The organism is Kitasatospora sp. NPDC008050 (genome assembly GCF_042957465.1).
Lineage (GTDB): Bacteria > Actinomycetota > Actinomycetes > Streptomycetales > Streptomycetaceae > Kitasatospora.
This window is the reverse complement of the sequence record NZ_JBIBIJ010000006.1, coordinates 226,815-339,503: the sequence shown is the minus strand read 5'-3', so window position 1 is coordinate 339,503 and position 112,689 is coordinate 226,815. Positions and strand designations below refer to the sequence as shown.

Below are 112,689 nucleotides of genomic sequence, written 5' to 3'. Positions count from 1 at the left end.
GGCGGCGGCCAGCGGCCACCAGTGCCGGGCCGCCATCCGGACCCGACCGCGCTTCGCCTGCTCGGCCATCCCTTGCTCGGTCATCTTCCAGACTCCCTCCCGGCCGGGACGGGCCGCTCGGCCTGCCCCAACCGTTCGTACAACTCGCCCAGTCGGGCCGCTGTGCGGACAATGTCGTAGTGCGCCACGGCCGGTGGCCGGGGCAGCGGGACGGCGAGCGGCGACGGACCGAGCGCCAGCAGCGCCTCCTGGTAGGCCGCCACCGTCGACGGCAGCTTGCGGGCGCCGGGCGCGTCCGCGGCGGGCAGTTCCTCCAGCGCCGGACAGCCGCTGTGCAGCACGGGCAGCCCGGCGGCCAGCCCTTCGAGCACCGCCAGGCCGAAGGTCTCCTCCACCGAGGGCGCGGCCAGCACGTCCATCGCGCTCAACAGGTCGGGGACGTCGGCGCGTTCACCGATCAGCAGGACCCGGGCACCGACCCCGAGCCCGCGGGCCAACTCGGTCAGCGCGGCCCGCTCGGGCCCCTCCCCCACCACCAGCAGCACCACCTCGGGCAGCACGGTGAGCGCCTGCACCAGCACGTCGAACCGCTTGCCCGGCACCAGCCGACCCACCGCGCCGACCACCAGCGCGTCGGCCGCGATGCCCAGCCTGCGCCGCACCCCGGTCCGCCGGTCCCACGGCACGGCGAAGCTCGCCGCCTCGATGCCGTTGGGCAGCACCGCCACCCGCTGCGCCGGCACGCCCCAGTCGGACAGCGTCCCCGCCACCCGCCCGGAGACCGCCACCGTGGTGAGGCCCAGCCGCTCGGCCGCCAGGTAGAGCGACTTGACCCCGGTACCGACCGGCCGGCCCTCGATCGTCCCGGCGTGCAGCGAGTGCTCGGTGGCCAGCACCGTGCGCACCCCGGCCAGCCGGGCCGCCAGCCGGCCGTACAGGCCGGCCCGGTACAGGTGGGTGTGCACCACGTCGTAGCGGCCCCGGCGGATCAGCCGGACCAGCCGCGGCAGCACCGCGAGGTCCCGGTTGCCGCGCATCGCCAGCTCGTGCACGGTGACGCCCTCGGCGCGCAGCGCCTGCGCCACGCTGCCGGGGTTGGTCAACGTGGCCACCTCGCACTCGACCGACGGCGGCAGATGCCGGACCGTCAGCAGCAGTTGCTGCTCGGCGCCGCCCGCCGCCAGACCGGTGATGACCTGCAGCACCCTCATCGCCGCTCCCCTCTGCGCCGCAGCTCGGTGACCACGTCCCGCAGGCCGCACCGGCCGCGTTTGGCCCGCAGCCGCCAGGCGCCGTCACGGTCGCCCACATAGCAGCGGGGCAGCGCGAAGCGGCCGGACAGCGTGCTGTGGTCGATCGCCACCGCGTAGTCGTAGCCGGCCTCCTCGACCGCGCGGGCGGCCGGCTCGTCCACCGCGCCGTACGGGTAGCAGAAGCCGCCCACCGGGCCGCCGAGCAGCTCGCTCAGCGCCTGCCGGCTGTCCCGCACCTCCGCGCGCAGCAGCCTGGCCGGCAGTGCGGGCAGCGCCAGGTGGCTCATCCCGTGCGAGCCGATCTCCCAGCCGCTGTCCGCCAGTTCGCGCACCTGATCGACGGTGAGCAGCGGCTTGCGCGGGCCCTTGACGTCCCAGAAGTTGTCGCCGCCGAGCCGGTCGGCCACCACGAAGACAGTGGCGGTGAATCCGTAGCCGCGCAGCACCGGGACCACGTGCCCGGCGAAGTCGGCGTAGCCGTCGTCGAAGGTCAGCCCGACCAGGCGCTCGCGGCGGCCCTCGGCGCGGGCGCGCAGCAGCTCGCGGATGCTGACGCCGCGCCAGCCGCGGGCGGCCAACCAGCGCAGCTGGGCGGCGAATCGGTCGGGGCTGACCGTGAGCAGGTACGGGTCCTCCTCCTCGTCGGCCACCGAGTGGTACATCAGGATCCACGGCGCCCTGGGCCAGCGGCCGTCGGCACCGCCCTGACGCGGCAACTGCGGCCGCCGGATGAGTTCAGCAACCATCGGACACCGTTCCTTCCTCCAGGAGCTCTTCTCCTGTCGAACGCCGTCCCCCCGGTCCTGCATGTGCCCGCCGACCACGCGTCAGGGCGATCCCCTTGGCGAGCGGCCCGGTGACCTCCTGGGCGCCGAGCAGCGCGCCGACCGCCAGGTAGACGGCGAGCACCACGGCGGCGCCGGCCGCGATCGACGGCGCCTCGGCGTGGACCAGGCGGGCGGTCAGGGTGCCGGCCACCGCCGCGCCGCCGGCCGCCGCGAGCAGCCGGGCCTGGCCGGCCAGCACCTTGGGCATCCGCAGTGCGATGCCACGCAGCGCGAGCCCGCGCAGCAGCAGCACGGCGGTGGTGGTGATACCGGCCGCGTTGCCCGCGGCCAGCCCGAGCGCGCCGAACCGGTGGGTGCTGAGCAGCCCGACCGAGGTGGTGACGATCAGGCCGATCGCCATCGCGGCCACCGGGTACCAGTCGAGCAGCCAGTGGCCCGCCTGGCCCGGGCGCGGGTCGTCCGCGCGCCGCACGGCCGGGCGCATCGAGAAGAACGGCCGGACCATCACGCCGATCAGCGCCTGGGCCAGCAGCCCGCAGCTGTAGACCTGGATCACCTCGGCGGTGGCGGCCGTGTCGGCGGGACCGAACGCGCCGCGCTGGAAGAGCAGGGCGACCACGGGGTGCGCGCAGGCGATCAGGAAGGCGGTGCCCGCCAGCACCACGGCCGCCGCCTGCCCGAGGTCCTTCTCCACCCGGTCCCGGGCCGCCGCCAGGTCGCCGGCGGCCAGCGCCCGGGCGACCAGCGGGAAGGTCACCGTGCAGATCAGCAGGGCGGTGGTCATCGCCAACTGGGAGACCTTGGCCGCGTAGTTGAGGTGCGAGATGGTGCCGACCGGCAGGTCGGAGCCGAGCGAGCGTTCGATGAAGACCTGCGACTGCCGGGTGATGGTGAAGGCCACCACCGGCAGCAACGCCAGCGGGCTGAGCAGCAGTCCGCGCCCGCCCCGGGCGCCGCGCCCGCGCGCGGGGCGGCCCGAGCGCAGCGCCCGCAGGAAGGGCGCGATCAGCAGCCCGGCCATCAGCAGGCTGCCGAAGGCCACGCCGAGCGCGGCCGCCCGCACCCCGAGCACCAGGTGGAACAGGGTCAGCACCCCGAGGATGCCCAGGTTGTACACCACGTAGATGGCGGCCGGCGCGGTGAACCGGTGGTGGGCGCGGAGCGCGGCGCCCAGGTAGCCGGCCAGGCCGAACGGCAGCACGGTGAGGGCGGTGATCCGGGTGCAGGTCACCGCGAGCGCGGGGTCGGCCAGGCCGGGGGCCAGCAGCCGCACCACCTCGGGCGCCCAGAAGATGGTGGCGCCGGACAGCGCGCACAGGCCCCCCAGCAGCCAGGGCAGCGTGTCGGCGGTCAGCTGGCGCACCGGGTCGGCGCCCTCGGGCCGCTCCTCGCGCAGCACCAGGGCCAGGCTGAAGGCCGGGACCATGAGGAACGTCATCGCGTCCTCGATCAGCAGCGGCGCGGCGGTCTCCGGCACGGTCCAGGAGACCAGGAAGGCGTCCGTCCCCTCGTCCGCGCCGAAGAACCGGGCCAGCAGCAGGTCGCGCAGCAGGCCCAGTGCGGAGCCGGCCGCACTGAGCACGGCGGTGATCCCGAAGGCCTTGGCGAGGAAGGACGAGCCGCGGTGGACCGGATCCGGCGCCACCGGCGCCGCGGTGGGCAGTTCCTGACTGAGCGTCATGCCGCGGGCTCCCGCTCGGCGGGCAGCGCCCAGCAGGCCGCCACCCCCAGGATCACCGAGGTCAGCACGGTGGTGGTGCCGCCGATGTCGGCATAGAGGAAGTCGACCAGCACCCAGCAGAGCAGCCCGAGTGCCGCCGGACCCGCCGGCCCGGGGCGACGCAGGCAGCCGAGCAGCAGCGCCAGGAAGAGGCCGCCGTACGCGACGATGCCGACCAGGCCCTGCTCGCAGAGCACCAGGAAGTACATGTTGTGCGGCGAGAGCAGCGGCTCGCGCTCGAAGCCGATCGTGGAGTCGGCCGCGTCGCTGCCCGAGGAGAGCCGCAACGGGGCGTGCGAGTCGCGCAGTTGGGGGAAGCTCTTGGGTCCGGCGCCGGTGGCCGGATGGTCGGCCCAGATCGCCCGGGCGGTGGCCCACAGGTCGTAGCGGTCGCTGACCGAGTGGTCCTCGTTGCCGCCGGAGACCGAACCGATGCTGCTCAGCCGCTCGGTCACGCCACCACCGCCCGCGCCGAGCCCGCCGACCAGCACGATCGCCGCCGCCAGCCCCAGGCCCGCCCAGCGCAGCGCGAGCCGGGCGTCCGCCTTGAGCAGCAGCACGGCGGCGGCCACCGCGGTGGCGATCCAGCTTCCCCGGCTGAAGGAGACCGCGAGCGGGAACACCAGGAAGGCCGCGGCGGCCAGCAACCCGCGCCGCCACCAGCTGCCTTGACGCTCCATCAGCCCGAGCGCCAGGGCCGCCAGCAGGCCGAAGCTGACCACCCCGGACATCGCCATGATGTCGAGCGCGCCGAAGGTGCCCACCGCCCGGATCGGCTCGCCGGTGTAGGAGGCGCCGGTGCCGGTGAGGTACTGCTCGGCGCCCAGGCCGCCCTCGATCAGCGCGGCCAGCACGAAGGCGCCGAGCACCAGCCGCAGGTCGGTGCGGTCGCGCAGCGCGGTCAGCACCGCGGCCGGGACCAGCACGAAGATCTGCACCAGGCGGATGAAGCCGGTCAGGCTGGCGGCGGGGTCGATCGAGGTGATCGTGGCGGCGGCGGCCGCCACGACCACGCCGCTGAGGAGCAGGCAGGCGGACCGGCTCAGGGCCGGCGGTCGCCCGCGCAGCAGGTCCACACCGAGCAGGCCGACCAGCGCGAGCGAGGCCAGGTCGGCCGGGGTGATGTGGACGGCGGCGGTGACGTTCTTCTCACCGGTGGGGACGCAGACGAGCAGGACGGTCAGCGCGACCAGCAGGCTCGGCCGCCGCAGCACGGCGGTGACCGCCGCGCGCGGCAGGGCGGTCGGCGGCAGGGCGGTCGGCGGCCGGCTGGTACCTAACGTGGGGCGCGGCGCAAGGGTCAGGGCCACGATGGTCAGCTCCCGTCCGGGCGGAGCATCAGCGCGGCGGTGCGCAGCAGGACCTTGACGTCCTGCCAGAGGCTCCAGCTCTCGATGTAGCGGTTGTCGAAGCGGGCCCGGTCCTCGATCGAGGTGTCCCCGCGCAGCCCGTTGACCTGGGCCAGGCCGGTCAGTCCGACCGGGACCCGGTGCCGGTCGGCGTACTCCGGGTAGGCCTGGCTGAACCGCATCACGAAGTACGGGCGCTCGGGGCGCGGGCCCACCAGGGTCATGTCCCCGCGCAGCACGTTCCACAGCTGCGGCAGTTCGTCCAGCGAACTGCGGCGCAGCAGCCGGCCGACCGCGCTCATCCGGTGGTCCTGGGAGATGTTCCAGTGGGTGGCCGACTCGTGCTCGTCGGCCGGGCGCAGGGTGCGGAACTTGAGCAGGGTGAAGACCCGGCCGTCCACGCCGGTGCGCTGCTGGCGGAAGAGCACGCCGGGGCCGGTGTCGAAGCGCACGGCCAGCGCGCAGGCGGCCAGCACCGGGGAGATGGCGATCAGCCCGAGGGCGGCGGCGGCGATGTCCACGGCCCGCTTGACCAGCCAGCCGGGCCGACGGCGCGGCGGGCGCGACAGCCGCAGGCAGGGGTAGCCCCACAGGTGGTCGGGCAGCGCCCGGGCACCGGCGCCCGGTGCGGCGTGCTCGCGCAGCGCCGGGACCAGCCAGACCTGGCAGCCGAGCCGGATCGCGTCGCGCATCGTGCCGGCCGTCTCCGCCTCGTCGGTGGCGCCGGCGGTGGCGATCAGCCGCACCACGCCGTTGCGGCGCACCTCGCGCTCCAGCGCCTCACGGCCGCCCAGCACCGGCACCGGGGAGTCGCCGGGCAGCAGCACCGGGTCCGGGTCCAGATAGCCGATCGGGCGCATCCCGTACTCCGGGCGCTCGCGCAGCGCCGCCGTCACCCGCTGGCCCAGCGCACCCGCGCCGAGCACCAGCACGGGCACCGGGCGGCGCCGGTGCAGGCGGCGCAGCAGGCCGTAGACCATCCCGCGGCCGAGCGCGGCCAGCGTGGCCAGCGCGGTGAGCAGGGCGAGCAGCCGGGCCCAGCCCAGCGGGCCGCAGGACGGCCAGGCGCCGGGCAGGCAGCCGGAGAGGGTGACGGCGAAGGCGAGCGCGACCGCCGCGCGGCCGATCAGCGCGGGCAGTTCGTCCAGGACGGAGGGGGTCATCCTGGTGCGGTAGAGGCCGCCGGCCAGGTTGAGCGGCAGCAGGACCGGCAGCAGGGCGGTGGCGGTGCTCATCGGGTAGCCGGATTCGGCGGTGCAACCGACCGCGCTCGCGCAGCAGGCCAGCACGTCGACCACGAACAGCGCGGCGGGCAGCGCCACCGCGGAGCGCAGGCCCCGGCGGTGGCGGCCCAGCTGGGTCGCCGCCCGGGACTGCGAGGGCCGGCTCGGCCGCTCCAGCAGCTCGGTCGCCAGCCGCCGGCTGTCGGCCGCGACTCGCCCAGGCCGCGGCACGCTCTCGTGGTCAATGGTCATCAGCGCACGAACTCCCCTGCTGTGTGCCCTTGGTGGCGGATCCCGGCACCGGGTGCCCGGCACCGCGGAGCCCGGTTCCGTGGGCGCGGTCCGGGTAGCACCTGCTGCCGCGTGAGCGGTGAAGGTTCTCGACCACCTGGGCGGTCAAGGTTCTCGCACAATTGGAACGGAGCAGGCAAAATCAGACATTACCGAATGTCTGCTACATTTCCGGAAGCTGACTTGCCATGTCATTCCACCCGCCCATTAATAGGAATTTCCGATTTGATCGCTGGGCGCGACCAGAAAGGGTGAGCGGCGAGGGCCACCCGGGGCAACGCGCACACCCGTACGGGCTGTTGGGCACGCCTGTCCGAAAAGGGCGAGAAGAGCCACCAAGCGGAAATAACGCGTCCGTACCCGATCGGAACGGCCTGCTTTTCACTGCCTGAGAAACGATCAGATCCGCGCGGGGACACGGGGAGTCGACTGGCCTCCGCTGATCGACTTCTGATAGAGATCCGACACGCGCGCGACCATCGTGCGCACGTCGTGCCGGGCCGCCACCCACTCCCGGGCGGCCGCCCCCCGGCGGGCGCACTCCAGCGGATCGGACAGCGCCTCGGCCAGCGCATTGGTCAGCGCCGCCGGGTCCTGCACCGGGATCAGCCCGGTCTCCCGCTGCTCCGGCGGCAGTTGCTCGCGCGCGCCGGGCACCTCCGCCACCAGCACCGGGCGGGCCATCGCCATCGCCTCCAGCGGCGCCAGCGCCATGCCCTCCCAGCGCGAGGGCAGCACCACCAGGTCGGCCGCCGCCAGCCAGGGCCGCGGGTCGAGCACCTCGCCCGCCAGCTGGACCCGGTAGGGCTCCGGCAGCGCCCGGGCCTGCGCGGCCAGCGCCTGCGCGTCCGGACCGCCGCCGACCAGTGCCAGCCGGGCGTTCGGCACCCGGCGCAGCACCGCGGGCCAGCAGGCGAGCAGCAGGTCCTGGCCCTTCTGCCGGCACAGCCGCCCCACGCAGACCGCCAGCGGATCGGACAGGTCCAAGCCCAACGAGAGCCGCGCGGCCCGGCGTTCGGCCGGTGTGTGGTGGCCGAGGTCCACCCCGTTGGGCACCACCGCGAACGGCGCGCTGATCCCGGCTGCCTCACCGTCCAGCCTCTCCTGCTCGCTGACGCAGAGCACGCTGGTGGCCCAGCGGGTCGCGTACCGCTCCCAGCGGGTACTGGCGGTGGCAAGCGCGCCGGTGGCGGCGGCGAAGGACCAGGCGTGCGGCTGGAACACGGTGGGCAGCCGGCCGCGCAGCGCCAGGCGCCCGGCCAGGCCCGCCTTGGCGCTGTGCAGGTGGACCAGGTCGGGCGCGGCCGTGCGGACCAGTCGGCGCAGCCTGGCGGTCTCGGCCGGCACGCTCGCACCCGGCGACCGGCGGGCCGGCCACTCCAGCGGCTCGGCGCCCGCCGCCGTGGCCCCGGCGGCCAGCCGGCCGCCGGGCGGGCAGGCCAGCAGCACCCGGTGGCCGGCCGCCCGCTGCCCGCGCACCAGGTCGGTGACCACCTGGGCCACGCCGCCGTCGACGGGCTGGGACACGTGAAGGATCGTCAGATGCACGGCCGCGAGCCTAGGGTGGCGCGGCGCGGCGGACCGCCTGCCGTCACTCCCCCGGGGGCGCGGTCCACTCGTACGGGCGGGCGGGTCGTACGGGTGTCCGCGTTGTTCGGATCTCCGGCCGCCGGTGGGCCGGTGGGCTGCTCACTTCGGGCGGGCAGGCCCTTACTTCAGGTGGTCGGCAAGCCGGCCGAGCACCTCGTCGTGGATCCGGTTCAGGCCCTTGGGCGCGAAGGTGCGCTCGAAGAAGCCGCCGATGCCGCCGGCGCCCTGCCAGGTGGTCTCGATCGCCACGGTGGTCTGCCCGGTGCCGGCGCCGGAGACGGTCCAGGTGATCACCATCGAGGAGTTGGCGTCCTTCTCCACCAGGGTGCCGGCCGCGGGGGCGCTGACGGTGAAGAGGCAGTCGCGGATCCGCTTCTCGGTGGCCTGCAGCTTCCAGTGCACCTGGGTGCCCGCGCCGATGCCGCCGGCCCGGACCTCGTACTCGCTGTACTGCGCGGGCAGCAGGGTCGGCCGGACGGTGGTGTAGTCGGCGATCGCCTCGTACACCTGCTCGGGGGTGGCGGAGTAGGTCCGCTCGGTGCGGGCGTGGACCTGGGCCATGGGTGGTGCTCCTTCGGTGGGCGTGGTGGTGCGCGTCGGGCCACAGCTTAGGCTGGCCGGGTGCCCTCACAGCTGACCCGGGTGACCGCCCTGCACTACCTCGCCCCGCTGCGCGCCGGCGGCTCGGTGCCAGGCATCGTCGAGACCGACGACCTGGGCACCTACGTGGTCAAGTTCACCGGCGCCGCACAGGGCCACAAGGCGCTGGTGGCCGAGGTGATCGTCGGCGAACTGGCCAGGCGGCTGGGCCTGCGGGTGCCGGAGCTGGCACTGGTCGACTTCGACCCGGCGGTCGCCGAACACGAGCCGGACACCGAGATCCAGGACCTGCTGCGCGCCTCCACCGGCCTCAACCTGGGCATGGACTACCTGCCCGGGGCCCGCGACTTCAAGGCCGCCGCGCCCGCGCTGCCCTCGGTGGATCCGCTGGAGGCCGGACGGGTGGTCTGGCTGGACGCGCTGACGGCCAACGTCGACCGCACCCGTGCCAACCCCAACCTCATGGTCTGGCACCAGCGGCTCTGGCTGATCGACAACGGCGCCGCGCTGGTCTTCCACCACCGCTGGTCCGCCGCCGACGCCGCGGTCGAGCGCGCCTACGACCTCAGCGGCCACGCGCTCGGCGGCTACTCCCCCGACCTGCCCGCCGCCGACGCCGAACTCGCGCCCCTGGTGACCGAGGAGCTGCTGCGCGAGGTCCTGGCGCTGGTGCCCGAGGAGTGGCTGACCCCCGAGGAGGACGGCTTCGCGGACGCGGCCGAGCTGCGCGAGGCGTACGTCCGGCACCTGGCGGCCCGGGCGGCGGCCTCCGCGCACTGGCTGCCGCGCGAATTCGCCACCGAGGAGCAGCTGCGCCACGCCGAGGCCGCCCGCGCCCGGCGCGCCCAGGCCGGGCGGCCCGCCTGGCTGCAGCAGGTGCCCGACCTGCACGGGGAGCGCTGAGCACCCCGCGCGGGGTACGTCAGGCAGCCGCGCGGTCGTAGGCGCGCAGGGTGAGCAGCGCCGCGAGGGTCACTCCCGGGCGGGCCTCCAGCTGCGTGGTGGCGGCCCACTGCGCCCAGGTGATCGGCCAGCCGCCGTCCTCCTGCTGGCTGTCGGCCAGCTGGCGCAGGCTGCGGTCGAACTCCTCGTCGCTGAACCAGGCGCGGGCCAGGCTGTCCGGCCGCGGCGCGTAATGGTGCGGCAGGTGGAACTCGCCCGGCGCGTAGCCGGGCGAGAGCACCGCCTGCTCGGGCCGGTCCGGGTCGAGCAGCACGATCCGCTGCTCGCGGACCAGGGCTCCCAGCCGCTCGGCCTGCTGCTCGGCCCAGGCCCGGTCCGGCGTCCCGTCCAGGAAGGCGAGGGCGGCCTCGGCCTCGTACGGGTGCGTCCGGTCCAGCCGTTCGACGGCGGCGCGGCAGAAGGCGGTGGCCGCCGTCAGCCAGGGGTGCTCGATCCCGGCGCGGAGCAGCGGGCCGGCGCTCAGGCCGGTGCCGAACAGGTCGCCGGGCGGGTTGTCGCCGACCGCCAGCCAGGGCGGGTGCGGGTAGGAGCGCAGGCTGGGCAGCACCGCCGGCACCCCGCCGTCCGGGCCGGCGCGCCGCGCCAGCCAGTCGCAGATCCGCCGTCCGCGCTCGCCGTCCAGCGCACCGGTCTCCGCGAGCACCCGCAGCGCGGCGGGCACGGTGATCGGCTGGGCGGCCGGGCCCCGGACGTCCGGGTCCAGCCCGAAGGCGTAGCCGCCGTCCGCGCTGCGGTAGGCATCCAGGGCGGCGACCACGCCGCCGGGGTCGGGAGCGGATGCGTCGCCGAACTCACCGAAGAGGAAGGCGAAGCGGCGCTGTTCGAGCACCCGCCCGGAGGTCCAGATGAAGCGCGCGGCGTTACCGATCACGGTGTCGTTGATCCAGGCCATGGCCCGACCGTAAGCCGCCGCCCGTCCCACGGCCGAGAGCGAAACGGCCTTCCGCCGGGGGAGCCGGGTTCTCCGGAGCCACCGGGCCCGGCGCCGGGCACCCGGCGCCGGGCGCGAGGCCGCAGGCGGGCGAGGACAGCGTGAGGACGGCGAGTCCGAGCACGTAGCCGCGCCGCCGGCCGTGGGTCTCGCCCAGCCGGGCGCCGGTGAGAGCTTCGAGGACGTCTTCGACGAATCCATCCCCGGAGCCATACATACCAGTAGGTACAGCTACTGCCCCAAGCGCACCGGCGGCGCCGGCCGATCATCCCGTAGGCTGCTGACCTGCTCCGAAGCCAGGTGACCATGGGGGATGTATGGCGAAGTTCCGGGCGACCGTCACGTTGCCGGCTGCCGCGCAGGACGATCCGCTGGCGGCGATCGCGGCCGCGATGCGTCCCTTCGACATGAACGTCGATCCGACCACCGATGGGGACGGGTTCAACCCCCAGGGCGAGTGGGACGGGTGGCAGATATCGAGCTACGACAACCTGGTGGTGCTCCCCGAGCACGACGGGGACCCGCGGCTGATCCACCAGGCCGTGCGGCCGAACGGCGAACCCCGGCCGCGTGGTTCGCTGCGGTGCGACGGCGGTCCGCGCGGGCTGCTGGACCTGGACGGCATGCGGGACATCAGCGCGGCGGACGCGGCGGCCACCTGGGCGGTGTGGGCCCGGTTCGCCGCCCGGCATCCACCGGCCGAGCCCCGTTCCGCGTTCCTCGCCCGCTACGGGGTGGACCCGGACGCCGCCTCCCCCGACCTGGAGCGGGCCAAGCGCGAGCACCTGGCCCAGCCCCTGGTGCAAGCGCTGGCCCAGTACGCGGTCACCGGCGGCGACGAGCACTACCCGAACAGCTTCGTAATGCACGACCCCGTCGCGCTCTTCTCCGGCAGCGAGCAGGAGTACGTCGAGCGGGCGGCGGCGGTCGCGGTGCCCACCGCCGCGCTGCTGACCCTCGACGGCCAGTGGGCCGACCAGTGGAACGCGCGTCCACTGGGCGAGGTTCGCCCGGGCGAGTCGGAGGGCGCCGCGTACTGGCGGCTTGCCGACGCCTACCTGCGCGGGCTGCCCGAGGACGCGCTGCTCGTGCAGCTCCTCTGCCACTGCTGAGCCCGCTGCCACTGCTGAGCTCTCTGACGCCGGAAGTCGAAGGCGGGACAGCGTAGTTCGAGCCGCGCGGTACCGTGGTGACATGACCCTGCACCATCCAGAGCGCGATCAGATCCGGATCGACAGCGTCCTGTCGGCCCTGGGCAGTCCCCTGCGACTCGCCGTGATCCGGTTGCTCGACGGCACCGGTGAGCACAACTGCAGCAGCGTGCTGCGCACCCTGAGCGTGCCGTCGAAGTCGACCATGACGCACCACTGGCGGGTGCTGCGCGAGAGCGGGGTCATCCGACAGCGGCCCGCCGGACGGGAGCACCTGCTCTCGCTGCGCCGCGAGGACCTCGACGCCCGCTACCCCGGGCTGCTCGACGCCGTGCTGAGCGCGATGGGCTCCGACGACGCGGTCTGCGCCTGACGTGGTCGACTTCCTCCTGCAGGACAAGGCGCCCACGTCGTCGAGTAGTTGAGGTCAGTAGCGCCAGCGGGTGGCTGCGGCCAACTCTTCCGGGCTGTGGTCGGCGAAGAGGTCGATCTCGCCCAGCCGCACCGCCAGCACCGCCTCGTAGAGCGGATCGCCCATGGCCTCGCGCAGCACGCCCGAGGTGCGGTATTCGGCCAGTGCGTCGGTCAGGGTGGCGGGCAGCCGCGGGACTTCGCCCTCCGGCAGCAGCGCCGGGTCGTCGGGGGTCTCGGTGGGCAGGGCCCGGCGGGCGTCCACTCCGGTGAGGCCGGCGGCGAGGACGGCGCCGAGCAGGAGATACGGGTTGGCGGCGGCGTCGAAGCACTTGAACTCGGCGTTGGCGCTGCCCGCGCCCTCGCCGGGCGGGCCGGGGATCAGGCGGAGTGCGGCCTCGCGGTTCTCCAGGCCCCAGCACTGGAAGGCGCCGGCCCAGCGCTGCGGGAGCAGCCGTAGGTAGCTGGCGGGGCTGGGCGCGCCGAGGGCGAGCAACGCGGGGAGCTCGGCCAGCACGCCGGCCAGGAAGGACTCGGCCTCGCCGGTGAGCCCGTAGGGCCCGGGGCCGCCCTGGGCGAGGTTGCGCCCCTCGCGCCAGAGCGAGAGGTGCAGGTGGCCGCCGTTGCCCACGCCGCCGGGCTCGACGGCAGGGGCGTAGGAGGTGCGCAGGCCGTGCCGCCGGCCCACCGCGCGGATGGTCTGGCGGGCGAGCACGGTGGTGTCGGCCGCGCCCAGCGGGCCCTGCGGGGCCAGTGAGAGCTCGAACTGGCCGGGGGCGTACTCGGGGTGGAGCTGCAGCACGGACAGGCCCTGCTCGTCGAAGGCGTGCAGCAGGTCGCGCAGGTAGTCGGAGAGGTCGACCAGACGGTGCAGGCCGTAGGCGGGGCCGTGGGTGGGGTAGACCGGCGGCTGCTCGGGGGCGGCGTCCAGCGCCGCCACCCACTCGATCTCGATCCCGGCGCACAGGTCGAGGCCGCGCAGGTGGGCCGAGCGGATCATCCGCTGGGCGAAGCGGCGCTGGCAGCCGGGGTGCACGCTGCCGTCCTGGGCGTACCGGTCGGCGGGGGCCCAGGCCCAGCCGGGCTGGGCGGCCAGCCGGGTCAGCCGGGCCAGGTCCGGGATCAGCCGCAGGTCGCCGACCGGGCCGCCGATGTGGCGGCTGGTGGTGATCGAGTCGTCCACCAGGAAGACGTCGAAGGAGGGAGCGGCGCCGACGCCCCAGGCGGCGGCCTGTTCGAGACGACGGACCGGGACGGTCTTCACCCGGGTCAGGCCGGCGTTGTCCACCCAGCTGAGGATCACGCCCTCGACCCCCTCGGCGGCGAGGCGGGCGGCCGCCACCCGCCCCTGGGCGGCCCGCTCGGCCCGCAGCTCGGCGGTGAGCGGTTCGTCGCCGCGCGGCGGGGCCTCGGTGAACGGGCCGGCCTGCTCGCCACCCCGGGCCGCCCCGCGACTGTGGGATTCGGCCCGGCGGGAATCGCCCTGGTGGGATTCGGCCTGCTCAGCCGTGGTGGTGCCCATACGACCCATGGTGTCGCGCGGTTCGGCGCCCGGCCATTACCCGCAGGAGTGGTTCTGCCTTCCGGAAGCTGACGGTCCGTCGGATGCGACGGTGATCACCCGCACCGGGCTCGGCGGACCCCTTCCGGCGTCCCGGCAACTTCGCTACAGTGACCGCACGCACCACCGCCGGGCTTCGGGAGCCGCACCGGCGGGCCACCGCGGGTCACGCCGGCGGCGGGTGCCACTTCTGCGTCATTCACCAGCCGAGCCGCCTGATCCCAGGGGCCGTGCTGGCCTGCGGAGATCTCGCGGTACGGCCGGAGCGGACCGGCCCGGCCCGGGAGCCGCACCTCACCCCCGTTGACGCCCAGGCGCGCCGAACCGCGCGCCACCCCTCGGTGCGCCGAACCGTGCGCCACCCACGCAGCCGTCGCGGCGGAAGCCGCCAGTGCGCCGTCCCCGCACGCCTGCGCCCGTTCAGCCAACGCCCCGGTGCGGCGCCCTGCGCCCACGGGCTGCCTCGCCCGTTCCCGGCCGCCGCCTCGGCAGTCCCGGTCGGGCCTCCCGAAAGGACCAGCAAACAATGCAGGCTCCCGACTCTGCCAGCAGCAGCACCACCGCGCAGCCCTTCCCCACCGTCGCGGTGGTGGGCCTGGGCACCATGGGCGCCGGGGTCGCCGTGGCGATCGCCCGCACCGGCCGCCAGGTGATCGGCATCGAGGCCGACGCCGCCGACGCCGCCCTGGCGCTGACCCGGATCGAGTCCGCCACCGCCCACGCCGTGGAGCGCGAACGGCTCACCGCCGAGGAGCGCACCGCGCTGCTCGCGCTGATCAGCGTCGGCGCGCGGCTGGACGCCGCCGCCGCGGCCGACCTGGTGATCGAGGAGATCCCCGAGCAACTGGAGCTCAAGCGCGACCTGTTCGCCGAGCTGGACCGGATCTGCCCGCCGCACACGGTGCTGGCCACCGGCACCACCTCGCTCTCGGTCACCCGGATCGCCGCCGCCACCGCCCGCCCGGACCGGGTGCTCGGGCTGCACTTCTTCAACCCGGTGCACGCGATGAAGCTGGTCGAGGTGGTCCGCACCGTGCTGACCTCCGGCCAGGTGGCCGAGGAGGCGGCCGGGTTCGCCCGCTCGCTGGGCAAGGAGCCGGTGGCCGCCGGCGACCGGGCCGGTTTCGTGGTGAACGGGCTGCTCTTCGCCTACCTCAACCAGGCGGCGGCGATGTACGAGTCCAGGTACGCCACCCGGGAGGACATCGACGCGGCGATGCGGCTCGGCTGCGGCCTGCCGATGGGCCCGCTCGCGCTGCTCGACCTGATCGGCGTGGACACCGCCCGCACCGTGCTGGAGGCGATGTACGAGCAGTCCAGGGACCGGCTGCACGCCCCGGCCCCGATCCTGGGGCAGCTGGTCGCGGCCGGTCTGCTCGGCCGCAAGACCGGTCGCGGCTTCTACACCTACGAGGCGCCCGGCTCCTCCAGGGTGGTGGCCGAGGCGGGTGCGGGCGCCGTCGCGAAGGTCGCCGGGCGCCCGGTCGAGCGGGTCGGCGTCTGCGGTTCCGGGACGATGGCCACCGGCATCGCCGAGGTCTTCGCCAAGGCCGGCTACCAGGTCACCCTGGTCGCCCGCAGCCAGGAGAAGGCGGACCGGGCCAAGTCCCAGCTGGCCCGCTCGCTGGCCCGCTCGGTGGAGAAGGGCCGGATCACCGAGGAGCAGCGCGAGGCGGCGCTCGCCCTGGTGACGCCGGTCGCGCAGCTGACCGGCCTGGCCGAGGCGGACCTGGTGCTGGAGGCGGTGGCCGAGGACCTGGCCGTCAAGCGCGAGCTGTTCGCCACCCTGGACAAGATCTGCCGGCCGGACGCCGTGCTGGCCACCACCACCTCCAGCCTGCCGGTGATCAGTTGCGCCACCGCCACCGAGCGGCCGCGCGACGTGGTCGGGATGCACTTCTTCAACCCGGCGCCCGCGATGAAGCTGGTCGAGGTGGTCTCCACGGTGCTGACCGCCCCCGAGGTCACCGCGACCGTGCTGGAGGTCTGCGCCAGGGTCCGCAAGCACCCGGTGGAGTGCGGCGACCGGGCGGGCTTCATCGTCAACGCGCTGCTCTTCCCCTACTTGAACGACGCGGTGCGGATGCTGGAGGAGCACTACGCGACGGTGGACGACATCGACACCGCGATGAAGCTGGGCTGCGGCTACCCGATGGGACCCTTCGAACTGCTCGACGTGGTGGGCCTGGACGTCTCGCTGACCATCGAGCGGGTGCTGCACCAGGAGTTCCGCGAGCCGGGGCTGGCCGCGGCGCCGCTGCTGGAGCACCTGGTGGCGGCCGGCTGCCTGGGCCGCAAGACGGGCCGTGGCTTCCGCGACCACGCGCGCCGATGACCGGCACCCAGGGCGGCGGCCAGGAGCCCACCCGCCCCGGCCCCCCGCGCTCGCTGCGCCCGGTCTGGGACGAGGCAGCCGTCGCGACCCGCTGGCCCCGTCCCGCGGTGACCCCGGCGGCCGCTCCGGTGCGGCGCCCGGTGCAGCCGACGGCGCCAGGAGCGCTCCCCCAGGCGTGTAGCGTTCCAGCCATGGATGCGGAACAGTCAGCCACCGAGCGGATCGGGCGCACCACCGCGGTCGCCGAACACGCCCCTGGCAACCGCCGGGCCGCCGCCCAGCGCCAGCAGATGCGCCAGGACCTGGCGGCGGCCGCGATGGAGCTGTTCGCCACCCAGGGGTACGAGGAGACCACGGTCGACCAGATCGCGGCCGCCGCGGGGGTGGCCCGGCGCACGTTCTTCCGCTACTTCCGCTCCAAGGAGGAGGCGATCTTCCCGGACCACGACGACACCCTGGTCCGGGTGGCCGACCTGCTGGCCAGCGCCGAGCCCGAGGAGCACCCGCTGGACGTGGTCTGCCGTGGCATCAAGGAGGTGCTGCACATGTACGCGGCCACCCCCGGTGTCTCGGTGGCGCGCTATCAGCTGATCCGCCAGGTGCCGGCGCTGCGCGAGCGGGAGATCGCGGTGGTGGCCCGCTACGAGCGGCTGTTCACGCGGTACCTGCTCGGGCGGTTCGACGCTGCGGTGGGGACGGGTGCGCAGGGCGCGGCGATCCCGCCGGGCTGGCAGCACGGCGGGGACGACGACTCGATGCTCGCCGAGGTCTCGGCGGCGGCCGTGGTCGCGGCCCACAACCACGTGCTGCGCCGCTGGCTGCGGGCCGGCGGCCACGGGGACGTGGAGGCGCAGCTGGACCACTCCTTCGAGGTGATCCGGGGGACCTTCTGGGCCACCGCGCCACGCGGGGTGCGCCGCCGCGGCACGGTTGTGGCACCCGGTGCCACCGGGGGTGCCGAGACCGTACGGGAACCGATGGCCGCGAGTGCCCTCAGTGCCACCCCGGGCGGTGAGGTGGTCATCACAGTGGCCAGGACAGACGCTCCGCTGGAGCAGGTACTGGACAGCATCAAGGCCGCGCTCAGCCGCTGAGCACTGGATAACCGCAGGTCATAAGGCCCATCCCGAGGCTCGGGGTGGGCCTTTCCGCTGCCTCGGAACAGACCGGAACACGGTCACGGCGGGCTCAAAAATCATGGCACCCAGTGTCTTTACGAGTGGCACAGGGTGCCAGTAGCTTGTTACTCACCAGTCGCGGCGCCGCGGCTCCCCACCTCGGCGCGCCGCCGTCCGGCGTCCCCACACCCCGGGGGCTAGCCCGTCCGTCCAAGACCCCCAGCGAAGCCGGTGTCCGCTCCCGGCTCCCCCAGACGCCCTGTGCGCCCTCACAGGTACGCCTTCGGAGGCAGCCATGAAGGAAATCCTCGACGCGATCCTCAGCGCCGACAGCGTGGCGGCGGACTTCGCCGCGCTGAAACTGCCCGAGTCCTACCGGGCGGTGACGCTCCACAAGGACGAGGAGCAGATGTTCGCCGGGCTGGAGAGCCGGGACAAGGACCCGCGCCGCTCGCTCCACCTCGAAGACGTCGCGGTGCCCGAACTGGGCCCGGGCGAGGCCCTGGTGGCCGTGATGGCCAGCGCCGTCAACTACAACACCGTCTGGTCCTCGATCTTCGAGCCGGTCTCCACCTTCGGCTTCCTGGAGCGCTACGGCCGCCTGTCCCCACTGACCAAGCGCCACGACCTGCCCCACCACGTGGTCGGCTCCGACCTGGCCGGCGTGGTCCTGCGCACCGGCGCCGGCGTCAACGCCTGGAAGCCGGGCGACGAGGTCGTCGCCCACTGCCTCTCCGTCGAGCTGGAGAGCCCCGACGGCCACGACGACACGATGATGGACCCCGAGCAGCGGATCTGGGGCTTCGAGACGAACTTCGGCGGCCTGGCCCACCTGGCCCTGGTCAAGACCAACCAGCTGATGCCCAAGCCCGCACACCTCACCTGGGAGGAGGCCGCCTCCCCCGGCCTGGTCAACTCCACCGCCTACCGCCAGCTGGTCAGCCGCAACGGCGCCGGCATGAAGCAGGGCGACAACGTGCTCATCTGGGGCGCCAGCGGCGGCCTCGGCTCCTACGCCACCCAGTACGCACTGGCCGGCGGCGCCACCCCGATCTGCGTGGTCTCCAGCCCGCAGAAGGCCGAGATCTGCCGCGCCATGGGCGCCGAGGCGATCATCGACCGCAGCGCCGAGGGCTACAAGTTCTGGAAGGACGAGAACACCCAGGACCCGCGCGAGTGGAAGCGCCTGGGCGGACGGATCCGCGAGCTGACCGGCGGCGAGGACGTCGACATCGTCTTCGAGCACCCGGGCCGCGAGACCTTCGGCGCCAGCGTCTACGTCACCCGCAAGGGCGGCACCATCGTCACCTGCGCCTCCACCTCCGGCTTCATGCACCAGTACGACAACCGCTACCTGTGGATGTCGCTCAAGAAGATCGTCGGCTCGCACTTCGCCAACTACCGCGAAGCCTGGGAGGCCAACCGCCTCATCGCCAAGGGCAAGATCCACCCCACCGTCTCCAAGGTCTACTCCCTGGAGGAGACCGGCCAGGCGGCCCTCGACGTCCACCACAACAAGCACCAGGGCAAGGTCGGCGTGCTCTGCCTGGCCCCCGAAGAGGGCCTGGGCGTCCGCGACCACGAGCTGCGCGCCAAGCACCTGCCGGCGATCAATCGGTTCAGGGACATCTGATGACGGACCGTCAGAACCGTGACCGGCCCTGGCTGATGCGCACCTACGCGGGCCACTCCACGGCCGCGGACTCCAACGCGCTCTACCGGCGCAACCTGGCCAAGGGCCAGACCGGCCTCTCGGTCGCCTTCGACCTGCCCACCCAGACCGGCTACGACTCGGACCACGTGCTGGCCCGCGGCGAGGTCGGCCGGGTCGGCGTCCCGGTGGGCCACATCGGCGACATGCGCGCGCTCTTCGACGGCATCCCGCTGGAGCGCACCAACACCTCGATGACCATCAACGCCACCGCGATGTGGCTGTTGGCGCTCTACCAGGTGGTCGCCGAGGAGCAGGGCGCGGACATCACCAAGCTCACCGGCACCACCCAGAACGACATCGTCAAGGAGTACCTGTCGCGCGGGACGCACGTCTTCCCGCCCGGGCCGTCCATCCGGCTGATCACCGACATGATCGCCTTCACGGTGGCCGGGATCCCCAAGTGGAACCCGATCAACATCTGCAGCTACCACCTGCAGGAGGCCGGGGCCACCCCGGTGCAGGAGATCGCCTTCGCGATGTGCACCGCGATCACCGTCCTGGACGCGGTGCGCGACAGCGGCCAGGTGCCCCAGGAGCGGATGGGCGAGGTGGTCGGCCGGATCTCCTTCTTCGTCAACGCGGGCGTGCGGTTCGTCGAGGAGATGTGCAAGCTGCGGGCCTTCGGCCGGCTCTGGGAGAAGGTCACCCTGGAGCGCTACGGCATCCAGGACCCCAAGCAGCGCCGGTTCCGCTACGGCGTGCAGGTCAACTCGCTCGGTCTGACCGAGGCGCAGCCGGAGAACAACGTCCAGCGGATCGTGCTGGAGATGCTGGGCGTCACGCTCTCCAAGGACGCGCGCGCCCGCGCCGTCCAGCTGCCCGCCTGGAACGAGGCGCTGGGCCTGCCCCGGCCCTGGGACCAGCAGTGGTCGCTGCGGATCCAGCAGGTGCTGGCCTACGAGTCGGACCTGCTGGAGTACGACGACCTGTTCGCCGGCTCGCACGTGGTCGAGGCGAAGACCGCCGAACTGCTGGCCGGTGCCGAGGCGGAGATCGCCAAGGTGCTGGCCATGGGCAGCAGTCAGGGGCGGGAGGGCATCATCCCGGCCGTCGAGTCCGGCTACCTGAAGTCCGCGCTGGTCGCCTCGCACGCCGAGCGCCGGGCCCGGATCGAGAGCGGCGAGGACAAGATCATCGGGGTGAACTGCTTCGACACCACCGAGGAGAACCCGCTCACCGCCGACCTGGACGCCGCGATCATGGTGGTCGACCCGGCCGCCGAACAGGGCGTGCTGGACAGCCTCGCGACCTGGAAGGCCAACCGCGACGACGCGGCGGTGCAGCGCGCGCTGGCCGAGCTCAAGGCGGTCGCCCGCACCGAGCGCAACCTGATGGCCGCCACCCTGGACTGCGTGCGGGCCGGGGTGACCACCGGCGAGTGGGCCTTCGCGCTGCGCGAGGTCTTCGGCGAGTACCGGGCCCCCACCGGGGTCGGCGGCGCGCCGGTCGCGGTGCCGGCCGAGCCCGGCGGCGAGCTGGCGGCGGTGCGCGCGGCGGTCGCCGCCACGGCGGCCGAGCTGGGCACCGCCAAGCTGCGCCTGCTGGTCGGCAAGCCCGGCCTGGACGGGCACTCCAACGGCGCCGAGCAGATCGCGGTGCGCGCCCGGGACGCCGGCTTCGAGGTGGTCTACCAGGGCATCCGGCTGACCCCCGAGCAGATCGTGGCGGCCGCGGTGGCCGAGGACGTGCACTGCGTGGGCCTGTCGATCCTCTCCGGCGCACACGCCGAGCTGGTCCCCGACGTGCTGCGGCGGTTGCGCCGGGCCGGGGTGGAGGATGTGCCGGTGATCGTGGGTGGCATCATCCCGGCAGCGGACGGTGAGGCCCTCAAGGCCGCCGGCGTCGCCGCCGTGTTCACCCCGAAGGACTTCGGCATCACCACCATCATCGGCCGGATCGTCGACGAGATCCGCCTGGCCAACCACCTGGCCCCGACCAAGGAAGAGACCCTCGCCTCATGACCACTGCCCACCCGTCGCCCGCCGCCACCCTTCTTTCGAGCGGCTCCGCCGCCGCCCCCAACCGCCTGCGCCCGCGCCGCTCCTGCCTCGCCGTCCCCGGCAGCAACCCGCGTTTCCTGGAGAAGGCCCAGGGCCTGCCCGCCGACCAGGTCTTCCTCGACCTGGAGGACGCCTGCGCCCCGCTGGTCAAGGAGAGCGCCCGGCACAGCATCGTGGACGCGCTGAACAACGGTGACTGGGGCAAGAAGACCAAGGTCGTCCGGGTCAACGACTGGACCACGCACTGGACCTATCGCGACGTGATCACCGTGGTCGAGGGCGCGGGCCCGAACCTGGACTGCATCATGCTGCCCAAGGTGCAGGACGCCGAGCAGGTCAAGGCGCTGGACCTGCTGCTCACCCAGATCGAGAAGACGATGGGCTTCGAGGTCGGCAGGATCGGCATCGAGGCGCAGATCGAGAACGCCAAGGGCCTGATCAACGTCGACGCGATCGCCACCGCCTCGCCGCGCCTGGAGACCATCATCTTCGGCCCGGCCGACTTCATGGCCTCGATCAACATGAAGTCCCTGGTGGTCGGCGAGCAGCCGCCCGGCTACAACGCCGACGCCTACCACTACATCCTGATGCGCATCCTGATGGCCGCCCGCGCCAACGACCTACAGGCGATCGACGGCCCCTACCTCCAGATCCGCAACGGCGAGGGCTACCGCGAGGTGGCAGGGCGGTCCGCCGCGCTGGGCTTCGACGGCAAGTGGGTGCTGCACCCGGACCAGGTCGCCGCGGCGAACGAGATCTACTCGCCCTCCCAGGAGGACTACGACCACGCCGAGCTGATCCTGGACGCCTACGACTGGTGCACCTCGGAGGCCGGCGGCTTCAAGGGCTCGGCGATGCTCGGCGACGAGATGATCGACGAGGCCAGCCGCAAGATGGCGCTGGTGATCTCCGGCAAGGGCCGCGCGGCGGGCATGGAGCGCACCAGCAAGTTCGAGGCGCCCGTCTCGGCGCAGGCCTGAGGAAGGGGGATCCACGATGCAGTTCGGACGCACCTACGAGGAGTTCGAGGTCGGCGCGGTCTACAAGCACTGGCCCGGGAAGACCGTCACCGAGTACGACGATCACCTCTTCTGCCTGCTGACCATGAACCACCACCCCCTCCACATGGACACCAACTATGCGGAGAAGACGACGGACTTCGGTAAGAACGTCGTCGTCGGCAACTACATCTACTCGCTGCTGCTCGGCATGTCCGTCCCGGACGTCTCGGGCAAGGCGATCGCCAACCTGGAGATCGAGTCGCTGCGGCACATCGCGCCGACCTTCCACGGCGACACCCTGTACGGCGAGACCACGGTGCTGGACAAGTGGCCGTCCAAGTCCAAGGACGACCGCGGCATCGTCTACGTCGAGACCAAGGGCTACAAGCAGGACGGCACCGTCGTCTGCGTCTTCCGCCGCAAGGTGATGGTGCCGACCGCCACCTACACCGCGGCGCGCGGCGGCGAGCAGCCCGGCCGCCCGACCCCCTCGGCCTGACCCGCCGCACCACCATGCCCCCGGTCAGGGGCCGCCGTCATCGGTCCCTGGCCGGTCCAGGGGGCTCCGCGGACGTCACGCTTCGCGGAGCCCCCGACCCCTCCCCCCTGAGTCATCACCCCCAGAGCATTCGGAGCCGCACGATGGGACGCCTCGCACAGACCGACGGCCTCACCGAGATCCAGCGGGACATCCTCGCCACCGTGCGGGACTTTGTCGACAAGGAGATCATCCCGGTCGCCACCGAGCTGGAGCACAAGGACGAGTACCCCGCCGCGATCGTGGAGGGGATGAAGCAGCTGGGCCTGTTCGGCCTGACCATCCCCGAGGAGTTCGGCGGCCTCGGCGAGTCGCTGCTCACCTACGCCCTGGTGGTCGAGGAGATCGCCCGTGGCTGGATGTCGGTCTCCGGCATCGTCAACACCCACTTCATCGTGGCCCACATGATCAACGCCCACGGCACCCAGGAGCAGAAGGAGTACTTCCTGCCCAGGATGGCCGCCGGCGAGATCCGCGGCGCCTTCTCGATGTCCGAGCCGGGCCTGGGCTCGGACGTCTCGGCGATCAGCACCAAGGGCGTCAAGGACGGGGAGTTCTACGTCCTCAACGGCCAGAAGATGTGGCTGACCAACGGCGGCACCTCCACCCTGGTCGCGGTGCTCTGCAAGACGGACGAGGGCGCCGACACCCCCTACCGCAACATGACCACCTTCCTGATCGAGAAGACGCCCGGCTTCGGCCCGAACCCGACCGTCCCGGGTCTCACCGTGCCCGGCAAGATCGAGAAGATGGGCTACAAGGGCGTCGACACCACCGAGCTGGTGCTCCAGGACGTACGAATTCCGGCCAACCGGATCCTCGGCGGCGTCCCCGGCAAGGGCTTCTACCAGATGATGGACGGCGTCGAGGTCGGCCGGGTGAACGTGGCCGCGCGCGGCTGCGGCGTGGCCCGGCGCGCCTTCGAGCTCGGCATCTCCTACGCCCAGCAGCGCTCCACCTTCGGCAAGAAGATCTCCGAGCACCAGGCGATCCAGTTCAAGCTGGCCGAAATGGCCACCAAGGTCGAGGCCGCGCACCAGATGATGGTGATGGCCGCCCGCAAGAAGGACAGCGGCGAGCGCAACGACCTTGAGGCGGGCATGGCCAAGTACCTTGCGTCCGAGTACTGCAAGGAGGTCGTCGAGGACTCCTTCCGGATCCACGGCGGTTACGGCTTCTCCAAGGAGTACGAGATCGAGCGCCTGTACCGCGAGGCGCCGATGCTGCTGATCGGCGAGGGCACCGCGGAGATCCAGAAGATGATCGTCGGCCGCCGCCTGCTGGAGGAGTACAAGCTCGCCGAGTAGCGGCCACCCGCAGGGTGGGCCGCCGCTGTCCCGGGGCCCACCCGCAGGGCTGAGAGATGATTCACGGATCTTGACGGTCTCTTGGGAACCGACCACCGGGCCGCTACGGTCGTATACATAGCGCGTGTGCTCCGGCACGGTAGGAGACAGTTGAACGAGCAGGCGGGTTGCCCACCTACCACCTGCTCCCGATAGCATCCACCGGGACAGCAGCTGTCCCCTTATCACCCGATCCCCGCGGTTGGCCCCCGTGCAGGCCAAGATCCCCCGCGATAAAGGTCTTCGATGCCCATCAGCCCGTCCCCACGCTCCTCCGTCACGGAACGCGATGCCCTCGCTCCCGAGACGGCCGGCCGGCGACCCCGCGTCACCATCGCGCGCGGAGCCACCCCCTGGTTCGTCCCGACCCTGGCCACCGCGGCCCTGACCACCGCTCTCACCAAGCGGAACGGCAAGTGGGCCCTCGCGGCGGTACCGACCTGCGCGCTCAGCGCGGGCATGCTGTGGTTCTTCCGCGACCCCGAGCGCGAGATCGGCGCCGGCAGAGTGATCTCGCCGGCCGACGGCGTGGTGCAGAGCATCGACGCCTGGCCGGACGGCCGCACTCGCGTGGCGATCTTCATGAGCCCGCTCAACGTGCACGTCAACCGGGCGCCGCTGCCGGGCACCGTGACCTCCGTCGAGCACATCGCCGGCGGCTTCGTCCCCGCGTTCAACAAGGACAGCGACCGCAACGAGCGGGTCGTCTGGCACTTCGACACCGAACTCGGCGACATCGAGATGGTGCAGATCGCCGGCGCCGTGGCGCGTCGCATCGTGCCCTACGTGCCCGCCGGTACCAAGGTCGAGCAGGGCGAGCGGATCGGCCTGATCCGCTTCGGCTCCCGCGTCGACACCTACCTGCCGCCCGGCGTCGAGGTCGGCGTCGAGGTCGGCCAGAAGACGACCGCGGGGGTGACACGCCTTGACCGTGACTGATCCCGAGACCCTGGTGGGCATCGGCGACTCGGAGGAGACCGAGCTGCGCCGGCGCCGCTGGGCGCGCGACCGCGAACTACGCGCGCCGCGCTCACCGCAGACCCTGTCCACGGCGGACTTCCTGACCCTGGGCAACGCCGTCTGCGGCTTCCTGGCGATCTACTCGATCACCACCAACATGCTCATCCCGCACATCAGCGGCACCGGCGACGGCACCGGCGGGATGATCCGGCACGGCGCGGCCACCGCGGTGACGCTGCTGCTGCTCGGCTCGATGTGCGACCTCTTCGACGGCCTGGTGGCCCGCAAGCTGCGCTCCTCGGCGCTGGGCGCGGAGCTGGACAACCTGGCCGACCTGATCAGCTTCGGCATCGCGCCCGCCTACTTCGTCGCCGTCTGGGGCATCGTCGGTGGCTCGGGCGGGAACGGCCAGGGCCTGTCCGCCTTCATCGCGCTGACCGTGCTGCTCTCGGTGGTGCTGCGGCTGGCCCGGTTCTCCGCGGTGAAGATGCGCCCCGGCGTCTTCCAGGGCATGCCCTGCCCGATGGGCGCGATGACGGTGATCGCCATCGTGCTGCTCGACCCGCCGTTCCTGGCCGGCCTGCTGGCCATCTTCGGCGTGGCCTACCTGATGGTCAGCAAGGTCGAGTACCCCAAGCCGCAGGGCCTGCTGGCCACCGCCACGCTCGCCTGGATCGTGGTCTCGATCGGCTGCCTGGCCGCCTGGGCCGCCGGTCTGCCCGGTGGCGACGTGCTGATGCACATCGGCGCCGTCGCCCAGATCGCGCTGGCCGCCATGGCCCCGCTGCTGGTGATCCGCCGCAAGGTCGGCCAGAAGGTCGGCGACGTGCGGGCCCGCCGCGCGGAGTCCCGCGGCTGCTGATCCGCCACCCGCCAAAGACCGCGGCCCCCGATCCGGACGGATCGGGGGCCGCGGTCTTTGCGGTGCGCGTAGGTGTGCGCGTCGTTGGTGCGCGTCGTTGGTGCGCGTCGGTGCGGCCGACGGCCGCCGGGGTCAGGCGCCGCCGTGGTGCACGCTGAACGCCGAGCGCCGGGCGGCCCGGGCCACCGCGGCGTCGGGGTGCACGCTCGCCACCGCGGTGAGCACCGAGGCGGCGCGCGCGTGGCCGGACTGGCGGGCCCGGGCGAACAGCCGCACCGGGTCACCGGCGCTGGCCCCCTCCACGTGGCCGACCAGCAGCTCGACCTCACCGTGGTCCAGCACGGCGGCGGCGGTGTCCACCCAGAGCCAGGCGGCGTCCTCGGCGCTCAGCACGTCGGAGGGCACCACGCCGTCCTCGTCCAGCTGCTCGGCCAGCCAGAGCAGCGCGTACGGGCGCAGCACCGGCTCGTCGATCGCGGTCCGCACGGCCTGCTCGGCGGTGCCGCCGGCCACCCGCAGCGCCTCGAAGGCGAGCCCGCGCAGCAGCGCGTCCTCGCCGCGGGCGGCCTCCAGGAGTTCGTGGACGGCGCGGTCCACCGGGCGGGCGGCCACCCAGGCCCGGTACTCGGCGCGGGCCGGGCCCGGGGAGTAGTGGGCGCAGGCGTCCAGCAGTTCCAGCGCGCTCTGCTCGATGTGGCCGGCGGCGGTCTGGGCGACCGTGCAGATCTCCTCCAGCTTGGCGCGCACCGCCCAGTGGCCCAGCGAGGAGAGCTCGGCGGCGTCGGAGGCCCGCACCACGGCACCGACGGCGGTCAGACCGTCCAGCATCCAGTCCAGCACGGCCGCGATGTCGGAGGGCGCGGGCGGGGTGTCGATCTGCGGCTCGCGGCAGGTGCCGCGCACGGCCGAGACGGCCGAGGCCGCGTGCGGGACCGGCGACAGGCTGGCGAAGCCCGGTCCGGCGCCGTGGCGGCGCTCTGCCCCGGCCTGGTGGCCGGGAGGTGCCCCCAGGCCCCGCCGCAGCAGCTCCATCAGCTCGCTCTCGGCCACCGGACCGTCCACCAGGTGCAGGAAGGAGAGCAGCTGGGGGGCCTGGTCCACGGCCTGCCCGGCGAGCACCGCGAAGACGCCGCGCAGCGCGGCGGGCGGCACCGGGGCGAGCAGCGTCCAGGCGTCGAAGAGCGCGGACCAGCCGCGCAGCACGGCCTCGTCGTCGTGCTCCCAGGCGTGCAGCCGCCAGCCGGGGGCCGCGCCGCCGTCCCGCGGCTCGACCAGGCCCACCAGCAGGGCCTGGCCCCAGGCCTTGGCGGCGGCGCCGACCGTCATGGCCAGCGCGCGGCCGGCCGCCCGGGCGTCATCGGGGAGCAGTTCGCCGCGCTTGTCGACGGTCTCCAGCTCACCGGCCCAGCGCGCGATGCGCACCGCGTCGGTGAGCATCAGGCGGGCCAGCGGGGCGAGCTCGGCGGGGCCGGGGAAGCCCTCGGGCACCGGGAGCCGGCCGCGGCCGGGGGCCGGCTTGGGCGGGCGGCGGCGGGGGGCGGCGGGGCGGCCCGGCTGCGTGCCGTCGGCGCGGCGGGTCGTACCGGGTAGACGGGTCACCGTCGCGCCGGTACCCGTGGTCGGCGGGAGCGGGGCATCACGGTCGCGCGGATTCCGAGACGTCACGCCGTGCAGTCTTCCCCGTGTACGGGGCTTCTGTCACATCGAGTTCGGCGCGTCTTCGACGGACTGGGGTAGCCGGCCGGGCGGACTCGGGGCAAGAGTGGCCAAACCGGGCCCAGGGACGGCCGCGTGACTTGTGCACGACACTAGTGGGGGGCACGGACCGTGGTCAAGGGGTGACCCAGTGCGCGCACCCGGGCCCGGCGGCCGCGGGCGACCCGCGGCCCTGGCGGCCGGCTCAGAGCAGCGGCGTCAGGAAGCGCCGCAGCCGCTCCTCGTACCCGTGCGGGTCGGCGTTCCACAGCGCGGCGTGCCCGGCATCCGGCACCGGGTACAGGCTTACCAGGTCCGAGCGGCGGTCGGCCAGCCGCTGGGCGGCGGCGAACGGCGCCACGGCGTCCTGCGGGCTGTGCAGCAGCAGGGTGGGCGCGGCCAGCTCCGCGCCGTCGGCGATCCTGGCGAAGGCCTCCTGGTCCACCCCGGTGCGCGCCTCGGCCGACCAGGCCCCCAGCTTCCCGGCCAGCGCGCCCTGCACACCGGACCGGGCGGCCACCCCGCGCACCGAGGCCGACCAGTCGAGCACCGGCGAGTCCAGCACCAGGCCGGCCACCGACGCCCGGTACTCGGAGCGGGCGGCGGTCTGCAGCACCGTCGCCGCGCCCACCGACCAGCCGTAGAGCACGATCCGCCCGGCGCCCGCCTCCTTGGCGAACCGGACCGCCGCCTCCACGTCGTGCCACTCGGTCTCGCCGAAGTGCCCGATGCCGTCCGGCGAGGCCGGCGCGCCCTGGTCGCCGCGGTAGCTGACCACCAGCGCGGGCAGGTTGAGCCGCTTGAGCACCGGCAGCACGGGCAGCGCCTGACGGCGGTCGGCGAGCCGGCCGTGCACCGCGATCACCCAGGTGCCGCGGACCGCCGGCACGTACCAGGCGGGCAGCCCGCCGAGCTCGCCGTCGACGATCACGTCCATGTAGTCCAGGCCGCAGGCCGAACCCGGGTCACCGCGCAGCACCCGGGGGCTCAGCTCCACCTCGGTGCCCGCCGTCAGCGGGCCGCCGGCGGTCAGCTCCAGGCGGCGAGTGACGCTGCGCGGGCCGGTGCGCAGCACCTGGCCGACCACCGCGTGGCCGCCGGGCCAGTCCAGCGCGTAGCGGCCGCGGCGCAGCCCGGCCTGAGTGCGGGTCAGGCTCACCTCGTGGGCGCCGACCTCCAGCACCCGCAGCGCGGGCTCGCCCTTGAGAGCGCCGTCCTCGGCGAGCTCGGGGCGCAGGCTCAGATCGGCGACCCGGCGCCCGATCAGCAGGACGGCCGCACCCGCGGCGGCGGCGACGGCGGTGGCTGCGGCGACGGCGGTTCCCCAACGCATGGCTCTCCCGGACTTGGTGACGGCGGACTTGGTGACGGCGGCCTCGGTGACGGCGACCTCGGTGCGACGGCGTCCACGGTGACGGCGGCGTCCACGGTGACGGCGGACACGACCTTCCCAGTCCACCGCGCGCCCTACCGTCCGGCCACCGCAGCACCGCCGTCCGGGCACCTCGGGCACGCCCCGGACGCGGCGGCTCCGGTGTGAACAGGCTGTCGAGGCGTTCGGGAGACTCTGTTCCGATCCCATGGGTCGACCGGGGTGTCCGGGCAACCGTCAGGGTCGGCTGTTACGGTGCCCTCTGAGCTTTGACACACGCCACGGGGGCACGAGCATGTCGCAAGAGATCCAGGTCAGCACGGTTCGACGGCAGGACACGGTCCTGACCGGTCGACGATGAGCACCAAGCGGGCCAAGAAGCCCGCGTCCCGGCTCACGCTGGTCTTCCTCGGAGCGATGGCCGACGTCACCCTGCTGCCCTGTCCGCTGATCTGGCACGGCAAGGCCGGTGCTCCCGCCGCGTGGGCGACCGCCGTGGTGCTCGGCACCGCCGTGCTCGCGGCCGTGGCCGTGGTGGTCGGAGTGTGGCGGCCTTCGCTGTCCCGCGCGGCTCGGGTGACGGCGGGAAGCCTGCTCGCCTTCGGCGCCGTACTGACGGCCCTGATCGGCTTCGACCTTTTCACCGGCAACTCCGGAATCGCCACCGCGGGCCTGCTGCTGCTCGGCGACGCGGCCGTCCCGCTGGCCCTGCTCTGCGGCCAGCTCCTCGGCTCGCCCGACCAGCGCTCCTGACCCCTTCCAACCCGGCGTCCTGACAGACGGTCGGGTCAGCATGGAGATCATCTTTTCATGAGCGACATCCTGCGCGATCTTCAGCAGATGAACACCTTTCTGGGCGAGCTCACCGGTGCCCTCGCCCAGGCCCGGGACGTCCTCCCGTCGCGCTCCGAAGGCACCGACCGCAGCGGCACGGTGACCGTCGTGCTCGGGCCGGACGACCTCCCCCGCAGCATCGACGTGGCCTCGAACTGGCAGCAGCGGCTCTCCGCCGCCGAGCTCGGCGGTGCGGTGGTCGAGGCGGGCCAGGCGGCCTCCGTCGCGCGGCTCTCGGTCTGGCAGGAGCGCGAGGGGCAGGCGCTCTGGGACGCCGTCCCCGACCAGCTCCCCCACCCCGACGCACCGTCGCCCGCCGAGCCGGCCCCCGTGGACCTGACCCTGTTGCTGGGCGACCTGAGCCAGGTCGAGCCGCGCCCGCTGGACGTCCTGGTCGAGGACACGCTGACGGCCCTCGACCAGGCCGGCACGCCGGCCTCACCGGTCCAGGGTCGCGGCGCGGACCAGAACGGCCGCCTCACCCTCGTCCTCTCCCCGGCCGGGCTGGCCGCCTGTGACGCGGACGAGCGCTGGCTGGCTGCCCAGAGCTCGGGCGAACTCAACCGCGCGCTGGCGCAAGCGCTCTCGCACGCGCACAGCGACCTCGCCGCTGCCGTGCAGCGGTCCAAGGGCCAGGCCTCCGGTTCGGACGCGCTCCTGCGCGAGGCCCTCGCCCTGCTCATGGACCCGCGTCGGCTCGCAGACTCCTGACCCACCCCACGCACGGATACCGGAGGTACCGGCACGATGGCCGACGACGGCTTCAAGGTGACCACTGACACGCTCCGCAAGGAGGCCGGGATCTGGGACCAGCAGAGCGACCAGCTGGGGAAGATCAACGCCTCTGTCGGCTCGATGGCGACGGACCGCATCCAGGCGGGCGTCTTCCAGATCATGGTCAGCGCCTACATGGAGGTCGTGAACGCGGTCCAGGGGCGCACGCAGGAAGGGCAGACGAACCTCAAGGGCATCGCCAACGGGCTGCGCAAGGTCGCCGACTCCTACGACCACACCGAACAGCAGAACAAGGCCGCCGTCAGCGGCATCGGCACCAAGTGAAACGGGGCGAGTGACGTGGCGTTCGACGCGAATCAGTACCAGGGCACGGTCGACAAGCTCAACTCGGGCATCGGCGACCTGTCGGCCAAGCTCGACTCCGTGCCCGGCAAGGCCAACGACGCCGCCAACCAGTGGTGGGTGCCGGACTGGCTGGCCGACAAGGTGATCTGGTTCGGGCGCAAGCTCTGCGAGGTCGGCTCCTGGATCCTGAACAAGATCAAGGAGTGCCTGGAGGGCGTCGCCGCCCCGATCTACCTGGCGATCCACGGCTTCCAGTGGGAGAGCCTGCGCGGCCTGGCCAACGGGGTCACCGGTGAGCTCCAGCCCGCGATCCTCGGCACCACCGACGACTGGAAGGGCCCGGCTGCCGACGCGTACACGAAGGAGATACCGCGCCAGGCCGCCGCGGCGACCGCGCTCGGCGGCATCTGCGACAAGACCTCGACCTCGCTGGAGCTGTGCGCGGTGGCCGGTCTGACGTTCTACGTCGCGATCGGGCTGGTCCTGGTGAAGTTCATCTCCGCCACCATCGCGGCCATCGTCGCACTCGGTTCGGTGGTCTTCTCCTGGGCCGGTCTGGCGCTCATCCTGGAGGAGGCCGGGGTCAACACCGCGGTGATCGTCGGTGCCGTGGCCGCCCTGACCGCGCTGCTCGGTGCCCAGGCCAAGGAGATGGCCGCGCTGCACGGCAACGCCGTCGACACCAGCCAGTTCCCCGGCGGCCACTGGCCGGTCTCGGTGCAGCCCGGCGTGTGACCGCGCGAGGGACCGGCGGCAGTGCGCGCCGGCCCCTCGCGGCGGGTCAGACCGGGATCCCCCCGGTGTCCTGGCCGGCCAGCAGCGCCCAGAACCGTTCGAGCCGCGGCACCGCCGGCTCCCCCGTCACCGGGCCCGGCGCACCGGGCGCCGGGGCGCCCCAGGAGCCGGTGCCCCAGTGCGAGGCCACCTGGTACTCGCCCGGCAGCGCGGCCAGCACCGCGGCCAGGCTCGGCCGCGGCACCGGTACCAGCGCCGCCACCGCCGGCAGCTGGGCCTGCCAGCGCCCCTGGACGCACTGGTGCAGCCGCTGGTCGAGCTCCTCGCCCGCACCGCACACCCGCAGCACCAGGTCGCGCAGGGTCAGGCCGAGCGCCTCGGCCAGTGCGGCGCTCTGCTCCGGGCTCCCGGCCCAACGCCCGGTCAGCTCGGCGGTGGCGTAGCCGTCCGGGCCCATCCCGATCCGGGCGGCGGTCTGCTCCGCGGTCAGCTCCCTGGCCACCCGGAAGTCGCGCAGCGAGGCGGGCGGCCGGCCCATCAGTTCGGCCGCCGGGCACCACAGGGCCCGGGCCAGCGCGATGAACTCCCGCTCGCTGGGGCGCAGCTCGCCGCTCTCCCAGGCGGTCAGGTGGGTCGCCAGCAGACGCACGCCGTGGGCGGACATCGCGCCCACCACCTGTTCGGGCGTCAGGCCTAGGCTCTCCCGGTGGGCGCGGGCGGCCCGCGGGGAGAACGGGACCGGGGTGGGGGCCGGCGGCCGGCTTCTTCGCATGCGCCGACGCTAGGGTCAAGGCCGCGGCGCACCCAGCCGCTGAACGCACGAAGCCGCTCGGCGGCCCGCCGACCGCCGTTGGACGATCGGCCAGCGCTCCACCGGATCGGCCCGGCGCCCCCGTGGTGTGACCGACTCGGCCGGTGACCTGGTTGACTCCCGCTTCGCGCGCGTGATGGGATCCTTGGGCCAATCGGAGGCATGGAGAGGAAGCCGGTGCGAATCCGGCGCGGTCCCGCCACTGTCACCGGGGAGCACGCCCGACGAACGGTCACGGCGGCCCGCCACAGGGCCGTTGGAAGGCCCGGGCGTGCGTCACCACCCGGGAGCCAGGAGACTCTCACCTCCGCTTCGTCGATCCAGGGCGCGGACCCTGAGTGAGGACACGCAACAGATGGCGGGGGTCTCCCACCGCGCGCTGCCGTACGCCCTCGGCGCCCTGACCGGCTACGCCGCCGACGCCCGGTTCGGCGACCCGCGACGCGGCCACCCGGTGGCCGCCTTCGGCCGCGCGGCCACCCGACTGGAACGCGCGCTCTGGCGCGACCACCGCGGGGCGGGGGCGCTGCACACCGCGCTCTGCGTCACCGCGGTGGCGGCGGGCGCCGCGGGCGCACAGCGGCTGGCCACCCGGCGCCGGGCGGGCTCGTCCTGGACCGCCGCCGCGCTGACGGCCGCCGCCACCTGGACGGTGCTCGGCGGCAGTTCGCTCACCCGCGAGGCCCGCACCATCGGCGCCGCGCTGACCGCCGGTGATCTGGCGGCCGCCCGCCGGCGCCTGCCGCACCTGTGCGGGCGCGATCCGAGCGCGCTGGACGAGCGGCAGCTGGCCCGCGCCGTGGTCGAGTCGGTGGCCGAGAACACCGCCGACGCCGTGGTCAACGCCCTGGTCTGGGGCGCACTCGCGGGCACCCCCGGGCTGCTCGCCTTCCGTGCCGTCAACACGCTGGACGCGATGGTGGGTCACAAGTCCGCGCGCTACCGCCGGTTCGGCTGGGCCGCGGCCCGGCTGGACGACGTGGCCGGCTGGCCCGGCGCCCGGCTGACCGCGCTGCTCACGGTGGCCGCGGCCGAGCGCCGCGACACCGCCTGGCGCGTCTGGCGGCGCGACGGCGGCGCGCACCCGAGCCCGAACGCCGGGCAGGCCGAGTCGGCCTTCGCGGGCGCGCTGGGCGTACGCCTGGGCGGCACCCTGCACTACGGCGCCGAGGTGGAGCACCGCCCGGTGCTCGGCGCCGAACTGCGCCCGGTCGCGGTGGCGGACATCGAGCGGGCCTGCCGGCTCTCGCGCCGGGTCGGGCTGCTGGCACTGGGGACCACGGTGGCGCTGCGCCTGGCCGTGCTGACCCGTACACGTAAGGGGCGGATATGAGCAACGCACTGCTGGTGGCCGGCACCACCTCGGATGCCGGCAAGAGCGTGGTGACCGCCGGGATCTGCCGCTGGCTGGTGCGCCAGGGCGTCAAGGTGGCCCCGTTCAAGGCGCAGAACATGTCGCTCAACTCGATGGTCACCCTGGACGGCGCCGAGATCGGCCGGGCCCAGGTGATGCAGGCCCAGGCCGCGCGGGTCGAGCCGGAGGCGGCGATGAACCCCGTGCTGCTCAAGCCGGGCGCCGACGGGCGCAGCCAGGTGGTGCTGCTCGGCCGCCCGGTCGGCGAGGTCGGCGCGCTCGACTACCGGGACCGCAAGCCCTACCTGCTCCAGCGCTCGCTGGAGTGCCTGGCCGACCTGCGCCGCCGCTTCGACGTGGTGATCTGCGAGGGCGCGGGCTCGCCCGCCGAGATCAACCTGCGCGCCGGCGACATCGCCAACATGGGCCTGGCCAGGGCCGCCGGGCTGCCGGTGGTGGTGGTCGGGGACATCGACCGCGGCGGGGTCTTCGCCGCGATGTTCGGCACCCTGGCGCTGCTCTGTGCCGAGGACCAGCGGCTGGTGGCGGGCTGGCTGGTGAACAAGTTCCGTGGCGACGCCCGGCTGCTGAAACCCGGCCTGGACATGCTGCACGAGCTGACCGGCCGTCCGGTGCTCGGCACCCTGCCGATGCTGCCGGGCCTGTGGCTGGACGCCGAGGACTCGCTGGACCTGTCCACCGCGGTGGCGCACGCCGAGGCGGTGGGCCCGTACGGCGCGGACGTGCTGCGGGTGGCCGTGCCGCGCTTCCCCCGGCTGTCCAACTTCACCGACCTGGACGCGCTGGCCCAGGAGCCCGGGGTGCTGGTGCGGTGGGCCACCCGCCCCGAGGAGCTGGCCGACGCCGACCTCGTGGTGCTGCCCGGCACCCGGGCCACCGTCGCCGACCTCGCCTGGCTGCGCGAGCGCGGCCTGGAACGGCCGCTGCGCGAGCGGGCCGCCGCCGGGCGCCCGGTGCTCGGGATCTGCGGCGGCTACCAGATGCTCGGGCGGCGGATCACCGACCTCGTGGAGTCCGGCGCGGGGCAGGTGGACGGTCTCGGACTGCTGCCGACCGCGGTCGAGTTCGGGCCCGGGAAGGTGCTCGCCCGACCGGTCGGCGAGGCCTTCGGCGAGCGGGTCGAGGGCTACGAGATCCACCACGGGGTGGTCACCGTGGAGGGTGGTGCTCCGTTCATCTCCGATGGCCACGGGCAGAGCCTGGACGGCTGCCGCGAGGGCGCCGTCTGGGGCACCACCTGGCACGGGGTGCTGGAGAACGACGGCTTCCGCCGGGCGTTCCTGCGCGAGGTGGCCGCGCTCGCCGGGCGGGACTTCACGCCGGCTCCCGACACCGACTTCGCGGCCGCCCGCGAGGCCCGGCTGGACCGGCTGGGCGACCTGATCGAGGAGCATGCCGACACCGACGCGCTCTGGCGGCTGATCGAGAACGGCGTCGTCGGCGATGCGCCGTTCGTACCCCCGGGCGCGCCGGCCGCGCGCACTATGGAAGGTGACCGCCCGTGAGTGACGTCCGATACCCCTTCACCGCGATCGTCGGCATGGCGGACCTGCGGCTCGGCCTGCTGCTGAACGCCGTCGCGCCGGCCGTCGGCGGGGTGCTGGTGCGCGGCGAGAAGGGCACCGCGAAGTCGACCATGGTGCGCGCGCTGGCCGGGCTGCTGCCCTCCATCACGGTGGTCGACGGCTGCCGCTTCGCCTGCGACCCCACGGCGCCGGACCCGCAGTGCCCGGACGGGCCGCACCCCGGCGCTGCCGCCCTGGACCGGGCGGCCCGGCTGGTGGAGCTGCCGGTCGGCGTGACCGAGGACCGGATCGTCGGCTCGCTGGACCTGGAGCGGGCCCTCGCCCAGGGCGTGAAGGCCTACGAGCCCGGTCTGCTGGCCCAGGCGCACCGCGGCGTGCTCTACATCGACGAGGTCAACCTGCTCCAGGACCACGTGGTGGACCTGCTGCTGGACGCCGCGGCGATGGGGCGCTCGTACGTGGAGCGCGAGGGCGTCTCGGTGCGGCACGCGGCGCGGTTCCTGCTGGTGGGCACGATGAACCCGGAGGAGGGCGAGCTGCGTCCGCAGCTGCTCGACCGGTTCGGGCTGACCGTGGAGATCGCGGCCACCCGGGACCCGGTGGAGCGGGCCGAGGTGGTGCGGCGCAGGCTCGCCTACGACGCGGACCCGGCCGGTTTCGCGGCCCGCTACCAGGACGAGGAGCGGGCCCTGGCCGAGCGGATCACCACCGCGCGCGCCCTGCTGCCCTCGGTGGTGCTGGGCGACGCCGCACTGCGCCAGATCACGGCCGTCTGCGCGGCCTTCGAGGTGGACGGGCTGCGCGCGGACATCGTGATGGCCCGCACCGCGGTCGCGCTGGCGGCCTGGGACGGGCGCACCGCGGTGGTCGAGGAGGACGTCCGCCAGGCGGCCCGGCTCGCCCTGCCGCACCGGCGGCGGCGCAACCCGTTCGACGCGCCCGGGCTGGACGAGGAGCAGTTGGAGCGGACGCTGGACGAGCACGGCCAGGAGCCGGAGCCGCCGGAGGGCGACGGGCCGGAGGGCGGTGACGGGGGCGGTCCGGATGACGGGGGCCCGGACGGCGGCGGCGACGGCGAGGACGGCGACGGCGACGGCGGTGGGCCGGACGGGGGCGGTGCGCCCGACCCCTCGTCCGCGCCGACCGCCGAGCCCTCGGCGCCGGCCGGGCCCGCCGAACCCACCAAGCCCACCGAGCCCCCCACCGACACCCCGCCGCGGCTGCCCAACCCGGCCGGCCCGTCCCGCGAGTCCGCCCCCGTGGCAGCCGAACAGCCCTACCGGACACGGCTGTTCAAGGTCCCGGGCACCGGCCACGGCAGCCAGGGCCGCCGCTCCCCCGCCGAGACCGACGGCGGCCACACGGTGCGTGCCCGCCGCCCACAGGGCGCGCTGACCCGGCTGCACCTGTCCGCCACCCTGCGGGCCGCCGCGCCGCACCAGCTGGCCCGGGGCCGGACCGGACGGGCGCTGGAGCTGCGCGGCGACGACTTCCGCGAACAGGTGCGCCACGGCCGGGAGTCCAACCTGGTGCTCTTCGTGGTCGACGCCTCGGGCTCGATGGCGGCCCGGCAGCGGATGACCGCGGTCAAGGGCGCGGTGCTCTCCCTGCTGATGGACGCCTACCAGCGCCGGGACAAGATCGGCCTGATCACCTTCCGCGGCACCGGCGCCGAACTGGCGCTGCCGCCCACCTCCTCGGTGGAGGTCGGCGCGGCCCGCCTGGAGCAGTTGCCCACCGGCGGCCGCACCCCGCTGGCGGCCGGGCTGCTGCGGGCCCACGAGGTACTGCGGCTGGAGCGGCTGCGTGATCCGCTGCGCCGCCCGCTGCTGGTCGTGGTCACCGACGGACGGGCCACCGGCGGGCGCGCGGCGCTCGGCGAGGCGGGGCGGGCCGCCGGCCTGCTGGCCGCCCAGGGCACCGCCGCCGTGGTGCTGGACTGCGAGTCGGGACCGGTGCGGCTCGGCCTCGCCCGCACGCTCGCGGCCCAACTGCGCGCCAGCACCGTCACCTTGGACGAGCTGCGCGCCGAGGGCGTGGCCGCCCTGGTGCACGCCCACCGCTCCTCCTCTCTTCCCGCCACCCGATCCTCCGCCCTTCCCTCCGCCCGCTCCTCCGCGCGAAAGGCAGCGTGACCCGATGCCCCAGGGCAAGCCCGAGACCGTCCCCGACGATGGTCTGACGACCCGTCAGCGCCGTACCCAGCCGATCACCGCCGTGCACACCGGCCCCGGCAAGGGCAAGTCGACCGCCGCCTTCGGGCTCGCGCTGCGCGCCTGGAACCAGGGTTGGCCGATCGGGGTGTTCCAGTTCGTCAAGTCCGCCAAGTGGAAGGTGGGCGAGGAGAACGCGTTGAAGGTGCTGGGCGCCTCCGGCGAGGGCGGCAGCGTCACCTGGCACAAGATGGGCGAGGGCTGGTCCTGGGTGCAGCGGGATCTGGAGTCCAGCGAGGAGGCGGCCAAGGAGGGCTGGCAGCAGGTCAAGCGCGACCTCGCCGCCGAGACCTACCGCCTGTACGTGCTGGACGAGTTCACCTACCCGATGCACTGGGGCTGGGTGGACGTCGCCGAGGTGGTGGAGGTGCTGCGGGAACGTCCCGGCTCCCAGCACGTCGTGATCACCGGCCGCTACGCGCCCGAGCCGCTGCTCGAACTGGCCGACCTGGTCACCGAGATGACCAAGGTGAAGCATCCGATGGACGCCGGTCGCAAGGGCCAGCGCGGGATCGAGTGGTAGGAACAGCCGTGCCGCACCTCCCCCGGGTCGTGATCGCCGCCCCCTCCTCCGGCGCGGGCAAGACCACCGTCGCCACCGGCCTGATGGCCGCGCTCACCGCGCGCGGCCTGAAGGTCTCCCCGCACAAGGTCGGCCCCGACTACATCGACCCGGGCTACCACGGCCTGGCCACCGGTCGGCCGGGGCGCAACCTGGACGCCTTCCTGTGCGGCCCCGAGCGGATCGAGCCGCTGCTGCGGCACGGCGCCGCCGGGGCCGACCTGGCGGTGATCGAGGGCGTCATGGGGATGTTCGACGGCGCCTCCGGGCGCGGCGAACTGGCCTCCACCGCGCAGGTCGCCAAGCTGCTGCGGGCACCGGTGATCCTGGTGGTGGACGGCTCCTCGCAGTCCCGCTCGGTGGCCGCGCTGGTGCACGGCTTCGCCTCCTGGGACCCCGAGGTGCGCCTGGCCGGGGTGATCCTCAACCGGGTCGCCTCCGATCGCCACGAGCAACTGCTGCGCGAGGCCCTGGAGGAGGGCGCGGGCGTACCGGTGCTCGGCGCCGTGCGCCGCACGGCCGCCGTCGCCACGCCCTCCCGCCACCTGGGCCTGGTACCGGTGGTGGAGCGCTCGGCCGACGCGCTGCGCGCCGTCGCCGAGATGGGCGAACTCATCGCGGCCTCGGTGGACTTGGACGCCGTCCTGGCGCTGGCCCGGTCCGCCCCGCCGCTGCGCGCCGAAGCCTGGGACCCGGCCGCCGAGGTCACCGCACCGACCGGCCCCCGCCCCCGGATCGCACTGGCCGCCGGCCCCGCCTTCTCCTTCTCCTACGCCGAGAACGCCGAACTCCTCACCGCCGCCGGAGCGGAGCTCCTCCCCTTCGACCCACTGCACGACTCCCGCCCTCCTGACGGGACATCAGCCCTGGTCATCGGCGGCGGCTTCCCCGAGGTCTACGCCGCCCAGCTGAGCGACAACACCCCACTGCGCGCCGCGATCGCCGCCCTGGCCGCCACCGGCGCCCCGATCGCCGCCGAGTGCGCCGGACTCCTCTATCTGGGGCGCGAGTTGGACGGCCGCCCGATGTGCGGCGTACTCGACACCACCGCCCGGATGACCGAGCGCCTCACCCTCGGCTACCGCGAGGCCGTCGCCCTCCACGACAGCCCCCTCGCCGCCACCGGCACCCGCATCCGCGGCCACGAGTTCCACCGCACCACCTGCGACCCGGCCGCCGCCACCCCCGCCTGGGCCTGGCGCACCCCGACGGGCGCCCCACACCGCGAGGGTTTCGTGGCGGGCAACGTCCACGCGAGCTACCTCCACCTCCACTGGGCAGGGGCCCCGGGGGTGGCCCAGCGGCTCGTACAGGCGGCCGCGGGGCACTGAGGCGCTCAGCAGCCGAGCACTCCGGTGGTCGCGTCGGGGTGCGCGGGCACGATCGCCACATCGCGCGCGAAACGTGGCGCGCGAGGTACGAGCCCGATTCGTCCCATCCGGACCGTTGCGGGCCGATCCGCAGCCGAGAGGCAAGCGAGATGCGACATATAACATGTTACATCTTATTGATTTGCCGCGCGGTGCGTGAGACCGTCCCTGACAACGCCTCCACGCTCGAACCCTGAGGCGCATCCACTGGTCCCCCACCAAGGAGTGACGATGCGTCAGTTATTCCGGCTGCCCAGAATCATGGCGGTGCTCGCCGCGGCGAGTACGGCCGTCACCGGATTTGCCGCCGCCCCGAGCTTTGCCGTCGCGACAGTGAAACCCGATCAGCAGGTCAACCAGGCCGCGAACCCCAACCGCGGCCTGCCGCCGACCGGCGGCATAGCAAGCACCAACGACCGGGCCGCCGTACAGAACGGCCGACTCGCCCCCGCCCAACTCCCCCCGCGCTCCCCGCAGTCCGCCGCCCCCAAGGCGCCCGCGCCCAAGCTCGCCGCCGCCAGGGCATCCGGCCGGGCCGCGAACGCCGTCACCTCCTGCACCCCGGCCGACTTCAGCGGCCGCACCGGCTCTGCCCTGGTCAGCTTCATCGAGGGATCGAGCCAGGACTGCATCAGCTCGCTCTTCCTCACCAGCGGCAGCGACGCCGCCGGTGTGTTCAAGGAGAGCCAGATGCTGTCCGTGGCCAGCGGCTTCCAGAGCGCCGCCGCCTCCTACACCGGCGACAACTCCACCGGCATCTTCCAGTTGGAGTACTTCCTGCAGGCCGGTTACTACGTGCAGTACTACCACCCCACCGACGTCGGCCCCTACGACGCCACGCTCACCAGCGCGGTGCAGGCCGGCCTCGACCCGCTCGTCGCCGGCTCGCACTTCACCGACGTGAACGACGGCAACGGCCAGGTCGGCGGCGAGGCGATGATCCTCAGCGACAGCGCCAACCTGCAGGCTCGCTACATCAACACGTACAAGCAGGTGCTGAACGGCTACAACAGCTCGTACAACTCCTCCTGGTACATGGTGAACTTCGTCAACTCCGTGTACACCCCGATCTTCCGCGGCCACCAGAACCCGGACTACGTCGCCGCGGTCACCGCCGACCCGAGCCTGATCACCACGCTGGACAGCTTCGCGCTGAACCACAAGGACCTGCTGGGCACCAGCAACTCCTTCCTGGCGTCCAACGCCGGTCTGGAGACCGCCCGGTTCATCGAGCACCCGGCCCTGACAGCCACCGTCCGCCCGCTGATCAAGGGCCTGATGGACATCTCCTCGATCACCGGCCCGACCTCCGCGCTCTGGGTCGGCGTCGCCGGCATGGCCGCCTACTACGACCCGACCAACTGCTCCTACTACGACGTCTGCAACCTGCCGCAGCAGCTCAAGGCCGCTGCCCTGCCGATCAGCTACACCTGCGACCCGACGCACAGCATCCTCGCGCAGAGCCTGACCGCGGCCGACCTGTCCGCCGTCTGCACCAGCCTGCAGAACCAGGACCCGTTCGTCCACAACCTGGTCAAGGACAACGGCCCGATCCCCGGCCAGTACGAGAACTCGCTGCAGATGGTGGTCTTCGCCTCCCCGCAGGACTACCAGACCTACGCGGGCGGGATCTACGGGATCAGCACCAACAACGGCGGCATGACCCTGGTCGGCGACCCGACCAGCCCCACCAACCAGCCGATCTCGATCACCTACCAGAACGGCGACGACGGCTTCACCGCCGGAGTCTGGAACCTCAACCACGAGTACACCCACGCCCTTGACGGCCGCTACGACATGAAGGGCGACTTCACCCAGCAGACCACCGTCCCGGACGTCTGGTGGATCGAGGGCGTGGCCGAATATGTCTCCTACACCTACCGGAACGTGACCGACACCGGCGCGGTGGCCGAGGCCCCCAAGCACACCTACGCGCTCAGCACGCTCTTCCAGAACACCTACGAGAACAGCGACACCACCCGCACCTACCCGTGGGGCTACCTCGCCGTCCGGTACATGGTCGAGAAGCACCCGGACGTCATCGCCAACATGCTGAGCCACTTCCGCACCGGTGACTACACCGGTGGCTACGCGACCTACAACTCGATCGGCACCGCGTACGACGCCGACTTCAACACCTGGCTGGACGCCTGCGCCGCCGGCGCCTGCGTGGTCGGCGGCACCCCGACCGCTGCCTTCAGCGCCGCCCCCTCTGCCCAGACCGTCCAGTTCACCGACCAGTCCACCGACTCCGGCAGCGGCTCCATCTCCTCCTGGGCCTGGAACTTCGGTGACGGCACCAGCTCCACCAGCGCCAGCCCGTCGCACACCTACACCGCGGCCGGCACCTACAGCGTCAGCCTCACCGTGACCGACAGCAGCGGCAAGACCAGCAGCATCACCCAGTCCGTCACCGTCAGCGGCCTCACCGCCTGCACTGCCACCAACACCCAGGTGCTGGACCAGAACTGCTTCCGGGCCAACCAGTCCGCGACCGCCGGCAACCTGGACTACTACTACATCTACCTGCCGGCCGGCACCACCACGCTGAAGATCAACAGCACCAGCGGCACCGGCACCGCCTACCTGCTCTACAACCCCAACACCTGGGCCACGCCGAGCGCCTACACCAACGGCTCGACCAACAACAGCACCACCCAGAGCCTGACCGTCACCAACACCACCGCCGGCTACCGCTACATCAGCCTCTACGCCCAGACCGACTTCAGCGGCGTGACCATCTCCACGCAGTACTGATCCACCCGTTGAACGACGCGGCGGCCCGGAGCACCCGGCTTCGGACCGCCGCTCCGGCCCCACAGCTGGAGAACGCGCCAACGGGCCTGTGCGGTCGGGTCTGTACACAGGAACCAACGCCGTGTGGCGGTTGCCCGTGCCCACGATCCATCGGGATGGACCCTGTGGAGCGCGGTCGGTCCACCAGCGCCAGTGCCCACGTCGAGTAGATCCTGACCGCCACTGATTCGCCCGTGCCGGAGCATCTTCACCACCAGGGCGGGGGTCTTTGGGGGCAGTGCTCAGCCGGTGCAGATCTGCACCTTGCCGGGCTCCGACCCGAGCTTTACTCCGGTCCCCCCGCACAGCGGACAGTTCGGGTTGCCGTAGCTGCCGAGAACAGTGATCGCAAGGACCTGCGTGGGCTTCATCTTTCCATCCTTTTTTGGGAGTTGGATGGTCCCGCCCGCATACGACGGGGGGCGTCTGCGGACGGGACCGGGCCCCTCCGTGGGAGCGAACCAAGCGCCACGGAGGGACCTTTTGCCCTGACCTGCCCGTCAGGGCCGCCCGTGCTGAACAGACCAGTTGAGGAGTCCGTTCGGCCCGGGAGTCTGTTTTGGCGGAGTGTGGCAGTTGCCGGCCGTGGTACCGACCGGGCGGTCGGCGGACATCATTCGGCCCCCCTGTCGGGGCATGTACTGCTGCCGCAGATGCAGAACGGCCAGTCGCGCGGAGTGGGCTTCTGGCCAACGGCACTCGCGATGTTGGGGTCGTACTCAGCCAGTACGGCCGCCGAGTACTCCGGGCTGACCTTTCGGCGCGGTCTCGTCAGCGGGGCCACCGCGGGGACCTTGTCCACCCGACCGACGGACTGAGACTCCACGGCGTTGCTGGTCGCGAAACTCGCCATGGATTCAAGCCCGTTCAGTCCGCTGCGCACGCCTTGAAGCATCTCGCCCTTGGGCTCGTACGGCGCCTGTGGGGGCGTTCTGCGCGTACTCACCGGCCGCTCCTCTCTGTAGCGATCCGACTACAAGCATCGGCATAGGCGGCTACGATCGGAAGCACTTCAACTCTCGAATCGAAGTCAGCTCAAATTGGGGACGAGCATGAACCGTCGCACACTTGATCCAACGTCATCACCCCTTGCGGCACTGGCGGTTCAACTTCGCAGGTCACGCGAAGCGCAGGGGCTGACACAGGTGGCGCTCGGGAAGCTACTTCAGTACTCCAATGCCTACATCTCGAACGTAGAGACGGCAAAAGAGGCCCCCAGTTTGAAGTTCGTGCAACTCGCTGACGAGGTCCTGGGCACCAGCGGCTCACTGGAGCTGCTGTGGTGGAGCTGGAAGAACGGCGCCTTGATCCCCGGGTTTGCCGAGTACACCCCCAAGGAGCGGGAGGCTATCGCCATAAGGCTGTTCGAGACAGACATGGTCCCGGGCATCTTGCAACATCCCGCCTATGCCGCCGTCTACGAATCCGCCATTGTCCAACGCGGCGAAGCCACCCGAGAGCAGGCAGACGAACGCCTGAGCCTCCTTGCAGTGCGTCAGCGCCTGCTCGGCCGGACTCCTGCCATCCATGCCGTCTTGGATGAAGGGGTCCTGCGTCGCCCGATTGGCGGACCAGCGGTAATGGTGACGCAGCTCGGCCACCTGGAGGCTCTGACCGACCGAACGAACGTGGTCATCCAGATTGCCCCGTACCAACTGGCCGAGCATCGGCCGCTTTCGCACCCGGTGACGCTGCTGACCCTGCCCAATAGGTCGATGGTCGGGTACACGGAGACCCTCCAGCGGGGATACCTGGAGCAGGATGCCGAGACGGTTGCCAAGTGGGCTGGTAGGTACGATCGACTCCAGGTGGACGCTATGACCCGGACTGAGAGCTTGGCCATGATTCGTGAGGTACGGAAGGAACTTGAACACCATGCACGTTGACCCGTCAGGCGCGCGATGGCGCAAGAGCACGCACAGCAACGGCGGGGGCGGTTGCATCGAGGTAGCTGACGGCTTCTCTGATGTCATGCCGGTCCGTGACTCGAAGGACCCGGACGGCCCGGCCCTGGTGCTGCCCGCCGAAGCCTGGTCGGCGTTCGTCACCGGAGTCAAAGCGGGCCAGTTCGGCACCGTCTGACCGACCCGCTCCCCCACTGGACCCCTGTACAGCTCGCCATGCCGCACAGGGGTTCAGTGCGGCGGCCTTCCGCCGTCGGCCTCCTGGGCGGAGAATCGCACGGCTGCCCGACCCTCGGGCAACTGACCTCTCCCCCACCCCCAGGAGGACCCCCGTGCGCATCCCCGCGTTACTGCCGCCGCGTGCCGTCAGAGCCGCCGTTGCCGTCGCCGCCACGCTCGCCGCCGCGAGCGGGGCGCTGCTGGCGGCGCCCGTCCCCGCCGTCGCCCAGCCGAGCTCGTCCTCGGACGCGTTCAACAGCCTGACCGGGCAGAGCCATCCGGACTGGATGGCCCAGGTGCCGGGCGGCACCAGCCTGGCGGCGATGTCGATCCCCGGCACGCATGACACGCTCGCCATTCACGGGGGGCTGGCGCCCTGGGCGTATGAGGCGCAGGAGGACCATGGGGACAGTGCGGCCACGCTCACCGCGCAGTTGGATGCCGGGATCCGCGCCGTCGACATCCGGGTGCGGGTGATCAGCGGGGCGTTCGCCATCCACCACACCGACGTCTATCAGAACGCGAACTTCGACGACGTGCTGACGCACGCGCAGGCCTTCCTGAGCGCGCATCCCGGCGAGACGGTCGTGATGAACCTGCACGGCGAGTGCGACGCGGACACCACCGAGGGCGGCAGCGGGACGGCCTCGATCGGGCACTGCGCCGACGATCCCTCCAACACCACCGAGGCCGACCGGATCCGCATCTTCGACGGCTACCTGGCCCGCTACCCGGGCCTGTTCTACGCGCCCACCGTGACCGGCACCGCTACCGCCGCCACGCCGACGCTCGGCCAGGCGCGCGGCCACATCGTGCTGGCCGACTTCACCGGCCCGAGCGGCGAGGTGTATGCGGGCTTCGGGCTGTCCCAGCTGCCCGGCGGCGACTCGGGCAGCACGGTGGAGAACGACTGGGGGCAGTGCGACCTGGCGAAGAAGTGGGGCGAGGCACAGAGCAACCTGGCCAACGCCGCGAACGACACCTCCGGCGCCCTCTACGTCACCTACACCTCATCCAACTGCGCCCCGTTCGGCGCGGATCCGGCCGACATGGCGGGTGGCTACCTTGGCGGCGAGGGCGAGAACCAGCACCTGCTCGACTACCTGAACGCGGCCGGCCCGGGGAAGACCGGCGTGCTGCGGATGGACTTCCCCGGGTGGGCGGTGATCGCCGGGCTGATCGACCGGAACCCCGGCATCTGGCGTACCGGGCAGGTGACTTCGGGTATCGCGGGCACGTGCCTGGACGACTACGGCGACTCGACCGCGAACGGCGCCGCCGTCGACCTGTACACCTGCAACGGCACCCCCGCCCAGCAGTGGCGGCCGGCCACCGACGGCACGCTGCGGATCAACGGCCAGTGCCTGGACGTCACCGGCGCGGCCACCGCCCCGGGCACCCTGGTGGAGCTGTGGCCGTGCAACGGCGGGGCGAACCAGCAGTGGAGCGTGAACGCGGTTGGCGCGCTGGTGAGTTCCCAGTCCGGGCTCTGTCTTGACGATCCGTCATCGGCGACGGCGAACGGCACGCGGCTGCGGATCTGGTCCTGCGACGGGACGGCCGCCCAGCACTGGGCGCTCCCGTAGACCTCAACGCCCGCTGAAGGTGCCCCCGTTGATGTGCAGCGTCTGGCCGGTCAGGTGGCTCGCCGCCGGTGAGGCCAGGTAGAGCGCGGTGCCGGCGATGTCGGCGGGGGTGCCCGCGCGCTGGTTGAGGGCGTTCGCGATGTTCCAGGCCCGGCGCTCGGGCGCGATGCCGGCGCCGAAGAACTCGGTCTCCTCGATGTAGCCGGGGGCGATCACGTTGGCGGTGATCCCCTCGGGGCCGAGCTGCTGGGCCAGGGTGAGGTTCCAGGCCTCGACCGCCGCCTTGGCGGCGCCGTAGGAGCCGGAGCCGCCGCGATGGGCGGCGATCGAGCTGAGGTTGATCACTGCCCCGCCCGGGCGCAGCCGTTCGCGCAGGGCGGTGGTGACCAGCACGGCGGAGAGCAGGTTGGCGTTGAGGTTGGCCAGCCAGGCGGCGGCCAGGGCATCCAGGGCGTCCACGACGGGCAGGCCCTCGGCCGGTTCGGCGCGGCCCTCGGCCGGTTCGGCGCCGATGTCGGTGTTGCCGCCCGCGTTGTTGACCAGCACGTCGACCTGGTCCGGGAGTTCGGCCAGGGCGGCCGCCACCTGGGCCGGGTCGGCGGCGTCGAAGGCGACGGCGCGCACGGTGGGGCCGAGTTCGGCTGCGGTGTCGGCCAGCACGCCCTTGCGGCGGCCGGTGATCACCACCTGGTCGCCCTGCTCGGCGAAGGCGGCGGCGACCGCCCGTCCGATGCCGGTGCCACCCCCGGTGACGATGATCTGGCGCGCGGTCAGGCTCATGACTTCTCCCCTCGTTTAGACCTAAACGTAGCTGGCACACTAGCAGCATGAACGAACCCGAGAACGATCTCGCCGCCGCGATCGCGCACGCCTGGCAGCGGGAGCAGCCGCAGCTGCCGGTGGGCTCGATCCCGATCCTGACCCGGATCCGGCAGGCCGCCAAGCTGCTCACCGACGACCGGCGCCGCACCCTGGCCCGGGTCGCGATGGACGACGCCACCCTCGATCTGCTCAGCACCCTGCGCCGGGCCGGCCTGCCCTACCGGCTGCCCACCCGCGAGCTGGCCGCCCGCTCGCTGATCACCGCGGGCGCGGTCACCCAGCGGGTGGACCGGGCCGAACGGGCCGGCCTGGTCCGGCGGTTGCCCGCCGAACCGGGCAGCCGCGCGGTGCCGGTGGAGCTGACGGCGGCCGGGCACGCGGCCGTCGAGGCGGCGGTGGGCGATCTGCTGCGGCACGAGCAGCACCTGGTGGACGTCGCGCTGGACGGCCCCGAGCAGCGCGAACTGGCGCGCCTGCTGGCCAAACTGCTGGCCACCCTGCCGCGGGAGTGAGCAGGGAGCGAGCGGGGGCCAACAGGAAGTCGGCGCCGACTGCCGGTGACGGACCTTGCGCGAAGCCTTGCCACTGCAATGTCACATCGCTAGCTTGTGTCGCATCGCGTTGGAATCTGACCATCTTTTGTCAGATTCCTTTCTCAATCAAACAGGAGCGCCCATGACGCCCCACCGTCACCTGCGGTCGCTGACCACCCGTACCCTGCTTGGCCGCCCCCTGCTCACCCTCGCCCTCGCGTTGCCCGGCCTCGGCGCGAGCGCCCTGCTCGCCCCGACCCCCGCGCACGCCCTGGACAACGGCGTCGCCCTCACCCCGCCGATGGGCTGGGACGACTGGAACACCTTCGGCTGCAACACCAGCGAGGCCCTGGTCAAGGAGACCGCCGACTTCATGGCCTCCTCCGGACTGCGCGACGCCGGCTACCAGTACGTCAACGTCGACGACTGCTGGCTCTCCCGCAGCCGCGACGCCAATGGCAACCTGGTCGCCGACCCCGCCAAGTTCCCCGACGGCATGGCCGCCACCGCCGCCTACGTGCACAGCAAGGGGCTCAAGTTCGGCCTCTACGAGAGCCCCACCCTGCACACCTGCCAGGGCTTCCCCGGCAGCCTGGACCACGAGCAGCAGGACGCGCGGACCTTCGCCTCCTGGGGCGTGGACTACCTCAAGTACGACAACTGCCTCGCCAGCGACCCCAACCAGCGGGTCGGCGACGAGAAGCTGCCGCTTGAAACCCGCGACGGCTGGATGCGCGACGCGCTGGCCGCCACCGGGCGTCCGATCGTCCTCAGCCTCTCGCTGCAGCCCGCCGCGCAGGGCGAGACCCCCTGGGTCTGGGGCAAGAGCGTGGCCAACCTGTGGCGGATCGACGGCGACCGCGACTCCTCCTTCGCCGGGCTCACCCGGCTGGTGCACGCCGATCTCGACAAGTCCCAGTACGCCGGCCCGGGCGCCTGGAACGACATCGACATGCTCGCCACCGGCAACTACGCCGACCCGTCCGCCCAGCTGACCTATGACGAGTCCAAGTCCGAGCTGTCACTGGCGTCCGTGCTGGCGGCCCCGCTGATCTCCGGCGCCGACCTGCGGGCCGCCGCCACCCCCGCCGACCCGGGCTACCCGATCACCCAGCAGATGCTCGGGCTCTACCTGGACAAGGACGTCATCGCGGTCGACCAGGACTCGCTCGGCGTCCAGGGCACCGAGGTGAGCGGCACCGGCGGCCTCGACGTGCTGCGCCGGCCGCTGGCCAACGGCGACGTGGCGACCGTGCTCTTCAACGAGACCGGCGCCCCGGCCACCATCTCCACCACGGCCTCGGCGCTCGGCCTGCCGGCGGCGGTCGGCGGCTACCAGCTCGACGACCTGTGGGCGCACACCACCGCCGTCAGCCAGGACGGCAGCATCACGGCGAGCGTGCCGCCCGGCGGCTCGGTGATGTACCGGGTGTCGCCGCGGAACGTCACCGTCGGCGCCTCCCACCAGCTGGTCTCGCAGTCCTCGGGCCGCTGCCTGGACGCCTACGACAACCGGACCGCCCCCGGCACCAAGCTGGAGATCTGGGACTGCAACGGCGGCACCAACCAGCACTGGGCGGCCGGCTCCGACGGCGACCTGCGCACCTACGGCGGCACCCAGTGCCTGGGCACGGCCGGCGGCGGCCTCGCCTCGGGCACCCCGGTGACGATCGAGCCCTGCGACGGCAGCGCCGCCCAGAAGTGGACGGTGAACGGCGACGGCTCCATCACCACGCCGAGCGCCTACGGGCTCTGCCTGGACGTCACCGGCGGGAACCTGCCCACCGGCAACGTGAACGGCGTCCCGGTCGAGGTCTACTCCTGCAACGGCGGCGCCAACCAGCGCTGGACCCAGCAGTGACCAGCGCCCCTGACCGGCCCCGCCGTGATTGACCTCCCTCCGCACCCCGTGGTGGTATTCCGGGGCGCGGAGGGAGAACCAACAGGTGAGCGATGCTACAGATGGCGTGGTCGTCGGGGTCGGAGCGGGCGCCGGGGTGGCCGAGGGCGAGGTGCTCACGCTGATCGCCGAGGCGCTGGCCGCCGCCGGTCTCCCGGCCGCGGCGGTGCGGCGGCTCGCCACCGTCGACGGACGCCGGGCCGAGCCCGGACTGCTGGGCGCGGCACGGGCGTTGGGCGTCCCGCTGGTCGGGCATCCGGCGGCGGAGCTGGCCGCGGTCGCGGTGCCCAACCCCTCGGCCCGGGTGCTGACCGCGACCGGGACGGCGAGCGTGGCGGAGGCCGCGGCGCTGCTCGGCGGCGGCGAGCTGCTGGTCGGGAAGCGGAAGTCGGGCCGGTCGACGGTGGCCGTCGCAACCCTGCCCAGCACCACCGCACAGCCCGCCACCGAGCCGGACCTGCGCCACCACGGCGACGCCGAGGTCCGCGCCCCGGGCCTGGTCGACCTCGCGGTCAACGTCCGCACCGGCACCCCGCCCACCTGGCTGCGCACCGCGCTCGCCGACGCACTTGGCGACCTCGCCGCCTACCCCGAGCAGTCCACCGCCCGCGCCGCCGTCGCCGCCCGGCACGCCCGCCCGGCCGAGGAGGTGCTGCTCACCGCCGGCGCGGCCGAGGCCTTCGTGCTGCTGGCCCGCACCCTGCGGCCGCGCCACGCGGTGGTCGTGCACCCGCAGTTCACCGAGCCCGAGGCCGCGCTGCGCGACGCGGGGATCACCGTCCACCGGGCGCTGCTCCGCCCCGAGGACGGGTTCAGGCTCACCCCCGGCGCGGTGCCCGAGCAGGCCGACCTGGTGGTGATCGGCAACCCGACCAACCCGACCTCGATCCTGCACCCCGCCGCCGACCTGGTCGCCCTCGCCCGCCCCGGGCGCACCCTGGTGGTGGACGAGGCGTTCATGGACACCGTGCCCGGCGAGCCGGCCTCGCTCGCCTCCTTGCGCGAACTGCCGGGCCAGGTCGTGGTGTTGCGCAGCCTGACGAAGACCTGGGGGCTGGCCGGCCTGCGGATCGGCTACCTGCTGGGCCCGGCCGCCCTGGTCGCGGAGCTGGCCCGCTGCCAGCCGCTCTGGCCGGTCTCCAGCCTGGGCCTGCTCGCCGCCGAACTCTGCACCGCCCAGGGCGCGTTGGCCGAGGCCGAGGCGGCAGCCGGCCAACTCGCCGAGGACCGTGCGCACCTGCTGAAGCGGCTGGCCGAGCTGCCCGGCATCCGGGTGCACGGCGAACCGGCCGCCTCCTTCGTGCTGATCCGGCTGCCCGGCGCCGACCGGGTGCGCGAGCGGCTGCGGACGGCGGGCTTCGCGGTCCGGCGCGGGGACACCTTCCCGGGGCTGGGCCGGGACTGGCTGCGCCTGGCCGTACGGGACCGGGCCACCGTGGACGCCTTCGTCGCGGCGCTGGCGCAGGAACTCTGACGGAGCGTCAACCCGCCGCCCCGAGCAGCGAGTCGGCGAGCTGGGTGCGCTGGTAGAAGACCGAGCGGCCGGAGCGTTGCGAGGAGACGATCCCGGCGGCCCGCAGGGCGGTGAGGTGCTGGGAGACTCCGGCGGCGGACATCCCGGTGCGGTGCGAGAGCTCGGTGGTGGAGGCCGGGGCGGCCAGCTCGGTGAGCAGCAGCGCCCGCGAGCGGCCGAGCACGGCGGCCACCGCGTCCGGCACCTCGGCGCTCGGCTGCTCCCAGAGCACGCCGACGCCCCGGCTCGGGTAGCAGAGCTGGACCACCTCCGTCGGCCGGTTGACCACCAGCACCGAGGGCCCCACGAAGGCCGAGGGGACCAGCAGCAGTCCGCGCCCGGACAGCGTGCCCTTGTGGTCGCAGGTGTTCTGTGGCAGCCGCAGCACCTCCGCGCACCACTCCACCCGCGCGTCCAGCTCGCACAGCACGGCTGCCGCGCCCCCGGCGGCGAAGCGCCGCGACTGGTGCAGCACGTCCGCCTCCAGCACGGTGCGCAGCCGGGACCAGGAGGGGGCCAGCGCGACCTCCCAGTACCGGCGCAGCTCGCCGATCAGCTGCGGCAGGACGGCCGCCGGGTCCTGGTGGAAGGCCCGCACGGCGGGGGTCCAGGGCGCCAGCCGGCCGAGGTCGGCGCGGATCTGCTCGGGCGTGGCGGCGGCGAGCACGGCCAGCTCGCTCTCCAGCGCGAGGTCGGCGCGCGGGCTGGGGGTGAGCGAGGGCGGCGGCGGGTTGAGGAAGTCGGGGATGTAGCCCTGGGCCGGGACGAGGTCGGCCAGCAGACCGCCCGCCAGGCCGGCGGCGGCCACCCGCGGCAGCGTCCGGTCGGCCCAGCGCCGGTGCAGCGGGCGGGCGGTGGGCGAGGCGAGCACCCGCAGGCTGGTCACCACCTCCCACATCGGCGACAACGCCAGCCTGGTGTGCGCCAGGTCGCGGGCCGAAAAGGCCAGTTCGAGCACGGTCTCCCCCTTGAATTCGGCCCTGCCTGAATGAATGGTGCAACTTCCGCGCCGGACGCAGGATTCCCGGCATGACCCCGCAACCCACGGCCGTGAAGGCCCCCGTTGACGCTGCCCGCGTCTGGATCCTCCCCTCCGAGTCCGCCCCTGTCGAGTCCCTCCCCTCCGGCTCCCTCCCCTCCGGGCCCGCGCCTGTCGAGTCCCTCGCTGTCGGGTCCGCCCCGGCCGACGCCGTCTCCACGCCCACCTCCCCCGCCGCGCTGCCGGCCGAGCCACCCCGCCCGGGCCGGCTCCGCGCCCGGTTCGGCGGCTTCGGCGGCCCGTTCTGGGTGGTGATCGGCGGCACGGCGGTGAACCGGATCGGCAACATGGTGCTGCCGTTCCTGGTCTTCTTCCTCGGTTCCCGGCACATCGCCACCGACCGGATCCCTCTCGTGCTGGGCGCGCTCGGGCTCGGCGGGCTGCTCGGCCCGGTGCTCGGCGGACTGCTGACCGACCGCCTCGGCAGCCGCGCCGCGATGGTCACCGGGATGATCGGCACCGCCGCGTCCCAGGGCCTGCTCTTCGCCGCTCCGAACCTGGCCACCCTCACGCTGGCGGCCGTGGCACTGGGCGCGGCCGGCAGCCTGCACCTGCCCGGCGCCGCCACGCTGGTGGCCGGTGCGACCGGGCCCGAGCGGCGGCAGGTCGCGTTCGGGCTCTTCCACTGGTCGATCAACGTCGGCACGGCGGTGGCGGGTGCGATCGGCGGGTTCCTGGCCGAGCACGGCTACGGGTTGCTCTTCGCGCTCGACGCGGCCACCTGCCTGGGCTACGCCCTGCTGGCGGCCACCCTGCTGCCGCGCTCGGCCGGGCGGGCCCCGGGCCGGCGGGCGACCGGGGACGGCGGCGGCTACCGGATCGTGCTGCGCGACCGGCTGCTGCTGACCCTGCTGCTGCCCATCGTGCTGGCCGAAGGCATCTACGCGCAGACCGAGTTCACGCTCCCGCTGGCGATCCGCGACCACGGTCTGCCGGCCACCGTCTTCGGTCTGGCCGCAGTGGTCAACGCGCTGCTGGTGGTGACGCTGCAGCCGATCGCGTCGGTCTGGCTGGTCCGCTTCGACCGGCTGCGGCTCTGGTCGGTAGCCATCGTGCTGGTGGTTGCCGGCGTCGCGCTGACCGGGGTCGCGGACAGCGCCTGGGGGTTCGCGCTGACGGTGGTGGTGTGGAGCCTGGGCGAGATCTGCGCGAGTGGGCTCTACACCACGATCGTCGCCGACCTGGCCCCGGCCGATGCCCAGGGCCGCTACCAGGGCGCCTCGGGGTGGGCTCGCGGTCTGGCCCGGCTCGTCGCCCTGGTGCTGGGCTCGGCGCTCTACGCGGGCCTGGGTCCGGCGGCGCTCTGGTGGAGCTGCGCGATCCTCGGCCTGGTCGGGGCGGGGCTGCCGCTCCTGCTCTCCCGGGCCGTGCGGGCCCGCACCGAAGCGGCGACCGGATGAGGCGGCATGACACCGCTGCCCGGCCACCCACGGGGGGTGGCCGGGCAGCGGCGCGTCAGTGTGAGGTCGGCGCTCAGACCTGGCCGGCCTTCTCCAGCGCGGCGCAGCAGGTGTTGACCAGCAGGCGGGTCACCACGTACGGGTCGACGTTGGCGTTCGGGCGGCGGTCCTCGATGTAGCCCTTCTTCTCCACCTCGACCTGCCACGGGATGCGGACCGAGGCACCGCGGTCCGAGACGCCGTAGGAGTAGACGTTCCACGGGGCGGTCTCGTGCTTGCCGGTCAGGCGGGCCTGGATGTCGTCGCCGTACTGGCTGACGTGCTCCAGCACGATGTCCTGGGAGGCACCGAGCGACTCGCAGGCGGTGATGATCGCGTCGTAGCCCTCGCGCATCGCCTTGGTGGAGAAGTTGGTGTGCGCACCCGCGCCGTTCCAGTCGCCGCGCACCGGCTTGGCGTCCAGGGTGGCGTCGATGCCGAACTCCTCGGCGGTGCGGTAGAGCAGGTAGCGGGCGACCCACAGGTGGTCGGAGGCGGTCAGCGCGTCGACCGGGCCGATCTGGAACTCCCACTGGCCGGGCATGACCTCGGCGTTGATACCGCAGATCGCCAGGCCCGCGATCAGGCAGCGGTCCAGGTGCAGCTCGACGATCTCGCGGCCGAAGACCTCCTCAGCGCCGATGCCGCAGTAGTAGCCGCCCTGCGGGGCCGGGAAGCCGCCTTCGGGGAAGCCGAGCGGGCGCGAGCCCTTGAAGAAGGTGTACTCCTGCTCGATGCCGAAGATCGACTCCTGCGCGGCGAACCGCTCGGCGATCGGGCGCAGCAGGGCGCGGGTGTTGGAGACGTGCGGGGTGCCGTCGGTCTCGTTGACCTCGCAGAGCACCAGGATGTGGTCGCCGCCGCGGATCGGGTCCGGGAAGGAGGCGACCGGCTCGAGCACCCGGTCCGAGGCGTGGCCCTCGGCCTGGTTGGTGGAGGAACCGTCGAAGCCCCAGGTGGGGAGCTTGTCGGCGTTGGCCAGGATCCGAGTCTTGGAGCGGAGCTTGGCGGTCGGCTGCGTGCCGTCGATCCAGATGTACTCGGCCTTGATTGCCACGGCGGTCTACCTCGCATGTCTCGGTGGGTGCCCGCGTAGCGTCGCAAGCCGCCGTTTCCCCGTTGTTCCTCTTGTGTAACCAGCATGTGAACCGACTGTCCGAAGTGACACCCTCACGCTGCGAAGGTGTCACCGACCGGACGGACGGCTGCGCCGACCGGCAATCCGCCGAATCGCCGCAGCTCAGCGGCGGTGCGCGGCCCGACGACGGCGGGCCAGCAGGACGGTGGCCACCCCGACCACCACCAGCGCACTGCCGCCGGCCAGCGCCGGGATGGTGCCGGCCGCGCCGGTGAAGGCAAGGCCGGAGGCCTTCGAGGTCCCGCCGGACGCCACGCTCGGAGCCGGGCTGCCGGAGGCGGCCGCGCTCGGGGCGCCCGAGCCGCCGGCGGCGAGCTGGGCAACGGGATCACCGCTCACCGGCGCCCCGGCGCCACCGGAGCTGCCGGCGCCGCCGGTGCTCGCCGGGCCACCCGCGGACGGCGCGCCCGCGGCGGCACCCACCGACGGACCACCCGAGGACCCGGACCCCGACGACCCGGACCCGGACGGCGCGGCGGGGTTCGACGGGCTGGACGGGTTCGACGAGCCCGAGGGGCCCGCGGACGGCGCGCTCACCGAGGCGGGCGCGGACGGCGTGGCCGAACCGGACGGCCCCCCGCCCGCCCCGGTCGGCTTCTGGCAGCTCACCGACGCCACCGTGATCGTCCCCGACACCTTGGCGACATTGAGGTTCAGCGGGTTCAGCGCCACCCGCACGGTGAGCGCGGCGGCCGCCGCGGAGGTGGAGGTGGTGCTGCGCGGCGAGAAGTCGATGTCGACCTCGCCGACCCCGGGCACACTCACCTGGGTCGTCCCGTCCAGCTTCAGGGTGACCGAGTGGCCCAGCACGGTGAGCTTGGCGGGCGAGGTCACGTTGGCGGTCGGCTGACCGTCCACCGGGCAGCTCACCGAGCTGCCGAGTGCCTGAAGTCCGAGCAGCGCACTGCCGGGAAGGCCCGGGACGTTCACGTTGGCATTGACCAACTGGACGGAGGCGTTGGCGCCTTGGGCGTCGACGTGGGTGACCGAGCTGCCGACCTCCGCCCGCACCAGGTCGATCGGGCCGGACTGGCCCACCCCGGCGACGTCCGCGGTGAGCATCGCGCCGTGTGCTTCGGCCGGGGACTGCACCTTGTTCAGCGCGACGTCCACCGGCACGTCCACCGCATTGTTCAACAGGCTGACGTCGAGGGTGAGTTCGGCGGTCACCGCGCTGGCCCGACCGGTGTCGGGGGTGGCGGCGAAGGCCGGGACCGGTAGCGCCGCGAGGGCGGTGGCGGCCAGCACGACGGCAGCGCGGCGGTGGACGGGACGGGCAGCGGACAGCACGGTGGAACCCCCACGGAGTACGGGACTTGAGCCGGGCACTGAGACGGCACCGGCTGCGGAATCCCGTCATCCTCGGGGCGGTTCAACCGTCCCGAGGGCAACTACCGCCCCTGGTTCACTCATTGGAGTGAACCAGGCCCACTTCACCCACTGGCGTGGGTGATCCTGCTGGTGTTGACGAAGAGACCGGCGAAGGCGGCCACCGACGCGGTCAGCGCCGGCACGGCGTCCGGATGCCGCGGGTAGACCAGCACGGCCAGACCGGCCGAGCAGGCGGCGAGCAGCGCACCGGCCGCCAGACCGTTCCAGACCGGCTGCCGCACCGTGTGGTTGGGGTTGATCACCGCGCCGAGCAGCGCGGCCACCAGGCCGGGGGCCGTCTGGGCCATGCTGGGCAGCTGGGTGTTGCCGTCCCAGCCGAGCACGCCCAGGAAGACCATCAGCAGGCCGAAGCCGACCGCCGCCAGCACAGCGGCCGGGCCGGACGGCAGCGGCACCACGGGCGTGGCGCCCGCGACGGCCCCGGCGGAGGCCCCGGACCGGACGGGCTGCGCGGGCTGACCAGGCTGAGCCGACCCGGTGGGCTGAGCGGGCTGACCAGACTGAGCGGACCCGGCCGGCTGCGCGGGCTGAGCGGGCGTGGCCATCAGGACAGCCGCCAATCCACCGGCTGCGCCCCTTGCTGCACCAGCAGCTCGTTGGCCCGGCTGAACGGACGCGACCCGAAGAAGCCGCGGTCCGCCGACATCGGGCTCGGGTGCGCCGACTCGACGGCCGGCAGCGAGCCCAGCAGCGGACGCAGATTGCGCGCGTCACGCCCCCAGAGGATCGCCACCAGCGGCGTGCCGCGCGCCACCAGCGCCCGGATCGCCTGCTCGGTGACCTGCTCCCAGCCCTTGCCCCGGTGCGCGGCCGGCTTGCCGGGCGCGGTGGTCAGCGCCCGGTTGAGCAGCAGCACGCCCTGCTGGGTCCACGGCGTCAGGTCGCCGTTGGCGGGCGGCGGGAAGCCGAGGTCCTGGCCGTACTCGCGGTAGATGTTGATCAGACTGCCGGGGATCGGCCGCACCTGCGGCGCCACCGAGAAGCTCAGGCCCACCGCGTGCCCCGGCGTCGGGTACGGGTCCTGACCCATGATCAGGACTCTGACCTGGTCGAACGGCTGCTGAAAAGCGCGCAGTACATCCGGCCCGGCCGGCAGGTAGGTGCGCCCGGCGGCCAACTCGCCGCGCAGGAACTCACCCATGGCGGTGACCTGCCCGGCCACCGGTTGCAGGGCCTGGGCCCAGCCAGGTTCGACGATCTCGTGGAGAGGACGCGGTGCCATGCCTCTCACCCTATCGGCCCAGCGCGGCCGGTCACGAGGGTGCCCGGTGGACCGGCCCAGGTCAGCGACTGAGCCCGATGGCTCGAATCACCGGTCCACCGGCTGAGCCCCATGGCCCGAATCACCGGTCCACCGACCCGGCCCGATGGCCGTAACCGCCGGCCCGGCGGCCCGGCGGCTCAGCCCACCGGTCGGCCGCGCAGCACCACCAACTGCGGGTCCGCCAGCACCCGCACGTCCGCGCGCGGGTCCTCGGCGTAGACCACCAGGTCGGCCGGTGCCCCTTCGCCCAGCACGTCCCGCCCGAGCCAGGCCCGCGCTCCCCAACTGGCTGCTGCCAGCGCCTCGGTGGCGCTCAGTCCGGCCTTGACCAGCTCGGCCACCTCGGCCGCGACCAGGCCGTGCGCCAGCGAGCCGCCCGCGTCGGTGCCGACGTAGATCGGCACGCCCGCGTCGTGCGCGGCGCCCACCGTGTCGTAGCGGCGCTCGTGCAGTCGGCGCAGATGGGCCGCCCAGGCGGGGAACTTGGCCTCGCCCCCGGCGGCCAGGCTCGGGAAGGTCGCGATGTTGACCAGCGTCGGCACGATCGCCACCGAGCGCTCGGCGAAGACCGGGATCAGCTCCTCGGTCAGGCCGGTGGCGTGCTCCACGCAGTCGATGCCGGCCGCCAGCAGGTCGGGCAGCGACTCGGCCGCGAAGCAGTGCGCGGTGACCCTCGCGCCCTCGGCGTGCGCCGCCGCGATCGCCTCGCGCAGCGCGTCGCCGGGCCAGCAGGCGGCCAGGTCGCCGCGCTCGCGGTCGATCCAGTCGCCGACCAGCTTGACCCAGCCGTCGCCGCGCCGGGCCTCCTGGACCACATAGGCGGTCAGGTCGCCGGGCTCGATCTCGTGCGCGTAGTTGCGCAGGTAGCGGCGGGTGCGGGCGATGTGCCGGCCGGCCCGGATGATCTTCGGCAGGTCCTCGCGCTCGTCGATCCAGCGGGTGTCGGCGGCCGAGCCGGCGTCGCGGATCAGCAGGGTGCCGGCGCCGAGATCGGTCAGCGCCTGCTTCTCGCTGGTCGCCTCGTCCACCGCGCCGTGCGCGTCCAGGCCGACGTGGCAGTGCGCGTCCACCAGACCGGGCAGCACCCAGCCGGTGACCGTGCGCACGTCGCGGACGCCGGCGGGCCGCTGATAGGTCACCCGGCCGTCCAGCACCCAGAGTTCGTCCCGGACCTCCTCGGGCCCGACCAGCACCCGACCCCTGATGTGCAGCACCGCGCCATCCGTCATGGCGGCACTCTATCGCCGGCCCCGGACCCGGCCCCCACCGGTTGGCGCGTTGTTCGGCTGCCCGCCAACCACGCGTCATCCCCTGCTCACCATCGCTCGAAAGGGTCCTCCCGAGGCCAAGTTGGCTATACAACTTGAGTGCACACACCACCCCTCGGAGGGCCCGTCCCATGTCTGACGCCACCGCGTCGCGCTCCCTGTACTGGCTGCGCGACAACTGCCCGTGCGCCGAGTGCCGCGACCCGCGCAACGGCCAGAAGCTCTTCCAGATCACCGATCTGCCCGCGGAGTTGGGCATCGCGGCGCAGACCGAGCAGGACGGCCGGCTGGAGGTGCTCTGGTCCGACGGCCACCGCTCGCGCTACCCGCTCCACTGGTTCGCCAAGCCCGAGCAGGCCGACGCCGGTGACCACCGCAGCGAGGCGGGCAAGCGGCTGTGGCGGGCCGCCGACTTCGCCGCCGGGATCCCCGAGGCGCGCTGGAGCGACTACCTGGCCGACCCCGCCGAGCGGGCCGCGGTGCTGCGTGCCGTGCAGCGGCTCGGCTTCGCGGTGCTGCGCGAGGTGCCCGCCGTGGAGCGGCAGGTGCTGGACGTCGCGGCGAGCTTCGGCTACGTCCGGCAGACCAACTACGGCGAGCTCTTCGACGTCCGGGTCGAGCCCAACCCCAACAACCTCGCCTTCACCAGCGTGGCGATCAGCCCGCACACCGACAACCCCTACCGCGATCCGGTGCCCACCCTGCAGCTGCTGCACTGCCTGGAGAACGCGGCCACCGGCGGCGACTCGGGCCTGGTCGACGGCTTCCAGGCGGCCGCGCTGCTGCGCACCGAGGCGCCGGCGGACTTCGAGGTGCTGACCCGCACCCTGGTCCCGTTCGTCTTCCGCGACCGCGGCACCGAGCTGCGCGCGGACCGGCCGCTGATCGAGACGGACCCGCTGGGGCGGATCCGCGAGGTGCGGTTCAACAACCGCTCGATCGGCCGGCTCCGGCTGCCCGCCGCCGAGTTGGACGCCTTCTACGCCGCCTATCGGAAGTTCGCCGCGATCACCCTGCGCCCCGAGCTCCAGCTGGAGTTCCGGCTCGACTCCGGCGACTGCCTGATCTTCGACAACGTCCGCCTGCTGCACGCCCGCACGGCGTTCGAGCCTGGGGGCACCTCCCAGACCCCCGAGGGGGCTGGGGGAGGTCGGCGCCACCTGCAGGGCTGCTACGCCGACTTGGACGGCCTCGCCGCCACCCTCGCCGTGCTGGACCGGCGGGCCGCCGCGCTCGACCGGCTCCAGGAGCTGTTCGAGGGCGAGGGCGCGGCCGAGTACCTGGGCGAGGCGGTCACCCAGGCCGAACACATGCTCCAGGCCGCCGCCCTGGCCCAGCGCGAGGGCGCCCCGGACCACCTGGTGGCAGCCGCCCTGCTGCACGATGTCGGCCACTTCTTCGACCAGCACAGCCAGCACGCCGTGACGGGCCGCCAGTTGATGGAGGGTCAGGACAACCGCCACAGCCACACCGGCGCCGACCGGCTGGCCCGGTGGTTCGGCCCCGAGGTCACCGAGCCCGTACGGCTGCACGTGGCCGCCAAGCGCTACCTGTGCGCGGTCGAACCCGCCTACCGGGCGGGGCTCTCCGCGGCCTCCGAGTACACCCTCGGGGTGCAGGGCGGCCCGATGAGCCCCGAGCAGGCCGCCGCCTTCGCCGAACTCCCGGGCGCCGCGGACGCGGTGGCGGTCCGGCGGTGGGACGACGCGGCGAAGGTGGCCGACGCCGACACGCCCGGCTTCGACCACTTCAGGCCGCTGCTCGCGAAGCTGCTGGGCTGACCGGCCGCAGCCCGAAGGGCCGCGCACCGAGCCTCAGTCGTCCACCCGCGCATGCCGGGAGAGCGCCGAGGTGACCATCGAGTTGTGCACGCTGAAGGCGACCGTGCCGGGCAGGTAGCGGTCCTGCGACCACTCCACCGGGCGTCCGGTGGGGTCGGTCGTGCGGCGGCGCTCGCGCAGCAGCGGGGCGCCGCGCCGGCAGCCGAGCAGCTTGGCGTCCTCGGCGTTGGCGGCCACCACGTCGATGGTGTGGTCGGCGTCGGTGAACAGGATGCCGTGCTCCCGCAGGTGCTCGGTGTGCGAGACCACGTCCGGCGGCAGCTGGGCCACCAGCACCCCGACGTGCGGCGGGTAGACGGTGCGCTCGACCATCACCGCGCTGCCCGACAGGGTGCGCAGCCGCAGCGTCACGTACACCTCGTCGCCCGGCGCAAGGCGCAGCTGCTCGCGCTCGGCGGCGTCGGCCGGGCGGCGCACCAGCGACTCCAGCCGGCCGCCGGGCTCCTCGCCCATCGCGCGGGCCCAGTGGGTGAAGCTGAGCAGCTCGGAGAAGCTCTGCACCCGGGCGTTGCCGAGCACCACCCGGCGGGTGCCGCGCCGCGAGGTGACCAGGCCGTCGGCGCGCAGCACCGCCAGCGCCTGGCGCACCGTGCCGCGCGAGACGCCGTACCGCTCGGCCAGTGCCCCTTCGGCGGGCAGCCGGCCCGCCTCGCCGTAGGCGCCGGTGGTGATCGCCTCGCGCAGGTCGGCCGCGACCCGGCGGTACAGGGCACCGCCGGCGGCACCGCCGTCCTGCACCTCCTGCTCCTCAAGCTGCATAGCGCTCCCGGTCACCGTGCCTCCCACCACCAGATCCCCCCTCGACTTCGGTCTCCTGCGACCATATCCGCTTCGCGCGGGCCGCCGACGCGTCAGATGGACGGATATCGGCCGACCGGACTTGACCGTTCCCACAGCCGACCCCTGTTCTGGGGCGCGCGTTCACCTTCTGGTCACCAAGCTCCGGCGTACTGTCCCGTGTCGGACGAAGTTGGCTGACCAACTTGAACCCGGCTCCCCTTTCCTCGCAGTCGCAGCCCCGCATCCTGCCCCTTGCGACCCCTGCGCACCTCGATCCTGGAGATCCTCCCGTGACCGTGCACCGTGCCCGTGCCGCCGCCTTCGCGGCGGTGCTGACCGCCGCCGCGCTCTCTCTCACCGCCTGCGGTTCCGCCAGCAGCTCCTCGACCGCGAGCAGCGGCGGCAAGGACGCGAAGACCGCCACCTCGGCCGCCGACCTCGGTGGCATGGACGCGCTGGTCGCGGCCGCCAAGAAGGAGGGGAACCTGCACGTCATCACCCTCCCGCGGGACTGGGCCAACTACGGCACCCTGATGGACGGCTTCACCAAGAAGTACGGCATCAAGATCGAGGACGAGAACCCGGACGGTTCCAGCCAGGACGAGATCAACGCGATCACCTCCCGCAAGGGCCAGAACCGCGCGCCCGACGTGGTCGACCTGGGCAGCGCCTTCGCCATCTCCGGCACCCAGCAGGGCCTGTTCGCGCCGTACAAGGTGGCCGGGTTCGACCAGATCCCGGCCTCCATGAAGGACGCCAACGGCAACACCTACAACGACTACGGCGGCTACGTCTCGATCGGCTGCGACGCCAAGAAGGTCAACCCCTGCCCGCAGACCTTCGCGGACCTGCTGAACCCGGCCTACAAGGGGATGGTCGCCCTCAACGGCAACCCGACCAAGGCCAACGCCGCGCTCAGCGCCGTCTGGGCGGCCTCGCTGGCCAACGGCGGCTCGCTGGACAACATCCAGCCCGGCATCGACTTCTTCGGCAAGCTGAAGCAGATCGGCAACTTCAACCCGGTCGAGGCCACCTCCGCCACCGTGCAGAACGGCGAGACCCCGATCACCATCGACTGGTCGTACCTGAACACCGGCTACACCAGCCAGTACGCCAGCAAGGGCATCGACTGGAAGGTCTCGATCCCCTCGGACGGCAGCTTCGCCCAGTACTACAACCAGGCGATCAACAAGGACGCGCCGCACCCGGCCGCCGCCCGCCTGTGGGAGGAGTACCTCTACAGCGCCGAGGGCCAGAACGGCTTCCTGGGCGGCTACGCCACCCCGGCCCTGTTCGACTCGATGAAGACCGCCGGCACCCTGGACGCGACCGCCGTCGCCAAGCTGCCGAACATCAGCAAGCCGTTCACCACCTTCCCGTCCCAGGCGCAGCAGGACACCGCCAAGACGGCCATCACGTCCAACTGGGCCAAGGCCATCGGGGGCTGACCCACACCATGACTACGGCTCCCACCCCGGTGCCGGCCCCCGCCGCCGTTGACAGCAACGGCGGCGCGGGGACCCCCGGTACCGCTACCCCCGCTTCCGAGGCCGCCCCCACGGCCAACCGCCGCAACCGGCGTTCGGGCAACCGTGCCTGGCTCGGCGCGCTGCCCCTGATGGTCTTCTTCGCCATCGGGTTCGGCCTGCCGGCCGTCGCGATCGCCATCGGCGCGTTCACCACCTCCTCCGACGCCCCGGGCGGCGGCGGCACCTTCACCCTCTCCAACCTGAGCAACTCGCTCCAGGGCGCGTACTTCACCGCGCTGCTCGGCAGCGTCAAGCTCTCCGCGCTGACCGCCCTGATCGGCACCGTGGTCGGCCTCCCGCTGGCCCAGGCGGTGGCCACCTCCCGGTTCCGCATGGTGCGCGAGGCGGTGCTCTCCGGCTCCGGCGTGCTGGCCAACTTCGGCGGCGTGCCGCTGGCGTTCATGTTCGTGGCCACCCTCGGCAACGCCGGTGAGGTCACCACCAGCCTGGGCCTGAAGAAGTACGGCTGGAGCCTGTACACCTTCGACGGGCTCGCGGTCGTCTACCTGTACTTCCTGATCCCGCTGATGATCCTCACCATCACCCCGGCCCTGGAGGGTCTGCGGGTGCAGTGGCGCGAGGCGGCCGCCAACAACGGCGCGACCACCTTCCAGTACTGGCGGTACGTGGCGCTGCCGGTGCTGCTGCCCTCGCTGCTGGGCGGCTACGTGCTGCTGTTCGGCGCCTCGTTCGCCGCGTACGCCACCGCCGAGGCCATGGTCGGCAGCTCGATCCCGCTGATCTCGATGCAGATCGGCGACGCGCTCTCCGGCAACGTGCTGGTCGGCCAGGGCAACCTGGCCCTCGCGCTCGGCCTCGACATGATCGTGGTGGCCGGCCTGGTGATGGCCGTCTACCTGCCCCTCCAGCGCCGGAGTGCCAAGTGGCTCAGCTGAAGATCCCCGCCCCCCTGAGCCGCCTGCGCGTGGGCCGCGGCCTGGTGCTGCTGCTGTGCGGCGTCTACTTCGCGGTGCCGATGGCCGCCTCGCTGTTCTTCAGCATCGACGACTACCACGGCGGCTACACCTTCCACGCCTACACCCAGCTGCTCTCCGCGCCCGGCTTCCTCGACAGCCTCTACCTGAGCCTGGAGCTGGCCGGTGCCACCGTCGCGGTGCTGCTGCTGGTGCTGGTGCCCGCGCTGCTCGCCGCCCGGCTCGGCGCGCCGAAGCTGCGCCCGGTGGTGGAGGTGATGTGCTCGCTGCCGCTGGTCGTCCCGGTGGTCGCGCTCACCACCGGCATCGTCGGCGTGCTGCGCTGGGGCCCGGACTACTTCGCCAACTCGCCGTTCTTCCAGACCTTCGTGGCGATCCAGAACCCCGACTTCCCGGTGGTGCTGCTGATCGCGTACGTGCTGATGGCGCTGCCCTTCGCCTACCGCGCGCTGGACGGCGGACTGCGCGGCGTGGACGTCGCGACGCTGGTGGAGGCCGCCCGCAACTGCGGTGCGAGCTACCCGCGCGCGGTCTTCTCGGTGGTCCTGCCCAACCTGCGCAGCGCGCTGCTGAGCGCCTCGGTGCTGACCGTGGCACTGGTGCTCGGCGAGTTCACCACCGCCTCCATCCTCGGCTTCCAGCCCTTCTCGGTGTGGATCAACACCTACGGCAAGACCGACGGTCAGATGTCCGTCGCGGTCTCGATGATCAGCCTGATGGTCGTCTGGATCGTGCTGCTGCTGATGTCCGCGCTCGGCAGCGGCCGCCGCAAGTCCGCGCGTTCCTGATCCCCACGCACTTCTCCAGGAGTTCTCCCCATGACCACGGCCACCGCCATCGCCGGCGTCCCCCTCGCACCAGGTAGTGCCACCGTCGAATTCCGTTCGCTGCGGCGGGCGTTCGGCTCGACCGTCGCCCTGGACGGGCTCGACCTGACCGTCCACCCGGGCGAGCTGCTCGCCCTGCTGGGCCCCTCCGGCTGCGGCAAGACCACCGCGCTGCGGATCCTGGCCGGCTTCGAGTCCCACGACTCCGGCGAGGTGCTGGTCGACGGCACGGACGTCACCAGGATCCCGGCGCACAAGCGCGACGCGGGCATGGTGTTCCAGTCCTACAGCCTCTTCCCGCACCTGACCGCGGCGGACAACGTCTCGTTCGGGCTCAAGATGCGGGGCGTGGGCAAGGAGGAGCGCCGCAAGCGGGCGCTGGAGCTGCTGGAGCTGGTCGGCCTGCCGCAGCGCGCCGGGCACTACCCGCACCAGATGTCCGGCGGCCAGCAGCAGCGCATCGCGCTGGCCCGGGCGCTGGCCCTGCAGCCGCGGGTGCTGCTGCTGGACGAGCCGCTCTCCGCGCTGGACGCCAAGGTCCGGCTCAACCTGCGCGAGGAGATCCGCCGGCTGCAGCAGGAGCTCGGCATCACTACCCTGTTCGTGACGCACGACCAGGAGGAGGCGCTGTCGATGGCCGACCGGGTCGCGGTGCTGCGCGCCGGGCGCCTGGAGCAGTGCGCCACCCCCAGCGAGCTCTACGCCCGCCCCACCACCGCCTTCGTCGCCCAGTTCGTCGGCACCATGAGCCGCATCCCGGCCGGCCGCTCCGGCGACGGCGTCGAGGTGCTCGGCCGCCGTCACGAGGTGGACGGCACGGTGCCCGCCACCGGCGAGCTGGACGTCCTGGTCCGGCCCGAGAACGTGGGCCTGACGCCGGCCGAGACGGGCAACGCGGTGGTCGTCGGCGCCAGCTTCCTGGGCGCGGTCACCCGGCTGACCGTCCGCCTGACGGACGGCACCGAGGTCAAGTCGGACCTGCCCACCGAGCAGGCCGCCGCGCTGCCGATCGGCGGCGGCGCCACCGTGAGCCTGCCCGAGCGCCCCGTCCTGGTGGACGCCCGCGTCGGCGCGGGGCAGTGATCGCCGCGATGACCACTGCGCTGCTGCCCCAGGCCGTCCTGTTCGACATGGACGGCACCCTGGTCGACACCGAACACCTCTGGTGGGCGGCCACCGCCGAGATCGCCGCCGAACTGGGCCACCAGCTCGGCGAGTCGGACCAGTCGGAGGTACTCGGCCACGCCGTCGAGCACACCGCGGCCCACCTGGACCGGGTGGTGGCCCACTCCCCCGGCCGGGCCGTGCTGGCCGCCCGGCTCAACGAGGCGTTCATCACCAGGGTCGCCGCCCAGGTGGTGCCGCGCCCCGGCGCGCTGGCCCTGCTGAGCCGGCTGCGCGAGGCCGCGGTGCCCACCGCGCTCGTCTCCGCCTCGCCCCGGCAGGTGGTCGACCTGGTCCTCAGCCACCTGGGTGCCGACTGGTTCGCCGTCACGCTGGCCGCCGAGGACACCCCGCGCACCAAGCCCGACCCCGCCCCCTACCTGGCCGCCGCCGCCCACCTGGGCCTGGACCCGGCGCGCTGCGTGGCGGTCGAGGACACCCCGACCGGCGTCGCCTCCGCGTACGCGGCGGGCTGCGCGGTGCTGGCGGTGCCCTCCTCGGCGGTCGCGATGCCGGCCGGCCCGGGGATCACGATGCTGGGCAGCCTGACGGAGGCGGACCTGCCGCTGCTGGCCGGGCTGACGGGCCGCGGTTCGGCTGCTTCCGCTGCCGCCGCTGCCTCCGCTGATGCGACCGACGCCACCGGTGCGGCGGGTGCTCCCGGTCCGACCGGTACGACCGGTACGACCGGTACGACCGGTCCGCGAGAATAGCGCTCATGCCCTATCTCCTGCTCGCCTTCGCCATCCTGAGCGAGGTCTGCGCCACCAGCTGCCTCAAACTCACCGACGGATTCAGCCGGTTGTGGCCCAGCGTGGGCGTGGGGATCGGCTATGTGCTCTCCTTCGTGCTGCTGGGCCAGGCCCTGAAGCACATACCGGTCTCGGTCGCCTACGCGGTCTGGTCCGGCGCCGGGACGGCGGCGGTGGCCGCGATCGGCGTGGTCGCCTTCGGCGAACAGCTGGGCAAGCCGCAGCTGGCGGGGATCGCGCTCATCATCGTGGGCGTGGTGCTGCTCAACCTGCGCGCCTCCCACTGAGGCCGCCCCCGGGCAGCTCGGTCAGTTGCAGTGCACCGGGCCGATCATGCCCGAGCTGTTGTAGTAGTCGCCCCCGCCCCAGTAGATGCACTGGCCGGGGGCGTACACACGGCTCGGCCCGGCGTAGTAGCTGAACTGGCCGCCGTCCTCGTTGGTGGTCTGCGACCCGTCGGTGTTCACCGTCGCCCAGACGTAGTCCGGCGAGCCCTGCCAGTCCGGGTCCTTGATCGTCACCACGCAGTCGGTCGACCCGTTGTAGGAGAGGTAGACGGTGGAGCTGTTGATGTTCTGGCTGTCGATGTTCCAGTAGCCGGAGCCGCAGATCGCCGCCGCCGTCGCCCCGTTGTTGGCGGTCGCCGAGGCCGGTGAGGCCAGGGCGATCGGCACGGTCAGTGCGGCCACCGCGGACGCGGCGGCAGCGATCGCCTTGAATCGCCTGCTCATGAGCTTCTCCCGTTTCTGACGCTCCGTCAGTTACAGCTGTGATGATTGCCGTTGTGGCTCTGGTCGAACTCGTTGCGCGACCAGTGCACCGGGCCGGGCCCTGGGCAACAAGACCCGGCGCCGTCCAGGAGCGTCCAGGGTTGTCCAGAACCGTCCGGGCAGCACCCGCCGGTGCCCCCGAACTCGCGCACGGTCACCGACGCGGGCACGGCGGGCGAGTTCGACGGATTCCCGACTGCCCGTCATGCGGTGTTCATGCACCGTCCGTCGCGGATCGCCTGAATGTGGGCAGTCTGGTGCGGCCCGAGTTGTGCAGCCAACTCACTCGCACCGAGGCCTCACCGAAGCCCCACCGAAGCCCCTGACCGACAGGAATCCCGTGGCCACAGGCAGCTCCCTCGCACTCAGCAGCCCGACCAGCCCCACCGAAGGCGACAAGCTCACCTTCCACTGGACCACCGACGTGCCCGACGCCACCAACTGGGTCGGGATCTACGACGGCACCCGCCTGCCGGGCAACGGCTCCTCCCTCGTCTGGAAGTACACCCCCGGTGGCTCGGGCGACCTCACCCTCGACACCTCCGCGCTGACCGGCGGCCCGTACACCGCCTACCTGCTGGCCAAGGACGGCTACACGGTCCTCGCGCAGAGCGCGCCGTTCGGCTTCACTCCCAAGCCCGCCGTCGTCCCGCCGCACAGCGCGGTGGACGCGCTGACCGCGACGCCGGTGCGGCCGGGCGGGCAGGTGCGCATCCCGCTGGGCGGGCTCTGGGCACGTCCGGCCGGGAACCCGGCGGGGAGCGCGACGTTCCGCCGGGCCGGCGGTGACTCCTGGCTCGCGGTCGCCGCCGACGGCACGGTGAGCGGCACCGCGCCGGGCAAGGCACTCGCCCACCCCGCGCTCGTCACGGTCGGGGTGCGCGACAGCACGGGGGCGTCGGACACCGTCACCGTGCAGGTCCCGGTCGTCGAGCCGAAGGGCAAGCAGACGCTCAAGGTGGCCAGTTGGAACCTCTGGGACGCCGGCACGCACAGCACCGACGGCTTCGAGAAGCAGCTGCGGGTGATCCTCACCCAGGGCTGGGACGTGGTCGGCCTGCAGGAGACCGCCGGTGGCAACGCGCAGCGGCTGGCCGACGCGCTCGGCTGGTTCGCCTACCAGAGCGCGGGCAGCGTCGGCGTGCTGAGCCGCTACCCGCTCACCGACATCACGCCGGTGACCGCCGCGCTGCCCGCCGCCGGGGTCACCGTGCAGCTGCCGACCGGGCCCGGCATCCGGCTGTGGACCGCCCACCTGGACGAGAACTCCTATGGCCCGTACGCGATCCAGGACGGCCGGACGCCGGCCGAGGTGATCGCCGCCGAGACCGCCTCGGTGCGCTACCAGCAGGCTCAGGCGCTGGTGGCCGCGATCAGGGCGGAGAACAAGGGCCCGGTGATCCTGGCCGGCGAGTTCTCCTCCCCCTCGCACCTGGACTGGACCGCGGCCACCCGCGGCAGCGCGCTCGCCTGGCCGGTCAGCGAGGCGTTCCAGGCCGCCGGGCTGACCGACAGCTTCCGCGAGGACCACCCGGACCCGGCGAAGACCCCCGGCACCACCTGGTCGCCCACCCGCAAGGCCCGTGGCAGCAAGCCCGAGCCGCAGGACCGGATCGACTACGTGCTCTACGCCGACACCGGCCGGATCGAGCTGCGCGAGGCGCATGTGATCGCCACCGGCTGGCCGGCCGCGGACCCGAACACCGCCGCCAACGGCTGGCCCTCGGACACCGCCGCCGCCGTCGCGACCTTCGCGCTCTGAAAGGGCCTGACCACATGACCGAGTTGAACCGCCGTACCGTCATGGGCGCCGCCGCCGCGACGGCCGCCGCCGCCGTGGTCGGGCTCCCCGGCACCGCGCAGGCCAAGGACACCGGCAGCAAGGGCAACCGCCCCGCCGGCGACCTCACCGACGTCAAGCACGTGGTCATCCTGATGCAGGAGAACCGCAGCTTCGACCACTACTTCGGTTCCCTGAACGGCGTGCGCGGCTTCGCCGACAAGCAGGCGCTGACCTTCCCGAACGGCGACCCGGTCTTCCGGCAGCCGGACCCGGGCCGCAGCGACGGCGGCGCGATGCTGCCGTACCGGATGGACACCACCCGGTACAACGCGCAGAATGCCGCCGGCCTCGCGCACGACTGGGCCACCGGCCACCAGGCGATCAACAACGGCGCGATGAACAAGTGGGTGGCCGCCAAGGGCGAGCGCACCATGGGCTACTTCACCCGCGAGGACATCCCCTACCAGTACGCGCTGGCCGACGCGTTCACCCTCTGCGACGCGTACTTCTGCTCGCTGGCCGGCCCCACCGACCCGAACCGGCTCTACCTGTGGAGCGGCACCTCGGGCCCGGGCCGGGACGGCACCACCGGCCCGTGGATCGACAACACCCCGGTCACCCAGAACCCGGTGGCCGACTGGACCACCTACGCCGAGCGGCTCGAAGCGGCGAAGATCAGCTGGCGGGTCTACCACAACCCGAGCGAGGACGAGCGCACCGGCGACTACGACGACAACGCGCTGAGTTACTTCGCGCAGTTCCACAACTTCCCCACCACCGACCCGCGTTACATCAACGCGATGACCAAGTTCGACCTCACCGCCTTCGATCAGCACTGCAAGGACGGCTCGCTGCCCACCGTCTCCTGGCTGGTCGCGCCCTACCTGTTCTGCGAACACCCCAACGCCAGCCCGGACTACGGCGCCCACTGGGTCAACACCGCCCTGCAGTCGCTGATGTCCAACCCGGAGGTCTGGGAGCACACCGTCTTCCTGGTCATGTACGACGAGAACGACGGCTACTTCGACCACCACGTCCCGCCCACCCCCGAGCCCGGCACCCCCGAGGAGTTCACCCAGGGGCGGGCGATCGGGCTCGGCAACCGGGTGCCGCTCTGGGTCGCCTCGCCCTGGTCGCGCGGCGGCTGGGTCAACTCGCAGGTCTTCGACCACACCTCGGTGCTGCGGTTCCTGGAGCAGGTCACCGGGGTGCGGGAGCCCAACATCTCGCAGTGGCGGCGCACCGTCTGCGGCGACCTGACCAGCTGCTTCGACTTCACCGAGCCGGACTTCTCGATTCCGCGGCTGCCCGACACCACCGCCCTGATGGCCAAGGCGGACGCCGGCTCCTCGCTCCCGCCGGTCGCGCTGCCGGGGCTCGGCACCCAGTCGATGCCGCCCCAGGAGCGCGGCGACCGCCCGCACCGCACGCTGCCCTACCGCCCGTGGGCCGACATCGACGTGGACCGCACCAGCGGCAAGGTCACCTGCACGATGACCAACTTCGGCACCGTCGGCTACTCGTTCATGGTCTACCCGAACATCCAACTGCCCTTCGCCGCGACTCCGTTCACCGTGGAGCCGGGCGCGAGCAAGAGCTACGTCTGGGACGCCTCGACCACCGACGGCCGCTACGACTTCACGGTGCACGGCGCCGACGGCTTCGTCACCCGGTTCGCCGGCTCGGTGACCCGCCTGGAGCAGGAGGACGTGGCGGTGCCGATCGTCTCGGCCGACCTGCGTGACCCGAAGTCGATCCGCTTCGAGCTGGCCAACGACGGCGCGGGGCAGGTGAGCTTCACGGCCACCGGCAACGACTTCGCGGGCACGCCGCAGACGGTCTGGGTGGCGGCGGGCCGCAGTGCCCGGATCGACTGGCCGCTCGACCCGCAGGGCCGTTACGACGTCACCGTCACGGCGGGCACCGGCACCCGCTTCGCCCAGCGCTACGCGGGCTGGGCGCACCGACAGGGCTGATCCGCCCCCGACGCTCGAATGCCGTGCCGCGGTCGGTCGGACCGCGGCACGGCAGCCCCATTCCCAAGGGAAATTGCGGGCCGAATCGGCCGCAATGTTTCTCAGGCGATCCCGTCCCGTTCCGGCCACCGGAATTCCGTATTCCCACGGCCCCGCCGAGTGGCCCTCCGCTACCCCGCGGTCTCGGCCAGATGGCTGCGGCCCGAACGCACTCCCCAGAAGAAGACCGCCAGCCCGCAGCCGCCGACCGCGAACGAGTCGTACGGTTTCGGCACCAGGTTGCTGCCCCCGAAGCCGCCGATCGCGGAGAACACCAGCAGCGCGAGCAGCCAGACGACCAGCCAGGCGCCCTTGCGCAGCTCCCGCAGCAGCCGGGCGGCCGGCTCCCCGCGCCGGGTGGCCCAGAACAGCGGCAGCCCCAGCAGGGTCAGCGGCACGGTCACCCGCAGCCGGTGCCAGGCCGACCAGTAGACGAACAGGGTGGCCACCACGAAGGCGAGCGGCGCCACCCAGCGCAGCGCGGGCGACCGCCCGGCCTGCCGCGCCGGATCGGCCGCCCGCAGCGTGCGGGCGGCGACGGCGGAGGTGGCGTACACCATCAGCAGCAGGTCCCCGAGCGTGCTGACGATGTCCTGCCAGCCGCCGAGCGGCAGCAGGAACAGCGCGGTGATCACGGTGTTGAGCACCAGGGCCCGCCGGGGAATGCCGGAGCCCGGATCGACCCGCATGAACCAGCGCGGCAGCGTGCCGTTCTTCGCCAGCGCGTAGGTGCGCCGGGCGGTGGCCGCCAGCCCCACCAGGGCCGAGCCGCCGGGTGACAGCACGGCGTCCGCGTACATCACCATGGACAGCCAGTGCAGGTTGAGCAGCAGGGCGAGCTCCGCGAACGGCGAGTCGAAGGCCACGCCCCGCCAGCCGTTGGCCAGGTCGCGCTCCGGCACGGCGACCAGGAAGGCCAGCTGCAGCCCCAGGTACAGCAGCACCGCCAGGGCGAGGCCGGTGAGCACCGAACGCGGCACGTCCCGGCGCGGGTCGCGGACCTCGCCGGAGAACTCCACCGGCGACTGGAAGCCGTTGAAGGCGTAGACGATGCCGCCCATCGAGAGCGCGGTCAGCCCGGCCGACCAGCCGTAGGGGGCGAAGCCGCCGTGCCCGGTCAGCCGCCGCGGCTCGATACCCGCGCCGACCAGCAACAGCACCACTGTGAGCAGCGGGACCACCAGCTTGACCACGGTCACCAGCAGGTTGACCCGGGCGAACAGCCGCACGCCGAAGGCGTTGAGCACGCCGAGCCCCGCCGCGATGGTCAGCGCCAGCCCGACGCCGCTCCAGGTCAGCCGTGAGCCGTCGTACAGCCGGGGCCACCAGTGCGCCAGGTACTGCACGATCGCGGCGACCTCCGCCGCGTTGGCCCCCACCGCCAGCAGCACGGCCCAGCCGAGCAGGGCGGCCACCAGCGGGCCGTTGGCGTACATCGGCCAGCGCACCGTGCCGCCCGCCTCGGGGCGCGAGGAGCCCAGGTCCACCATCACCAGGGCGACCAGCGCGGCCAGCGCGCCGCCGGCCAGCCAGCAGAGCAGCGAGAGCGGCCCGGCGATGCGCGCCGCGTACATCGCGGCGAACAGCCAGCCGGAGCCGATGATGTCCCCGAGCCCGATCCCCGCCAGGCGCCAGTACCCGAGGTGGAGGTGGAGCTTGTGCTCCTGGCCGTGCGCCGGGCCCTCCTCCGTACCACCGCCCGGGGCCGTCTCGGCGGACGGCGGCGAATCCCGCGGGACGGGCTGCGAAGAAGAGGACATCCCCCATCTGTACCGCGACGATGAAATGACCATGCGTATAGAGAGCACTCTGTCACCGAGACGCAGTAGTCGGTCCACCGGCGCCAGGAAACGCAATTTTGTGGGTACCGTAAATATGGCAACTGTAGCTGGAAGGAGTGATGGGTCACTCGGCCACCAGAGGCCTCCCTAATCTGCCGATATGGGAACACTCAACTCCTTTCGCAGCTTTCCCATGTCGGTACGTCTGCTCCTGATCAACCAGTTCGGTGTTGATCTCGGCTTCTACGTACTGATCCCCTATCTCGCGACCCACCTGGACCGGGACCTCGGGATGTCCGCCGCCGTGATCGGACTGATCCTCGGGGTGCGCAACCTGTGCTCGCAGTGCCTGTTCGTGCTGGGCGGCAGCGCCACCGACCGGCTCGGCGCGCACCTGGTCATCCCGGCCGGCTGCCTGCTGCGCACGGTGGGATTCGGGCTCTTCGCCTGCGGCGACGGCATTCACCTGGTGCTCGCCGCCTCCGCACTCACCGGGCTGTCGGCCGCGCTCTTCTATCCATCGGTCCGCGCCTATCTGACGGTGGAGTCCGGGGACCGCGCGGCCGAGGCATTCGGGCTGCTGAACATTGTCTCCACCGCCGGCGGGCTGGCGGGTCTGGCACTGGGCAGCGTGCTGTTCCTGACGGACTTCCGCATGTGCGCACTGGCCGCCACGGCGACGTTCGCCGTATTGACCGTCGCGCAGATCTTCGCGCTGCCGGCCCAGCGGACCATCAGTACGCGTCCCGGAGTTCTGGAGGAATTGCGCGAGGCTCTCGGCAATCGCGGCTTTATCGCCTTCTCGGCCACCATGGTGGGGATGGCCACGATGGAGAACCAGATGTTCCTGCTGATGCCGGACGGCGCCCGGGCCGCCTCCGGCTGGGACGCCGCGGGCGCCATCCCGCCCACCCTGGGCACCCTCGCCAACCTCGCCCTCCAGCTGCGGATCACCAGCCGTGTGCAGGCCCGCGGCGACACCGGGCGGTGGGTCGGTCCGGGACTCGCCCTGATGGGCCTGGGGTTCCTGCCGCCCGCACTGGTGGCCGGGCTGCACCACCCGCCCGGCCCGGCCGCGATCGCGGTGCGCCTGGTGCCGGTCTGCGCCGGCGCGTGCGTGCTGTACCTCGGCGTCATGGTGGCGCAGCCGGCGGTGATGGAGCTGATCCCCAAGTTCGGCCGAACCGAGCTGACCGGCACCTACTTCGGGCTCTTCTACCTCTTCTCCGGCTTCGCCTCGGCCGGCGGCAACTTCGTGGTCGGCTGGACCATGGACCTGGGGCGGCACACCGGGCGCGCCTGGCTGCCGTGGGCGTGCTGCACGGTCTTCGGCCTGCTCTCCGCGGCCGGCGCGGCCTGGCTGCACCACCTGCGGGCACTGCCGGTGGAACGCCGTGCGGCCCTCGCGGCATGACGCGCCCGGCGCGCCGTCAGCGCTCCACCCTCAGCCGCTCCACCCTCAGCCGGCCAGCCGGTGCCGCGCCCAGAGCAGTGCCTGGCGCACCCGCTCGGTGTCCGGGTCGCTCGGCCCGAGCGCCTGCTCGGCGTCCCGCAGGATCGCCGTGAACAACTGGACGGCCTGGGCCGCGCGGCCCGGCCGGTCGGCCTCGGCCACCTGGACCGCGAACCGGCTGCGCGCCAGCAGCCCGCTGCGGCTGCGCGCCGTGCCGTACCCGGCGTTGCGGGTCAGCGCCAGGTCGGCGCTGGTGTGGGTGACCCGGTGGCAGGGGTTGGGCGCCAGCGTCCGCCGCCGGTTGGGCATGTCGTCCGGCACCCGGCCCAGCGCCACCTCGATCCGGCGGTGGATCAGCGGCAGGTCCAGGTGGGGCGGCCCGTCCGGCACGCCGTCCCGCAGCAGCCCGACCAGCTCGGCGGCGAAGCTGGTGGTGCGCGCGGCGGGCGGGGCCAGCGCCTTGCGCGTGCGGTCGGCGGCGGTGAGCAGGTTGACGTCACCGGCCGCCGGCAGGTCCAGCGCCCGCCCGGCGAAACAGCAGTCCAGCCAGGCCAGCCGGTGCAGCGCCCGGCTCTCCGGGCCCGCCAGCAGCTCCAGCACGGCCGAGGCGGCCAGCCCGGTGCTGGCCGCCCGCTGCTCCTCGGTGCCCGGCAGCGCGAAGTGCAGCCGCCCGCCCGCGTCCAGCACGCCGTGGCCCGCGTAGTAGAAGAGCAGCAGGTCCTCGCTGCGCGCGGCGGCGGCCGCGAGCGGGCCCAGCACCTCGCCCGGGCTCTGCGGGTCGCTGATCCTGATCACCCGGTCCCAGTCGAGCGGCCCCTCGGCCCCGGCCAGCACATCCGCCAACTCGTCGACGGCGGCGTGCGCCTGGGGCAGCGGGTCGAGCCCCTCGGCGTGGCAGGTGCCGACCGAGACCAGCACCGCCGCCGACCGCGCGCGGTCGGGCAGCCGGGGCGGCCAGTCCACCGCCCCGCTCACTCGTCCTCGGGATCGAGGAAGCCCTCGACCCGGTCGAGCACCGCCTGGACGTCCGCCAGACCGTTCGCGCTGATCTTCAACTCGGTGCCGTCGGGTCGGTGCAGGGTGATCTTCACCTGGCCCTTGCCGCGGCGCAGCCGGGCGGCGAGCCAGAGGGTGAACGGCTGGAGCACCAGCGGGCCGAGTTCGGTGGCGTACTGCACCGCGTCGGCCACCCCGCCCTGCTCCCCCGGGGCGGGCGGGACCAGCCGGTTGGCCACCCGGCCGCGCAACGCGCCGTCCTGGCTGAGGAATTCGCGCAGGTCGCGGGCGTCGGTGTCGACCTCGTCGGGGTCGCCGTCGAAGCTGATCAGAAACTCGGTCATCGGAAGGGCTCCTGGTGGACGTGGGCGACTCGGAACATGAGCTCAGAACTGCGGACGGGCGGGCGCCGGGCCCGGTGGCCGAGGGGGTGCGGCCGGCGGCCGAGGGGGTGCGGCCGGCGGCGGCCCGGCGGCGAGGAAGCGGTCGTCGAAGAGCGGGCGGTGACTGAGCACCTGGTACGGCAGCCGCAGCACCCCGGCCGCCTCGCCGAGGTCGCCGAACGCGCTCAGCGTCTGCTCCACCCAGCCGTAGTGGCCCGGCGGCAGCCCCTGCGCGTAGGTCTGCGGCAGCGGTTCCAGGTTGACCGCGGCGAGGTTGGCCAGCGCCGCCGCCCGCTCCGCCGCCGCCACCGGCAGCACCGCGGCCGGATCCGCCGGGCCGCCCAGCAGCCCGGCCAACAGGTTCGCCAACTCAAGGGTGGAGCCCGCCTGTTGCGGCTCGGCACCGGCCAGGGTGAGCCGCATCCGGTAGCCCGGTCGCACCGCGCGCTGCACCGCCTGCGCCAGGCACCCGGCGGCCGCGTGCGCCGCCGGGTCGGCCTGCCGGGCCAGCTGCCAGGTCGAGGCGGTGCGCGCGGGCGCCGCCAGTCGCTGGTACTCCTGGGCGTAGCGGGCCAGTTCGTCGAGTTCGGGCCGGGCCAGCTGCTGCGCGGCCAGCGCGACCGAGAGCACCGTACGCCCCGGCCGGCCGGCCAGCGCCGCCCAGAACGGCTCCCAACTGGCGCCCGGTCCTACGATGGTGTGGGCGAGCACGGCGTGGCTGCGGTCGGTGTCGGTCCGGCTCAGCGGCAGGGCGGTCAGCCGCTTGCGCAGCTCGACCACCGTCACCGCCTCGGGCCCGGCGCCGGCCGCCCCGCCGAACGGATCGAGCTCGGCCGGCAACTCGCCTTCCTCGGTGATCTCCTGGCCCACCACGTGCGGCGGCAGCTGCGCCAGCCGCCCCCGCAGCTCACCGGCCAGCGCCTGCGCCGCCTGCGGCGTGGCGCCCGCCGCCTGGCCGAGCAGCACACAGCGCAGCAGGCCGCGGCCCGGCTCGCTGACGTAGCGCAGGTCGAAGCGGACCGCCTCGCCGGGCCGGCACAGCCCGCCCAGCCAGGCGAGTTCGGCCGCCCCGGCCTGCCGCCGGCGCTCGTCCTCGGGCACGTCGGCGTAGCCGCGGTGGGCGTGCAGCGAGCGGGCCGGCGCCAGGCGCAGCCCGACCCAGGCCCAGCTGCCGGCCGCGGTGGTGTGCGACAGTACGCCCCGCGTCACGACTGCGTCGGCTCGCCGGTGCTCCACCCGCCCCCGATGGTCGGCGGCCCCTGCGGCTGCTCCGGCCCGGGCGCGGGCGCGACGGGTCCGGGCGCGACGGGGCCCGGCACGACCGGCCCGGCCGCGACGGGGCCGGGCACCGGTGCCGGGCCGGCGGCCGTCGCCCGGTCCAGGAAGGGCGCCGGAGCCGGCGCGGCGGGCGCCACCGGCGCCGTCGTCCGCGCGTGCTCCACCTGCGGCGCGCGGCCGCCGCCGAAGCCGAACTGCTCCGGCACGTCTTCGCGTTCGATCGCGGTCACCAGCCCCTCCCGGCAGACCGCGTGCACCGCCTCGCGCATCGCCCGCACGTTCTCGGTGCGCAGCATCGCCCAGGCCAGGTCGGCCTGCCCGAAGACGCTGCCGAGCGAGTCCCCGACGAAGCGCGCGATCAGCCGCCAGCCGCGCCGGGTGCGCCACATCTGCCACCCGAGGTACAGGCTGTCGCCGTACCGGAAGACCGAGATGACCGCCTCGCAGTCGCCGTTGCTCAGCGCGAGCCGCCCGTTGGACTGCTGGGCGCCGTAACCGGTCTTCAGGCGCCGGTAGTTGACGCCGAGCGGGAAGGCCCGCCGGGCCACCACGCCGCAGATCTTGTGGTAGGTCGACTGCACGTCCTGCTCGCTGCGGTTCTCCAGCAGCACCCGCCACTCGCCGATCGGCTCGGTGAGCTTCGCGCAGAAGAGCACCAGCAGGAATATCACCGGCACGTCGAAGATCACCAGCAGCGCGAAGCCGCCGATCGAGGAGTCACTGCTGTTCCCGTACGGACCTGGATCGGAACTGCCGGACAACGACATGATGAGGAAAGGAAGTTGGACCAGCAGCGCGACCCAGGAGATCAGTGCCGCGCGCAGCCAGAGCTGGAGTACCGTCCGCCCGGACACCCGGTCGTCCAGCGCCGCTTCGACCTGCTCGTGCCGCAGCGTCTTGTCCAGGTACGCGGCGTTGCCGTCGCCCCCGGCCCAGCCGGGTACCGGCAGCGCGTTTCCGTGTGGCATGTGTCCCCCGATGCGACAGACCGTCAACTGCGCTGAGCATCGTGGCATATGGCTGCCGATGCTGTCACCTGCGGTGACCGCCTCGGCGAGCGGGGTGACCGGAACGTTGCCGGTCCTCGGCCACCCCGTTGCCAACGGGCCGTCAGCGCTGTCGACGGGCCGTCAGCGCCCGGCAGGTCGTCAGCGCCCGGCCAGCAGCGCCGGCAGCTCCGCGATCGAGCCCAGCACGTGCGTGGCGCCGTCCGCCCGCAGCCGCTCGGCCCGGTGCGCGCCGGTCAGCACGCCCGCCACCACGCTCGCGCCGGCCCGGGTGCCGGTGAGCATGTCGTAGCCGGTGTCGCCGACCACCGCGACCTGCCGCACCGAGTCGGTCTCCGTGCGCAGCAGCGCGGTGAGCGCCAGGTCGGGGAACGGACGGCCGCGGCCCGCGTCGGCCGGGCAGAGCGTCAGGTCGGCGATCTCCTGCCAGCCGAGCGCCGCCAGGATCCGGTCCTGGGTGGCCCGGGAGAAGCCGGTGGTGAGGACCACCTTGCGGCCCTGGGCGCGCAGTTCGGCGATCGCCTCGGCCGCGCCCGGCAGTGCGGCGCAGTGCCCGGCGTCGACCAGGTCGTGGTAGGCCTGCTCGAAGGCGGCGTTGGCCCGCTGGGCCTTCTCCTCCTCGCCGAACAGGTGGCGGAAGACCGAGATCTTGGACTCGCCCATGGTGGTCCGGACGTATCCGAGCATCTCCTGGTGCTCGTCGCTGCCGGCCACCACGCCCAGCGCGCCGGCCGCGGCCGCGAAGGCCCGCTCGACCAGGCCGTCGTCCGCCACGGTGGTGCCGGCCATGTCGAGCACGACCAGGCGGATGGCCTCAGCGGTGTTGTCAGTCGTCATCAGTGCTGTTCCTTACAGGTTGATCTGGTCGGCGGTGGTCTCGGCGATCGCGGGGGAGCAGGTCATGCCGCGCCCACCGGGCCCGGTGACCAGCCAGACGCCCTCGCGCACCTGCTGGCGGTGGACCACCCGGCCGGTGTCGGTGCACTGCGCGTACACCCCGGCCCAGCGGCGGCGGATCCGCGGCAGCGGGCGGCCGAGCAGCTCCTCGGCGACGGCGGTCAGGTGCTCGTAGGGCTCCTCGACCACGTCGAAGTTGAACGGGTGCTCGTACTCGTGGGTGTCGCCGATGGTCAGTCCGCCGTCCTTGCGCTGCACCACCAGCAGCTGCATCTTGTGCTCGGCGGCCACCGGCGGCTGCGGCTGCGCCTCCTGCAGGCCACTGAGCGCGCTGCCGGCGTAGGCGGGGTAGTAGCGGAAGCTGTCGGCGTCGGCGACGGCCGTGGTCAGCTCCTCGCCCAGCGGGTCGGTCTGCATCATCTGCAGCCGGACCCGGCGCACCGGCAGGTCGGGGACCAGCTCGCGGACCAGGCCGCCCAGCCAGGCACCGGTGCACAGCACCACGACGTCGCCGGCGTGCACCTGGCCGTGGTCGTCGCGAACCGCGCTCTCGCCGATCACCTCACGCACCTCGCGCCCGGGCAGGAAGGTGTAGCGGCCGCTGGCCAGCAGCGCCTCGCGCAGCGCGGGCTGCGCGGTGCGCGGTTCGACGGCGCCGTCGCGCTCGCAGTGCAGGGCGCCCAGCAGCTTGCCGCGCAGGGCGGGGTTGAGCGCCCGCGTTTGGGCCTCGTCGAGCAGCCGGTAGCCGCGCTGCTCGGCGTCCGGCAGGGTCAGCGCCTGCTCGGCGACGGCGAGTTCGGCCTCGGTGCGGACCACGGTGAGCGATCCGGCCGGCCGGAAGCCGAGCGCCGGCACCCGCTCGCCGATCCGCTCCCACAGCTCGCGGGCGCGCAGCGCGGTCGCCAGCTCCTCGCCACCGGCACGGCCACCGACCCACACCAGGCCGAAGTTGCGTACCGAGGCACCGCGGGCCTCGGCTTCACGCTCGATGTGGACCACCTCGTGGCCGCGCTCGACGGCCTGCCAGGCGTGCATCGTGCCGAGTACGCCTGCTCCAACGACTATGACTCTCATGGCGTCCAGCCTGCGTGGCCCAGGTGGCCAAGAGGTGGCCGACTCGCCACGAGAGAGCGAATAGTTATCAAGTTGTACAGCCAACCCATGCCCAAATGGGCAAAAGTTGTACAGCCAACTTAAGGGGCAGGGCAGGCAGGGAACCGGTAGCGCGCCGCCGCCCCGCCCTCGACGCCCCCATACGAAGGAGCCGGGCCCGGACGCGAAGGAGCCGGGCCCGGACGCCATGCGCCCGAACCCGGCTCCCGCGGTCGAAAACCGGCGTTACGCCCCGGCCCCCAGGACCGGCCCCAGCGCCCCGCCCCGCAGCTTGTCCACCAGCGGTGCCGCCCGCCGCGCGAGCGGCGCCAGCACCAGCGCGGCCACCGTGCCGACCAGCGCGCCCACCACCACGTCGTGCGGGTAGTGCACGCCCACCCAGACCCGGGAGGCCGCCATCAGCGCGGCGAAGAGCAGCGCGACCCAGCCGAGCCGGCGGAACGCGAACCAGAGCGCGACGGCCGCGGCGAACGCGATCACCGAGTGGTTGCTCGGGAACGACCAGTCGCCGGGCGCGGGGCAGGTCTCCAGCGTCACGGTGCTGGGCAGCTGCTGGCACGGCCGGACCTCGTCCACCATGCTCTTGAGCACCGAGTTGACCAGATAGGCGACGACCACGATGAGCGGCGAGGCGAGCACCCGGGCCATCACCACCGAGTCCGCGCGCCGGGCCTGCCACCAGGCCCCGATCATGAAGACCGCGAAGAGCCCGAGCCCCAGCGCCGACCAGGTCTTGATCACCTGGTCGAGCCAGTGCGGCGCGTGCTGCGCCCAGCCGGTCACGGTGCTGTAGAAACCGCCGTCGATGGTGCTGCCGTCATAGGCGAGCAGAGCCGCCGCCATCAGACATCGCCCCGCTCACGGGGACTGGCGGGCTTGCGGGCCTCGCGGCGGGCACGGAGCAATTCAAGGGCAATCGGGATCACAGAGACAACTACTACCAGACCGATGATCGGGAGGAGGTAATGGTCGATATTGGGCACCGAGGATCCGAGGCCGTAGCCGGCCACCACCACGCCGACGCTCCACACCGCGCCGCCGAGCACCTGCCACAGTGTGAAGGTCCGCACCGGCACCTCCAGCACGCCGGCCAGCGGGTTGAGCACGGTGCGCACCACGGGGATGAACCGGGCCAGCACGATCGCCTTGCCGTAGCCGTACTTGGCCAGCAGCTCCTCGGCCCGCGCGACGCCCTTGTGCAGCGCCTTGGCCCGGGACTTGGCGAGCAGCGCCCGCCCGCCGCGGCGGCCGATCAGGTAGCCCGTCTGGGCCCCGGCCAGCGCGCCGACCAGCGCCGCCAGGATCACCTGCCAGAGCACCAGGTGCGGCCCGCTGTGGGTGCCGGAGACGCAGAGCAGTCCGGCGGTGAAGAGCAGCGAGTCGCCGGGCAGGAAGAACCCGACCAGCAGGCCGGTCTCCGCGAAGAGCACCACGGCGATGCCGAGCGCTCCGAAGGCGGCGAGCAGCGATGAGGCGTCGAGCACATTCACCGCTTGCAGGGTGGAGGCAGAAAGCACGTTCGGCGGACCTCTCATACTGGTCGAGGCGGTCCTGCGGAACGCGCCCCGACCGTCTACAGTGACGTAGACGGTCTACATGACTGTAGACGATGACTGGAGGTCACGTCGATATGCCCGAAGTGCCCGCCGCCCGCCGCTCCTCCGGGGAGCTCGAAGCCCAGGTCCTCACGGCCCTCTGGGCCGCCGAGCAGCCCCTCACCCCGCACGACGTGCAGACGGCCCTCGGCGGTGAACTGGCCCGCACCACGATCGCCACGATCCTGGCCCGGCTGCACGAGAAGGGCACCGTCGGACGCACCAGGGCCGGCCGCGCCTACGCCTACACCCCGACCGTCCAGGACCCGGCCGGCCTCGCCGCCCGCCGGATGCGCACCGAGCTCGACCGCGAGCAGGACCGCTCCACGGTGCTGGCCCGCTTCGTCTCCGACCTCTCGGCGGACGACGAGCGGCTGCTGCGCGAGCTCCTCGGCGAGAGCGACGGCGCCGGGCTGACCGAGGGTGCCGGACTGACCGACGGCGCCGGGCTGACCGAGGGTGCCGGACTGACCGACGGCGCCGGTCTGACCGACAGCGGCGAGCAGGCCGACGGCGGTGGGCGGACCATGGGCGGTGTCCGATGATCCTCGCGGTCTGGCTCCCCTTCCTGCTGCCCTTCGCCGTCCCCTTCCTCGCCGCCCCGGCCGCCCGCCGCCTGGCCGACGCGCTGCCCCCGCGCGCCGCCTCCTGGGTGCTGAGCGCCACCGGGGCCGTGCTGGCCGTCGCCAGCGCCGCCTCGCTCGGCCTGCTCGCGCTCGCGGGGCTGCTGCGGCTGCCGCCGATCGCGGCCCTCGGCCACCTCTCGCTGCCCTGGCTCGACCGTGCCTCGCCCGCCGCCCTCTTCCTCGCCGCACCGGCCGCCGCCGCGCTGCTGGTCGCCGGCGGGCTGACCCTGCGCACCGCGCACCGCCAGTACACCGACCTGCGCCGGGCCCGCACCGACCTCGCCGGCGACCCGGACGCCGGCGCGCCGTCCGCCCCCGCCGCCCCGCTCACCCTCGCCACGCTGCGCGCCCTGCTCAGCCCCGCCTCGCACCACCCCCTCAGCGTCCTGACCGACGACCGCGCCGACGCCTACGCGCTGCCCGGCCGACTCGGCCGACCGGGCCGGATCGTGGTCACCACCGGCATGCTGCGGGCGCTGAGCGCCCCCGAGCGGGCCGCCCTGCTCGCCCACGAACGAGCGCACCTGCACGGCCGCCACCACCTGCTGCTGGCCGCCGCCGAGTACGCCGCCGTGCTCCATCCGGCGCTCGGCCAGCTGCGCGCGCCGCTCGGCTTCCACCTGGAGCGCTGGGCCGACGAGTCCGCCGCCACCGCGGTCGGCGACCGGGCGCTGACCGCCCGGGCGGTGGGCCGGGCCGCCCTGGCCGCCGCCCGCAGCCCGCGCCCGGCACGCCCCCTGCTGGCCCCGGCCGCCGCCGCGGGGCCGGTCCCCCGCCGGGTCGCCGCCTTGCTCGCCCCGCCCGCCCCCGCGCGCCCGCGCCGCCGCGCGCGCACCGGCACCCGCCGCCTGGCGACCGCCGGCCTGCTGCTCGGCTGCTGCCTCGCGGTCAGCACGGCCGCCACCATGACGGCCACCCACGACCTGCACCGCACCGTCGAGCGCGCCCAGCAGCAGGACGAGCAGACCCCGAACACCGTCCCGGCTCCCGAACCCGGCAGCGGATCACGCTAGGGCTGTCGTCGAACCCCCTTCGTTCGCCCGTAGGGCGGCTTGGCGGCAGGGGGTTCGACGACAGGCCCGAGGGCTCGTCCGGGCGCGTCCCGGCCCTTCGCTCCCCCGCGCCACCCCGTCCGCTCCCCCGCGCCACCCCACCCCCGTCCCGGCTCCGCCCGAGGGGGCGTCAACCCGGCCTTCTCGTGCGAGGATCGCTCGACCGACCGGCTCCCGGCACCCGTACGCTGTGGGCGACAGGGCTTGCCCGGCCCTGCTCCGGCCGAGCGGGACCGGATATGCGGCGAGGGGAGCCACCATGCGGGACACGGCACACCGGGACACGTCGCACGGCGACGCGGCCCACCTGGGCCGATCCGACGAGTTCGCCCTCCGCACCCCGGCCGAGCAGGCCAGAACGCACGAGCAGGCGATGCTCGGCGAGATCCCGCGCCAAGCGGCACGCCCCGAGATCGGCGACTCCTGGGAGCGCCTGCGCCGCCTCGGCCTGGACCCCGAGCGCGGCCGCGACCCCGAGCACCTGAGCACCGCCGAGATCGAGCACCGCCGCCGGGCCAGCGGCCTGGACGCGGTGATGCCCACGCTGCGCGGCACCCTGCTCGACCCCGTCGCCGACCTGCCGCTGATCCTCGCCGTCGCCGACGCCCAGGGCACCCTGCTCTGGCACGAAGGACCGCGTCAACTGCGCCGCAGCGGTGACCTGATCGGCTTCATGACCGGCGGCCGCTGGGACGAGGAGGCGGTCGGCACCAACGGGATCGGCACCGTGGCGCGCACCGGGCGCCCGCTGCGGGTGCACTCCACCGAGCACTACGTCCGCAACCAGCACGCCTGGACCTGCGTCGGCGCCCCCGTCCGCGACCCGCGCACCGGCCGGGTGGCCGGCGTGGTCGACCTCAGCGGCCCCGCCCGTGGCGTCCACCCGCAGCTGCTCGCGCTCGCCGTCACCGCCGCCCGGCTGGCCGAGACCGAGCTGCGCGCCGCCCAGTTGGAGTCGCTGCACCGGCTGCGCACGGTGGCGGCGCCGGTGCTGGCCCAGGCCGCCGGGCCGGCCCTGGTGGTCGACCGGGACGGCTGGACGGCCGCCGCCGCGGGCCTGCCGCCGGTCAACCGGCTGCGCCTGCCCGCCGAGGGCTGGGCCTCCGCCCCGATCCACTGGCTGCCCTCGCTCGGCGAGTGCGCGGTCGAACCGCTGGCCGACGGCTGGCTCATCCGCCCGCTCACCAGCTCACCGCAGGCGGTCTCCGAACAGGCGGTGGGGGCCCGGCTGGTGCTCGACCTGAGCAACACCGCCCGCCCGGAGGTCTCGGTGCGCGGCGGTGTCGGCAACTGGTCGCACACGCTCAGTCCGCGGCACGCCGAGCTGCTCCTGCTGCTGGCCACCCACCAGAGCGGCCGGACGGCGGCCCAGTTGGCCGAGGGGCTGTTCGGCGACGCGTCCCGGGTGGTCACCGTCCGGGCCGAACTCTCCCGGCTGCGCCGCTACCTGGGCGGCGTGCTGGAGCACCGGCCCTACCGGTTCGCCGAGTCGGTACAGGTGGAGGTGGTCCACCCGGCCGACTCGTACCAGCTGCTGCCCGCCTCCTCGGCGCCCGGCATCCGCCGGCTGCGCGCGCTGCTGGACAGCGGTTCGGCGCTGCTGCCCGGCTGTCGGATCGCCAACCCGGTCGGCCCTCAGGGCGGCATGACGGGCAGTCAGGTGCCGAGCCCCAGACGCCCGGCCGGCGCCCTGGAACCCAGCACCTGACCGGGCCGTTCGGGGGCCGGCGGGTCAGCAGTCGCCGAACAGGAACGCCGTCAACTGCTCGTCCGTCGGCGCGCAGTCCGGCTCGGCGCCCTCGGGCACCTCGGCGTAGGTGCGCTCCAGCCACTCCCGCACCCGCGGTGCGGAGGCCTCCAGCAGCGCGCTCCCGTAAGGGGATTCGAGCGCCAGGTGCAGGGTCGCGCCGTGGCAGGGGCAGTGCGCGGGCCACAGTCGCACATCGCCCTGACCGGTCAGACCGATCAGGCCGTCGCGCAGCAGCTCGCGGGAGAAGACCCAGTCGACCTCGTCGGGGCGTCCCAGGTGGAAGGTGACCAGCACCTCGTAGGGCCGCGCCGGCTCGTAGCGGAACCGGGTGGGGACGGTGCCCACCTTGTCCCGGCCCAGCGCGATGCGCAGGGTGAGGATCTCCTCCACCGGCGAGGCCGGGCGGAACGGCAGCTGATGCCGGGCGGCTTGGGTAGCGGGGTAGGCGGCTTGGTACGGGGCTCCGCCGCTGGCGGACAGTGGATCGCGCGGCATGGCTGTTCTCCGGGGGGAGGCGGGACCGGCCCAGCCTGCTCCGCCGCCGTCGCGCGCCGCAAAGGTTGCAGGGGGTTGCAACGTGCGACCGGCATCCCGTTGCCCGGCCCGCCCGACCTCCGGCCACCCGACTGTCCGACGGTACGTCAACTTCCTGTGCATCACGTCCCACCACACGCCGCGGGCCCGTTACCGGGCAGCTCACACCGGGTATCCGAACCGGTGGGACTGGGCCCGTCACCCACCGCCGTCGCGCTGGTACTCTCGTCACTCCGCCGATCCGGGTGGCCTGCACAGGGGGTGACGGCCACCGGCGACGGAGGAGTCCACTGACAGTCCCTACGGACGGCCAGGGCCGGTCGGTTCAGTGCGGCCGTACCGGAGCGAACTGGAGCGGGGCAGCGGCAGTCGGCCGGGGAGGCCGGCTGGGGAGGAGAGGAGTCCGGTGACGCACCGGGAAGGCACCCCTGCGGCGGCGCGGCGCACCGACGAGCACCCGCCGCTGCCACACGGTCGGCACAGCCGGCCCAAGCCGCTGGGCGGCCAGTTCCGGCTGCCCGCGATCAGGGTCTCCGGCGCCGCGATGGCGATGTCCACCGTGGTCGGCATCAGCATCGCCACCACCTGGTTGATCAGCAGTCAGCAGCGGATCGGGTACGGCGTGCGGATGTCCACCGTCGGCGCCACCCCCACCGGTCCCGGTACCGGTACCGGGACGCCTGAGCCGGCGGCCGTGCCGCTCGCGGGCAGCGGGGCCGGACCGGCCACCACGGGCCCGGCCGGCGCCGCCCCGGGTGGTACCGACTCGACGGGCGCGAAGCCGACCGGTACCGGCGCCCCGGTCGTCGGCCCGACCGGCCGCGCCGTCGCCGGGCCGACGAGCGGCCCCGCGCTCGGCCCCATGGCCGGTCCGACCGGCGCGGTGCCGCTGAGCGGGGTCACCGCGAGCGCTGTGCCGAGCAACCCCGCGCCCGTCGCGGGTGCCCCGATCGCCCCGGCGTACTCGCCCGCGCCCACGCCCTCCGGGGCGGGCGCCGGACCCCTGAACGCTCCTGTCAGCCCGCAGGCGCTGGCGACACCCCAGTCGCCCCAGGCCTCGCAGTCGCCCCAGGCTTCGCAGCCTTCCCATGCCTCGTCCGGTTCCGCCCTGTCCGGTTCCGCCCAGTCCGGTCCCGCGTCCGGTTCCGCCCCGGCCACCAGCGCGCCGCACACCGCCCGCCCCAACGCCACCACCACCGGCGCCGATGCGGCCGACCAGCCCGTCCCCCCGGTCACCGTGCCGCCCGCGCGCACCCCTCCCGCGCCGCTGACGCCGACCTCCCCCGCCCGCCCGCTGATCCCGGCGCCGCGCCCCGCCCCGGACCCGACGGCCACCGACGGCATCACGCCCGTCACCGACGCACCCGACACCGGCACCCCCGCCGGCCCGGCCCCCAGCGACCAGGCCCCCGCCGACCAGGCCCCCGCCCTCACCGGCCAGGGCAGCACCGCCGTCCTCCCCGGCGGCGCCCGCACCCACACCGTGACCCTCACCGTCACCGAGGAGCTCACCGCCACCGAGGTCGAACTGCGCCTGGACCGCGCCGACGCGGGCCCGGCCGCCCTCGCCTGGAGCACCCTCCCCGGCGCCCGGGTGACGCTGCTCCAGCGCGGCTCCGCCGTGATCTACCGCTTCGCCCCGCCACCCGGCGCGGACGTCGCCCCGGGCAGCTACACCTTCACCGTGCAGGACACCCCCGCCGGCCCGGCCGGCCCAACTGCCGCCACCGGCCGCCTGGTCGCCGGCGGCTGGACGGCCTCCGGCTTCGCCCTGGACGACCCCCGCGCGGTGGCCGCCCTCGGCACCTTCAGCCCGAGCGCCCCGCCCGGCCGTAGCGCCCCGCCCGCCGGCCGAACTGCCCCGGCGGCCTCCCCCACCGGCACCCCGGCAGCCCTGTCCCGCACCCTCGTCGGCGCCTCCCCCGGGCGCTGACCCCTCCCTGACCTCCCCTTGGTTAGGCTGGCCCTGCACCGGCGCACCGGGGCGCATCGAGCGCGCAGCTCGTGCCCCTCGCGCCGGGCATCGGGACGTCCCGTACGCCCCGTCGTGCTCGCCCAGTTGAGGAGGATCACGTGGCCACGGCCCTGTCCCAAGGCGCGAACGCGCCGCTGACCGCAGTCCGGGTGCGCATCGAGGTGACCGCCCGTCAGCGCCTGGACGTGTCGGGCCTGCTGATCACCAAGGCCGGCAAGGTCCGTTCGGATGCGGACCTGGTCTTCTACAACGCGCCGCGCGGTCCGGGCGTCACCCACAACCCGTCCGGCGGCTCGCTGCCGGACGCGATCACCGTGGACACCTGGGCGGTGCCCTCGGACGTCGCCACCGTCGTGATCACCGCCAGCCTGGACGAGCAGGGCGCCACCTTCGCGGGCATCGAGCCCACCGCCACGATCCTGGACGCCGACACCGGCCGCGTGCTGGCCACCTTCGCCCCGCCCCGGCTGGGCCGCGAGACCGCCCTGGTGCTGGTCGAGGTCTACCGGCGCGGCGCGGAGTGGAAGATCCGCGCGGTCGGCCAGGGCTACGCCAACGGACTGGCCGGGATCGCCTCCGACTTCGGCGTCTCGATCACCGACGCGGTCCCCGTCACGCCGCCCGGAGCGCCCGCGCCTGCGGTGCCCGACTACGCCCCGCCGGCCTCCTCCCCCGCCCACGTCCCCCCGATGCCGGACTACACGCCCGCCGCCCCGCGCGTCACCCTCGACAAGGGCCGGGTCTCCCTGGTCAAGGGCGGCTCCGTCTCCCTGGTCAAGGGCGGGCACGCGCTGCTGAGTTCGGTCCGGATGGCGCTGGGCTGGCAGCCCGCCCGCCGTGGCCGCAACATCGACCTGGACGCCTCCTGCATCGCCTTCGACGCCCGGCGCGAACGCCTGGAGACCGTCTGGTTCATGAAGCTCAACGTCTTCAACGGCGCGATCCAGCACACCGGCGACAACCTCACCGGCGGCGGCTCCGGCGACGACGAGGCCATCGACGTCCACCTCGACGGCCTGCCGCCCGAGGTCGTCGGCCTGGCCTTCGTGGTCAACTCCTTCTCCGGCCAGCGCTTCACCGACGTCCGCGACGCCTACTGCCGCCTGCTCGACGTCACCACCGGCGAGGAGCTGGTCCGCTTCGACCTGACCAACGCCGAGCCCCACACCGGCGTCGTCATGTGCAAGCTGGTCCGCCAGCTCTCCGGTGAGTGGGTGATGACCGCCCTCGGCGAGTACGTGGACGCCAAAACCGCCCGTGGCATGGTCAAACCCGCCGCCGCCCTGCTCTGAGCCCTCGCGCCCGCCGCCTCGCGGCGAGCGAGGCACTCCGTCGCCCCGGCCAGCGGCCCGCCCCGCCGCCCACGCAGGTGTGGGCGGCGGGGCGGGCCAATTCTCTCGGGGAGGTCGCACTCGACGGGCGGTGCCCGGAGCTCGATCGGCTGGACAGCGCCCTCCTCGACACCCCACCGCTCTGCTAGCCTGGGCCCTCCGCAGGACCCGGACCGACCCAGGAGGTGAGACCCATTACCGCTGTCGCAGGCTGGGTGCTCTCCCCGCGCGGTCCATCGTCGGTCGAATAAGCAACTTCGGCCTTCCAGACGACGGTCGCGAGAGCCCCTTCGGTTGTCCCCGAAAGGCGTCTCACCGCTCTCATGTCGCTCTCCCGTTCCACTGCCGCCTCCGCTCCGCTGTCCCACTCGGCTGTCATCAGCAGGCTGCGCGCCGCCGGCTGCGTCTTCGCCGAGGACGAGGCCGAGCTGATCCTCGAAACCGCCACCACCGCCGAGCAGCTCGCCGCCATGGTCGAGCAGCGCGTCCAGGGCCTCCCGCTGGAGCACGTGCTCGGCTGGGCCTCCTTCCACGGGCTGCGGATCGGCGTCGGCCCCGGCGTCTTCGTACCCCGTCGGCGCACCGAGTTCCTGGTCGACATCGCGGGCACCCTCACCTCGCCCGGCGCCCTGGTGGTCGACCTGTGCTGCGGCGCGGGCGCGCTCGGCGCGGCCCTGGCGGCGGCCGTCGGCGCCGCACCGCAGCCCGTCGAGCTGCACGCCGCCGACATCGACCCGGCTGCGGTGGCCTTCGCCCGGCGCAACATCCCGTCCGCCGTCGGGCAGGTCTACCAGGGCGACCTCTTCGAGCCGCTGCCCACCGCCCTGCGCGGCCGGATCGACACGCTGCTCGCCAACGTCCCCTACGTGCCGACCGACGCGATCGAGCTGCTGCCCGCCGAGGCCCGGGTGCACGAGGCCCGCGTCGCGCTGGACGGCGGTGCGGACGGCCTGGACGTGCTGCGCCGGGTGGCAGCGGCCGCACCGCACTGGCTGGCGCCGGGCGGACACCTGCTCTTCGAGACCAGCGAGCACCAGGTCCCGCACGCCGTCGACATCGTGACGCGTGCCGGTCTGACGGCGGAGGTCCGGACGGACGAGGAGATAGACGCCACCGTGGTGGTCGCGACCAACTGAGCTGCCGTCACCCGGTTTCGGCGGCGGCCATGACCTCGGCCACCCGGTCACGCCAGCCCACCCGGCCCGCCTGGTCCGCCTGGTCGTCGCCCTCGCTCCCGCACGCCTCCGCTGCCGCCTCAGTACGACAGGTCCCGCACCGGACCTCACCGCTGACCGGCCGGAACGGTCGCTCGCAGCCCGAACAGCCCACCAGCTCGACCACGGTGGGCTGTTCGGGCATCTTCTCGATCAGCCGATAGCGCAGCACTCCGTACGGGCTCTTCAGGGGCTGCGGCAGTCCGTCGCTGATGCCATGCCGCAGCGACGCCGGACTCACGCCCCTGAGCAGCCACTCGACGGCCAGCGGCAGCAGTCGTCGCAACTCGCGCCTGCCCAGGACGAGGCGCGGATCGGACAGCCGCAACGAACGCAGCACCCGCTCGGCCTCCGCCTCGGCCTCGCTCAGCACTTCGGGTTCGAGCGGGACCGGGAGGGGGGAAGTGTTCTCCTCTGTCAGTGTTACTCCCGAAGGGAGGTCGGTGCCGTCCGACGACGCTGCGGGCTGGCCGCCCCCTCGCCCTCCGGCACCCGGTCCGCCTCGCCGCTCACCTCGCCGCTCGTCCTCCTCGTCGAAGTGCGCGGCGAACATCCGTTCCGCATCGCCCTCGTCCACCGGGACGTTGGAGATCATCGACTCGGTCCGCACCTGGCCGCCCCGGCAGCGCCAGCGCGTGGAGTGCAGCAGTCCGGCGCGCGCGAGCTGCTTGCGCGCCCGGTCGACGGTGATCCGGCCGCTGCTCAGACCGGCGGCCAGCTCGGTGACGGTGGTGGCGCGGGCCTTGGCGGGCGGCAGGGCGAGAGCCCTTACCAGCAACCGGAAGGCGGTGTCTGACAGATCGTCATTCCAGATCTGCTCGTTCGAGATCTGCGTGAAGTCGCGCACGGGCGCGATAACATGCCTAAGCATCCTGGTGGCCTCTATCTCAGTCCACTGGCGGTGAAGAGCCCGGCCTGGTGCTGCTAACACCTGCCGGGCTCGCCCTTTTCCCTTCCAGGGAAGCCGCCCTTTTGCGGCCACGGTATCCACACACCCCGTGCCCGTCCAGCCACGTTCCGCAACTGATCACTCTTGCTGACTTACCGTCAGATCCAGTTCGCACCAGAGCGTTTTCCCTGACGGCGGCCGCGCCACCGAACCCCACCGGTCCACCAACGCGTCCACCAGCAACAGCCCGCGCCCGGCCTCCGCACCGTACTCCGGAGCACTCGGCAGCTGCGGCATCCGCTCACCGCGCGAGTCCGAGACCTCGATGCGCAGCACCGTCGCGAGGCCGGGACACGGGCCGAGCAGCATGTGCAACTGGAAGTCCCGACCCCGAACGTGACCGTGCGTCACGGCATTTGAGGCCAGCTCGGAGACGATCAGCGCGACGTCGTGGTACAGCTCCTCGGCCGGACTCCAGCCCCAGAAAGTCAGCTGCCGCCCGGCCGCGAGCCGGGCCTGCCACGCCCCTCGTCTCGACGAGACGAACTGCCAGCCGGCGCAGAGCGAGGTCAAGGACGATTGGGCAAGGGTGATTTCGGTCGTCATGTCACCGAGCGTGGCGGTTGAAGCGTACGCTGACCAGAGTGAGATCCGGTACGGAGCGTACGGGTACCAGCGCGGAGGGTTGCCAGTATGACCCTTCGACCGTTACCGGATGCGGGCACGCAGCACATGGGTGGTGGTCGTGATGACGGTAGCGGATCAGTCAGCAAACCCAGAGCTGCCGGAGCAGCGGCCGGAGGCCCCGGACGATCCGGACGACAGCTCGGAGTTCTTCCGCGCGATCGGCAAACAGCTCAAACTCCTGCGCGAGCGCCAGGGGTTGACCCAGAGAGAAGTAGCACAAATCCTGGGCTACAGCGAGGACCTGGTCTCATCGCTGGAGCGCGGTCGGCGAGTGCCGCAGAAGGACTACCTGCGGGCCGTGGACAAGCTCCTCAAGGCCGGCGGGATCATGACCGTCACCGAGGAGGAACTGGAGAAAGCGCAGCAGAAGGCGAAGATCCGGCATCCGTCGTGGTTCCGCGACTACGCGCTGCTGGAGGCCCAGGCGGTGGAGCGGCACGAGTACAGCACTCATGACCTGCCTGGCCTCCTCCAGACAGAAGAGCACGCCCGAGCAGTGTTCTCCGCGCGCAGACCGCTGCTCGCCGAAGCAGTCATCGAGGAACGGGTCCAGGCGCGGATGGCGCGCCAGAAGCTTCTCGAAGGCTGGCCGCTCCCCGATGCAAGCTGGATCATCGAGGAGTCAGTAGTACGTCGCCCGTTCGGCGGACGGGATGTGCACCGACGCCAATTGGAGAAGCTGCTCCGGGTAGGCCGCACGCGAAGCCTGGAGATCCAGGTGATGCCGACCGATCGTCCCGAACACGCGGGCATGAGCGGCCCGTTCGTCCTCCTCACGCCCAAGGGCAAGCCTCAGCTGGCCTACGTCGAGGTACAGGCCTTCAGCCATCTGACCAAAGATCCAGAAGAGGTCCGTATCCTGGCTGCACAGTACGGCAGCCTCAGGGCCTTGGCGCTCACGCCGTCCGAGTCCCTGGCTCTGATCGAGAAGATCCTGGGAGAACTATGAGCGCCACGGCACTCGCCTGGTTCAAGAGCAGTTACAGCAACGATGAGGGCGGCAACTGCATCGAGATCGCCTGGACCAAGAGCACCCACAGTGGCGACGAGGGCGGAGCCTGCATCGAAGTCGCCACCACCCCCACCTGCCCCCACGTCCACGTCCGCGACTCCAAGGACAAGGCCGGCCCCCAACTGACCTTCTCCCCCACCACCTGGTCCGCCTTCCTCACCCTCGCCACCACCCTCTGACGGCACCCCACCCCCACCGAAGTGCCCGCCGCCCCGACCCGGCGGGCACTTCGTGCGTGCCGCCCGACCGACCAGACCGCCTCTGCGAGGAACTCCGCCGCACGACATCTTCACCAGAGCAGGCCGGTTCGTCCCGCCACCTCAGCCCCGTTCGCACCGCTCCACACCCCCGTCCCCGTCGGGCACCGGCCGCCCCACCCCGAACGAACGCTGCGCCCGTTCCGTCACCGCTTTCCCGTTCTCTCAACTACCTCACCTTGACCGCACCGCCTCACTCTCGGGAATATCGACGTGCTCCCAACAGCGAGGGAAGGGAATGCCGGTGAAGCTGACTGTCGTTCGCATCCCGGCCGCACTGATCCGGAGGTACGCCAGTGAGCATCTCGCGTGACGACTTCGAAAGGCTGTTCTCCGATTTCCAAGGCGAGGCATTCCGCCTGGAAACCTTGGACGACTACACTGGCTCGTCAAACCCCGAGAGCCTCCGCGCCTTCTTCGCGGGCGAACCCCAACCGGCCGACTACAACCAGGGCTGGGCTGACGAGGTCCACGCCAACGCCCGTGCCGGCAAACGCATGTACCGCGTCCACATCCTGCGCCGCCCGCTGACCCCGTACCTCCGGTTCGAACTCGGCTGGGGCTACGTCAAGAACAGTGCAGCTGGTGAGGAGTTCTTCATCCTCGACACGACGGAGCAGTCCAACCCGCTCGAAGGCGTCCCGGACTTCTGGGCCTTCGACGAGACCAGCGTGGTCACCATGGCCTACGCTCCCGACGGATCGTTCAAGGGCGCCGACCTGCAACCAGACGCCCTTGAGTGGCTGAAGTACCGCGACACTGCCCTCCAGCATGCAGTGCCCTTCTCCGAGTGGTGGGAGCGGTACGGCCGCGAGTGAAAAAGCACGGCACCCCCAGCTGCATCATCTGCGGCGCCTCTGATGCCCCGCACCTCGGAGAAATCCGCACCACCCGGGTCGCGGAGGGTGTTCTGCGCGACGAGCGCGCCCGCCGCTGCACACCCTGCCACCTGCGCCCGACCCCACTCCCCGGAGATCAGCGATGACTGACGCCCCCGCGCCACGCCCCTACTCCCACGACCAGGCACGCGGCGCACTGCACGCCCTCGGCCGCCGCCTCAACGAGGCAGCCGCCCAAGGAGCGCCGACCGATGCCTTGGACGCACTCCTCGGATCGATGCGCCAGGTCCACGAGTTGATCACCGCCTGCCTCGCTCAGGACCTCTGCCTGACACCGCACACACGGCCACTGCCAACTCCGATCCGTGCCCGCCGGCACCCGCGAGCGGCCTGAGAGCCGCCCACCCCGCCGTTCTCCTCCTCGAATCCGTCAAGGTCGAGCAGAACCGGCGCGGCACCGGCGTCGGCATGAGCCTGGCCGTCACCGCACTCCGCAGACTGGCCATCCCGAACACCATCGCCGTCTGCTACCCCGCCCCCATCCACACCCACGGCCCCGACGAACCCTGCAGCTACGCCTCCGACGACCCAAAAATCCGCCGGCCCGACTTTGAGGCCACCACCGCACTCCGCAAGCCCGGAAGCACCACGACCTCACCCACCTCCACGACGCCTCTACACCCTCCCGCCCCCTTGAGGGGCCCCAAGTGCCCTTTCCTGTAATGGAAAGCCACTGCCCTTGACCCTGTACACGGTGAATCGGGAGTATCGGACGGGACAGCCGACTCGAATGAGGAGGGGGAGCCTTCGCGCTCACCAAGCTGATCAGCGACTGCCGCGAAGGACCGTGCCCTACCCTGTGGCGCACCGAGGACGGCCAGTACATCGTCCAGGGCTACAAGGTCCTCGACGCCGAGCGCTTGTCGCAACTCGGCCTGCCAGACAACGAGACGGCCGTCGAGGTGACGGCCGAGCTACTGGAGGGATACTTCGGTGCTGCTCACGGCTGACGACTTCAACGGTCTGTTCCAGACCTTCACGTCCTCCGCCTTCAAGATGGAGACGCGGGACCGCTACGACGTCGCTGGTGAACACGCCGAGTACCAGGCCTTCCTCGATGGCGCCGCCATGCCCGAGGAGTGGGAGGACAGCCCCTGGGTACGGTCGATGGCCAGCGCGGGCAAGTGCCTGCGCCGCGTCCACATCCTCCGCTCCCCACTGAGCGACTACCTGCGCTTCGAGCTCGGCTGGGGATACGTCGGGAACGCCCGAGCAGGCGAGGACATCAGGATCATCGACCTCGCCGACGTGACCGTCACCGGCCTGCCGGACCACGACTTCTGGCTCTTCGACGACTCCCGCATCTACCGCATGCACTACAACGCCGAGGACGAGTTCCTCGGCGCCGAACCCCTCGACAAGGATTTGCTCCCGCAGTACCTGGCCTACCGCGACACGTCCTGGCGCCACGCGATCCCGTACGCCGACTACTGGCGGCATCCGGCTTGACCGACCCCAATGGCCAGGAACTGGGCAAAGCCCTGCGGGCACTTCGAACAGCATCGGGCGTCACCGGTGACTTCGTCGCCCGCAGGGCTTCCATGTCCCCAGGGAAGCTCAGCAAGATCGAGAACGGTCGAATCCTCCCGACCGTGACCGACGTCGAGCTCATCCTGACAGCGCTCGGTGTCTCCGAGTCCGCAAAAGCCGCGTTCCTGGCCCAGGCGAGAGCCGCCGTCACGGAGGCAACAGCGTGGCGTGTCCTGCGCCGTCTGGGGCCGCCCAAGCACCAGCAGTCCATCATGGCGATCGAGGCTCGTACCACCGTACTCAAGGTGTTCCAGGGGCAGTTGATCCCCGGCCTGCTCCAGACCCCCGAATACATGTCAGCGGTCTTCTCTCTCGTCCCAGGGCAGTCACCGGATTCCAGGGCGAGGACGGTGGCGGCCCGGATGGAACGGCAGGCAGTTCTCTACAACCCCACCAAGTCGTTTCACTTTCTCATCTGTGAACACGTCCTACGATGGCTCATCTGCGACCAGCTGATCATGGCCACCCAACTGGATCGGCTGGTCTCGTTCTCTCGCCTGCCCAACGTCCGCATCGGCATCCTCCCGCTCAGCCGCCGCATGCCCGACTTCCCGATGACCTGCTTCAGCTCATATGACGATCACATCGTGATCGTGGAGACGTTCCACTCCGAGGTCACCACAAGAGACCCCAAGGACCTCGATATATACGTCGAAACGTTCGACCGATTCTCCTCGGCAGCCGCCTACGGCGAAGAAATGCTGAGCCTGATCGAGCCCATCCGGGACGGATTCTTGCGGTAACAGGAAAGGCCCTCGAACTCCCTCGTCTCCAGCCTTACCGTGGTGGCCCAGACGGCCCGTCAGAATCCCCCGTCGGGCCCAAATCCCACCACCGGAGGTACCCGACATGCCCGAGCCCGACAGCGGCGGCCACGGGGGCAACCCCGCGCCCACCCCGCCCATGCCCTGGCCGCCCACCCCCTCGCCCGACAGTGGGCCGCCGCCCGGCAACGGAGGCCACCGCAAGTGACCAGCCCCCTCCCCGAGGGAACGGACCGCCCCGGCCAGGAGCTGGGGCGGCTCCTCCTCAACACCGGTGCCATGTCCGCTGATTGGGCACCGGCCTTCGCCGCCGTCCCCCGCTCCCACTTCGTCCCCGACCTGGCCTGGGCCTGGGACGAGGAGCAGGGCCGCAGCGTCGCCGTCAACCGGGCCGGCGACCCGGACGGCTGGCTCGCCGCCGTGCACACCGACATCCCGCTCGTCACCCAATGGGACGACGGCAACCACACCGGCACCGAACCCGGCCAACTCTCCACCAGCAGCACCAGCCAGCCCAGCCTGGTCATGTCGATGCTGCGCGATCTCGACGTACACCCCGGCCTGAAGGTCCTCGAAGCCGGCGCCGGGACCGGCTGGAACGCCGGCCTGCTCGCCCAGCGCCTCGGCTCCCGACAGGTCGTCAGCATCGAGGTCGACCCCGCCATCGCCGCCCGGGCCACCGTCAACCTCGCAACCACCGGCCTCAACCCGCACATCGTCACCGGCGACGGCGAGTTGGGCTGGCCCACCGGCGCACCCTACGACCGGATCATCGCCACCTACGGCCTGCGCCACATCCCCCACGCCTGGCTCCAGCAGACCAGGCCCGGCGGCATCATCCTCGCCCCCTGGGGCACCCACTACAGCCAGCGCGACGCCATCGTGAAACTGACCGTGGCCGACGACCACCACTCCGCCTCGGGCCACTTCACCGAACTCGTCGGCTTCATGAAAGCCCGCGACCAACGCACCCCCTACCCCGAACACGCCACCCACGTACCCGAGTTCCCCGGCAACGCCGACACCACCCACCGCACCGCCCGCACCGCCGACGACCTCGGCGGCCCCTGGGACGTACAGCCCTTCGTCATCGGCCTCGCCGTCCCCGACGTCACCCACGTCCTCGCCCACGACGACGCCGGACACTCGACAACCGCCTGGTTCTACTCCCTCACCGACACCTCCTGGGCCGCCGTCACCTGGCCCACCGACGAACCGCAGACCACAACGACCGTCTACCAGTCCGGCCCCCGCCGCCTCTGGCAAGCCGTCGAACATGCCCTCGACTGGTGGGACGAACACAACCGCCCCGCCATCCACCGCTTCGGCCTGACCATCAGCGACCACCACCACACCCCCTGGCTCGACACCCCCGACCACCCCGTCCCCACTCCGGCCGCCTAGAGGAGCAGACGTGACACCGCAGACCACCGACGAACTGGACGCGTTGGCCTGGGTCTCCCTCGCCGAGATCCCGCAGTACGTCCCGTACGGCCTCTTCGAGCCGGTGCAGGCACACCTGGACGCCTCGCTCACCGGCTGACGTCCCCGCCGCACCGATCCGGAGGTGTACCGATCCATTGGTGCAGTTCGAGCTCACCATCCCGGGTAGGCCGATCCGCCCATCGCCGAGGAGGCTGCCCGCCGACCCACCCGCCGGGCATTTCAGACGGCGTCCCGCACCTGAACACGGCCTGGCGAACGCGCAACGGCGGTCCCGACACCCGGTGACCGCCGCTTCCCGCTCACTCACCTTCCATCGCCGGAAGGGTCAGCTGTAGGTGTACCAGTCGCTCCAGCTGCCGTCGGCGTGGCGGTCACGGGCCTGCGGCTGACAGCCACCGCCTCCCATGTGCATGGGCCCGGTCGACGTGACGGTGAACGCCCCGATCCCATACGAACTGACGGGACAGCAGCCCCAGCTGCTGTCCCGTCAGTTCTGTGGAGCCCGTCAGCGGTCGGCGCAGACCACGAAGACGCTGATGCCCACGGTGTCCGCGCCGGGCTGGTGGCCGACACCGATCCAGCCCCGGCCATTGTCGGTCGGGAAGCTGCCGTTCAGCACCGAGTCGTCGCCCCGGGCCTCGGCGCCGCCGCCGATGGCCACTTTCTGGCCCGGGCAGTTGACGACCCGCCGCTCGAAGTTGCCCACGTTCGCATTGTCCAGCTTGACGATCTCGTAGCCCGGGATCGCCCGGGTCGCGGCCGGCTCACTCTTCTGCTGCGCCCCGGCTGCATCGGCATTCGCCTGCACCGCCCAGCCCACACCACCGGCCAGCGTCAGCGCCATCGCACACGCGCCCAGCACGAGCTTGCTCCGCATCATCAGCGTCTTCTCCTTCGCGAAACACGGCAGGCCCACGATCAGGACCGGCCCTCCGCCCCGAGAATCGGCACTTCACACCAACGACTTGAGCCAAACCCCTCGTTAGATTGAACACGAAGCATCACCCCGGCGCACCGCCCTCCCGCCGACCCCTCCTGGTGCAACACCCAGCTCTGGCAGCCGCACATCAGCGAAGGCGCGGGCACCGAGCGGCTCCGCCGGCCTCCCCGCACCGGCCAAGGCCGCGTGACAAGCCACCTCTAGCGGGGCGGCCGGCGGTGGAGTTGGCGCAGCCCGAGGCTGCCGCCGGTCAGGAAGAGGCCGAAGAAGGTGAAGAACCCGTCCTCCCGGACGAACTCGGCCTGCCAACGGTCGTACTGCTCGCGCGGGACGTCGGTCCAGTCGGAGCGGTTGAGGTTCGGCACCGACACCTGGTACCTCGGGCCGGTCAGCATGCGCGCGCTGCCCTTCGAGCCGCCGACGGCGAACCCGCCGACCACTACGCCAAGGCAGACAAGGGCGACGATGCCGAGCCCGATCCGCACCCGCCGGTGCGGGAACATGGCACCCCATATCTGCTTCTCGGCCGCGCGTCGCGCGGCCCGCTCCTCCTTGCCGTGCCTGGGTCTGCTCACACCCACGACCAGCGCGAACGACGCGATGAGCCAGAACCAGAGCGGGATGAGGATCGCGCCCGCGATGCCTGACAGGTCGTCATGGGAGAGCATCACCCGGTTCGAGGGCCAGGAGGCCAGGCTGTCGACCGCAGCGAGGAACAGCAGAGCGGCGCCGCCCGCTCCTGCGGCCACATCGATCACGGCACAGACACGGGACCGGGTGCGCCACCGCGCCAGCCGCACAAGAGTGGCGGAGTTCCCGCCCAGAGCGGGGAGTGGCGCAGTGTTCTCGGGTATCGGCACAGCTGGAGGTTAGACCTCCGCCCCACCGGCCGTCGATCACATCGCTCACCGGCTGAACGAGCACTCCCGGACGACGCCCCCGACCACACCGTCCCCAGCTCTGGCAGAAGCGGCGGCCCCTCCAGCACCCGGCGGCCGCTTCCCGCGCACTCCAGACGTAGTCGATTCACACCCCGCCCAAGCCCACCGAGCGCCAGGCAGGGCCCCTGGCACCCCGGCGTTCAGCGGGGACTGCATCCCTCCTGACGGACAGTCACCTCACGCCGGTTCACCCCACCCCTCACGCCTTCCCACTTGGGCACCCGCCACTCCACAGCGCCGCCGGGCCGCACTGGCTCGACGCCTACTCCAACGCCCAGCGTTTCGCCTTCACGATCTGAAGGACTGCCCAACGCTGTACGCCACCGACCGCGAGCGGCTGTTGCGGCAGGGTGCAGCCTGCCGGCCGGTCAGTGTCAGAGGCGTGCCCCCAAGGCGTCGAGGACGGCCAGCGGGTCGAGGTAGTCCCGCCAGTGCGTGATCCTGCGGTCCCGGATGGTGATCACGGAGACGAAGTGGTTGTCATACGCCCGTCCCGTGCCGACCGCGCGACCGTGCACCACGTATTCGAGGACGACGACCGAGGTCTCGCGGTCATGGTGGACGGCGAGGCCGTCGGCGCTCTCCGCGACCATCGTGTCCCCGTACCCGCGGTACAGCTCGGCCAAGGCGGCCCGGCCCTCGACCCTTCTCGGGTAGTCGGGCACGGTGACCACGTACTCGGTGACGGCGTCCTCGGCGAACCAGTCGAAGAAGTGGTCCCCGTCGACCAGACCGTCGAGCCCTTCCCCGACGATGCGGAAGAACGGCTCCAGCGCTTTGAAGTCGTCCGGATCCTTCACGGTCATGACGTTCCTCGATTCCTGAGGGTGAGCGGGGGCACCCGGAAGCCCGGACCGGAACCGGCGTCTTCCTGGCAGATCAGACGCTACGACGGGACCAGGACAGCTTCGGTCCTGGTCGTGCGATGCCCTACGCTCCGGCGTGTGATCAGCACTTCCGCGCGGCTGCTGCGGCTGGTCTCGCTGCTCTCCACCCGCCCGTCGTGGACCAACAGCGAACTGGCCGAACGTCTGGACGTCACCGAACGCACGGTTCGGCGGGACATCGCCAAGCTGCGCGAACTCGGCTACGCCATCGACTCCGACCCCGGCCCCTGGGGCGGGTACCGGCTCAGCGGCGGCGGCAGCAAGGTACCGCCACTGAGCCTGGACGACGAGGAAGCGCTCGCCGTGGCCGTGGCCCTGCGCGAGGCGGCGCTCAGCGGTGTCCTCGGCACCGACCAGGCGGCGCTCTCGGCCCTCCTGAAACTCCGGAGACTGCTGCCCGCCCACATCGCGGACCGGCTGGCCGAACTGGACGCCGCGTTCGTCCACACCCCCCGGTCCGATGAACACCTGCTCTCCCCGGGGGTACTGCTGGAACTGGCCACCGCCTGCCGACGGGGCGAACGCGTCCGGCTCTCCTACCGCGATCGGCAGGACCGGGCCACGGTCCGGGACGTCGACCCCCACCGCCTGGTACGCACGGGCCACCGCTGGTACCTGGTCGCCCTGGACGTCACGCGGGGTCAGTGGCGCACCTTCCGCGCCGACCGCGTCGCCGAGGCCCACCCGACCGGCCGGCCGGCCGACCTCGTCGACCCGCCGGACGCCGCGCTGCTGGTCTCCCGCATGCTCACCAGCGGCTACCCGCTCTACGCCACGGTCCGCATCCCCCTGCCGCTGAACCAGGCGCTGCTCCTCGTCCCCCGCAACCTCGGCACCCACGAGCCCGACGGCACCCACGCCACCCTCGTCACCATCGGCGGCTCCACCCCCGACGAACTGGCCACGTACCTCCTCGGCCTGGCAACCCCGCTCCAGGTCCTGACCCCCGCCTCGGTCCGAACCGCCCTGCACACCCGAATCCGGACCCTGCTCAACGCCAACGATCCTGATTCCCCCAGGAACTGACGCCGGACCGGCTGCCGAGACACCTGCCAGACGGGCTGCCGCCGCTCGCCACCGCTCGCCACCGCTCGCCGCCGCTCGCCGCCGGTCAACTGTCCCGGCGTCATCGCGCCCCAACGCCTCGGGATCAGTGCGAGACCGCCCACTGCACCCCGCGATGCTGCGGCCGCTCGATCTCGTCCAGCAGCGCCACCGCCAGGTCCGCGTGCGAGATCCGCCCCTGCCCCACCACCGCGCCGACCGCACTCCGGTAGCTCCCGGTGGCCTCGGCCTGCGCGTTCAGGTCCATCGGCGGGACCACCATCAGCCAGTCGAGCTCCGTCGCGGTGGCCCGCAACAGCTCGAACTCCGCGACATGGCCCTGGGAGAACAGCCGGTACTCCTCGGGGAACTGCGGATCGTCCATCACCCGCACGCCCGGCGAGGTCTCCAGTGTCGTCGCGATGCCCAGCACGAGCAGCCGCCCCACCCCGGCCCGCCCGAGCCCGTCGACCAGCGCCCGTGCGGCTGACGTGAAGTACTCCTCCGCCGGCACGTCCAGGCGCCCCGAGGCGTTCACCGCCGCATCGTGCCCCGCCGCGACCGCCGCCACCGACTCGGCGTCCGTCGCGTCGCCGCGCACCACCGTCACGGTGCCCGAAGTGCCCAGCACGTCCGAAGTGCCGAGCTCCGCGTACTTGTCCGGGTCCCGCACCACCGCCGTCACCGCGTGCCCGCGCCGCACGGCCTCGGCCACTGCCGCGCGCCCCACGCGTCCGCCCGCCCCGAAGATCACGATCTTCTTCATGCTTCCGATTCCTCCCTGAACTGCCCCTCCGGGCCTGGTGTACGAGGAGAGTAGGCGGGAGGGGCCCGGTTACTTCAAGGGAACCGGGCCCTATCGTCAAGGTATGACCGCGCCACTGAACGCCGACATGTTCGACCCTCACTGCAGCCACCACATGCCCATCCGGGTCGGCGACAAGTGGAGCGGCATGGTCCTGCGCTGCCTCGAAGACGGCGCGCGCCGGTTCAACGAGTTGAAGGCGCCGCTCAAGGGCGTCACCCCGAAGGTGCTGACCGAGACCCTGCGGGCGATGGAACGCGACCGCTGGATCACCCGAACCGCGTACGACGAGAACCCGCCGCGGGTCGAGTACGCCCTCACCGACCTGGGGCGTTCACTGCTCGGCCCGATGAACACCGCCTGCGCGTGGGCGCGGGAGCACCTCGACGAGCTTCCGCGCATCGAGGACCGCCAGCCCCCGTCCTAGACCCCCGTCCTGGACCCTCACCCCAGCGGCCTCACTCCAACGCCGCCGCCTTGCGCAGCAGCACCGACCGCTCGCGCACGTTGCCGCACAGCCGGGCCGCGAGTTCCAGCTCGGCCCGGGCCTCGGCGGTGCGGCCGAGCCGGACCAGCAGTTCGCCGCGCACGCTCGGGAGCAGGTACGACCCCGACAGGCGTCCGGAGACGGCCAGTTCGTCGACCATCGTCAGTGCCTGCCGCGGTCCACCGGCCATCGCGACGGCCACGGCCCGGTTGAGCTCGACGACGGGCGACGGAGCCACCCGGCCGAGCGCCTCGTAGAGGAGCACGACATGCTCCCAGTCGGTCTCCTGCACCGAGGGCGCCGTCGCGTGGCAGGCGGCGATCGCCGCCTGAAGACCGTACGGTCCCAGGCCCCGCCCGACGGCCGTGGCCCGGCCGAGCGCGGCCAGGCCACGACGGATCGCCGACCGGTCCCACAGCCGCCGGTCCTGATCCTCCAGGAGCACCGCCTCCCCATCGGGCCCGGTGCGCGCCGGAAAGCGCGCCGCGGTGAGCTCGAACAGCGCGAGCAGCCCGTACACCTCGGGCTCACCGGGCAGCAGGGCGGCCAGCATCCGGGCCAACCGGACAGCCTCGTAGGCGAGGTCGGGACGCAGCAGACGGTCGCCGGTCGCCGCCGTCGAGCCCTCCGTGAAGATCACGTACAGGACGCTCAGGACCCCGCCGAGCCGCCCCGGCCGCTCCTCGGACGGCGGCAGCTCGAAGGGCACGTGCGCCGCGGCGATCGTCTTCTTCGCCCGGGTGATCCGGGCCTGGACGGTCGGCACCGGCACCAGGAACGCCCGGGCGATCTCCTCGCTGGACAGGCCGCCCACCACGCGCAGCGTGAGCGCCACCCGGGCCTCGGGGGCGAGCACCGGGTGGCAGGCCGTGAACATCAGCGCGAGGACGTCGTCCTCGACCCGGTCGGGATCCCACGGCAGTTCCTCCGCCCGGTCCCGCGCGGCCACCGCCCCCGCGCTGATCTCGCCCTCGGCCAGCTGACCCGCGAGCATGGCGTACCGCTCGTCGAGTCCCGACTTGCGACGGAAGCCGTCGATGGCACGCCGCCGCGCGGTCGCCAGCAACCAGCCCACCGGGCTGGCCGGCGCACCGTCGCGCGACCAGGTGACCAGTGCCTCCGCCAGCGCCTCCTGCGCGACGTCCTCGGCGAGTGCGAAGTCCCCGGTGTAGCGGGCCAACGCACCGACGATCCGTGCCGACTCGATCCGCCAGACCGCCTCGACGGCCCGCCGCGCCGACTCGGCACTCGGCGGGCCGCCATCGGCCGCAGGCGTCCGATCCGGCTCGGGCGTCAGAGCTGGCCCGTCGGCCTCGGGCGTCGGGCCCGGCTCGGGCGTCAGAGCTGGCCCGTCCGCTCGCGCCACGCCCGCTCCTTGATGATCCACTCGTTGTCCTGCGGGAACTCGTCGATGCCCGGTACGCGACGGACCTCGCACTTCGAACCACCGACCGCCGGGAGTCGCTTGGCCCACTCGACCGCTTCCTCCTTCGAAGCGACATCGATCACGTAGAAGCCGCCGAACAGCTCCTTCGTCTCGCCGTACGGACCGTCGGTGACCACCGGGGTCTCCCCGCTGAAGTCCACCACCACGCCCTGGGACGGGTCGTCCAGGCCCTCAGCGGCGACGAGCACGCCCGCCCGGATCAGCTCCTCGTTGAAGCGGCCCACCGTCGCGAGCATCTCCTCGAACGGCGTCTCCATCATCTTCGCGACGGATTCGTCCGTGCCTCGCATGATCAGCATGTACTTCGCCATCGTCCGCCTCCTTGTATCGGGATCGCCTCTCGATCCTCTCTATCCCAGGTCGAACGGCGCGGTCGCGGATCGACACGGCGGACGAACATGGACCAACTTTTTTTCGACCGGGCCCCACACGGCTACCGGACGGTGATCCAGTACCGCCGCACCGGGCCGTTTTCCGCGTCCCGGGCACCTTCGAGGACACCGTCGAGGACGCCTTCGAGGGCACCTTCGAGGACGCCACCGCGACGCTCGATCGTCCGCGCCGAGGCAAGGTTGTCGGCTTCGCAGACGATCAGCACCCGGCCCAGGCCGAGTGCCCGCGCCTCGTCCAGTCCCCGCCCCAGCGCCCAGCTCGCCAGCCCCCGCCGGCGGGAGGTCGGCCGGATGCCGTAGCCGATGTGGCCGAACTGCCGTACGTAGTCGTTGAGTCCGTACCGCAGAGCGATCCCGCCGTGCACCCGGTCGCCCTCGACGATCCAGCGGTACAGGCAGCCCCGGCCGGCCTCGACCGCCTCCGGGGCCGACTCCTCCGCCAGCCGCGCCACCCAGGCCGCGAACCCCTCCGGCGATTCGGCCTCGTCGCTCGGCCCCAACCCGAACCCGTCCTCGTGCGGTCCCGGACCCCACTCGTGGTGCGCCGCGAGCCAGGCGCAGTGCAAGCGGGCCGTGGGCGCGATCAGTTCAGGCACACGGCAACAGTACGCGTCGTGCTCCGCAGCACGCGTCGTGCTCCGCGACGACGGCAGACGGCCCCGTCCACCGACCGTCGATCAGCTCGGCACCTGCCCCACCTTGTCGACGAACGCGACGGTCCGCACCGTGCTGTTCAGTATGACCTGGCCCGCGTCGACCGACCCGTGGCTCCCGAGGACGCGTTCACCGAGGAACTTGTGGGTGTTCCGGTCGAGGATGAGCTGGACGGTCCCCAGCCGGGGGTCGAACATTCCCACCGCTTCGCCGGACCGGCCGTCGGCGTCGGTCGCGTCGGCGGTGTAGGAGATGCTCGGGAGCTTCGCCGCGGCCCGGAAGAGTGCGGCCTGCTGTGGGGCAGGGCAGGCAGTCTCCACGAGGCCGCGGATGATGGACCACACCGCGACCTCGCGGCTCACCTTGTTGGTCACCTGCTGTCCGTGCACCCAGGGGTCCGCGTAGAGGATCTGCAGGAGCTTGTCGGGGTCGGTCGGCAGGGCCGCCAAGGTGTCGTAGGGGGCGGAGCTGAGGCCCACCTCGGACTGGTGGGGCGGGACGGGGTCGGTGTGGTTGTACGCACCGGTCGACTGGTACAGGCCGGCCTGCGCGCCGTCCACGGAGAGCCATGCCCGGACCTCGGTCTGGTCGGCCGCACTGCCGGTGTTGTGCATGAGGTCCATGTAGACGAACTGGTCGGGGCGCGGCATCGGGGCGCTGTCGAGGGCCTCGGCGGCGAGGTTCAGCGCCGAGACCGCCTGCGCGCTGGGGACGGTGACGCTCGGGCCGGCTGTCCGGGTGCTGACCACGCCTGCGGTGACCGCCAGCGTCACCGCGACCGCAGCCGCGGCCAGGACGGGGCGCGCCCGCAACCTCGGCCTCGGCCGGGTGCCCCACCGGCCGCGGCCGCGCCCCCGGGCTGCCTCGGCCGCCAGCCGCTGGCGGCCGCGGAAGTGGGCCTGGGCGGACATCGGGGCGGTGTCGGCGCGGAACTCGCCGAGCTGGGTGATCTCGTCCATGGGGACGCCTCCGTCAGTGCTACGGGTGGTCAAGAGCGGTGTGCAGACGCCGACGGGCGCGGTTGAGCCGTGAGCGGACCGTGCCGACCGGGATCTCCAGCGCGTCGGCGATCTCGTGATAGGCCAGCTCGGCCCAGGCGAAGAGCAGCAGGACGTCGCGTTCCTTGGCCGTCAGGCGGGCCAGGACGTCGGCGATCTCCTTGACCTGGGCGCTGGCGGTGACCTGGGCGGCCACGGCGTCGGCGTGGTCGTCGGCCGCCACCGGCTCCATCCCGCTGCGGGCCAGCGCCCGGTAGCCGGCCCGTTCGCCGCGCTGGTGGCGGTGGACCAGATTGGTCGCGATGCCGTAGAGCCAGGGCCGGGCATCGGGGCGGTTCAGGTCGTAGCGCGTGCGGACCCGGAAGGCGGCCAGGAAGGTCTCGGAGGTGAGGTCGTCGGCGACCGCGGTGCCCACCCGGCGTGCCAGATAGCGGTGGATCGCGAGGGCATGCCGGTCGTATATCTCGCCGAAGCGCTCCGACACGGTCAGCGACTCGTCGATGACCGCCGCGTCGGTGCCCAACTGCATCGGCGCGTCCACGCCGAGGACCGCCATCAGCTGCCCGTCTGATGGCTCGTCAACGGCGTCGGGTCGGTCGCGCACATCGGTTCTCCTTCACGGCGGGCCTTTTCGGTGTTTGCACCCGCTATTGCCACCTCGCCGCAGCAGGGTTCGCCGGACTCGGCCGGAAATCGTGCACCGACGCCGGCACCCTCACCTCCGACCGGCACCACCGCAGGCCCGGACAGCGGGCCCGGACGACAGACGGCGACCGCCCGAGCGCTGAACGCCCGGGCGGCCGCCGCCTCTTCAGCCGCTGCTCCGCTACTTCTTCAACCGCTTCACTTCGTCCACCGCTTCACTTCAACCGCTTCACTTCTTCAACCGCTTCACTTCTTCAACCGCGACGAGGAGAGGATCGAGAAGATGTGCGCCGGCACCAGCACCCACACGATCGCCGTGACCACGATCACCGCGACCTTCGTGGCCCGCAGGTCACCGCGCGCCTGGTCGACCACCGCCGCCACGAGCAGCAGCAGGGTGCACTCGATCCCGTTGCACAGCCGGTGCAGCTGCACGCCCGAGGCCAGCCGCCGCAGCCGGGCGACGCCGGAGGAACGCGGCACGACGGACTGGTCGGTGGCCTTCGCCAGCCCGCTGTCCGAGCGCGCCACGTGCACCAGGTCGGAGGAGGCCTTCAGCAGCAGCACGCCGACGCCCGCCGACATCCCGGCCACCAGGTACGGGGAGAGCCCGAGCGAGGACGCCCGGAAACCCATGCCGATCATCACGGCGGCGTCCGCGAGGTACGCGCCGAGCCGGTCCAGGTAGACCCCGAGCGGGCTGAACTGCTGCCGCCAGCGGGCGACTTCACCGTCCACGCAGTCCAGCAGCAGGTAGAGCTGCATGAACAGGACGCAGAGCACCGCCCCGGTCAGCCCGGGAATCAGCAGCGCGACCCCGGAGAGCACGCCTGCGACGACCATCACACCGGTGATCTGGTTCGGTGACCAACGCGTGTCCAGCAGCAGCCGGGTGATCCGCAGCGAGACGGAGCGCATGTAGAGGCGCCCGGCCCAGTGTTCCGCCCGGCTTTCGAGCTTGCCCGGCGGGTGGATCACACCGCGCAGTTCTTCGAGTTGGACCCTGCTCATGCTGTCTCCGTGTCTGGCCTGTGATCCGCGCGGCCGCTGCGGCCGCGAGCGTGATCAGCGCAAGCCTAGGGCAGGCCCCAGGCAGCAACGCGAGCGCAATCGACCCGGGGTATTCACTGCGAACGCGAGCGCCGCGGACACGACTGCGGCGAACACGACTGCGGCGGAGCCGTTTCCGACTCCGCCGCAGCTCGACCACCGGCCGATCAGCCCCGCGTCGCCATCGCGCGCAGGAAGAAGGTCAGGTTGGCCGGGCGCTCCGCCAGGCGGCGCATGAAGTAGCCGTACCACTCCTGCCCGTACGGCAGGTACACCCGCATGGTGTTGCCGGCCTCGGCCAGGCGCAGCTGCTCCTCGGGGCGGATGCCGTAGAGCATCTGGTACTCGAAGCTGTCGCGGGCGCGGCCGTTCCACTCGGCCAGCTGGCCGGCGATCTTGATCATGTTGGGGTCGTGCGAGGCGATCATCGGGTAACCCTCGCCCGCCATCAGCACCTTGAGGGCGCGGACGTAGGCGAGGTCGACCTCGCGCTTGCCCTGGAAGGCGACCGACTCGGGCTCCTTGTAGGCACCCTTGCACAGCCGGACCCGGGAGCCGGCCGCGGAGAACTCCTTGCAGTCCTCCTCGGTGCGGCGCAGGTAGGCCTGGAGCACCACGCCGAGCCACGGGAAGTCGGCGCGCAGCTCGCGCGCGATCGACAGGGTGGAGTCGGTGGTGGTGTGGTCCTCCATGTCCAGGGTGACCGTGGTGCCCGCGTCGGCCGCGGCCTCGCAGATCCGCCGGGCGTTCTCCAGCGCGATCTTCTCGCCGTCCACCGGGAGGAACTGGCCGACCGCCGAGAGCTTGACCGACACCTCCGCGCCCGCCGCCAGGCCGGTCTCCTTCAGCGCGGCGAGCAGGTGCTCGTACGCCTCGGCCGTGCCGGCCGCCTGCGCGGCGTCCTTGGTGTCCTCGCCGAGGTGGTCGAGGGTGACCTTGCGGCCGGTGGCGACCAGGTCGTCACAGGCGGTCACGGCGTCGTCGAGCAGCTCGCCGGCGACGAAGCGCTCGACTATCGCGTGGGTCGGCGGGAACTTCTCCACGACGGTACGCACCTGCGGCGAGCGCGACGCGGCAAGGAGGGCGGAACGGAGCATCGGTACTCCTGGATCACAGGGTGTGGGGGAGGAAGAGAGGGGTGGGGCGGCGGCTGAGGGTGGCCGCCGCCCCGGGAGGTGCGGTCTGGCAGGAGGAGAGGACCTCGCGCGCTATCTGACGAACCGTCAGCCCATGTGCGGGTAGCGGTAGTCCGTCGGCGGGACGAAGGTCTCCTTGATGGAGCGGGTCGAGGTCCAGCGGGCCAGGTTCTGCTTGGCGCCGGCCTTGTCGTTGGTCCCCGAGGCCCGGCCGCCGCCGAACGGCTGCTGGCCGACCACCGCGCCGGTGGGCTTGTCGTTGATGTAGAAGTTGCCGGCCGCGAAGCGCAGCTTGTGCATCGCGTCCTGGGCCGCCGCGCGGTCCTGGGAGATGATCGAGCCGGTCAGGCCGTAGGGGGAGACCGACTCCATCTGGGCCAGCATCTCCTCGTACTTCTCGTCCTCGTACACGTACACCGCGAGGACCGGGCCGAAGTACTCGTCCCGGAAGTACTCGGCGGCCGGGTCGGCGCAGACCAGCACGGTCGGGCGGACGAAGTAGCCCACCGAGTCGTCGTACGTGCCACCGGCCAGCACCTCGACGGCCGGGTCGGCCTGGGCGCGGTCGATGGCGGCCTTGTTCTTGGCGAACGAGCGGTCGTCGATCACGGCGCTCATGAAGTTCGACAGGTCGGTGACGTCGCCCATGGTCAGGCCCTCGACCTCGGCCTTGAACTCGTCCTTGAGGCCGGCCCAGAGCGAGGCGGGAACGTAGGCGCGGGAGAGCGCCGAGCACTTCTGGCCCTGGAACTCGAAGGCGCCGCGGGTCATCGCGGTCTTCAGCACCTTCGGGTCGGCCGACGGGTGGGCGACCAGGAAGTCCTTGCCGCCGGTCTCGCCGACGATCCGCGGGTAGGTGCGGTAGCCGGCGATGTTGTTGCCGACCTCGCGCCACAGGTGCTGGAAGGTCGGGGTGGAGCCGGTGAAGTGGATACCGGCCAGCGCGGGGTGCTTGAGGGCCACCTCGGAGACGGCCAGGCCGTCGCCGGTCACCATGTTGATGACGCCCTTGGGCAGGCCCGCCTCCTCCAGCAGCTGCATCAGCAGGTGCGCGGAGAACTGCTGGGTGGGGGACGGCTTCCAGAGCACCACGTTGCCCATCAGCGCCGGGGCGGTGGGCAGGTTGCCCGCGATGGCGGTGAAGTTGAACGGGGTGATCGCGTAGACGAAGCCCTCCAGCGGGCGGTGGTCGCTGCGGTTCCACACGCCGTCGGAGGAGAGCGGCTGCTCGGCGATGATCTGCCGGGCGAAGTGCACGTTGAAGCGCAGGAAGTCGATCAGCTCGCAGGAGGAGTCGATCTCGGCCTGCTGCGCGGTCTTGGACTGGCCCAGCATGGTGGCCGCGGCCAGCGTCTCGCGGTACGGGCCGGCCAGCAGGTCGGCGGCCTTGAGGAAGATCGCGGCGCGCGAGTCGAAGGAGAGCGCCTGCCAGGCGGGAGCAGCCGCCAGAGCAGTGTCGATGGCCTCCTGCGCGTCGCCCTGGGTGGCATTGCGCAGGGTGCCGAGCCGAGCCGCGTGGTTGTGCGGCTGGACGACGTGGATCTCGGTGCCCGCGCCCATCCGGCGCTCACCGTTGATCGTCATGGTCAGCTGGACGGGCTCCTGGCCCCCCAGCTCCTTCAGCTTCGCCTCCAGGCGGGCCCGTTCCGGGGTGCCGGGGGCGTAGCTGTGGACCGGCTCGTTCACCGGCGCGGGGACCTGGGTCACAGCATCCATGAGCGCGCGCTCTCCTTCGAGTCGTGGGGGACGGCCAGTGCGGGGGTCACACGCGGGCCATGGAGGAACGTTAAGCCGCGGGCCGGACCGCGATGGTTGGCCAGGCGGCTAAAGTCATCCGTACGGCATTGTCCGAGTGGATGAACATCACGCAGCCCGCGCGGCAACACCCCGAAGGAGGCCCCGTGTCCACCCCCGGCCTCCCTGCGCCCGGCCTCCCCAACTCCGGCCTCCCGACGCCCGGCCTCCCCTCCCCCGGCCTCCCCAAGTCCGGCCTCCCCCTCCGCCAGCTGCTGATGTCGCTCGGCGAGCCGCTGGTCGAGCTGCAGGCCGCGCCGGCCGGACTCGACGTGCTGGTCCAGGACGTGGCGATCCTCGACCCCGAGGACCCGGCCACCGCCAACCCCGGCGAACTCATCCTCGCCATCGGCGCCCGCGGCCGGGCCGCACTGCCCGCGCTGCGCGCCGCCGGACGCGCCAGGGCGGCCGCCGTCGCCGTCAAGCTGGACGCCCCTGGGCAGGCCGACGCGCTGCGCGAGGCGGCCACCGAGGCGGGCGTGGCGCTGCTCTCGGTGCGCCGCGAGACCCGCTGGGAGCACCTGGACGCGCTGGCCAGGGCGGTCATCGGCGGCCCGGACGCGCCGGATACGGCCGACCACAACACCGGCGACCTCTTCTCGCTGGCCCAGACCACCGCCGTGCTGACCGGCGGCATCGTCTCCATCGAGGACACCTCCAGCCGGGTGCTGGCCTACTCCCGCTCGGCCGACTCCGACGAGGTGGACGACCTGCGGCGGCTGTCCATCCTGGGCTGGCAGGGGCCCGAGCCCTACCTGTCCAAGCTCCGCGAGTGGGGCATCTTCCAGCACCTGCGCACCTCGGACAGCGCGATCGCGGTCGAGCCGCATCCGGAGCTGGGCCTGCGCCGACGCCTCGCGATCGGCATCCGGGCCGGCGCGCAGCCGCTCGGCACCATCTGGGTCCAGGAGGGCTCGCAGCCGCTCACCGCGCAGGCCGAGCAGGCGCTGGTCGGCGCGGCCCGGGTGGCGGCCGCCCAGCTGATGCGCCGCCGGCGCGAGATGTCCGCGGACGTCCGGCTGACCCAGACCCTGCTCACCGGGCTGCTGGAGGGCAGCACCGGGCCGCAGTCGCTGGCCACCCACCTCGGGCTCCACCAGCACCGCCCGGCCACCGTGCTGGGGTACGCGGCCGTCGGCGCGGACCTCAACCGCACCGAGGTGACCGGGCTGATCTCGGTGCACGCCGCCGCCCGCCACCGCGGCGCGCTGCTGGCGCCCATCGACGCCCGGATCTACGTGCTGCTGCCCGAACTGCCCGCCGCCCTGCCGATGGCCACCGTGCGCGCCTGGGCGCAGGAGGTGGTGGACGCCGCCCGCGACCACCTGGGCGTCGAGCTGCGGGCCGCGATCGGCAGCACCGTCAGCGGGCTGGGCGCGGTGCCCGCCTCCCGCGCCCAGGCGGACCGGATCCTGGACGCGATGGGGCGCGGCGGCGTCGTGCCCGAGGTCGCCGCGCTGATCGACGTACAGGCGGAGGTGCTGGTCAGCGAGGTGCTGGCGCTGCTCCAGGAGCGCCCGGCGCTGCGCGACCCGCGGCTGTCCGCGCTCACCGAGTACGACGGGCGGCACGGCACCCGGCTCGCCGAGTCGGTGCTGGCCTGGCTGGACGCGCTGGGCGAGGTCCGGGTGGCCGCGCAGGCGCTGCACATCCACCCCAACACCCTGCGCTACCGGGTGCGCCGGGCCGAGCAGTTGACCGGCATCGACCTGGCCCAGCCGCAGCAGCGGCTGCTGGCGATGCTCCAGCTGCGGCTCCCGGCCGACGAAGAGCACTGACGAAGAGCCCTGACGTAGAGCCCTGACGAAGTGCCCTGACCCGTCCACCGCCTCAGCCTGCGTTCAGTGCGCGCGCTCCCGGCGCCACCGCTCCCAGGCCGCCAGCCAGGCCCGCTCGGCCAGTTCGACCGCCTCCGGCCCCAGGCCCCGGCTGCCGGCCAGCTCCGCCCACGCCGACTGGGCCGCCAGGCTCGGCACCTGGCTGGCGAAGACGGTGTAGCGGAGCAGCTCCTCCAGCGCGTCCCGGCCCGCCTCGGTGCCGACCAGCCACTCCACCCGCTCGGCCAGCGCCAGCAGGTGGGCGACCATCAGCCCGACCGCCTCACCCGCCTCGCCGCGGTCCTCCCCGGCGTAGCGCATCTGCTGGCGGATCGCCGCCTCCCACTGCTCGGGCGGCTCGGCCACCCGCAACCGGCGCGGCAGCTTGGTGCGGCCGCAGGAGAGCCGGTGCGCCCGGTGCGCCATCGCCCGCTCCACGCTGAACTCCAGCAGCGCCCGGTGCGCGTCCATCCCGGTCAGGGCCAGCTGGCTGCGCTGGGCCTGGGCCACCCGCGCCACTCGGCGGGCCCGCACCTGGCGCAGCAGCGCGGTGCGGCCCACCGCGAAGCGCTCGTAGTCGTGGTGGCGCAGGTGGCTCAGCTCGATGTCGGCGGGCCCGATGCCGCGGCCGCAGATCAGCACCACCGAGCCGTAGACCAGCAGCCGCCCGGCCCACACCGTCCGGGCCAGCCCGGA

103 protein-coding genes, 2 pseudogenes and 1 riboswitch (2 of these 106 running past the window's edge) are annotated in these 112,689 nt (G+C 72.8%); of the genes and pseudogenes, 57 read left to right on the top strand and 48 right to left on the bottom strand.

Features of this window, described 5'->3' with window-relative positions; all coding sequences use genetic code 11:
• From ACFZB9_RS15350 to ACFZB9_RS15315, 8 genes are all read right to left on the bottom strand, one after another.
• Positions 1-84, bottom strand: partial view of a Wzz/FepE/Etk N-terminal domain-containing protein gene (locus tag ACFZB9_RS15350; protein ID WP_391447238.1) — the start only. The gene continues 633 nt to the left of window position 1, outside the view; only the first 84 of its 717 coding nucleotides appear in the window; its start codon is at positions 82-84; its stop codon lies beyond the left edge, outside the window.
• A complete protein-coding gene (locus tag ACFZB9_RS15345) occupies positions 81-1,211 on the bottom strand; it encodes a glycosyltransferase (RefSeq protein ID WP_391447236.1) in 1,131 nt (376 codons plus the stop codon). Before ACFZB9_RS15345 ends, ACFZB9_RS15350 begins: the two co-directional genes overlap by 4 nt.
• On the bottom strand, positions 1,208-1,999 hold the full coding sequence (locus ACFZB9_RS15340) for a polysaccharide deacetylase family protein (RefSeq protein WP_391447234.1): 792 nt from the start codon (positions 1,997-1,999) through the stop codon (positions 1,208-1,210). The genes ACFZB9_RS15345 and ACFZB9_RS15340 overlap by 4 nt, the downstream gene beginning before the upstream one ends.
• Positions 1,989-3,722, bottom strand: coding sequence for a lipid II flippase MurJ (locus tag ACFZB9_RS15335; protein WP_391447232.1), 1,734 nt, complete (start codon positions 3,720-3,722; stop codon positions 1,989-1,991). The genes ACFZB9_RS15340 and ACFZB9_RS15335 overlap by 11 nt, the downstream gene beginning before the upstream one ends.
• A complete protein-coding gene (locus tag ACFZB9_RS15330) occupies positions 3,719-5,071 on the bottom strand; it encodes an O-antigen ligase family protein (protein WP_391447231.1) in 1,353 nt (450 codons plus the stop codon). Before ACFZB9_RS15330 ends, ACFZB9_RS15335 begins: the two co-directional genes overlap by 4 nt.
• 5 nt (positions 5,072-5,076) lie before the next feature.
• A complete protein-coding gene (locus ACFZB9_RS15325; protein WP_391447229.1) occupies positions 5,077-6,585 on the bottom strand; it encodes an exopolysaccharide biosynthesis polyprenyl glycosylphosphotransferase in 1,509 nt (502 codons plus the stop codon).
• Positions 6,586-7,023: 438 nt separating this feature from the next.
• Entirely contained in the window at positions 7,024-8,151 is a 1,128-nt protein-coding gene (locus ACFZB9_RS15320; protein ID WP_391447227.1) for a glycosyltransferase family 4 protein, read from the bottom strand.
• Between the two features lie 183 nt (positions 8,152-8,334).
• Positions 8,335-8,775, bottom strand: a complete 441-nt coding sequence (locus tag ACFZB9_RS15315) for an SRPBCC family protein (protein WP_391447225.1) — start codon at positions 8,773-8,775, stop codon at positions 8,335-8,337.
• A 60-nt stretch (positions 8,776-8,835) separates the two neighbouring features.
• Here ACFZB9_RS15315 and ACFZB9_RS15310 point away from each other — a divergent pair, with 60 nt between their 5' ends.
• Positions 8,836-9,717 (top strand): HipA family kinase, encoded by an 882-nt coding sequence (locus tag ACFZB9_RS15310; RefSeq protein ID WP_391447223.1) that lies wholly within the window; start codon positions 8,836-8,838, stop codon positions 9,715-9,717.
• 19 nt (positions 9,718-9,736) lie between these two features.
• Here the strand turns inward: ACFZB9_RS15310 and ACFZB9_RS15305 are convergent, their stop codons facing one another.
• On the bottom strand, positions 9,737-10,669 hold the full coding sequence (locus ACFZB9_RS15305) for a hypothetical protein (RefSeq protein WP_391447222.1): 933 nt from the start codon (positions 10,667-10,669) through the stop codon (positions 9,737-9,739).
• Between the two features lie 356 nt (positions 10,670-11,025).
• On the opposite strand from ACFZB9_RS15305, the gene ACFZB9_RS15300 reads away from it, so the two are divergent.
• Both ACFZB9_RS15300 and ACFZB9_RS15295 read left to right on the top strand, forming a co-directional pair.
• On the top strand, positions 11,026-11,820 hold the full coding sequence (locus ACFZB9_RS15300) for a hypothetical protein (protein WP_391447220.1): 795 nt from the start codon (positions 11,026-11,028) through the stop codon (positions 11,818-11,820).
• Positions 11,821-11,902: 82 nt separating this feature from the next.
• A complete protein-coding gene (locus ACFZB9_RS15295; RefSeq protein ID WP_391447219.1) occupies positions 11,903-12,232 on the top strand; it encodes an ArsR/SmtB family transcription factor in 330 nt (109 codons plus the stop codon).
• Positions 12,233-12,286: 54 nt separating this feature from the next.
• Here the strand turns inward: ACFZB9_RS15295 and ACFZB9_RS15290 are convergent, their stop codons facing one another.
• The gene (locus tag ACFZB9_RS15290; RefSeq protein ID WP_391447218.1) at positions 12,287-13,792 is read right to left on the bottom strand and encodes a glutamine synthetase; all 1,506 of its coding nucleotides are present in this window, start codon (positions 13,790-13,792) and stop codon (positions 12,287-12,289) included.
• 565 nt (positions 13,793-14,357) lie between these two features.
• Between ACFZB9_RS15290 and ACFZB9_RS15285 the strand changes: the two genes are divergently transcribed.
• The 9 genes from ACFZB9_RS15285 (at position 14,358) to ACFZB9_RS15245 (ending at position 25,705) form a co-directional block, all read left to right on the top strand.
• Entirely contained in the window at positions 14,358-16,166 is a 1,809-nt protein-coding gene (locus ACFZB9_RS15285; RefSeq protein WP_391447217.1) for a 3-hydroxyacyl-CoA dehydrogenase family protein, read from the top strand.
• A 191-nt stretch (positions 16,167-16,357) separates the two neighbouring features.
• A complete protein-coding gene (locus ACFZB9_RS15280; protein ID WP_391447215.1) occupies positions 16,358-17,260 on the top strand; it encodes a TetR family transcriptional regulator in 903 nt (300 codons plus the stop codon).
• A 319-nt stretch (positions 17,261-17,579) separates the two neighbouring features.
• Positions 17,580-18,917, top strand: a complete 1,338-nt coding sequence (gene ccrA, locus ACFZB9_RS15275) for a crotonyl-CoA carboxylase/reductase (protein WP_391447214.1) — start codon at positions 17,580-17,582, stop codon at positions 18,915-18,917.
• Positions 18,917-20,959 carry a protein meaA gene (locus ACFZB9_RS15270; protein WP_391447212.1) on the top strand — a complete coding sequence of 681 codons (2,043 nt, stop codon included), beginning with the start codon at positions 18,917-18,919 and terminating at the stop codon, positions 20,957-20,959. The genes ccrA and ACFZB9_RS15270 overlap by 1 nt, the downstream gene beginning before the upstream one ends.
• Complete coding sequence (locus tag ACFZB9_RS15265; RefSeq protein WP_391447210.1) at positions 20,956-21,978, top strand: HpcH/HpaI aldolase/citrate lyase family protein; 1,023 nt, start codon at positions 20,956-20,958, stop codon at positions 21,976-21,978. Before ACFZB9_RS15270 ends, ACFZB9_RS15265 begins: the two co-directional genes overlap by 4 nt.
• Positions 21,979-21,994: 16 nt before the next feature.
• Complete coding sequence (locus tag ACFZB9_RS15260; protein WP_391447208.1) at positions 21,995-22,498, top strand: MaoC family dehydratase; 504 nt, start codon at positions 21,995-21,997, stop codon at positions 22,496-22,498.
• A 143-nt stretch (positions 22,499-22,641) separates the two neighbouring features.
• Positions 22,642-23,844: an acyl-CoA dehydrogenase family protein gene (locus tag ACFZB9_RS15255; RefSeq protein WP_391447207.1), complete on the top strand. Its 1,203-nt coding sequence runs from the start codon at positions 22,642-22,644 to the stop codon at positions 23,842-23,844.
• Between the two features lie 285 nt (positions 23,845-24,129).
• Positions 24,130-24,822, top strand: a complete 693-nt coding sequence (locus tag ACFZB9_RS15250) for a phosphatidylserine decarboxylase (protein ID WP_327066586.1) — start codon at positions 24,130-24,132, stop codon at positions 24,820-24,822.
• On the top strand, positions 24,809-25,705 hold the full coding sequence (locus ACFZB9_RS15245; RefSeq protein WP_391447205.1) for a CDP-alcohol phosphatidyltransferase family protein: 897 nt from the start codon (positions 24,809-24,811) through the stop codon (positions 25,703-25,705). The genes ACFZB9_RS15250 and ACFZB9_RS15245 overlap by 14 nt, the downstream gene beginning before the upstream one ends.
• A 132-nt stretch (positions 25,706-25,837) precedes the next feature.
• On the opposite strand, the gene ACFZB9_RS15240 is transcribed toward ACFZB9_RS15245, so the two are convergent.
• Positions 25,838-27,304, bottom strand: coding sequence for a hypothetical protein (locus tag ACFZB9_RS15240; protein WP_391447203.1), 1,467 nt, complete (start codon positions 27,302-27,304; stop codon positions 25,838-25,840).
• 301 nt (positions 27,305-27,605) lie between these two features.
• Positions 27,606-28,733: an alpha/beta hydrolase gene (locus ACFZB9_RS15235; RefSeq protein WP_391447201.1), complete on the bottom strand. Its 1,128-nt coding sequence runs from the start codon at positions 28,731-28,733 to the stop codon at positions 27,606-27,608.
• Positions 28,734-29,129: 396 nt separating this feature from the next.
• Between ACFZB9_RS15235 and ACFZB9_RS15230 the strand changes: the two genes are divergently transcribed.
• From ACFZB9_RS15230 to ACFZB9_RS15215, 4 genes are read left to right on the top strand one after another with little or no spacing between them, the layout of a single operon-like run.
• Positions 29,130-29,525: a hypothetical protein gene (locus ACFZB9_RS15230; RefSeq protein ID WP_391447199.1), complete on the top strand. Its 396-nt coding sequence runs from the start codon at positions 29,130-29,132 to the stop codon at positions 29,523-29,525.
• A 57-nt stretch (positions 29,526-29,582) separates the two neighbouring features.
• Entirely contained in the window at positions 29,583-30,317 is a 735-nt protein-coding gene (locus ACFZB9_RS15225; RefSeq protein WP_391447197.1) for a hypothetical protein, read from the top strand.
• A 36-nt stretch (positions 30,318-30,353) separates the two neighbouring features.
• A complete protein-coding gene (locus tag ACFZB9_RS15220; RefSeq protein WP_391447195.1) occupies positions 30,354-30,665 on the top strand; it encodes a type VII secretion target in 312 nt (103 codons plus the stop codon).
• A gap of 15 nt (positions 30,666-30,680) precedes the next feature.
• On the top strand, positions 30,681-31,421 hold the full coding sequence (locus ACFZB9_RS15215; RefSeq protein WP_391447193.1) for a hypothetical protein: 741 nt from the start codon (positions 30,681-30,683) through the stop codon (positions 31,419-31,421).
• Positions 31,422-31,467: 46 nt separating this feature from the next.
• Here the strand turns inward: ACFZB9_RS15215 and ACFZB9_RS15210 are convergent, their stop codons facing one another.
• Entirely contained in the window at positions 31,468-32,193 is a 726-nt protein-coding gene (locus tag ACFZB9_RS15210) for a transcriptional regulator (RefSeq protein ID WP_391447191.1), read from the bottom strand.
• Positions 32,194-32,353: 160 nt separating this feature from the next.
• A riboswitch (cobalamin riboswitch) is annotated at positions 32,354-32,554 on the top strand.
• A 33-nt stretch (positions 32,555-32,587) separates the two neighbouring features.
• Here ACFZB9_RS15210 and ACFZB9_RS15205 point away from each other — a divergent pair.
• The 6 genes from ACFZB9_RS15205 to ACFZB9_RS15180 all read left to right on the top strand — a co-directional run bounded on the left by ACFZB9_RS15205 (position 32,588) and on the right by ACFZB9_RS15180 (position 42,035).
• Positions 32,588-33,565 carry a cobalamin biosynthesis protein gene (locus tag ACFZB9_RS15205; RefSeq protein WP_391447189.1) on the top strand — a complete coding sequence of 326 codons (978 nt, stop codon included), beginning with the start codon at positions 32,588-32,590 and terminating at the stop codon, positions 33,563-33,565.
• Positions 33,562-35,112: a cobyric acid synthase gene (locus ACFZB9_RS15200; protein ID WP_391447187.1), complete on the top strand. Its 1,551-nt coding sequence runs from the start codon at positions 33,562-33,564 to the stop codon at positions 35,110-35,112. Before ACFZB9_RS15205 ends, ACFZB9_RS15200 begins: the two co-directional genes overlap by 4 nt.
• A 35-nt stretch (positions 35,113-35,147) precedes the next feature.
• Entirely contained in the window at positions 35,148-37,268 is a 2,121-nt protein-coding gene (locus tag ACFZB9_RS15195; RefSeq protein WP_391447404.1) for a putative cobaltochelatase, read from the top strand.
• 4 nt (positions 37,269-37,272) lie between these two features.
• The gene (gene cobO, locus ACFZB9_RS15190) at positions 37,273-37,869 is read left to right on the top strand and encodes a cob(I)yrinic acid a,c-diamide adenosyltransferase (protein ID WP_329579689.1); all 597 of its coding nucleotides are present in this window, start codon (positions 37,273-37,275) and stop codon (positions 37,867-37,869) included.
• 8 nt (positions 37,870-37,877) lie between these two features.
• Positions 37,878-39,239 (top strand): cobyrinate a,c-diamide synthase, encoded by a 1,362-nt coding sequence (locus ACFZB9_RS15185; RefSeq protein WP_391447185.1) that lies wholly within the window; start codon positions 37,878-37,880, stop codon positions 39,237-39,239.
• Positions 39,240-39,509: 270 nt separating this feature from the next.
• Positions 39,510-42,035 carry a collagenase gene (locus ACFZB9_RS15180; RefSeq protein WP_391447183.1) on the top strand — a complete coding sequence of 842 codons (2,526 nt, stop codon included), beginning with the start codon at positions 39,510-39,512 and terminating at the stop codon, positions 42,033-42,035.
• Positions 42,036-42,316: 281 nt separating this feature from the next.
• On the opposite strand, the gene ACFZB9_RS15175 is transcribed toward ACFZB9_RS15180, so the two are convergent.
• Complete coding sequence (locus tag ACFZB9_RS15175; RefSeq protein WP_391447181.1) at positions 42,317-42,445, bottom strand: hypothetical protein; 129 nt, start codon at positions 42,443-42,445, stop codon at positions 42,317-42,319.
• A gap of 681 nt (positions 42,446-43,126) precedes the next feature.
• Here ACFZB9_RS15175 and ACFZB9_RS15170 point away from each other — a divergent pair.
• The 3 genes from ACFZB9_RS15170 to ACFZB9_RS15160 all read left to right on the top strand — a co-directional run bounded on the left by ACFZB9_RS15170 (position 43,127) and on the right by ACFZB9_RS15160 (position 45,783).
• Positions 43,127-43,960, top strand: a complete 834-nt coding sequence (locus ACFZB9_RS15170) for a helix-turn-helix transcriptional regulator (protein WP_391447180.1) — start codon at positions 43,127-43,129, stop codon at positions 43,958-43,960.
• A complete protein-coding gene (locus tag ACFZB9_RS15165) occupies positions 43,950-44,156 on the top strand; it encodes a DUF397 domain-containing protein (protein WP_391447402.1) in 207 nt (68 codons plus the stop codon). The genes ACFZB9_RS15170 and ACFZB9_RS15165 overlap by 11 nt, the downstream gene beginning before the upstream one ends.
• Before the next feature lie 154 nt (positions 44,157-44,310).
• Entirely contained in the window at positions 44,311-45,783 is a 1,473-nt protein-coding gene (locus tag ACFZB9_RS15160; protein WP_391447178.1) for a phosphatidylinositol-specific phospholipase C domain-containing protein, read from the top strand.
• 3 nt (positions 45,784-45,786) lie between these two features.
• Here ACFZB9_RS15160 and ACFZB9_RS15155 read toward each other — a convergent pair whose 3' ends face one another.
• Entirely contained in the window at positions 45,787-46,563 is a 777-nt protein-coding gene (locus tag ACFZB9_RS15155; RefSeq protein WP_391447176.1) for an SDR family NAD(P)-dependent oxidoreductase, read from the bottom strand.
• A 47-nt stretch (positions 46,564-46,610) separates the two neighbouring features.
• Here ACFZB9_RS15155 and ACFZB9_RS15150 point away from each other — a divergent pair, with 47 nt between their 5' ends.
• The 3 genes from ACFZB9_RS15150 to cobC all read left to right on the top strand — a co-directional run bounded on the left by ACFZB9_RS15150 (position 46,611) and on the right by cobC (position 50,512).
• Entirely contained in the window at positions 46,611-47,117 is a 507-nt protein-coding gene (locus ACFZB9_RS15150) for a MarR family winged helix-turn-helix transcriptional regulator (RefSeq protein ID WP_391447175.1), read from the top strand.
• Positions 47,118-47,280: 163 nt separating this feature from the next.
• A complete protein-coding gene (locus tag ACFZB9_RS15145; protein WP_391447173.1) occupies positions 47,281-48,999 on the top strand; it encodes a glycoside hydrolase family 27 protein in 1,719 nt (572 codons plus the stop codon).
• 85 nt (positions 49,000-49,084) lie between these two features.
• Entirely contained in the window at positions 49,085-50,512 is a 1,428-nt protein-coding gene (gene cobC, locus ACFZB9_RS15140; protein ID WP_391447171.1) for an Rv2231c family pyridoxal phosphate-dependent protein CobC, read from the top strand.
• 7 nt (positions 50,513-50,519) lie between these two features.
• Here the strand turns inward: cobC and ACFZB9_RS15135 are convergent, their stop codons facing one another.
• Positions 50,520-51,509: an ArsR/SmtB family transcription factor gene (locus ACFZB9_RS15135; RefSeq protein ID WP_391447169.1), complete on the bottom strand. Its 990-nt coding sequence runs from the start codon at positions 51,507-51,509 to the stop codon at positions 50,520-50,522.
• A gap of 71 nt (positions 51,510-51,580) precedes the next feature.
• Between ACFZB9_RS15135 and ACFZB9_RS15130 the strand changes: the two genes are divergently transcribed.
• Entirely contained in the window at positions 51,581-52,990 is a 1,410-nt protein-coding gene (locus ACFZB9_RS15130; RefSeq protein WP_391447167.1) for an MFS transporter, read from the top strand.
• Positions 52,991-53,063: 73 nt separating this feature from the next.
• Here ACFZB9_RS15130 and glnII read toward each other — a convergent pair whose 3' ends face one another.
• From glnII to ACFZB9_RS15105, 5 genes are all read right to left on the bottom strand, one after another.
• Positions 53,064-54,086 (bottom strand): glutamine synthetase, encoded by a 1,023-nt coding sequence (gene glnII, locus ACFZB9_RS15125; RefSeq protein ID WP_391447165.1) that lies wholly within the window; start codon positions 54,084-54,086, stop codon positions 53,064-53,066.
• Positions 54,087-54,269: 183 nt separating this feature from the next.
• The gene (locus ACFZB9_RS15120) at positions 54,270-55,457 is read right to left on the bottom strand and encodes an SCO1860 family LAETG-anchored protein (protein ID WP_391447163.1); all 1,188 of its coding nucleotides are present in this window, start codon (positions 55,455-55,457) and stop codon (positions 54,270-54,272) included.
• Positions 55,458-55,600: 143 nt separating this feature from the next.
• Positions 55,601-55,957: a hypothetical protein gene (locus ACFZB9_RS15115; RefSeq protein WP_391447161.1), complete on the bottom strand. Its 357-nt coding sequence runs from the start codon at positions 55,955-55,957 to the stop codon at positions 55,601-55,603.
• Positions 55,958-56,103: 146 nt separating this feature from the next.
• Positions 56,104-56,781: a uracil-DNA glycosylase gene (locus ACFZB9_RS15110; protein WP_391447159.1), complete on the bottom strand. Its 678-nt coding sequence runs from the start codon at positions 56,779-56,781 to the stop codon at positions 56,104-56,106.
• Positions 56,782-56,960: 179 nt separating this feature from the next.
• Positions 56,961-58,052, bottom strand: a complete 1,092-nt coding sequence (locus ACFZB9_RS15105; protein WP_391447158.1) for an amidohydrolase family protein — start codon at positions 58,050-58,052, stop codon at positions 56,961-56,963.
• Positions 58,053-58,222: 170 nt separating this feature from the next.
• On the opposite strand from ACFZB9_RS15105, the gene ACFZB9_RS15100 reads away from it, so the two are divergent.
• Positions 58,223-59,872 carry a phosphonate degradation HD-domain oxygenase gene (locus tag ACFZB9_RS15100; RefSeq protein WP_391447156.1) on the top strand — a complete coding sequence of 550 codons (1,650 nt, stop codon included), beginning with the start codon at positions 58,223-58,225 and terminating at the stop codon, positions 59,870-59,872.
• 33 nt (positions 59,873-59,905) lie between these two features.
• Here ACFZB9_RS15100 and ACFZB9_RS15095 read toward each other — a convergent pair whose 3' ends face one another.
• Positions 59,906-60,691: a GntR family transcriptional regulator gene (locus tag ACFZB9_RS15095; RefSeq protein ID WP_391447154.1), complete on the bottom strand. Its 786-nt coding sequence runs from the start codon at positions 60,689-60,691 to the stop codon at positions 59,906-59,908.
• A gap of 311 nt (positions 60,692-61,002) precedes the next feature.
• Here ACFZB9_RS15095 and ACFZB9_RS15090 point away from each other — a divergent pair, with 311 nt between their 5' ends.
• Genes ACFZB9_RS15090 through ACFZB9_RS15065 form a run of 6 tightly spaced genes read left to right on the top strand, consistent with a single transcriptional unit; the run spans position 61,003 to position 66,206 of the window.
• Positions 61,003-62,160, top strand: coding sequence for an ABC transporter substrate-binding protein (locus ACFZB9_RS15090; protein ID WP_391447152.1), 1,158 nt, complete (start codon positions 61,003-61,005; stop codon positions 62,158-62,160).
• Between the two features lie 8 nt (positions 62,161-62,168).
• Positions 62,169-63,137, top strand: coding sequence for an ABC transporter permease (locus ACFZB9_RS15085; protein ID WP_391447150.1), 969 nt, complete (start codon positions 62,169-62,171; stop codon positions 63,135-63,137).
• The gene (locus ACFZB9_RS15080) at positions 63,125-63,964 is read left to right on the top strand and encodes an ABC transporter permease (protein WP_391447148.1); all 840 of its coding nucleotides are present in this window, start codon (positions 63,125-63,127) and stop codon (positions 63,962-63,964) included. Before ACFZB9_RS15085 ends, ACFZB9_RS15080 begins: the two co-directional genes overlap by 13 nt.
• Positions 63,965-63,994: 30 nt before the next feature.
• On the top strand, positions 63,995-65,086 hold the full coding sequence (locus ACFZB9_RS15075; RefSeq protein ID WP_391447146.1) for an ABC transporter ATP-binding protein: 1,092 nt from the start codon (positions 63,995-63,997) through the stop codon (positions 65,084-65,086).
• An 8-nt stretch (positions 65,087-65,094) separates the two neighbouring features.
• Positions 65,095-65,880 carry an HAD family hydrolase gene (locus ACFZB9_RS15070; RefSeq protein ID WP_391447144.1) on the top strand — a complete coding sequence of 262 codons (786 nt, stop codon included), beginning with the start codon at positions 65,095-65,097 and terminating at the stop codon, positions 65,878-65,880.
• Positions 65,881-65,885: 5 nt separating this feature from the next.
• Positions 65,886-66,206: a DMT family transporter gene (locus ACFZB9_RS15065; RefSeq protein ID WP_391447142.1), complete on the top strand. Its 321-nt coding sequence runs from the start codon at positions 65,886-65,888 to the stop codon at positions 66,204-66,206.
• 21 nt (positions 66,207-66,227) lie between these two features.
• Here the strand turns inward: ACFZB9_RS15065 and ACFZB9_RS15060 are convergent, their stop codons facing one another.
• Positions 66,228-66,650, bottom strand: a complete 423-nt coding sequence (locus ACFZB9_RS15060; RefSeq protein ID WP_391447140.1) for a spore-associated protein — start codon at positions 66,648-66,650, stop codon at positions 66,228-66,230.
• Between the two features lie 379 nt (positions 66,651-67,029).
• On the opposite strand from ACFZB9_RS15060, the gene ACFZB9_RS15055 reads away from it, so the two are divergent.
• The gene (locus ACFZB9_RS15055; RefSeq protein WP_391447137.1) at positions 67,030-68,451 is read left to right on the top strand and encodes an endonuclease/exonuclease/phosphatase family protein; all 1,422 of its coding nucleotides are present in this window, start codon (positions 67,030-67,032) and stop codon (positions 68,449-68,451) included.
• 14 nt (positions 68,452-68,465) lie between these two features.
• On the top strand, positions 68,466-70,448 hold the full coding sequence (locus ACFZB9_RS15050; protein WP_391447135.1) for a phosphocholine-specific phospholipase C: 1,983 nt from the start codon (positions 68,466-68,468) through the stop codon (positions 70,446-70,448).
• A 170-nt stretch (positions 70,449-70,618) separates the two neighbouring features.
• On the opposite strand, the gene ACFZB9_RS15045 is transcribed toward ACFZB9_RS15050, so the two are convergent.
• Positions 70,619-72,247, bottom strand: coding sequence for an APC family permease (locus ACFZB9_RS15045; protein ID WP_391447133.1), 1,629 nt, complete (start codon positions 72,245-72,247; stop codon positions 70,619-70,621).
• A 181-nt stretch (positions 72,248-72,428) separates the two neighbouring features.
• Between ACFZB9_RS15045 and ACFZB9_RS15040 the strand changes: the two genes are divergently transcribed.
• Complete coding sequence (locus tag ACFZB9_RS15040; protein ID WP_391447131.1) at positions 72,429-73,682, top strand: MFS transporter; 1,254 nt, start codon at positions 72,429-72,431, stop codon at positions 73,680-73,682.
• 45 nt (positions 73,683-73,727) lie between these two features.
• On the opposite strand, the gene ACFZB9_RS15035 is transcribed toward ACFZB9_RS15040, so the two are convergent.
• The 8 genes from ACFZB9_RS15035 to ACFZB9_RS15000 all read right to left on the bottom strand — a co-directional run bounded on the left by ACFZB9_RS15035 (position 73,728) and on the right by ACFZB9_RS15000 (position 80,930).
• Positions 73,728-74,684, bottom strand: coding sequence for a hypothetical protein (locus tag ACFZB9_RS15035; RefSeq protein ID WP_391447128.1), 957 nt, complete (start codon positions 74,682-74,684; stop codon positions 73,728-73,730).
• An 8-nt stretch (positions 74,685-74,692) separates the two neighbouring features.
• On the bottom strand, positions 74,693-75,061 hold the full coding sequence (locus ACFZB9_RS15030) for a hypothetical protein (RefSeq protein ID WP_391447126.1): 369 nt from the start codon (positions 75,059-75,061) through the stop codon (positions 74,693-74,695).
• A gap of 42 nt (positions 75,062-75,103) precedes the next feature.
• Positions 75,104-76,309, bottom strand: coding sequence for a hypothetical protein (locus ACFZB9_RS15025; RefSeq protein WP_391447125.1), 1,206 nt, complete (start codon positions 76,307-76,309; stop codon positions 75,104-75,106).
• Positions 76,306-77,346: a hypothetical protein gene (locus ACFZB9_RS15020; protein WP_391447123.1), complete on the bottom strand. Its 1,041-nt coding sequence runs from the start codon at positions 77,344-77,346 to the stop codon at positions 76,306-76,308. The genes ACFZB9_RS15025 and ACFZB9_RS15020 overlap by 4 nt, the downstream gene beginning before the upstream one ends.
• 180 nt (positions 77,347-77,526) lie before the next feature.
• Positions 77,527-78,222, bottom strand: coding sequence for a phosphonatase-like hydrolase (locus ACFZB9_RS15015; RefSeq protein ID WP_391447122.1), 696 nt, complete (start codon positions 78,220-78,222; stop codon positions 77,527-77,529).
• 12 nt (positions 78,223-78,234) lie between these two features.
• Complete coding sequence (locus tag ACFZB9_RS15010) at positions 78,235-79,356, bottom strand: TIGR03364 family FAD-dependent oxidoreductase (protein ID WP_391447121.1); 1,122 nt, start codon at positions 79,354-79,356, stop codon at positions 78,235-78,237.
• A 264-nt stretch (positions 79,357-79,620) separates the two neighbouring features.
• Positions 79,621-80,238, bottom strand: a complete 618-nt coding sequence (locus ACFZB9_RS15005) for a phosphatase PAP2 family protein (RefSeq protein WP_391447120.1) — start codon at positions 80,236-80,238, stop codon at positions 79,621-79,623.
• Positions 80,238-80,930, bottom strand: a complete 693-nt coding sequence (locus ACFZB9_RS15000; protein ID WP_391447118.1) for a DedA family protein — start codon at positions 80,928-80,930, stop codon at positions 80,238-80,240. The genes ACFZB9_RS15005 and ACFZB9_RS15000 overlap by 1 nt, the downstream gene beginning before the upstream one ends.
• Positions 80,931-81,025: 95 nt before the next feature.
• Between ACFZB9_RS15000 and ACFZB9_RS14995 the strand changes: the two are divergent.
• From ACFZB9_RS14995 to ACFZB9_RS14985, 3 genes and pseudogenes are all read left to right on the top strand, one after another.
• Positions 81,026-81,397: pseudogene (locus tag ACFZB9_RS14995) on the top strand (BlaI/MecI/CopY family transcriptional regulator); the annotation flags it as partial.
• Positions 81,398-81,531: 134 nt separating this feature from the next.
• Positions 81,532-82,629, top strand: a complete 1,098-nt coding sequence (locus tag ACFZB9_RS14990; protein WP_391447116.1) for a M48 family metalloprotease — start codon at positions 81,532-81,534, stop codon at positions 82,627-82,629.
• A 298-nt stretch (positions 82,630-82,927) separates the two neighbouring features.
• Positions 82,928-84,376, top strand: coding sequence for a GAF domain-containing protein (locus ACFZB9_RS14985; RefSeq protein WP_391447115.1), 1,449 nt, complete (start codon positions 82,928-82,930; stop codon positions 84,374-84,376).
• A gap of 24 nt (positions 84,377-84,400) precedes the next feature.
• Here ACFZB9_RS14985 and ACFZB9_RS14980 read toward each other — a convergent pair whose 3' ends face one another.
• Positions 84,401-84,913 carry an SsgA family sporulation/cell division regulator gene (locus ACFZB9_RS14980; RefSeq protein ID WP_391447113.1) on the bottom strand — a complete coding sequence of 171 codons (513 nt, stop codon included), beginning with the start codon at positions 84,911-84,913 and terminating at the stop codon, positions 84,401-84,403.
• Positions 84,914-85,358: 445 nt separating this feature from the next.
• Here ACFZB9_RS14980 and ACFZB9_RS14975 point away from each other — a divergent pair, with 445 nt between their 5' ends.
• The 3 genes from ACFZB9_RS14975 (at position 85,359) to ACFZB9_RS14965 (ending at position 89,394) form a co-directional block, all read left to right on the top strand.
• On the top strand, positions 85,359-86,885 hold the full coding sequence (locus ACFZB9_RS14975; protein WP_391447112.1) for a hypothetical protein: 1,527 nt from the start codon (positions 85,359-85,361) through the stop codon (positions 86,883-86,885).
• 152 nt (positions 86,886-87,037) lie between these two features.
• A complete protein-coding gene (locus ACFZB9_RS14970; RefSeq protein WP_391447401.1) occupies positions 87,038-88,219 on the top strand; it encodes a TerD family protein in 1,182 nt (393 codons plus the stop codon).
• Between the two features lie 362 nt (positions 88,220-88,581).
• Entirely contained in the window at positions 88,582-89,394 is an 813-nt protein-coding gene (locus ACFZB9_RS14965) for a putative protein N(5)-glutamine methyltransferase (protein WP_391447110.1), read from the top strand.
• 7 nt (positions 89,395-89,401) lie between these two features.
• On the opposite strand, the gene ACFZB9_RS14960 is transcribed toward ACFZB9_RS14965, so the two are convergent.
• Both ACFZB9_RS14960 and ACFZB9_RS14955 read right to left on the bottom strand, forming a co-directional pair.
• Positions 89,402-90,319, bottom strand: coding sequence for a hypothetical protein (locus tag ACFZB9_RS14960; RefSeq protein ID WP_391447108.1), 918 nt, complete (start codon positions 90,317-90,319; stop codon positions 89,402-89,404).
• A 180-nt stretch (positions 90,320-90,499) separates the two neighbouring features.
• A complete protein-coding gene (locus tag ACFZB9_RS14955) occupies positions 90,500-90,967 on the bottom strand; it encodes an ATP-binding protein (protein ID WP_391447106.1) in 468 nt (155 codons plus the stop codon).
• Positions 90,968-91,076: 109 nt separating this feature from the next.
• On the opposite strand from ACFZB9_RS14955, the gene ACFZB9_RS14950 reads away from it, so the two are divergent.
• The 9 genes and pseudogenes from ACFZB9_RS14950 to ACFZB9_RS14910 all read left to right on the top strand — a co-directional run.
• Positions 91,077-91,997 (top strand): Scr1 family TA system antitoxin-like transcriptional regulator, encoded by a 921-nt coding sequence (locus tag ACFZB9_RS14950; RefSeq protein ID WP_391447104.1) that lies wholly within the window; start codon positions 91,077-91,079, stop codon positions 91,995-91,997.
• Positions 91,994-92,239, top strand: coding sequence for a DUF397 domain-containing protein (locus ACFZB9_RS14945; protein WP_391447102.1), 246 nt, complete (start codon positions 91,994-91,996; stop codon positions 92,237-92,239). The genes ACFZB9_RS14950 and ACFZB9_RS14945 overlap by 4 nt, the downstream gene beginning before the upstream one ends.
• Before the next feature lie 374 nt (positions 92,240-92,613).
• Positions 92,614-93,135, top strand: a complete 522-nt coding sequence (locus ACFZB9_RS14940; RefSeq protein ID WP_391447100.1) for a DUF6879 family protein — start codon at positions 92,614-92,616, stop codon at positions 93,133-93,135.
• Between the two features lie 163 nt (positions 93,136-93,298).
• On the top strand, positions 93,299-93,550 hold the full coding sequence (locus ACFZB9_RS14935) for a hypothetical protein (protein ID WP_391447098.1): 252 nt from the start codon (positions 93,299-93,301) through the stop codon (positions 93,548-93,550).
• Between the two features lie 599 nt (positions 93,551-94,149).
• Positions 94,150-94,665, top strand: a complete 516-nt coding sequence (locus ACFZB9_RS14930; protein WP_391447097.1) for a DUF6879 family protein — start codon at positions 94,150-94,152, stop codon at positions 94,663-94,665.
• On the top strand, positions 94,662-95,489 hold the full coding sequence (locus ACFZB9_RS14925) for a helix-turn-helix domain-containing protein (protein WP_391447096.1): 828 nt from the start codon (positions 94,662-94,664) through the stop codon (positions 95,487-95,489). Before ACFZB9_RS14930 ends, ACFZB9_RS14925 begins: the two co-directional genes overlap by 4 nt.
• Positions 95,490-95,595: 106 nt before the next feature.
• The gene (locus ACFZB9_RS14920) at positions 95,596-95,718 is read left to right on the top strand and encodes a hypothetical protein (protein ID WP_391447095.1); all 123 of its coding nucleotides are present in this window, start codon (positions 95,596-95,598) and stop codon (positions 95,716-95,718) included.
• On the top strand, positions 95,715-96,914 hold the full coding sequence (locus ACFZB9_RS14915) for a methyltransferase domain-containing protein (protein WP_391447093.1): 1,200 nt from the start codon (positions 95,715-95,717) through the stop codon (positions 96,912-96,914). The genes ACFZB9_RS14920 and ACFZB9_RS14915 overlap by 4 nt, the downstream gene beginning before the upstream one ends.
• Positions 96,915-96,939: 25 nt before the next feature.
• Positions 96,940-97,053, top strand: a pseudogene (locus ACFZB9_RS14910) (NUDIX hydrolase); the annotation flags it as partial.
• A 408-nt stretch (positions 97,054-97,461) separates the two neighbouring features.
• On the opposite strand, the gene ACFZB9_RS14905 reads toward ACFZB9_RS14910, so the two are convergent.
• The 3 genes from ACFZB9_RS14905 to ACFZB9_RS14895 all read right to left on the bottom strand — a co-directional run bounded on the left by ACFZB9_RS14905 (position 97,462) and on the right by ACFZB9_RS14895 (position 99,643).
• On the bottom strand, positions 97,462-97,836 hold the full coding sequence (locus ACFZB9_RS14905; protein WP_391447091.1) for a hypothetical protein: 375 nt from the start codon (positions 97,834-97,836) through the stop codon (positions 97,462-97,464).
• A 260-nt stretch (positions 97,837-98,096) separates the two neighbouring features.
• On the bottom strand, positions 98,097-98,645 hold the full coding sequence (locus tag ACFZB9_RS14900; RefSeq protein WP_391447090.1) for a hypothetical protein: 549 nt from the start codon (positions 98,643-98,645) through the stop codon (positions 98,097-98,099).
• 566 nt (positions 98,646-99,211) lie between these two features.
• Positions 99,212-99,643, bottom strand: a complete 432-nt coding sequence (locus ACFZB9_RS14895) for a nuclear transport factor 2 family protein (protein WP_391447088.1) — start codon at positions 99,641-99,643, stop codon at positions 99,212-99,214.
• Positions 99,644-99,781: 138 nt separating this feature from the next.
• On the opposite strand from ACFZB9_RS14895, the gene ACFZB9_RS14890 reads away from it, so the two are divergent.
• Positions 99,782-100,750, top strand: coding sequence for a helix-turn-helix transcriptional regulator (locus tag ACFZB9_RS14890; RefSeq protein ID WP_391447087.1), 969 nt, complete (start codon positions 99,782-99,784; stop codon positions 100,748-100,750).
• A 124-nt stretch (positions 100,751-100,874) separates the two neighbouring features.
• On the opposite strand, the gene ACFZB9_RS14885 is transcribed toward ACFZB9_RS14890, so the two are convergent.
• Positions 100,875-101,534 (bottom strand): NAD(P)-dependent oxidoreductase, encoded by a 660-nt coding sequence (locus ACFZB9_RS14885; RefSeq protein WP_391447085.1) that lies wholly within the window; start codon positions 101,532-101,534, stop codon positions 100,875-100,877.
• A 103-nt stretch (positions 101,535-101,637) separates the two neighbouring features.
• On the opposite strand from ACFZB9_RS14885, the gene ACFZB9_RS14880 reads away from it, so the two are divergent.
• The gene (locus tag ACFZB9_RS14880) at positions 101,638-102,000 is read left to right on the top strand and encodes a winged helix-turn-helix transcriptional regulator (RefSeq protein ID WP_391447084.1); all 363 of its coding nucleotides are present in this window, start codon (positions 101,638-101,640) and stop codon (positions 101,998-102,000) included.
• Between the two features lie 31 nt (positions 102,001-102,031).
• Here the strand turns inward: ACFZB9_RS14880 and ACFZB9_RS14875 are convergent, their stop codons facing one another.
• From ACFZB9_RS14875 to pruA, 8 genes are all read right to left on the bottom strand, one after another.
• Entirely contained in the window at positions 102,032-103,357 is a 1,326-nt protein-coding gene (locus ACFZB9_RS14875; protein WP_391447399.1) for an RNA polymerase sigma factor, read from the bottom strand.
• A gap of 41 nt (positions 103,358-103,398) precedes the next feature.
• A complete protein-coding gene (locus ACFZB9_RS14870) occupies positions 103,399-103,818 on the bottom strand; it encodes a YciI family protein (protein ID WP_391447082.1) in 420 nt (139 codons plus the stop codon).
• Positions 103,819-103,940: 122 nt separating this feature from the next.
• Entirely contained in the window at positions 103,941-104,495 is a 555-nt protein-coding gene (locus tag ACFZB9_RS14865) for a GNAT family N-acetyltransferase (protein ID WP_391447081.1), read from the bottom strand.
• Between the two features lie 81 nt (positions 104,496-104,576).
• Positions 104,577-105,512, bottom strand: a complete 936-nt coding sequence (locus ACFZB9_RS14860; RefSeq protein ID WP_391447080.1) for a CU044_5270 family protein — start codon at positions 105,510-105,512, stop codon at positions 104,577-104,579.
• A 19-nt stretch (positions 105,513-105,531) separates the two neighbouring features.
• The gene (locus tag ACFZB9_RS14855; protein ID WP_391447397.1) at positions 105,532-106,107 is read right to left on the bottom strand and encodes an RNA polymerase sigma factor; all 576 of its coding nucleotides are present in this window, start codon (positions 106,105-106,107) and stop codon (positions 105,532-105,534) included.
• A gap of 335 nt (positions 106,108-106,442) precedes the next feature.
• Complete coding sequence (locus ACFZB9_RS14850; RefSeq protein WP_391447078.1) at positions 106,443-107,207, bottom strand: CDP-alcohol phosphatidyltransferase family protein; 765 nt, start codon at positions 107,205-107,207, stop codon at positions 106,443-106,445.
• 206 nt (positions 107,208-107,413) lie between these two features.
• On the bottom strand, positions 107,414-108,343 hold the full coding sequence (locus tag ACFZB9_RS14845) for a proline dehydrogenase family protein (RefSeq protein ID WP_391447076.1): 930 nt from the start codon (positions 108,341-108,343) through the stop codon (positions 107,414-107,416).
• A gap of 126 nt (positions 108,344-108,469) precedes the next feature.
• Positions 108,470-110,098 (bottom strand): L-glutamate gamma-semialdehyde dehydrogenase, encoded by a 1,629-nt coding sequence (pruA, locus tag ACFZB9_RS14840; protein WP_391447074.1) that lies wholly within the window; start codon positions 110,096-110,098, stop codon positions 108,470-108,472.
• Positions 110,099-110,283: 185 nt separating this feature from the next.
• Here pruA and ACFZB9_RS14835 point away from each other — a divergent pair, with 185 nt between their 5' ends.
• Entirely contained in the window at positions 110,284-111,954 is a 1,671-nt protein-coding gene (locus ACFZB9_RS14835) for a helix-turn-helix domain-containing protein (RefSeq protein ID WP_391447072.1), read from the top strand.
• A 63-nt stretch (positions 111,955-112,017) separates the two neighbouring features.
• On the opposite strand, the gene ACFZB9_RS14830 is transcribed toward ACFZB9_RS14835, so the two are convergent.
• Positions 112,018-112,689, bottom strand: partial view of a hypothetical protein gene (locus ACFZB9_RS14830; protein WP_391447071.1) — the 3' portion only. The gene runs 579 nt beyond the window's last position; the window shows 672 of its 1,251 coding nt (coding positions 580-1,251); its start codon lies off the right edge, out of view; it ends in the stop codon at positions 112,018-112,020.

Coding starts and splice junctions, on each gene's coding strand:
- ACFZB9_RS15345 (WP_391447236.1), bottom strand. CDS start 1,211: ATGAGGGTGCTGCAGGTCATCACCGGTCTGGCGGCGGGCGGCGCCGAG.
- ACFZB9_RS15340 (WP_391447234.1), bottom strand. CDS start 1,999: ATGGTTGCTGAACTCATCCGGCGGCCGCAGTTGCCGCGTCAGGGCGGT.
- ACFZB9_RS15335 (WP_391447232.1), bottom strand. CDS start 3,722: ATGACGCTCAGTCAGGAACTGCCCACCGCGGCGCCGGTGGCGCCGGAT.
- ACFZB9_RS15325 (WP_391447229.1), bottom strand. CDS start 6,585: ATGACCATTGACCACGAGAGCGTGCCGCGGCCTGGGCGAGTCGCGGCC.
- ACFZB9_RS15315 (WP_391447225.1), bottom strand. CDS start 8,775: ATGGCCCAGGTCCACGCCCGCACCGAGCGGACCTACTCCGCCACCCCC.
- ACFZB9_RS15305 (WP_391447222.1), bottom strand. CDS start 10,669: ATGGCCTGGATCAACGACACCGTGATCGGTAACGCCGCGCGCTTCATC.
- ACFZB9_RS15300 (WP_391447220.1), top strand. CDS start 11,026: ATGGCGAAGTTCCGGGCGACCGTCACGTTGCCGGCTGCCGCGCAGGAC.
- ACFZB9_RS15295 (WP_391447219.1), top strand. CDS start 11,903: ATGACCCTGCACCATCCAGAGCGCGATCAGATCCGGATCGACAGCGTC.
- ACFZB9_RS15290 (WP_391447218.1), bottom strand. CDS start 13,792: ATGGGCACCACCACGGCTGAGCAGGCCGAATCCCACCAGGGCGATTCC.
- ACFZB9_RS15285 (WP_391447217.1), top strand. CDS start 14,358: ATGCAGGCTCCCGACTCTGCCAGCAGCAGCACCACCGCGCAGCCCTTC.
- ACFZB9_RS15280 (WP_391447215.1), top strand. CDS start 16,358: ATGGATGCGGAACAGTCAGCCACCGAGCGGATCGGGCGCACCACCGCG.
- ccrA (WP_391447214.1), top strand. CDS start 17,580: ATGAAGGAAATCCTCGACGCGATCCTCAGCGCCGACAGCGTGGCGGCG.
- ACFZB9_RS15270 (WP_391447212.1), top strand. CDS start 18,917: ATGACGGACCGTCAGAACCGTGACCGGCCCTGGCTGATGCGCACCTAC.
- ACFZB9_RS15265 (WP_391447210.1), top strand. CDS start 20,956: ATGACCACTGCCCACCCGTCGCCCGCCGCCACCCTTCTTTCGAGCGGC.
- ACFZB9_RS15260 (WP_391447208.1), top strand. CDS start 21,995: ATGCAGTTCGGACGCACCTACGAGGAGTTCGAGGTCGGCGCGGTCTAC.
- ACFZB9_RS15255 (WP_391447207.1), top strand. CDS start 22,642: ATGGGACGCCTCGCACAGACCGACGGCCTCACCGAGATCCAGCGGGAC.
- ACFZB9_RS15250 (WP_327066586.1), top strand. CDS start 24,130: ATGCCCATCAGCCCGTCCCCACGCTCCTCCGTCACGGAACGCGATGCC.
- ACFZB9_RS15235 (WP_391447201.1), bottom strand. CDS start 28,733: ATGCGTTGGGGAACCGCCGTCGCCGCAGCCACCGCCGTCGCCGCCGCC.
- ACFZB9_RS15230 (WP_391447199.1), top strand. CDS start 29,130: ATGAGCACCAAGCGGGCCAAGAAGCCCGCGTCCCGGCTCACGCTGGTC.
- ACFZB9_RS15225 (WP_391447197.1), top strand. CDS start 29,583: ATGAGCGACATCCTGCGCGATCTTCAGCAGATGAACACCTTTCTGGGC.
- ACFZB9_RS15220 (WP_391447195.1), top strand. CDS start 30,354: ATGGCCGACGACGGCTTCAAGGTGACCACTGACACGCTCCGCAAGGAG.
- ACFZB9_RS15210 (WP_391447191.1), bottom strand. CDS start 32,193: ATGCGAAGAAGCCGGCCGCCGGCCCCCACCCCGGTCCCGTTCTCCCCG.
- ACFZB9_RS15205 (WP_391447189.1), top strand. CDS start 32,588: ATGGCGGGGGTCTCCCACCGCGCGCTGCCGTACGCCCTCGGCGCCCTG.
- ACFZB9_RS15200 (WP_391447187.1), top strand. CDS start 33,562: ATGAGCAACGCACTGCTGGTGGCCGGCACCACCTCGGATGCCGGCAAG.
- ACFZB9_RS15195 (WP_391447404.1), top strand. CDS start 35,148: ATGGCGGACCTGCGGCTCGGCCTGCTGCTGAACGCCGTCGCGCCGGCC.
- cobO (WP_329579689.1), top strand. CDS start 37,273: ATGCCCCAGGGCAAGCCCGAGACCGTCCCCGACGATGGTCTGACGACC.
- ACFZB9_RS15180 (WP_391447183.1), top strand. CDS start 39,510: ATGCGTCAGTTATTCCGGCTGCCCAGAATCATGGCGGTGCTCGCCGCG.
- ACFZB9_RS15175 (WP_391447181.1), bottom strand. CDS start 42,445: ATGAAGCCCACGCAGGTCCTTGCGATCACTGTTCTCGGCAGCTACGGC.
- ACFZB9_RS15170 (WP_391447180.1), top strand. CDS start 43,127: ATGAACCGTCGCACACTTGATCCAACGTCATCACCCCTTGCGGCACTG.
- ACFZB9_RS15165 (WP_391447402.1), top strand. CDS start 43,950: ATGCACGTTGACCCGTCAGGCGCGCGATGGCGCAAGAGCACGCACAGC.
- ACFZB9_RS15155 (WP_391447176.1), bottom strand. CDS start 46,563: ATGAGCCTGACCGCGCGCCAGATCATCGTCACCGGGGGTGGCACCGGC.
- ACFZB9_RS15150 (WP_391447175.1), top strand. CDS start 46,611: ATGAACGAACCCGAGAACGATCTCGCCGCCGCGATCGCGCACGCCTGG.
- ACFZB9_RS15145 (WP_391447173.1), top strand. CDS start 47,281: ATGACGCCCCACCGTCACCTGCGGTCGCTGACCACCCGTACCCTGCTT.
- ACFZB9_RS15130 (WP_391447167.1), top strand. CDS start 51,581: ATGACCCCGCAACCCACGGCCGTGAAGGCCCCCGTTGACGCTGCCCGC.
- ACFZB9_RS15110 (WP_391447159.1), bottom strand. CDS start 56,781: ATGGCACCGCGTCCTCTCCACGAGATCGTCGAACCTGGCTGGGCCCAG.
- ACFZB9_RS15105 (WP_391447158.1), bottom strand. CDS start 58,052: ATGACGGATGGCGCGGTGCTGCACATCAGGGGTCGGGTGCTGGTCGGG.
- ACFZB9_RS15100 (WP_391447156.1), top strand. CDS start 58,223: ATGTCTGACGCCACCGCGTCGCGCTCCCTGTACTGGCTGCGCGACAAC.
- ACFZB9_RS15095 (WP_391447154.1), bottom strand. CDS start 60,691: ATGCAGCTTGAGGAGCAGGAGGTGCAGGACGGCGGTGCCGCCGGCGGT.
- ACFZB9_RS15085 (WP_391447150.1), top strand. CDS start 62,169: ATGACTACGGCTCCCACCCCGGTGCCGGCCCCCGCCGCCGTTGACAGC.
- ACFZB9_RS15075 (WP_391447146.1), top strand. CDS start 63,995: ATGACCACGGCCACCGCCATCGCCGGCGTCCCCCTCGCACCAGGTAGT.
- ACFZB9_RS15070 (WP_391447144.1), top strand. CDS start 65,095: ATGACCACTGCGCTGCTGCCCCAGGCCGTCCTGTTCGACATGGACGGC.
- ACFZB9_RS15065 (WP_391447142.1), top strand. CDS start 65,886: ATGCCCTATCTCCTGCTCGCCTTCGCCATCCTGAGCGAGGTCTGCGCC.
- ACFZB9_RS15060 (WP_391447140.1), bottom strand. CDS start 66,650: ATGAGCAGGCGATTCAAGGCGATCGCTGCCGCCGCGTCCGCGGTGGCC.
- ACFZB9_RS15050 (WP_391447135.1), top strand. CDS start 68,466: ATGACCGAGTTGAACCGCCGTACCGTCATGGGCGCCGCCGCCGCGACG.
- ACFZB9_RS15045 (WP_391447133.1), bottom strand. CDS start 72,247: ATGTCCTCTTCTTCGCAGCCCGTCCCGCGGGATTCGCCGCCGTCCGCC.
- ACFZB9_RS15040 (WP_391447131.1), top strand. CDS start 72,429: ATGGGAACACTCAACTCCTTTCGCAGCTTTCCCATGTCGGTACGTCTG.
- ACFZB9_RS15030 (WP_391447126.1), bottom strand. CDS start 75,061: ATGACCGAGTTTCTGATCAGCTTCGACGGCGACCCCGACGAGGTCGAC.
- ACFZB9_RS15020 (WP_391447123.1), bottom strand. CDS start 77,346: ATGCCACACGGAAACGCGCTGCCGGTACCCGGCTGGGCCGGGGGCGAC.
- ACFZB9_RS15015 (WP_391447122.1), bottom strand. CDS start 78,222: ATGACGACTGACAACACCGCTGAGGCCATCCGCCTGGTCGTGCTCGAC.
- ACFZB9_RS15010 (WP_391447121.1), bottom strand. CDS start 79,356: ATGAGAGTCATAGTCGTTGGAGCAGGCGTACTCGGCACGATGCACGCC.
- ACFZB9_RS15005 (WP_391447120.1), bottom strand. CDS start 80,238: ATGGCGGCGGCTCTGCTCGCCTATGACGGCAGCACCATCGACGGCGGT.
- ACFZB9_RS15000 (WP_391447118.1), bottom strand. CDS start 80,930: ATGAGAGGTCCGCCGAACGTGCTTTCTGCCTCCACCCTGCAAGCGGTG.
- ACFZB9_RS14990 (WP_391447116.1), top strand. CDS start 81,532: ATGATCCTCGCGGTCTGGCTCCCCTTCCTGCTGCCCTTCGCCGTCCCC.
- ACFZB9_RS14985 (WP_391447115.1), top strand. CDS start 82,928: ATGCGGGACACGGCACACCGGGACACGTCGCACGGCGACGCGGCCCAC.
- ACFZB9_RS14980 (WP_391447113.1), bottom strand. CDS start 84,913: ATGCCGCGCGATCCACTGTCCGCCAGCGGCGGAGCCCCGTACCAAGCC.
- ACFZB9_RS14965 (WP_391447110.1), top strand. CDS start 88,582: ATGTCGCTCTCCCGTTCCACTGCCGCCTCCGCTCCGCTGTCCCACTCG.
- ACFZB9_RS14955 (WP_391447106.1), bottom strand. CDS start 90,967: ATGACGACCGAAATCACCCTTGCCCAATCGTCCTTGACCTCGCTCTGC.
- ACFZB9_RS14950 (WP_391447104.1), top strand. CDS start 91,077: ATGCGGGCACGCAGCACATGGGTGGTGGTCGTGATGACGGTAGCGGAT.
- ACFZB9_RS14945 (WP_391447102.1), top strand. CDS start 91,994: ATGAGCGCCACGGCACTCGCCTGGTTCAAGAGCAGTTACAGCAACGAT.
- ACFZB9_RS14935 (WP_391447098.1), top strand. CDS start 93,299: ATGACTGACGCCCCCGCGCCACGCCCCTACTCCCACGACCAGGCACGC.
- ACFZB9_RS14920 (WP_391447095.1), top strand. CDS start 95,596: ATGCCCGAGCCCGACAGCGGCGGCCACGGGGGCAACCCCGCGCCCACC.
- ACFZB9_RS14905 (WP_391447091.1), bottom strand. CDS start 97,836: ATGATGCGGAGCAAGCTCGTGCTGGGCGCGTGTGCGATGGCGCTGACG.
- ACFZB9_RS14895 (WP_391447088.1), bottom strand. CDS start 99,643: ATGACCGTGAAGGATCCGGACGACTTCAAAGCGCTGGAGCCGTTCTTC.
- ACFZB9_RS14885 (WP_391447085.1), bottom strand. CDS start 101,534: ATGAAGAAGATCGTGATCTTCGGGGCGGGCGGACGCGTGGGGCGCGCG.
- ACFZB9_RS14880 (WP_391447084.1), top strand. CDS start 101,638: ATGACCGCGCCACTGAACGCCGACATGTTCGACCCTCACTGCAGCCAC.
- ACFZB9_RS14870 (WP_391447082.1), bottom strand. CDS start 103,818: ATGGCGAAGTACATGCTGATCATGCGAGGCACGGACGAATCCGTCGCG.
- ACFZB9_RS14860 (WP_391447080.1), bottom strand. CDS start 105,512: ATGGACGAGATCACCCAGCTCGGCGAGTTCCGCGCCGACACCGCCCCG.
- ACFZB9_RS14855 (WP_391447397.1), bottom strand. CDS start 106,107: ATGGCGGTCCTCGGCGTGGACGCGCCGATGCAGTTGGGCACCGACGCG.
- ACFZB9_RS14850 (WP_391447078.1), bottom strand. CDS start 107,207: ATGAGCAGGGTCCAACTCGAAGAACTGCGCGGTGTGATCCACCCGCCG.
- ACFZB9_RS14845 (WP_391447076.1), bottom strand. CDS start 108,343: ATGCTCCGTTCCGCCCTCCTTGCCGCGTCGCGCTCGCCGCAGGTGCGT.
- pruA (WP_391447074.1), bottom strand. CDS start 110,098: ATGGATGCTGTGACCCAGGTCCCCGCGCCGGTGAACGAGCCGGTCCAC.